The 112,666-nt window shown below is 69.2% G+C and carries 103 protein-coding genes, 1 tRNA gene and 2 pseudogenes (2 of these 106 cut by a window edge); 59 read left to right on the plus strand and 47 right to left on the minus strand.

The window, feature by feature from the left end:
• The 3 genes in view from ACEXOR_RS02575 to ACEXOR_RS02585 are tightly spaced (at most 48 nt apart) and all read right to left on the minus strand, a layout consistent with a single transcriptional unit that may run on beyond the window.
• Positions 1-1,832, minus strand: partial view of an ABC transporter ATP-binding protein gene (locus ACEXOR_RS02575; protein WP_374847834.1) — the 5' portion only. 172 nt of this gene lie to the left of the window's left edge; only the first 1,832 of its 2,004 coding nucleotides appear in the window; the start codon lies at positions 1,830-1,832; the stop codon falls past the left edge of the window.
• A complete protein-coding gene (locus ACEXOR_RS02580) occupies positions 1,829-3,565 on the minus strand; it encodes an ABC transporter ATP-binding protein (RefSeq protein WP_374847835.1) in 1,737 nt (578 codons plus the stop codon). The genes ACEXOR_RS02575 and ACEXOR_RS02580 overlap by 4 nt, the downstream gene beginning before the upstream one ends.
• Before the next feature lie 48 nt (positions 3,566-3,613).
• Positions 3,614-4,648, minus strand: coding sequence for a YncE family protein (locus ACEXOR_RS02585; RefSeq protein WP_374847836.1), 1,035 nt, complete (start codon positions 4,646-4,648; stop codon positions 3,614-3,616).
• 45 nt (positions 4,649-4,693) lie between these two features.
• Between ACEXOR_RS02585 and ACEXOR_RS02590 the strand changes: the two genes are divergently transcribed.
• Entirely contained in the window at positions 4,694-4,912 is a 219-nt protein-coding gene (locus ACEXOR_RS02590; protein ID WP_374847837.1) for a DUF1653 domain-containing protein, read from the plus strand.
• A 118-nt stretch (positions 4,913-5,030) separates the two neighbouring features.
• Positions 5,031-5,675 carry an HAD family hydrolase gene (locus ACEXOR_RS02595; protein WP_374848043.1) on the plus strand — a complete coding sequence of 215 codons (645 nt, stop codon included), beginning with the start codon at positions 5,031-5,033 and terminating at the stop codon, positions 5,673-5,675.
• Between the two features lie 315 nt (positions 5,676-5,990).
• Here ACEXOR_RS02595 and ACEXOR_RS02600 read toward each other — a convergent pair.
• A pseudogene (locus ACEXOR_RS02600) lies at positions 5,991-7,139 on the minus strand (ATP-binding protein); the annotation flags it as partial.
• 126 nt (positions 7,140-7,265) lie between these two features.
• Between ACEXOR_RS02600 and ACEXOR_RS02605 the strand changes: the two are divergent.
• From ACEXOR_RS02605 to ACEXOR_RS02630, 6 genes are all read left to right on the plus strand, one after another.
• Positions 7,266-8,579, plus strand: a complete 1,314-nt coding sequence (locus ACEXOR_RS02605) for a GAF domain-containing protein (protein ID WP_374847838.1) — start codon at positions 7,266-7,268, stop codon at positions 8,577-8,579.
• A gap of 71 nt (positions 8,580-8,650) precedes the next feature.
• Positions 8,651-10,228, plus strand: a complete 1,578-nt coding sequence (gene exaC, locus ACEXOR_RS02610) for an acetaldehyde dehydrogenase ExaC (protein ID WP_374847839.1) — start codon at positions 8,651-8,653, stop codon at positions 10,226-10,228.
• Positions 10,228-10,680 carry a DUF779 domain-containing protein gene (locus tag ACEXOR_RS02615; protein ID WP_445451946.1) on the plus strand — a complete coding sequence of 151 codons (453 nt, stop codon included), beginning with the start codon at positions 10,228-10,230 and terminating at the stop codon, positions 10,678-10,680. Before exaC ends, ACEXOR_RS02615 begins: the two co-directional genes overlap by 1 nt.
• Positions 10,681-10,709: 29 nt before the next feature.
• Positions 10,710-11,387 carry a hypothetical protein gene (locus ACEXOR_RS02620; RefSeq protein ID WP_374847840.1) on the plus strand — a complete coding sequence of 226 codons (678 nt, stop codon included), beginning with the start codon at positions 10,710-10,712 and terminating at the stop codon, positions 11,385-11,387.
• Between the two features lie 797 nt (positions 11,388-12,184).
• Positions 12,185-13,603 (plus strand): hypothetical protein, encoded by a 1,419-nt coding sequence (locus ACEXOR_RS02625; RefSeq protein ID WP_374847841.1) that lies wholly within the window; start codon positions 12,185-12,187, stop codon positions 13,601-13,603.
• 202 nt (positions 13,604-13,805) lie between these two features.
• Positions 13,806-15,359 carry a carboxylesterase/lipase family protein gene (locus tag ACEXOR_RS02630; protein ID WP_374847842.1) on the plus strand — a complete coding sequence of 518 codons (1,554 nt, stop codon included), beginning with the start codon at positions 13,806-13,808 and terminating at the stop codon, positions 15,357-15,359.
• Between the two features lie 124 nt (positions 15,360-15,483).
• On the opposite strand, the gene radA is transcribed toward ACEXOR_RS02630, so the two are convergent.
• Together radA and ACEXOR_RS02640 are read right to left on the minus strand one after the other, a co-directional pair.
• A complete protein-coding gene (gene radA, locus ACEXOR_RS02635) occupies positions 15,484-16,809 on the minus strand; it encodes a DNA repair protein RadA (protein ID WP_374847843.1) in 1,326 nt (441 codons plus the stop codon).
• Between the two features lie 89 nt (positions 16,810-16,898).
• Complete coding sequence (locus tag ACEXOR_RS02640) at positions 16,899-17,675, minus strand: hypothetical protein (protein ID WP_374847844.1); 777 nt, start codon at positions 17,673-17,675, stop codon at positions 16,899-16,901.
• Positions 17,676-17,970: 295 nt separating this feature from the next.
• Here ACEXOR_RS02640 and ACEXOR_RS02645 point away from each other — a divergent pair, with 295 nt between their 5' ends.
• A complete protein-coding gene (locus ACEXOR_RS02645) occupies positions 17,971-19,569 on the plus strand; it encodes a stealth family protein (RefSeq protein ID WP_374848045.1) in 1,599 nt (532 codons plus the stop codon).
• Here ACEXOR_RS02645 and ACEXOR_RS02650 read toward each other — a convergent pair.
• Together ACEXOR_RS02650 and ACEXOR_RS02655 are read right to left on the minus strand one after the other, a co-directional pair.
• Complete coding sequence (locus ACEXOR_RS02650; protein WP_374847845.1) at positions 19,505-20,449, minus strand: phosphodiesterase; 945 nt, start codon at positions 20,447-20,449, stop codon at positions 19,505-19,507. The two genes, ACEXOR_RS02645 and ACEXOR_RS02650, sit on opposite strands and share 65 nt — an antisense overlap.
• A 119-nt stretch (positions 20,450-20,568) precedes the next feature.
• Positions 20,569-21,270, minus strand: a complete 702-nt coding sequence (locus ACEXOR_RS02655) for a potassium channel family protein (protein ID WP_374847846.1) — start codon at positions 21,268-21,270, stop codon at positions 20,569-20,571.
• A gap of 111 nt (positions 21,271-21,381) precedes the next feature.
• Between ACEXOR_RS02655 and ACEXOR_RS02660 the strand changes: the two genes are divergently transcribed.
• Positions 21,382-21,471 (plus strand) — tRNA-Ser (locus ACEXOR_RS02660).
• Positions 21,472-21,544: 73 nt separating this feature from the next.
• On the opposite strand, the pseudogene ACEXOR_RS02665 reads toward ACEXOR_RS02660, so the two are convergent.
• The 4 genes and pseudogenes from ACEXOR_RS02665 to ACEXOR_RS02680 form a co-directional block, all read right to left on the minus strand.
• A pseudogene (locus ACEXOR_RS02665) lies at positions 21,545-21,804 on the minus strand (tyrosine-type recombinase/integrase); the annotation flags it as partial.
• Positions 21,805-22,783: 979 nt separating this feature from the next.
• Positions 22,784-23,173 carry a YybH family protein gene (locus ACEXOR_RS02670; protein WP_374847847.1) on the minus strand — a complete coding sequence of 130 codons (390 nt, stop codon included), beginning with the start codon at positions 23,171-23,173 and terminating at the stop codon, positions 22,784-22,786.
• Complete coding sequence (locus ACEXOR_RS02675) at positions 23,170-24,168, minus strand: acetamidase/formamidase family protein (RefSeq protein WP_374847848.1); 999 nt, start codon at positions 24,166-24,168, stop codon at positions 23,170-23,172. The genes ACEXOR_RS02670 and ACEXOR_RS02675 overlap by 4 nt, the downstream gene beginning before the upstream one ends.
• A gap of 36 nt (positions 24,169-24,204) precedes the next feature.
• Positions 24,205-26,322 carry a PQQ-dependent sugar dehydrogenase gene (locus ACEXOR_RS02680; RefSeq protein WP_374848046.1) on the minus strand — a complete coding sequence of 706 codons (2,118 nt, stop codon included), beginning with the start codon at positions 26,320-26,322 and terminating at the stop codon, positions 24,205-24,207.
• A 291-nt stretch (positions 26,323-26,613) separates the two neighbouring features.
• On the opposite strand from ACEXOR_RS02680, the gene ACEXOR_RS02685 reads away from it, so the two are divergent.
• From ACEXOR_RS02685 to ACEXOR_RS02695, 3 genes are read left to right on the plus strand one after another with little or no spacing between them, the layout of a single operon-like run.
• Positions 26,614-27,420 carry an alpha/beta hydrolase gene (locus ACEXOR_RS02685; RefSeq protein WP_374847849.1) on the plus strand — a complete coding sequence of 269 codons (807 nt, stop codon included), beginning with the start codon at positions 26,614-26,616 and terminating at the stop codon, positions 27,418-27,420.
• Positions 27,417-27,788, plus strand: a complete 372-nt coding sequence (locus ACEXOR_RS02690) for a VOC family protein (RefSeq protein WP_374847850.1) — start codon at positions 27,417-27,419, stop codon at positions 27,786-27,788. The genes ACEXOR_RS02685 and ACEXOR_RS02690 overlap by 4 nt, the downstream gene beginning before the upstream one ends.
• The gene (locus ACEXOR_RS02695; protein ID WP_374847851.1) at positions 27,781-28,245 is read left to right on the plus strand and encodes a hypothetical protein; all 465 of its coding nucleotides are present in this window, start codon (positions 27,781-27,783) and stop codon (positions 28,243-28,245) included. Before ACEXOR_RS02690 ends, ACEXOR_RS02695 begins: the two co-directional genes overlap by 8 nt.
• 59 nt (positions 28,246-28,304) lie before the next feature.
• On the opposite strand, the gene ACEXOR_RS02700 is transcribed toward ACEXOR_RS02695, so the two are convergent.
• The gene (locus ACEXOR_RS02700) at positions 28,305-28,943 is read right to left on the minus strand and encodes a hypothetical protein (RefSeq protein WP_374847852.1); all 639 of its coding nucleotides are present in this window, start codon (positions 28,941-28,943) and stop codon (positions 28,305-28,307) included.
• Positions 28,943-29,458 (minus strand): helix-turn-helix domain-containing protein, encoded by a 516-nt coding sequence (locus tag ACEXOR_RS02705; RefSeq protein WP_374847853.1) that lies wholly within the window; start codon positions 29,456-29,458, stop codon positions 28,943-28,945. Before ACEXOR_RS02705 ends, ACEXOR_RS02700 begins: the two co-directional genes overlap by 1 nt.
• A 137-nt stretch (positions 29,459-29,595) precedes the next feature.
• Between ACEXOR_RS02705 and ACEXOR_RS02710 the strand changes: the two genes are divergently transcribed.
• The 4 genes from ACEXOR_RS02710 to nagB all read left to right on the plus strand — a co-directional run bounded on the left by ACEXOR_RS02710 (position 29,596) and on the right by nagB (position 33,458).
• On the plus strand, positions 29,596-30,801 hold the full coding sequence (locus tag ACEXOR_RS02710; protein ID WP_374847854.1) for an amidohydrolase: 1,206 nt from the start codon (positions 29,596-29,598) through the stop codon (positions 30,799-30,801).
• 64 nt (positions 30,802-30,865) lie between these two features.
• Complete coding sequence (locus ACEXOR_RS02715; RefSeq protein ID WP_374847855.1) at positions 30,866-31,825, plus strand: hypothetical protein; 960 nt, start codon at positions 30,866-30,868, stop codon at positions 31,823-31,825.
• 125 nt (positions 31,826-31,950) lie between these two features.
• Entirely contained in the window at positions 31,951-32,589 is a 639-nt protein-coding gene (locus ACEXOR_RS02720) for a hypothetical protein (RefSeq protein WP_374847856.1), read from the plus strand.
• 104 nt (positions 32,590-32,693) lie between these two features.
• Positions 32,694-33,458, plus strand: coding sequence for a glucosamine-6-phosphate deaminase (gene nagB, locus ACEXOR_RS02725; RefSeq protein ID WP_374847857.1), 765 nt, complete (start codon positions 32,694-32,696; stop codon positions 33,456-33,458).
• Between the two features lie 73 nt (positions 33,459-33,531).
• On the opposite strand, the gene ACEXOR_RS02730 is transcribed toward nagB, so the two are convergent.
• From ACEXOR_RS02730 to ACEXOR_RS02775, 10 genes are all read right to left on the minus strand, one after another.
• Complete coding sequence (locus ACEXOR_RS02730) at positions 33,532-35,187, minus strand: ABC transporter ATP-binding protein (RefSeq protein WP_374847858.1); 1,656 nt, start codon at positions 35,185-35,187, stop codon at positions 33,532-33,534.
• A 25-nt stretch (positions 35,188-35,212) separates the two neighbouring features.
• Positions 35,213-36,457: a serine hydrolase domain-containing protein gene (locus ACEXOR_RS02735; RefSeq protein ID WP_374847859.1), complete on the minus strand. Its 1,245-nt coding sequence runs from the start codon at positions 36,455-36,457 to the stop codon at positions 35,213-35,215.
• On the minus strand, positions 36,454-37,587 hold the full coding sequence (locus ACEXOR_RS02740) for a dipeptide epimerase (protein ID WP_374847860.1): 1,134 nt from the start codon (positions 37,585-37,587) through the stop codon (positions 36,454-36,456). Before ACEXOR_RS02740 ends, ACEXOR_RS02735 begins: the two co-directional genes overlap by 4 nt.
• Positions 37,584-38,801 (minus strand): MFS transporter, encoded by a 1,218-nt coding sequence (locus ACEXOR_RS02745; RefSeq protein WP_374847861.1) that lies wholly within the window; start codon positions 38,799-38,801, stop codon positions 37,584-37,586. Before ACEXOR_RS02745 ends, ACEXOR_RS02740 begins: the two co-directional genes overlap by 4 nt.
• Positions 38,798-39,346, minus strand: a complete 549-nt coding sequence (locus ACEXOR_RS02750) for a GNAT family N-acetyltransferase (protein WP_374847862.1) — start codon at positions 39,344-39,346, stop codon at positions 38,798-38,800. Before ACEXOR_RS02750 ends, ACEXOR_RS02745 begins: the two co-directional genes overlap by 4 nt.
• Complete coding sequence (locus tag ACEXOR_RS02755) at positions 39,343-40,554, minus strand: anhydro-N-acetylmuramic acid kinase (RefSeq protein WP_374847863.1); 1,212 nt, start codon at positions 40,552-40,554, stop codon at positions 39,343-39,345. The genes ACEXOR_RS02750 and ACEXOR_RS02755 overlap by 4 nt, the downstream gene beginning before the upstream one ends.
• Positions 40,551-41,519, minus strand: a complete 969-nt coding sequence (gene murQ / locus ACEXOR_RS02760) for an N-acetylmuramic acid 6-phosphate etherase (protein ID WP_374847864.1) — start codon at positions 41,517-41,519, stop codon at positions 40,551-40,553. The genes ACEXOR_RS02755 and murQ overlap by 4 nt, the downstream gene beginning before the upstream one ends.
• Positions 41,516-42,403 carry an ABC transporter permease gene (locus ACEXOR_RS02765; RefSeq protein WP_374847865.1) on the minus strand — a complete coding sequence of 296 codons (888 nt, stop codon included), beginning with the start codon at positions 42,401-42,403 and terminating at the stop codon, positions 41,516-41,518. The genes murQ and ACEXOR_RS02765 overlap by 4 nt, the downstream gene beginning before the upstream one ends.
• A complete protein-coding gene (locus tag ACEXOR_RS02770; protein WP_374847866.1) occupies positions 42,400-43,374 on the minus strand; it encodes an ABC transporter permease in 975 nt (324 codons plus the stop codon). The genes ACEXOR_RS02765 and ACEXOR_RS02770 overlap by 4 nt, the downstream gene beginning before the upstream one ends.
• Positions 43,375-43,444: 70 nt before the next feature.
• The gene (locus ACEXOR_RS02775) at positions 43,445-44,998 is read right to left on the minus strand and encodes an ABC transporter substrate-binding protein (RefSeq protein WP_374847867.1); all 1,554 of its coding nucleotides are present in this window, start codon (positions 44,996-44,998) and stop codon (positions 43,445-43,447) included.
• Positions 44,999-45,219: 221 nt separating this feature from the next.
• Between ACEXOR_RS02775 and ACEXOR_RS02780 the strand changes: the two genes are divergently transcribed.
• Both ACEXOR_RS02780 and ACEXOR_RS02785 read left to right on the plus strand, forming a co-directional pair.
• Positions 45,220-46,113, plus strand: coding sequence for a MurR/RpiR family transcriptional regulator (locus ACEXOR_RS02780; RefSeq protein WP_374847868.1), 894 nt, complete (start codon positions 45,220-45,222; stop codon positions 46,111-46,113).
• 85 nt (positions 46,114-46,198) lie between these two features.
• Entirely contained in the window at positions 46,199-46,834 is a 636-nt protein-coding gene (locus ACEXOR_RS02785) for a hypothetical protein (protein ID WP_374847869.1), read from the plus strand.
• Positions 46,835-46,863: 29 nt separating this feature from the next.
• On the opposite strand, the gene ACEXOR_RS02790 is transcribed toward ACEXOR_RS02785, so the two are convergent.
• Both ACEXOR_RS02790 and ACEXOR_RS02795 read right to left on the minus strand, forming a co-directional pair.
• A complete protein-coding gene (locus tag ACEXOR_RS02790) occupies positions 46,864-47,445 on the minus strand; it encodes a hypothetical protein (RefSeq protein ID WP_374847870.1) in 582 nt (193 codons plus the stop codon).
• Positions 47,442-48,287: a hypothetical protein gene (locus ACEXOR_RS02795; protein ID WP_374847871.1), complete on the minus strand. Its 846-nt coding sequence runs from the start codon at positions 48,285-48,287 to the stop codon at positions 47,442-47,444. Before ACEXOR_RS02795 ends, ACEXOR_RS02790 begins: the two co-directional genes overlap by 4 nt.
• A gap of 159 nt (positions 48,288-48,446) precedes the next feature.
• Here ACEXOR_RS02795 and ACEXOR_RS02800 point away from each other — a divergent pair, with 159 nt between their 5' ends.
• On the plus strand, positions 48,447-49,106 hold the full coding sequence (locus ACEXOR_RS02800; protein WP_374847872.1) for a response regulator: 660 nt from the start codon (positions 48,447-48,449) through the stop codon (positions 49,104-49,106).
• Positions 49,103-50,206 carry a sensor histidine kinase gene (locus ACEXOR_RS02805; protein ID WP_374847873.1) on the plus strand — a complete coding sequence of 368 codons (1,104 nt, stop codon included), beginning with the start codon at positions 49,103-49,105 and terminating at the stop codon, positions 50,204-50,206. Before ACEXOR_RS02800 ends, ACEXOR_RS02805 begins: the two co-directional genes overlap by 4 nt.
• Positions 50,207-50,210: 4 nt before the next feature.
• On the opposite strand, the gene ACEXOR_RS02810 is transcribed toward ACEXOR_RS02805, so the two are convergent.
• On the minus strand, positions 50,211-51,149 hold the full coding sequence (locus ACEXOR_RS02810) for a nuclear transport factor 2 family protein (protein ID WP_374847874.1): 939 nt from the start codon (positions 51,147-51,149) through the stop codon (positions 50,211-50,213).
• Between the two features lie 228 nt (positions 51,150-51,377).
• Here ACEXOR_RS02810 and ACEXOR_RS02815 point away from each other — a divergent pair, with 228 nt between their 5' ends.
• A complete protein-coding gene (locus ACEXOR_RS02815; RefSeq protein ID WP_374847875.1) occupies positions 51,378-51,761 on the plus strand; it encodes a cupin domain-containing protein in 384 nt (127 codons plus the stop codon).
• 9 nt (positions 51,762-51,770) lie between these two features.
• Here ACEXOR_RS02815 and ACEXOR_RS02820 read toward each other — a convergent pair whose 3' ends face one another.
• Both ACEXOR_RS02820 and ACEXOR_RS02825 read right to left on the minus strand, forming a co-directional pair.
• Entirely contained in the window at positions 51,771-52,352 is a 582-nt protein-coding gene (locus tag ACEXOR_RS02820) for a hypothetical protein (RefSeq protein WP_374847876.1), read from the minus strand.
• 26 nt (positions 52,353-52,378) lie between these two features.
• Positions 52,379-52,564 carry a hypothetical protein gene (locus ACEXOR_RS02825; protein WP_374847877.1) on the minus strand — a complete coding sequence of 62 codons (186 nt, stop codon included), beginning with the start codon at positions 52,562-52,564 and terminating at the stop codon, positions 52,379-52,381.
• A 310-nt stretch (positions 52,565-52,874) separates the two neighbouring features.
• Between ACEXOR_RS02825 and ACEXOR_RS02830 the strand changes: the two genes are divergently transcribed.
• Complete coding sequence (locus ACEXOR_RS02830; protein WP_374847878.1) at positions 52,875-53,492, plus strand: RNA polymerase sigma factor; 618 nt, start codon at positions 52,875-52,877, stop codon at positions 53,490-53,492.
• Between the two features lie 91 nt (positions 53,493-53,583).
• On the opposite strand, the gene ACEXOR_RS02835 is transcribed toward ACEXOR_RS02830, so the two are convergent.
• Positions 53,584-54,393, minus strand: a complete 810-nt coding sequence (locus ACEXOR_RS02835) for a hypothetical protein (RefSeq protein WP_374847879.1) — start codon at positions 54,391-54,393, stop codon at positions 53,584-53,586.
• Positions 54,394-54,443: 50 nt separating this feature from the next.
• Here ACEXOR_RS02835 and ACEXOR_RS02840 point away from each other — a divergent pair, with 50 nt between their 5' ends.
• On the plus strand, positions 54,444-55,217 hold the full coding sequence (locus ACEXOR_RS02840; protein WP_374847880.1) for a hypothetical protein: 774 nt from the start codon (positions 54,444-54,446) through the stop codon (positions 55,215-55,217).
• Between the two features lie 72 nt (positions 55,218-55,289).
• Here ACEXOR_RS02840 and ACEXOR_RS02845 read toward each other — a convergent pair whose 3' ends face one another.
• Positions 55,290-59,894, minus strand: a complete 4,605-nt coding sequence (locus ACEXOR_RS02845) for a cell wall-binding repeat-containing protein (protein WP_374847881.1) — start codon at positions 59,892-59,894, stop codon at positions 55,290-55,292.
• A gap of 289 nt (positions 59,895-60,183) precedes the next feature.
• On the opposite strand from ACEXOR_RS02845, the gene ACEXOR_RS02850 reads away from it, so the two are divergent.
• The 5 genes from ACEXOR_RS02850 to ACEXOR_RS02870 all read left to right on the plus strand — a co-directional run bounded on the left by ACEXOR_RS02850 (position 60,184) and on the right by ACEXOR_RS02870 (position 66,203).
• The gene (locus ACEXOR_RS02850; protein WP_374847882.1) at positions 60,184-61,185 is read left to right on the plus strand and encodes a LacI family DNA-binding transcriptional regulator; all 1,002 of its coding nucleotides are present in this window, start codon (positions 60,184-60,186) and stop codon (positions 61,183-61,185) included.
• Between the two features lie 119 nt (positions 61,186-61,304).
• Positions 61,305-62,555 (plus strand): sugar ABC transporter substrate-binding protein, encoded by a 1,251-nt coding sequence (locus ACEXOR_RS02855; protein WP_374847883.1) that lies wholly within the window; start codon positions 61,305-61,307, stop codon positions 62,553-62,555.
• Between the two features lie 30 nt (positions 62,556-62,585).
• Positions 62,586-63,575 carry a carbohydrate ABC transporter permease gene (locus tag ACEXOR_RS02860; protein WP_374847884.1) on the plus strand — a complete coding sequence of 330 codons (990 nt, stop codon included), beginning with the start codon at positions 62,586-62,588 and terminating at the stop codon, positions 63,573-63,575.
• Positions 63,572-64,393 carry a carbohydrate ABC transporter permease gene (locus ACEXOR_RS02865; RefSeq protein WP_374847885.1) on the plus strand — a complete coding sequence of 274 codons (822 nt, stop codon included), beginning with the start codon at positions 63,572-63,574 and terminating at the stop codon, positions 64,391-64,393. The genes ACEXOR_RS02860 and ACEXOR_RS02865 overlap by 4 nt, the downstream gene beginning before the upstream one ends.
• A 58-nt stretch (positions 64,394-64,451) precedes the next feature.
• A complete protein-coding gene (locus ACEXOR_RS02870; RefSeq protein ID WP_374847886.1) occupies positions 64,452-66,203 on the plus strand; it encodes an amylo-alpha-1,6-glucosidase in 1,752 nt (583 codons plus the stop codon).
• Between the two features lie 11 nt (positions 66,204-66,214).
• On the opposite strand, the gene ACEXOR_RS02875 is transcribed toward ACEXOR_RS02870, so the two are convergent.
• Positions 66,215-66,781 carry a TetR/AcrR family transcriptional regulator gene (locus tag ACEXOR_RS02875; protein ID WP_374847887.1) on the minus strand — a complete coding sequence of 189 codons (567 nt, stop codon included), beginning with the start codon at positions 66,779-66,781 and terminating at the stop codon, positions 66,215-66,217.
• Positions 66,782-66,899: 118 nt separating this feature from the next.
• Between ACEXOR_RS02875 and ACEXOR_RS02880 the strand changes: the two genes are divergently transcribed.
• From ACEXOR_RS02880 to ACEXOR_RS02890, 3 genes are all read left to right on the plus strand, one after another.
• Positions 66,900-67,958: a zinc-dependent alcohol dehydrogenase gene (locus ACEXOR_RS02880; protein ID WP_374847888.1), complete on the plus strand. Its 1,059-nt coding sequence runs from the start codon at positions 66,900-66,902 to the stop codon at positions 67,956-67,958.
• Complete coding sequence (locus tag ACEXOR_RS02885) at positions 67,948-68,550, plus strand: cysteine hydrolase family protein (RefSeq protein ID WP_374847889.1); 603 nt, start codon at positions 67,948-67,950, stop codon at positions 68,548-68,550. The genes ACEXOR_RS02880 and ACEXOR_RS02885 overlap by 11 nt, the downstream gene beginning before the upstream one ends.
• 104 nt (positions 68,551-68,654) lie before the next feature.
• The gene (locus ACEXOR_RS02890) at positions 68,655-68,855 is read left to right on the plus strand and encodes a hypothetical protein (RefSeq protein ID WP_374847890.1); all 201 of its coding nucleotides are present in this window, start codon (positions 68,655-68,657) and stop codon (positions 68,853-68,855) included.
• A gap of 25 nt (positions 68,856-68,880) precedes the next feature.
• Here ACEXOR_RS02890 and ACEXOR_RS02895 read toward each other — a convergent pair whose 3' ends face one another.
• A complete protein-coding gene (locus ACEXOR_RS02895; protein WP_374847891.1) occupies positions 68,881-69,162 on the minus strand; it encodes a hypothetical protein in 282 nt (93 codons plus the stop codon).
• A 118-nt stretch (positions 69,163-69,280) separates the two neighbouring features.
• Here ACEXOR_RS02895 and rlmC point away from each other — a divergent pair, with 118 nt between their 5' ends.
• Positions 69,281-70,450: a 23S rRNA (uracil(747)-C(5))-methyltransferase RlmC gene (gene rlmC / locus ACEXOR_RS02900; protein ID WP_374847892.1), complete on the plus strand. Its 1,170-nt coding sequence runs from the start codon at positions 69,281-69,283 to the stop codon at positions 70,448-70,450.
• A gap of 45 nt (positions 70,451-70,495) precedes the next feature.
• On the opposite strand, the gene ACEXOR_RS02905 is transcribed toward rlmC, so the two are convergent.
• On the minus strand, positions 70,496-71,428 hold the full coding sequence (locus ACEXOR_RS02905) for an alpha/beta hydrolase (protein ID WP_374847893.1): 933 nt from the start codon (positions 71,426-71,428) through the stop codon (positions 70,496-70,498).
• Between the two features lie 133 nt (positions 71,429-71,561).
• On the opposite strand from ACEXOR_RS02905, the gene ACEXOR_RS02910 reads away from it, so the two are divergent.
• The 4 genes from ACEXOR_RS02910 (at position 71,562) to ACEXOR_RS02925 (ending at position 74,754) form a co-directional block, all read left to right on the plus strand.
• The gene (locus ACEXOR_RS02910; RefSeq protein WP_374847894.1) at positions 71,562-73,280 is read left to right on the plus strand and encodes a molybdopterin-dependent oxidoreductase; all 1,719 of its coding nucleotides are present in this window, start codon (positions 71,562-71,564) and stop codon (positions 73,278-73,280) included.
• An 88-nt stretch (positions 73,281-73,368) separates the two neighbouring features.
• Positions 73,369-73,857: a peptide-methionine (R)-S-oxide reductase MsrB gene (gene msrB, locus ACEXOR_RS02915; RefSeq protein WP_374847895.1), complete on the plus strand. Its 489-nt coding sequence runs from the start codon at positions 73,369-73,371 to the stop codon at positions 73,855-73,857.
• A complete protein-coding gene (gene msrA / locus ACEXOR_RS02920) occupies positions 73,854-74,384 on the plus strand; it encodes a peptide-methionine (S)-S-oxide reductase MsrA (protein ID WP_374847896.1) in 531 nt (176 codons plus the stop codon). Before msrB ends, msrA begins: the two co-directional genes overlap by 4 nt.
• Before the next feature lie 112 nt (positions 74,385-74,496).
• Positions 74,497-74,754 carry a hypothetical protein gene (locus tag ACEXOR_RS02925; protein ID WP_374847897.1) on the plus strand — a complete coding sequence of 86 codons (258 nt, stop codon included), beginning with the start codon at positions 74,497-74,499 and terminating at the stop codon, positions 74,752-74,754.
• Here the strand turns inward: ACEXOR_RS02925 and ACEXOR_RS02930 are convergent.
• Positions 74,745-75,260 carry a dihydrofolate reductase gene (locus ACEXOR_RS02930; protein WP_374847898.1) on the minus strand — a complete coding sequence of 172 codons (516 nt, stop codon included), beginning with the start codon at positions 75,258-75,260 and terminating at the stop codon, positions 74,745-74,747. The two genes, ACEXOR_RS02925 and ACEXOR_RS02930, sit on opposite strands and share 10 nt — an antisense overlap.
• Positions 75,257-76,063: a thymidylate synthase gene (locus tag ACEXOR_RS02935; RefSeq protein WP_374847899.1), complete on the minus strand. Its 807-nt coding sequence runs from the start codon at positions 76,061-76,063 to the stop codon at positions 75,257-75,259. The genes ACEXOR_RS02930 and ACEXOR_RS02935 overlap by 4 nt, the downstream gene beginning before the upstream one ends.
• 61 nt (positions 76,064-76,124) lie before the next feature.
• On the opposite strand from ACEXOR_RS02935, the gene ACEXOR_RS02940 reads away from it, so the two are divergent.
• From ACEXOR_RS02940 to ACEXOR_RS02950, 3 genes are all read left to right on the plus strand, one after another.
• Positions 76,125-76,340, plus strand: a complete 216-nt coding sequence (locus ACEXOR_RS02940; protein WP_374847900.1) for a hypothetical protein — start codon at positions 76,125-76,127, stop codon at positions 76,338-76,340.
• The gene (locus tag ACEXOR_RS02945) at positions 76,337-77,101 is read left to right on the plus strand and encodes a YqjF family protein (RefSeq protein ID WP_374847901.1); all 765 of its coding nucleotides are present in this window, start codon (positions 76,337-76,339) and stop codon (positions 77,099-77,101) included. The genes ACEXOR_RS02940 and ACEXOR_RS02945 overlap by 4 nt, the downstream gene beginning before the upstream one ends.
• Positions 77,102-77,183: 82 nt before the next feature.
• Positions 77,184-78,062: a hypothetical protein gene (locus tag ACEXOR_RS02950; protein WP_374847902.1), complete on the plus strand. Its 879-nt coding sequence runs from the start codon at positions 77,184-77,186 to the stop codon at positions 78,060-78,062.
• Between the two features lie 37 nt (positions 78,063-78,099).
• Here ACEXOR_RS02950 and ACEXOR_RS02955 read toward each other — a convergent pair whose 3' ends face one another.
• From ACEXOR_RS02955 to ACEXOR_RS02970, 4 genes are read right to left on the minus strand one after another with little or no spacing between them, the layout of a single operon-like run.
• A complete protein-coding gene (locus ACEXOR_RS02955) occupies positions 78,100-78,606 on the minus strand; it encodes an aminoacyl-tRNA deacylase (RefSeq protein ID WP_374847903.1) in 507 nt (168 codons plus the stop codon).
• Between the two features lie 3 nt (positions 78,607-78,609).
• Positions 78,610-79,347 (minus strand): alpha/beta hydrolase, encoded by a 738-nt coding sequence (locus ACEXOR_RS02960; RefSeq protein WP_374847904.1) that lies wholly within the window; start codon positions 79,345-79,347, stop codon positions 78,610-78,612.
• Positions 79,348-79,367: 20 nt separating this feature from the next.
• Complete coding sequence (locus ACEXOR_RS02965) at positions 79,368-80,147, minus strand: DNA-formamidopyrimidine glycosylase family protein (protein WP_374847905.1); 780 nt, start codon at positions 80,145-80,147, stop codon at positions 79,368-79,370.
• Positions 80,140-85,029, minus strand: coding sequence for an Lhr family ATP-dependent helicase (locus tag ACEXOR_RS02970; protein WP_374847906.1), 4,890 nt, complete (start codon positions 85,027-85,029; stop codon positions 80,140-80,142). The genes ACEXOR_RS02965 and ACEXOR_RS02970 overlap by 8 nt, the downstream gene beginning before the upstream one ends.
• A gap of 109 nt (positions 85,030-85,138) precedes the next feature.
• On the opposite strand from ACEXOR_RS02970, the gene ACEXOR_RS02975 reads away from it, so the two are divergent.
• Both ACEXOR_RS02975 and ACEXOR_RS02980 read left to right on the plus strand, forming a co-directional pair.
• Complete coding sequence (locus ACEXOR_RS02975; RefSeq protein WP_374847907.1) at positions 85,139-85,678, plus strand: NUDIX hydrolase family protein; 540 nt, start codon at positions 85,139-85,141, stop codon at positions 85,676-85,678.
• A gap of 47 nt (positions 85,679-85,725) precedes the next feature.
• Positions 85,726-86,304 carry a YdeI/OmpD-associated family protein gene (locus ACEXOR_RS02980; protein WP_374847908.1) on the plus strand — a complete coding sequence of 193 codons (579 nt, stop codon included), beginning with the start codon at positions 85,726-85,728 and terminating at the stop codon, positions 86,302-86,304.
• Between the two features lie 165 nt (positions 86,305-86,469).
• On the opposite strand, the gene ACEXOR_RS02985 is transcribed toward ACEXOR_RS02980, so the two are convergent.
• From ACEXOR_RS02985 to ACEXOR_RS02995, 3 genes are all read right to left on the minus strand, one after another.
• The gene (locus tag ACEXOR_RS02985) at positions 86,470-88,062 is read right to left on the minus strand and encodes a DEAD/DEAH box helicase (RefSeq protein ID WP_374847909.1); all 1,593 of its coding nucleotides are present in this window, start codon (positions 88,060-88,062) and stop codon (positions 86,470-86,472) included.
• A gap of 233 nt (positions 88,063-88,295) precedes the next feature.
• Complete coding sequence (locus tag ACEXOR_RS02990; protein WP_374848047.1) at positions 88,296-88,928, minus strand: DUF1684 domain-containing protein; 633 nt, start codon at positions 88,926-88,928, stop codon at positions 88,296-88,298.
• A gap of 41 nt (positions 88,929-88,969) precedes the next feature.
• Entirely contained in the window at positions 88,970-89,545 is a 576-nt protein-coding gene (locus tag ACEXOR_RS02995) for a hypothetical protein (protein ID WP_374847910.1), read from the minus strand.
• Between the two features lie 81 nt (positions 89,546-89,626).
• On the opposite strand from ACEXOR_RS02995, the gene ACEXOR_RS03000 reads away from it, so the two are divergent.
• Positions 89,627-89,929: a DUF427 domain-containing protein gene (locus ACEXOR_RS03000; RefSeq protein ID WP_374847911.1), complete on the plus strand. Its 303-nt coding sequence runs from the start codon at positions 89,627-89,629 to the stop codon at positions 89,927-89,929.
• A 49-nt stretch (positions 89,930-89,978) separates the two neighbouring features.
• Here ACEXOR_RS03000 and ACEXOR_RS03005 read toward each other — a convergent pair whose 3' ends face one another.
• The 4 genes from ACEXOR_RS03005 to ACEXOR_RS03020 all read right to left on the minus strand — a co-directional run bounded on the left by ACEXOR_RS03005 (position 89,979) and on the right by ACEXOR_RS03020 (position 93,228).
• Complete coding sequence (locus ACEXOR_RS03005; RefSeq protein WP_374847912.1) at positions 89,979-90,518, minus strand: SprT-like domain-containing protein; 540 nt, start codon at positions 90,516-90,518, stop codon at positions 89,979-89,981.
• Positions 90,519-90,528: 10 nt separating this feature from the next.
• Complete coding sequence (locus tag ACEXOR_RS03010) at positions 90,529-91,074, minus strand: hypothetical protein (RefSeq protein ID WP_374847913.1); 546 nt, start codon at positions 91,072-91,074, stop codon at positions 90,529-90,531.
• Between the two features lie 62 nt (positions 91,075-91,136).
• Positions 91,137-92,342, minus strand: coding sequence for a PQQ-dependent sugar dehydrogenase (locus ACEXOR_RS03015; protein ID WP_374847914.1), 1,206 nt, complete (start codon positions 92,340-92,342; stop codon positions 91,137-91,139).
• Positions 92,343-92,352: 10 nt separating this feature from the next.
• Positions 92,353-93,228 (minus strand): spermidine synthase, encoded by an 876-nt coding sequence (locus ACEXOR_RS03020; protein ID WP_374847915.1) that lies wholly within the window; start codon positions 93,226-93,228, stop codon positions 92,353-92,355.
• A 247-nt stretch (positions 93,229-93,475) separates the two neighbouring features.
• Between ACEXOR_RS03020 and rpoB the strand changes: the two genes are divergently transcribed.
• The 16 genes from rpoB to rplB form a co-directional block, all read left to right on the plus strand.
• Positions 93,476-96,964 carry a DNA-directed RNA polymerase subunit beta gene (rpoB, locus tag ACEXOR_RS03025; protein ID WP_374847916.1) on the plus strand — a complete coding sequence of 1,163 codons (3,489 nt, stop codon included), beginning with the start codon at positions 93,476-93,478 and terminating at the stop codon, positions 96,962-96,964.
• 42 nt (positions 96,965-97,006) lie between these two features.
• Positions 97,007-100,885, plus strand: a complete 3,879-nt coding sequence (locus ACEXOR_RS03030) for a DNA-directed RNA polymerase subunit beta' (RefSeq protein ID WP_374847917.1) — start codon at positions 97,007-97,009, stop codon at positions 100,883-100,885.
• Positions 100,886-101,089: 204 nt separating this feature from the next.
• Positions 101,090-102,235 carry a DUF962 domain-containing protein gene (locus ACEXOR_RS03035; RefSeq protein WP_374847918.1) on the plus strand — a complete coding sequence of 382 codons (1,146 nt, stop codon included), beginning with the start codon at positions 101,090-101,092 and terminating at the stop codon, positions 102,233-102,235.
• A 297-nt stretch (positions 102,236-102,532) separates the two neighbouring features.
• Positions 102,533-102,907: a 30S ribosomal protein S12 gene (gene rpsL, locus ACEXOR_RS03040; RefSeq protein ID WP_056734914.1), complete on the plus strand. Its 375-nt coding sequence runs from the start codon at positions 102,533-102,535 to the stop codon at positions 102,905-102,907.
• Positions 102,907-103,377 (plus strand): 30S ribosomal protein S7, encoded by a 471-nt coding sequence (gene rpsG, locus ACEXOR_RS03045; RefSeq protein ID WP_374847919.1) that lies wholly within the window; start codon positions 102,907-102,909, stop codon positions 103,375-103,377. Before rpsL ends, rpsG begins: the two co-directional genes overlap by 1 nt.
• Positions 103,378-103,421: 44 nt before the next feature.
• Positions 103,422-105,536: an elongation factor G gene (gene fusA, locus ACEXOR_RS03050; RefSeq protein ID WP_374847920.1), complete on the plus strand. Its 2,115-nt coding sequence runs from the start codon at positions 103,422-103,424 to the stop codon at positions 105,534-105,536.
• A 114-nt stretch (positions 105,537-105,650) separates the two neighbouring features.
• A complete protein-coding gene (gene tuf / locus ACEXOR_RS03055; RefSeq protein WP_374847921.1) occupies positions 105,651-106,841 on the plus strand; it encodes an elongation factor Tu in 1,191 nt (396 codons plus the stop codon).
• 143 nt (positions 106,842-106,984) lie between these two features.
• Positions 106,985-107,506 carry a hypothetical protein gene (locus tag ACEXOR_RS03060; RefSeq protein WP_374847922.1) on the plus strand — a complete coding sequence of 174 codons (522 nt, stop codon included), beginning with the start codon at positions 106,985-106,987 and terminating at the stop codon, positions 107,504-107,506.
• A 66-nt stretch (positions 107,507-107,572) separates the two neighbouring features.
• Positions 107,573-107,785 (plus strand): antitoxin, encoded by a 213-nt coding sequence (locus ACEXOR_RS03065; protein ID WP_374847923.1) that lies wholly within the window; start codon positions 107,573-107,575, stop codon positions 107,783-107,785.
• Positions 107,786-107,799: 14 nt separating this feature from the next.
• Positions 107,800-108,771 (plus strand): DNA topoisomerase IB, encoded by a 972-nt coding sequence (locus tag ACEXOR_RS03070; RefSeq protein WP_374847924.1) that lies wholly within the window; start codon positions 107,800-107,802, stop codon positions 108,769-108,771.
• A gap of 217 nt (positions 108,772-108,988) precedes the next feature.
• On the plus strand, positions 108,989-109,756 hold the full coding sequence (locus ACEXOR_RS03075) for a fructosamine kinase family protein (protein ID WP_374847925.1): 768 nt from the start codon (positions 108,989-108,991) through the stop codon (positions 109,754-109,756).
• Between the two features lie 267 nt (positions 109,757-110,023).
• Positions 110,024-110,332, plus strand: a complete 309-nt coding sequence (gene rpsJ / locus ACEXOR_RS03080) for a 30S ribosomal protein S10 (protein WP_022895514.1) — start codon at positions 110,024-110,026, stop codon at positions 110,330-110,332.
• 23 nt (positions 110,333-110,355) lie between these two features.
• Positions 110,356-111,012 carry a 50S ribosomal protein L3 gene (gene rplC / locus ACEXOR_RS03085; RefSeq protein ID WP_374847926.1) on the plus strand — a complete coding sequence of 219 codons (657 nt, stop codon included), beginning with the start codon at positions 110,356-110,358 and terminating at the stop codon, positions 111,010-111,012.
• Positions 111,013-111,015: 3 nt separating this feature from the next.
• Positions 111,016-111,675, plus strand: a complete 660-nt coding sequence (gene rplD, locus ACEXOR_RS03090) for a 50S ribosomal protein L4 (RefSeq protein WP_374847927.1) — start codon at positions 111,016-111,018, stop codon at positions 111,673-111,675.
• Positions 111,672-111,977 (plus strand): 50S ribosomal protein L23, encoded by a 306-nt coding sequence (gene rplW / locus ACEXOR_RS03095; RefSeq protein ID WP_374847928.1) that lies wholly within the window; start codon positions 111,672-111,674, stop codon positions 111,975-111,977. The genes rplD and rplW overlap by 4 nt, the downstream gene beginning before the upstream one ends.
• Positions 111,978-112,003: 26 nt before the next feature.
• Positions 112,004-112,666, plus strand: the 5' portion of a protein-coding gene (gene rplB / locus ACEXOR_RS03100; protein ID WP_092547978.1) for a 50S ribosomal protein L2. The gene runs 177 nt beyond the window's last position; the window shows 663 of its 840 coding nt (coding positions 1-663); it begins with the start codon at positions 112,004-112,006; the stop codon falls past the right edge of the window.

The following is a 112,666-nucleotide window of genomic DNA, read 5'->3' on the forward strand; positions in this document are numbered from 1 at the left end:
TCGGCCCGCAACGCCGACATGGCCTTCTGCACGAGCTGCTCGGTGCGGGTGTCGACCGAGGAGGTGGCCTCGTCGAGGATGAGCACGCTGGGCTTGGCCAGGAAGGCCCGGGCGATGGTGAGCAGCTGCTTCTCGCCGGCGCTCACGTTCGACGCCTCGTCGTCGAGAACCGTGTCGTAGCCCTCGGGCAGGGAGTGCACGAAGCGGTCGACGTAGGTGGCGCGGGCCGCTTCGAGGATCTCCAGCTCCGAAGCAGCCGGGCGGCCGTACGCGATGTTGTCGCGGATGGTGCCGCCGAAGAGCCAGGTGTCCTGCAGCACCATGCCGGTGCGGGAGCGCAGGTCGTGCCGGGTCATCCGCGCGATGTCGACGCCGTCGAGCGTGATGCGGCCGCCGTCGAGTTCGTAGAAGCGCATGATCAGGTTCACCAGCGTGGTCTTCCCGGCACCGGTGGGCCCCACGATGGCCACCGTCTGCCCGGGCTCCGCGACGAGGGAGAGGTGCTCGATCAGCGGCTTGTCGGGCAGGTAGCGGAACGAGACGTCGTCGAACACGAGCCGGCCGCGTGACTCGGCGGGGGAGTCGGCGGGTGCCGCATCCGGAATCTGCTCGTCGGCGTCGAGCAGCTCGAACACGCGCTCGGCCGAGGCCACGCCCGACTGCAGCAGGTTCACCATCGAGCCGAGCTGTGTGAGCGGCTGGGTGAACTGGCGCGAGTACTGGATGAAGGCCTGCACCGAGCCGATGCTGAGCGCGCCCATCGCCACCTGCAGCCCGCCCACCACCGCGATCACCACGTAGATCAGGTTTCCCACGAACATCATCGCGGGCATGATGATGCCCGACACGAACTGCGCGCCGAAGCCGGCCCGGTAGAGCTCGTCGTTCTTGGCGGTGAAGGCCGCCTCGGTCTCGCGCTGCCGGCCGAACACCTTCACGAGGGCGTGGCCGGTGAAGTTCTCCTCCACCTGGGCGTTCAGCTGGCCGGTGGTGGCCCACTGGGCGACGAACAGCTTCTGCGACCGCTTCGCGATCACGGCGGTGATCACGACGGTGAGCGGGATGGTGACCAGCGAGATGACGGCGAGCAACGGCGAGGTGACGAACATCATCACGAGGATGCCCAGCACGGTCAGGATGCTCGTGAGCAGCTGCGAGAGCGTCTGCTGCAGGCTCTGGGCCACGTTGTCCATGTCGTTGGTGACGCGGCTGAGCAGCTCGCCCCGCGGCATCCGGTCGAAGTAGCCCAGGGGGAGCTTGTTGATCTTCGTCTCCACCTCCTCGCGCAGGGAGTAGGTGGTGCGCTGCACGATGGTGTTGAGCAGCCGGCCCTGCACCCAGGAGAAGATCGACGCGGCCACGTAGAGCACCAGCACGGTGCCGAGCACCATGGCGAGCCGGTCGAAGTCGATGCCCTGGCCGGGCACCAGATCGATGCCCGAGAGCAGGTCGGCCTGGGAGTTCTGCCCGCTCGCGCGCAGCCCCTCGATCACCTGCTCCTTCGTCGACCCGGCCGGCAGCTGGCTGCCGAACGCCCCCGCGAAGATGAGGTTGGTGCCCTGCCCGAGCAACCACGGGCCCAGCACGGTCGCGACCACACTGATGACGCCGAGCACGATCACCACCAGAACCGGGATGCGATGCGGCGCGAGCCGGCCGATCAGGCGTTTCGCGCTCGGTCCGAACGTCATCGACTTCTCGGCGGGCAGGCCGGGGCCGCCGAAGGGGCCGCCGCCGCCGGGGCCGCCGCGACGGACGGGGCCGCGGGGCGGAGCGCCGCCCGCACCGGTGCCGGCGTTCTTGCTGCCGGCGTTCTTGCTGCCGCCGCTCATGCCGCCTCCTCCGCGGTGAGCTGCGACGACACGATCTCGGCATACGTCTCCGAGGTCTCCAGCAGCTGCTCGTGGGTGCCCCGGCCCACGATGGCGCCGTCCTCCAGCACGATGATCTGGTCGGCGTCGACGATGGTCGACACCCGCTGTGCCACGATCACCAGGGTGGCGCCCCTCACATCGGCCTTGAGCGCCGCTCTCAGCCGCGCATCCGTGGTCAGGTCGAGGGCCGAGAACGAGTCGTCGAACACGTAGATCTCGGGCCGTTTCACCAGGGCCCGCGCGATGGCCAGCCGCTGACGCTGGCCGCCTGAGACCGTGGTGCCGCCCTGCGCCACGGGGGCGTCGAGCTGTCCGTCCATGGCCCGCACGAAGTCGGCGGCCTGGGCCACCTCGAGGGCGTGCCAGAGTTCGTCGTCGGTGGCGTCCGGCTTGCCGTAGCGCAGGTTCGAGGCGACGGTGCCCGAGAACAGGTAGGGCTTCTGCGGAACCAGGCCGATCAGCGACCAGAGCACATCCGGGTCGAGCTCGCGCACGTCGACGCCGTCGACCAGCACCTCGCCGGCCGTGGCGTCGAACAGGCGCGGCAGCAGGTTCACCAGCGTGGTCTTGCCGGCACCGGTCGACCCGATCACCGCGAGCGTGCGGCCGGGTTCGACGAGCAGGTCGAGGTCGCGCAGCACGGGCTGCTCGGCGCCGGGGTAGGCGAAGGATGCTCCGCGCAGCTCGATCGTGCCGTGCGACCGCAGCTCGTGCACCGGGTTCGACGGCACCCGCACCGAGCTCTCGGTGTCGAGCACCTCGGTGATGCGGTCGGCGCAGACCGACGCGCGCGGGATCATCATGGCCATGAAGGTGGCCATCATCACCGCCATCAGGATCTGCACCAGGTAGCTGAGGAACGCGATGAGCGTGCCCACCTGCATCGATCCCTCGTCGATCCGGAAGGCGCCGAACCAGATCACGGCCACGCTCGACACGTTCAGGATGAGCATGACCGTCGGGAACATCAGCGCCATCAGCCGGCCGGCTCGCAGCGCCGAATCGGTGACCGCCCGGTTGGCCTCGGCGAACCGCTCGGTCTCGATGCCCTCGCGCACGAACGCCCGCACCACCCGGATGCCCGTGAGCTGCTCGCGCAGCACCCGGTTGACGGTGTCGATGCGCACCTGCATGCGCCGGAACTGCGGCACCATCCGCACGATGATGGTGCCGAGCGCCACGAGCAGCACGGGCACGCTGACGGCGATGATCCAGGAGAGCTCGAGATCCTGCTGCAGCGCCAGCACCACACCGCCGACGGCCAGGATGGGAGCCGACACGAGCAGCGTGAACGTCATCAGCGCGAGCATCTGCACCTGCTGCACGTCGTTCGTCGAGCGGGTGATGAGCGAGGGGGCGCCGAACTGCGACACCTCCCGCTCGCTGAACGAGCTCACCCGGTGGAAGATGGCGCCGCGCAGATCGCGCCCGAGGGCCATGGCCACCTTCGCGCCGAAGTAGACGGCCGTGATGGCGGCGGCCACCTGCACCACGGTGATGCCCAGCATCCAGAGCCCGGTCGAGAGGATGTAGGCGGTGTCGCCCCGGGCCACGCCCTGGTCGATGATGTCGGCGTTCAGCGTGGGCAGGTAGAGCGAGGCCACCGACTGCACGAGCTGGAACACGACCACCAGCGCGATCGGGCGCCAGTGCGGCCGCAGGTAGTGGCCGAGAAGGCGGAGCAGGGTCATGCGCGGGCTCCTTCGGGGCGTCGGCGTCGGTTCAGCGCCATGCGAATGCTATTGCACCAACCGAACCAGACCTTCTCTGGGTGACAGCACAGCCACCAGACCGCGGACGGGATCGCGAACCATCGATGTCGGGAACCCCAATCCTGGGACACGGACGAGCGGAGGCCAAAGACGCGATTTGTCGGCGGTGATGAGGGTGCCGGAGCGCGTGAGTGCGTAGACCACCTGAGCGCTGGGGTCGAGATCGATATCGATCACCAGACCCTGGGTGTTCGTCATCCAGGTGGCGGACAAGTCGTGCAGGTCCAACTCGATCAGTTCGTCCGTGAGAACGAACAAGCGATCATGGTCGAGATCGGGAACGATCTCCGAGATCCCTGCCGCAGCCGACCGTGAGGCCACGAGCGCAAAAGAGTCAGCGTCGAACGTACTGATCTCAGCTGTCTTCGCGCCGGCCAGCCAGACGGTTCGGCGCGGGCCGTCCAACCCGATCGCGCCTGATGACGAACCGGGCACCATGGACGAGACCGTCCGGGAAGGGGTGTCGACAACCGTCATCGCGCCGCATCCCGGGCCGATGACGAACAGGTGGTCGCCCACCGAGTCGATGGTGACGTCTGCGGGAGCACAGCTGGCCGGAAGGGCGATGTCAGCCACCGGGACCGTGGCATCGGTCCCGTCCGGATGCGTGGCCAGATCGTAGACCTGCACCGATGGTGCGCCATCGTGAAGCACATAGAGCTCGCGCCGGAACGGATCGATCGCGACGTCGACGGCAGGGCCCCCTCGCGATGCGATCGTGGACACCGGCCGGGTACCACCGGCGTCCATGACCGTGATGTCTCCGGTCGATCGGTCGAGCACGTAGAGGATGCCCGTGCGGGTATCGACTGCTGCCATCGTGCTGGAGCCGGGAAGGCCCGTCAGCTCGGCGCTGATTCGGAGTGGCGCCGCGGCGGCAGCGGGTACTCCGCTGGCGGCCAACACCGCCACGACCGCGGCGACGACGGCCGCGGCGTTCCGCCCACGGCGTCGCGAGGTGGCCGGTGAATGGATGGCCGCGGTGCAGCGAAGCTGAGACATGCTCGTATACTACGCAGATCTCGACCTGATCAATAGGATTCCGGCATGCACGAGAGCGAGCCGGCACCCGGCATCTACCAGCACTTCAAGGGCGCCCGCTACGAGGTGATCGGCGTCGGTCGGCACAGCGAGACCGAGGAGACGCTGGTGTTCTACCGCAAGCTCTACGACGACTACTCGTTCTGGATGCGCCCGGCCGCCATGTTCACCGAGCAGGTCGAGCGGGACGGCTACAGCGGCCCACGGTTCACCCGCGTGGCCTGAGCGCCACGGGGCGGGCAGCGGTCGCCGCCCCGTGCACCCGCTCGGCGCATCCGTCCACCCCCTCGTGGCATCGGGGTCGCCGGGGCAGGGTGGAGGTTCGACCAGAAGGAGAACCTGCATGCCCATCACCGAGAAAGCCGTGCTCTTCGACGTCGACGGCACGCTCGTCGACTCCAACTACCAGCACGTCACCTGCTGGGTGCGCGCCTTCGACGAGGTCGGGCATCCGGTTCCGGCCTGGCGCATCCATCGCTGCCTGGGCATGGATTCCAGCCGCCTGCTCGACGAACTGCTCGGCGACGCGAAGGAGGAGCTCGGCGACCGCGCGAAAGAGCTGCACGCCGACTACTACAAAGAGGTCGCCGGCGACCTCAACCCGCTGCCCGGCGCCCGCGAGCTGCTGAAGCACCTGCGCGAGGCCGGGCACACGATCGTGCTCGCCACCTCGGCGCCGGAGGACGAGCTCGACATCCTGCGAGCGGTGCTCGACGTCGACGACGCCCTGCACGCCGTCACGAACGCCGACGACGTCGAGACGGCCAAGCCCGAACCCGACATCCTGATGGTGGCCCTCGAGCGCGCGGGGGTGGCCGCCGACGACGCCGTGATGGTGGGCGACTCGCAGTGGGATCTGGTGGCGGCGGAGCGCAGCGGCATCCGTTCGATCGGTGTGCTCTGCGGCGGCATCGGCCGCGACGTGCTCGACGCTGCGGGCGCGAGCGAGACGCACGACGACCCGGCCGCGCTGCTCGCGGCGCTCTGACCGGCTCCTACAGCGGCCGCGACCGGCGGAGGGTGCTCGCGGCGCCTGGGCGGGCGACCCGAGCAGGCTCCGTGTGAGCCGCGACCGGTCGTCGAGGAGCCCCTGCAGGGCCAGCTCGAGATCGGGGTCGGCGACGGTGCGCCCGGCCTCGGCTGCGGCCAGCACGGCGCGCCGCATCAGCTCCTTGGCGAACGACCCCGTGGTGCCCTCCGAGGCGTCGGCGGCCTCCTCCACGGCCGACGCGCTGAACGGCAGCCCGTCGGCGTAGCGGGCGAACAGGCGGCGTCGCGCCGACTGGTCGGGCAGCGGCACCTCCACGGCGAGGTCGACCCGGCCCGGCCGGTCGGCGAGGGCCTGCTCGAGCACCTCCACCCGGTTGGTGGTGAGCACGAAGGCCACGTCGGCATCGCCGTCGAGCCCGTCGAGAGCATCGAGCACGGCGAACAGCAACGGCTGCGGCCCCTGGTGCATCGAGCGGTCGCCGGCGACGAGATCCACGTCCTCCAGCACCACGATCGCGGGCTGCATCGCCCGGGCGAGCTCCGCGGCCTCGGTGATGAAACGGATGCTCGAACCGGTGAGCAGCACCGCGGTCGTTCCCGGGGTGCGGGTGAGCAGGTGCCGCACGGTCAGGGTCTTGCCGGTGCCGGGAGGGCCGTAGAGCAGCACGCCGCGCTTGAGGTGCTGACCCTGGGATCGCAGCTGCTCCCGGTGCTCGCCCACCCCCACGACGTGCCGCACCACGCTCTCCAGCACGCCCGGCGGCAGCACCACGTCGTGCTCGGCCACGTCGGGACGCGGCAGGAACGCCGCCCCGGCCGCGCGCGGACCGTACTCGTTGGCGGTGAACGACAGCACCTGGCCCCGCAGCACCGAGAGGGCGAGCATGCGCCGGGTGAACTCCTCGATGAAGGCGTCCGCGACGCTCTCCTCGGCGGCGAGCACCTCGAGCGTGGCGTTCTGGCGGCCACGCTGCGGCTGCGCCTGCCGCTGCAGCGCCACCAGCGGAGCGCCGTCGAAGGTCAGCAGGTGCAGCCCGAACGACATCACCCGGCGGGTCGACTCCGGGCCGTCGGGCACGGCGACGTAGTCGACCGGCCCGGGGGAGAACGGCGCGCGGTGCACCGACGCCAGCAGTTCGGGCAGCGCCGACTGCTCCCGCATCTGCCCGCCGGTGACGCCGATCGGGGTCGACCCGCCGTCGGCCGCGAGATCGGCGAGCGCCACGTCGGCGTCGACCAGCCGGTGGCCGGCGATCTCGTGCGTCACCACCGGCAGGGATGCGATCGGCACGCCGAGGAACTCCTGGACGTGCTCGCCGAGCGGGGTCAGAGTGGGCCGGCCCGACAGCCCCGACGGGTGGACCACCTGCTCGAGGAACCGCTGGAAGAGCTGCCCGAACTCGCGGGTGCCGTCATCGAGGGGGCCGCGGATCTCATCGCTCATACCGTCGACGCTACGCATCCCGGCCCCGATGCACGACCTTGATCTGCATCCGGAACCGTGTTAACGCGCGCGTTCGCTGAGCATCCTCGCGTCGGGAGCCCCCGCGAGGGATACTGGCTGCGATCGACGACGATTGGCGGTGCGATGACGAGCCCCTGGCTTGCCCTTCCGGGCGGGATCGGCAGTCGTCGCCCGCGCCGGGTGGTGAGCGACTCCTGGGAGCGTGCCCGCCGCCGGGCCCTCGACCCCGAGCATCTGCTGCCCGACCTCGAGGTGGGTGAAGACGTGCTCGCGGAGTTCCGGCGGGCTCATCCGCTCAGTGCGGTGCTGCCGGTGATCCGCAAACTGCTGGTGCGCGACGCCGAGGGGTCGGGGCTGCTCGTGGCGGTGGGCGACGAGATGGGCCGGCTGCTCTGGGTGGAGGGCGATGCCGCCGCCAAGCGCCGGGCCGAAGACATGCGCTTCGTCGAGGGTGCGGGCTGGGCCGAGACGCGGGTGGGCACGTCGGCCCCGGGCACGGCGCTCGAACTCGACCACGGCATCCAGATCCACGACTCCGAGCACTTCAACCGCCAGGTGCACGGCTGGAGCTGCACGGCCGTTCCGGTGCACGACCCCGAGACCCGGCGCATCCTCGGGGTGATCGACATCACCGGCGACGCTCGCGCGGTCGATCCGCACACCCTGCCCCTGGTCGAGGCCACAGCCGCCGCGGCGGAGGCCGAGCTGATGGTGCTGCGCCTGAGGGCACTCCGCGATCGCGGCATCGCCTCCGGGCGGGTGCGGGGCGAACGGATGCGCGTGACCGGCTTCGCGTCGACGGCCGGTTCGGAGCGGCCTGCGCGACACACCGCCACGCGGTCTCCCGAGCTGCACGGGCTCGGTCGCGACACGGCCGAACTCGTCAGCGTCGGTGACAGTGGCACGTCCACCCTCGAACTCAGCCCGCGGCACGCTGAGCTGCTCACCCTGCTCGCCTGGCACCGCGAGGGCCTCTCCGCGGCCCGGCTGGCGCTGCTGCTCTACGGCGACGACACCGCCGTGGTCACGTTGCGCGCCGAGGTCGTGCGGGTGCGCCGGGTGCTGGAGGGGGTGTCGCCGACGGTCGCCCTGCTGTCGCGGCCCTACCGGCTGAGCGCACCCCTCGAGCTCGACGCCCAGCGCGTGCTCTCGCTGCTGGATCGCGGTGCGCACCGGGTCGCCCTAGCGGCTCATCCGGGTGCCCTGTTGCCGGGGTCGGATGCGCCCGGCGTCGTCGAGATCCGCGAGGTGCTGCGGCTGCGGTTGCGCGAGGCGATGCTCACCGACGCCTCGGTCGACGTGCTGCTCGCCTACGCCACCACCGACGACGGCCGGAACGACGCCGAGGTGTGGACCGCGGCCCTGCGCCTGCTGCCGGCACGGTCGCCGAAGCGGGCGGGCGTGGTGGCCCACCTGGAACGCCTTATCGGCGACTGAGGCGCAACGCCTCGCAACCTCTCTCGGCGTACGGTCGTGCCATCCGACACCGTCGTCGAGAAGGAGCACTCATGACCATCATCGATCGCCCAGAGTCCGAGACCGAGGTGCCCGCCACGAGCGGCCCCGCCGTCTACGCCAACCCCGGTTCGCCCGGCTCCGTGATGAGCTACAAGCCGCGCTACGACAACTACATCGGCGGCCGCTACGTGCCGCCGGCGTCCGGCCAGTACTTCCAGAACCCGACCCCGATCACCGGCCAGACGTTCACCGAGGTGGCCCGCGGTACGGTCGCCGACGTCGATGCGGCGGTCGAGGCCGGCTGGAAGGCGTTCGGCGCCTGGGGCAAGACCAGCGTCGCCGAACGCGCCGTCATCCTGAACAAGATCGCCGACCGCATGGAGGCGAACCTCGAACTGCTCGCCGTGGCCGAGACCTGGGAGAACGGCAAGCCGGTGCGTGAGACGCTGGCGGCCGACATCCCGCTCGCCATCGACCACTTCCGCTACTTCGCGGGCTGCATCCGGGCTCAGGAGGGCGGCATCAGCGAGATCGACCACGACACCGTGGCCTACCACTTCCACGAGCCGCTGGGCGTGGTGGGGCAGATCATCCCGTGGAACTTCCCCATCCTGATGGCCGTGTGGAAGCTCGCACCGGCGCTCGCCGCGGGCAACTGCGTGGTGCTGAAGCCGGCCGAGCAGACGCCGGCGTCGATCCACGTGCTGCTCGGGCTGATCGAAGACCTGCTGCCCGCGGGCGTGCTGAACATCGTGAACGGGTTCGGCATCGAGGCGGGGGCGCCGCTGGCGTCGCACCCGCGCATCCGCAAGATCGCCTTCACCGGCGAGACCACCACGGGCCGGCTGATCATGCAGTACGCGAGCGAGAACCTCATCCCGGTCACGCTCGAGCTCGGTGGCAAGAGCCCCAACGTGTTCTTCGCCGACGTGGCAGACGAGAAGGACTCGTTCTACGACAAGGCGCTGGAGGGCTTCACCTTCTTCGCGCTCAACCAGGGCGAGGTGTGCACCTGCCCCTCACGGGCGCTCGTGCAGCGCTCGATCTACGACGGCTTCGTGGCCGACGGCCTCGACCGGGTGGCGAAGGTGAAGCAGGGCAACCCGCTCGACCCCACCACCATGATCGGGGCGCAGGCCTCGAACGACCAGCTCGAGAAGATCCTCAGCTACATGGACATCGGGAAGCAGGAGGGCGCCAAGCTGCTCACCGGCGGCGAGCGGGCCGACCTCGGCGGCGAGCTCTCCGGCGGCTTCTACGTGCAGCCCACGGTGTTCGAGGGGCGAAACGACATGCGCATCTTCCAGGAGGAGATCTTCGGGCCGGTGCTCGCGTTGACGAGCTTCGACGACTACGACGACGCCATCTCCATCGCCAACGACACCCTCTACGGGCTCGGCGCCGGGGTCTGGTCGCGCAGCGGCTCGCAGCTCTACCGGGCCGGGCGCGCCATCGAGGCCGGTCGCGTCTGGTCGAACACCTACCACCAGTACCCGGCGCACGCGGCCTTCGGCGGCTACAAGCAGTCGGGCATCGGGCGGGAGAACCACCGCATGATGCTCGACCACTACCAGCAGACGAAGAACCTGCTCGTGTCGTACGCCGACGGGCCGATGGGGTTCTTCTGATGCAGCTCCCGCCACTGACGGGGAGGGACGGCGGGCCGGATGCCGATGCCGGCCCACCGCCCTCCCGGGTGGAGGTGACGGATGCCGCGGCCGACATGCTGCGGCACCTCGCCTCCACCCACGGGCCCCTGATGTTCCACCAGTCGGGCGGATGCTGCGACGGCTCGAGCCCGATGTGCTACCCCGTAGGCATGTTCCGCACGGGCGGGTCGGACGTGCTGATCGGCACGCTCGACGTGACCGGCATCGACCCGGTGGAGGTGTACATGTCGCGCTCGCAGTTCGAGTACTGGAAGTACACGCACCTCACCATCGACCTCGTCGACGGCCGGGGCAGCGGGTTCTCGATAGAGGCACCGGAGGGCAAGCGGTTCCTGATCCGCTCGCGCCTGCTCGATGACGGCGAACTCACAGGCCTCGGTCTCGTGACTCGCGGCGCCTCCGACCGCTGATCGGCGCATCCGCTGGCTAGATTGTGGGCATGTCGACGCTCAGGCATCCCGTGGGTCCGCAGCCGAAGAAGGTCTATTGGCGGCGGAGACTCGTCGTGCTGCTCATCGTGGCCGCCATCGTGGCGGTGGTGGTGCTCATCATCGTGCGTCCCGGGTCGGGTTCGGACTCGGCAGCGGGGCCGGCCGACGGGTCGACCGGCATCGTGCCCTCCGCCTCGTCCGATGCGGCGGCCCCGGATGCGGGGGCCGCGTCGGCCGCGCCCGGCACCGTCGACGCCGGGTCGGGTGCGGCCGCCGACGCCGCGGCCTGCGCGGGTGGCAACATCCAGGTCACCCCGGTGACCGACGCGGACACCTATCCCGCCGGCGCCTCGCCGCAGCTGTCGTTCACCATCACGAACACCGGATCTGAGGCGTGCACGCTGAACGCCGGCACCTCGCAGCAGGTGTACACGATCACGAGCGGCGACGAGGTCTACTGGAAGTCGACCGACTGCCAGACCGACCCCTCCGACACTCAGGCGCTGCTCGAGCCGGGCGTGGCCGTGTCGTCGACGCCGTTCACCTGGGACCGCACGCGCTCGGCCGCCGACACCTGCGATTCCACCGCCCGGCCTGCGGTGCCGGCGGGCGGGGCCTCGTACCACCTCGACGTCTCGGTCGCGGGCATCACCTCGGCCGACTCGAAGCAGTTCGTGCTCAACTGACCCGTTCGGGTGGGCGAGAGGCTCTCACTCAGAGGGCATCGACACGTTCGCTGCAGCGCAGGCGTCGTCAAGCGCACCGAGTTCCTGATTCACCACCGAATTCTGCACACGATTGGTCGACGCGTCGGTAGCGAATTTCTGAATCGCTGCGCTCAGGGACGTCCATGTGGGGTCAACGGCGGCTGCCATGGATGCCGCTTCGATGGCCGGAGCCAGAGATGCAGGATCGGCTGGAACCCCTATTGAACCATCGAGCAAACCGTCTCTGATAGCCGTGCAAGCGGAGACTGCGGAGTTCAGTCCAGGAGTCTGGGCGGGTGCCAGAGGTGCATCACCGGGAGGGGTAATCGGATCGTCGGCGGCTGTGCCTTCGGGGGTGGTCGGGGCCACTGGAGGAGTCGTCGACGTGGACGCCGCGGGTGCACCGGGCGCCGATGGCGCGGAACTCGTCGGGATCACTGTGCTCGCTGTTGTCGCCGGTACCGCGGGCGGAGTGCAACCCGTCAGGACGACGACGGTCGAAAGAACGGCGAACGTGACTGCAATGTTTCGACGACCCAACGGAACCCCCTACTTCCTTGTTGTTTGCTAAATATGCCAGACTTCGATCGGCGAAGGGGATTCGCTTTCGAATTGACTCTGGGGGAACAATGCGGCGTGCCTTTGTGGCCGTGATCGCGACACTGCTGCTTTCAGTAGGACTGGTCGGGGCGGGCAGCTTTGCGGCTAATGCGGACGCATGCGGGGACTCTGCATGCGCCGACGTGCCCGTATCCCGGGTCGATGCAGCCCAGCGAGTGCTGGACTTCATCAACAACCCGGGCACTGGAACGCCCGCAACCCCCAAAGTGTTCATCGCTAATGGTGAGCCGGGCATTCTCGCCAACGAACTGGAACCCATCGCCAGCGGAGGCATTGCCTTGAACAGCCGCTGTGATGTCGACGTTCGCGCGCTGCAGACCATCGTGATCGTGGCGAAGCATTTCGGTTCTGCGACGATCAACGATCTGAATAGGGGATGCGCGGACCCAGCAGATGGCATCACCTGTGCGAGCAGCCAGAGCCCGGCCCACTGCTGGGATTACAACGGCAATGTGGCTACCGGCGCCATCGATTTCGGTGCGATCGGGCAGATCGGTTCTCCCTCGCAGAGTTCGGCCGACTCACTGTTCTCGTTTTTGGCGGGCGTCGTGCCCCAGGTAGCCGACGGAACGTACGTGGAGGCGCTCTGCGACGACGCTGAAAAGCCCTTCATGCATAAGTTCAATGTGCCAGGTGCCGGATGCGATCATCACCACCTCGATTTCAGGAATACCTCGTCTCCCCTCAACCTGCCGGCGGCCGCCCCGGTCGATGCCGGCGTTGTGCAGATGATCCGCGACGGCGGTGGACAGATCTGGGCCAAGGCTCCCAAGGACTATTCGAACGGTAACTGGGGCCAGCAAACACCTGGAGCAATCTCGAAGATGGCCACTGGGGGCGGGGTTCACGTCATCTTGGATGGCGGCGGAAACGTCTGGGCAAAACGAACCCTCGGTAGCGGTGGCTGGGCTCAGGAGACGCAGGGCGGCGGCATCAAGAACATCACCGTCAGTTCCAACGGCACCCAGATGATCCTCGACAATGGAGGAACGGTCTGGGCGAAGGCTCCGAACGCCGCCCTGGACATGACATGGGTTAGAGAGACGCCGGTCAATAACGGCGTCACGCAGATAGCGACCGGCGGCGCGACTCAAGTGATGGTCGACTCAACGGGGATCATTTGGGGCAAGAACAACTCTGTGGCGCTTGGAGGCTGGAGCCCGATCTCATCGAGTACGTCGGTGAAGCAGATATCAGTTGGTTCCAACGGCTGGGTGATGATGCTCGATGCTGCTGGAACCGTGTGGTTGAAGACCTCGAACACATTCGACAATGCCACGTGGACTCGCGAGACAGCTGTCGGGGCGAACACGCAGTACATCTCGACAAACGGCGGCGTCCAGGCCCTTATCGATGCCGGCGGCCAAGCCTGGGTGCGCACGTCCGTCGGTATCGACGGTTGGACTCCCCAAACCGCGGGCGGCCAGAACAAGAAAGTCGCTGTCGGCTCGAATGGGTCTCAGATGATTCTGACCACTGACGGAATCGTATACGTCAAACAGCCCAACGCCGTGTTCAGCCAGAACTGGAGCATTGAGGCCCCTGCCGGGATTCTCGACATCGCTATCGGTTGATGCTGGCAGTGACAGACCCGCGCACGCGCGGTTCCGGCGCGCAATGGGCGTGCGTTGCGGGCGTTGCGGGCGTAGAAGGGTAGTGGAGGCGGTTTCCGGCGGGTACCTGGGAACCGTTTTCCTTTGCCCGCCGGCCGGCGACGGCGCCTGAGGGTCTGGCCTGTGAGGCCGGCCGTTCACGGCGGCGGGCTACGATGCCGGGGTGAGCGCACCTGCCGGGCAGTCCCATCCGCTCGAGGTCGCCGTCACCGGCGGGGTCGTGCGTGGGGCCGCGAGGCGCGGCCTGCAGTGGTGGCGCGGCATCCCGTTCGCCGGGCCGCCCGTCGGGGCGTACCGGTTCCGGGCGCCGCAGCCCGTGGTGCCGTGGCGCGGCGTCCGTGACGCGCGCGAGTTCGGTGCGGTGGCGATGCAGTCGCGTGACGGCGCCTTCATCGGCGCCTCCCGATCGACCCCGATGTCGGAGGACTGCCTCTCGATCAACGTGCTGCGCCCGGCCGACGACCGCACCGGTCTGCCCGTGATGGTGTTCATCCACGGCGGCGCCTACAGCGTCGGCTCCTCGGCCGAGCACCCGCACAACGGCGAGACGCTCGTGCGCGAGGGCGGCGTCGTCTACGTGAGCTTCAACTACCGGTTGGGCGCCCTCGGCTACCTCGACTTCCGGCGCTACTCCACCCCCGAACGACCCGTGGATGCGAACCTCGGCCTCCGCGACCAGGTCGCCGCCCTGGAGTGGTTGCGCGACAACATCGCCGCGTTCGGCGGCGACCCGGGCAACATCACCGTGTTCGGGGAGTCGGCGGGCGGCAACGCGGTGACCACGCTGATGGCCGTCCCATCCGCTCACGGGCTGTTCGCCCGGGCGATCGCGCAGAGCCCGCCGCCGAACGCGGTGTACCTGCCCGAGACCACGGCGCTCTGGGCCGAGGAGTTCGTGGAGCTGCTGATCGAGTCGGTCGACACCGACGGCGTGGAGTCGGCCAGCGACGACCTCGCCGGCCAGGTGCTCGTCGACGCCACCGCCGACGAACTGGTGGCCGCCGCGGTGACGCTCACACTGCGCACGCCCGACGCGCATCCGGGCACCATCGCGCTCTCGCCCGTGATCGACGGCGACGTGCTGCCCGAACGTCCGCTCGATGCCTTCAAGGAGGGCCGGGCCGCGCCGGTGCCGCTCATCATCGGCACCAACGACCGCGAGGGGTCGCTGTTCACCGGCCGGCTCGACATCCTCGCCACCACGCCCAAGCGCATCCGCGCCATCTTCAAGCGCACCAAGAAGAGCGCGCGCAAGGCCATCAAGGCCGAGTACCCGGGGCTGCCCGCCAAGCGCCCGGCCGCCGACTTCGGGGGCGACTACGCGTTCTGGTACCCCACCGTGAAGGTGGCCGAGCGGCACTCGCGCTTCGCGCCCGTGCACTTCTACCGGTTCGACTTCGCGCCGCGGTTGGTGCGGCTGGCCGGGTTCGACGCCACGCACGGGCTCGAGCTGTTCGCCGTGTTCGACCGGCTGGGCGGCTGGTTCGGGCGTGCCATGACCTCGCTCGGCGGGCGTCGCGCCTTCATCAGGGCCGGGCGACGGATGCGCGCGCACTGGCTGGCGTTCGCCCACGACGGCGCGATCGACGAGGCCGCGTGGCCGGCCTACGACGAGTCGCGGCGGCTCACGCTCATCATCGACTCCACCGACCGGGTCGAGGCCGACCCGCGCGCCTCACGCCGCATCGCCTGGCAGGCCTTCGTTCCCCACGTGTGACCCGCAGGTGGCCGCGCGCGGCGCGACCGCGGGAAGGACGGAGTCTGAGCCGAACGACGGACTCACGATCCGTCGTTTCCGGGTTCGCTGCTGTTTCTCCGTCGTTCGGTGAGCCGGTGCGAGGTCAGCGGCTGAAGGCGCGGCCCAGGGCGCGAACGAGCTGGCGCGCCTCGTCGTCGATGATGGTGGTGAAGCCGAGGCGCTTGGCCTCCGCCGCCCGGGTGCGGCTCGACGCCACCGGGCGCACCTCGCCGGCCAGCGAGATCTCGCCGAAGGCCGCCAGGTCGTGCGCGAGCGGTTTGTCGTTGGCGGCCGACGCGAGCGCCAGTGCGATGGCGAGGTCGGCTCCGGGCTCGGTGAGCTTCACCCCGCCCACCGTCGACACGTAGACGTCTTTGTCGCTGAGGGCGATGCGCGCACGCCGCTCGAGCACCGCGAGGATCATGGCCACCCGCGACGAGTCGACCCCGTTCGTGACGCGCCGCGGGTTCGGCGACGGCGTGTTCACCACGAGCGCCTGCACCTCCACCGGCAGGGCCCGCCGCCCCTCGAGGGCCACCGTGACGCACGTGCCCGACACCGCATCCGACCCGCGTGAGAGGAACAGCCCACTCGGATCGGGCACCTCGGCGATGCCGTCGGCGCTCATCTCGAAGCAGCCCACCTCGTCGGTGGGACCGAACCGGTTCTTCAGAGCCCGCACGAAGCGCAACGACGTCTGCCGGTCGCCCTCGAACTGGCACACCACGTCGACCAGGTGCTCGAGCACCCGGGGCCCCGCGATCGACCCGTCTTTGGTGACGTGGCCCACCAGCAGCACCGGCATCGACCGCTCCTTCGCCACCCGGATGAGCGACGACGCCACCTCCCGCACCTGGGTGGGGCTGCCCGCCGCGCTCTCGAGCGCCGAGCTCGACACCGTCTGCACCGAGTCGACGATCACCAGATGGGGCTGCACGGCATCGATCTGCCCGAGCACGGTGGCCAGGTCGGTCTCGGCCGCGAGCATGAGCGTGGGGGAGAGGGAGTGCGTGCGCTCGGCGCGCAGCTTCACCTGCGACACCGACTCCTCGGCCGACACGTAGAGCACCCGCAGGTGCTCCTCGGCGGCCTTGGCTGCCACCTCGAGCAGCAGCGTCGACTTGCCCACCCCCGGTTCGCCCGAGAGCAGGATGGCGGCACCGGGCACGAGCCCGCCCCCGAGCACGCGGTCGAACTCCCCGATTCCGGTGGCCCAATGGGCCGCCACGTCGGACGAGATCTCGGTGATGGGCCGGGCTATGCGGGCCGAGTCGAGCACGGTGGCGCGCACGGCGCGCGAGATGCCCTCGTTCTCGGCGGCGGACACCACGGTGCCCCAGGACTGGCACTCGCCGCAGCGGCCTACCCACTTCGCGGTCTGCCAGCCGCACTCGGTGCAGCGGTATGCGCTCGCGGACTTGGTGGCCATGACTTCACCCTAGAGCCGCCCGCCGACAGCGGGCCCTCGCGCCCAAGGCTGTGGACGGATGCGGGCTGTGGACGGATGCGGCGTGGGGCTCAGGCCTCGACGTCGTCGGACTCGTCGGCGGCCCGTCCGCGTGCCGAGAGCGTCGCGGCGCGCTCGGCGAGGCGACGCCGCACGTCGGCCTGCGCCCTCTCGATGAAGGCGGCATCCAGCGGAGCCGTCGCGTAGTGCGGGTTGCCGTGGTGCGCGTCGATGTAGGCGTCGAGCTCGGGGCCCGACTCCCACGAGGTGATCAGGCAGTACCGGGGCTCAGGCCCCTGGTGCCAGACCGCGTGCCAGAAGCGCTGCGTGTCGACGATCAGCTGGGCGCCGGCGGGCAGCGCGATGCGCACCTCCGTCTCGGGGTCGAACCGGTCTTCCCGCAGGATGAGGTACGAGTCCTTGTCGTCGGAGAGGTTGAAGAAGCCGCGCACGATCCAGCCGGTGCCGTCGGGGTTCAGCCGGTTGTTGTCGTCCTGGTGCAGGTTGTAGAGCGCGGTCTCGTAGGTGTTCGGCTGCAGCTCGATCACGCGGCAGCGCCCGATGTTCGCGCCGGGCTCCTCGGCCCGGGCCTTCAGGATGGGGGCCTTCTCGACGTTGGCCGGCACCCACACGCCGTCCTTGTCGGTGCGCGGCGGGGTGTGGTTCCAGAAGCCGTTGCACTCCATCTCGCCGAAGGCGCTCGCGAGCGGGGCGAAGCGGGTGACGCCCGACGACTTCCAGTCGACGTACTCGAGGTCGAGCCATTCCTTCGGATCGCTCGCCTGGTCGTACGGATCGAGAACGACGTAGCCGGTCTCTGCGAACGCCGCGGATCGGATGTAGCTCATCGGGAACGGGCCCTTTCGGTCGGACTGACGGCGAGCGCGCGGGCGTGCGCTGGCGCCTCTGCAACTTAGGCAAGGCTAACACGCAGGGTTCACGCGGAAGCCAGGGTATCCGGTTCCCCGCGCCCGCCGGGGCCCGGCTGGGGGCCGCCGCAGGCCGGCTCGGGCATCCGGGCGTAAACTGGGGGTACTGGCGATGCAGGCAAGGAGAACCTACCCCCACGACCAGCCCATCTCACACTCGACCTAGGAGGCGACGTTGACCGATGACGTATCTGGAGCCCCCCACCTCGAGACGGTGCTGCGACGCGCCTCATCCCACCCGATCGCTCTCGACCGGCGCGACATCGTGCTGCGCAAGGGTCAGCTGACCCTTCTCAACGGGCACGCCACCCCGCGGGAGTCGATGATCGACGACCTGTTCTTCGTGGCCGACTCTCTCGATGCGGCCCAGGTCCCTTACCTCCTGGTGCGCGGCAACGACGAGCGGCCCGTGCTCGCGGTGCTGTGGGGCGACCGCAAGCGGGCCAAGGCCGCGCTGATCGAGCGGATGAGCGGCGAGCCGTTCTACTCCAAGGCCCCGGGCGCTCCCGCTCTGCTGGTGGCCGACGGCAAGCTCGCCCGCGACCCGAAGGCCCGCGTGGTGCGCTTGTACCGGCCGCGCATCGAGCCCATCGGCCGCCTGCGGTACGGGGCGTCATCCGCCGTTCAGCTCGAGTTCTGGCGTCGCAACGGCGACGTGATCGAGGCGCCGGTGGAGAACTCGATCACCCGCCGCGAGATTCCCATCGACGAGATGGTCGAGACGACGGTGGAGATCTACGGGCGCACCTGGCGCACCATCGAGGGCATGTTCAACGAGCTCGCGAGCGACGTCGACTTCGACGTCGACATGGTGTTCTCGTGGGTCGACGGCACGGCCATCGAGTTCCAGCGGGCCCGCGCCAAGCGCATGGCCGCCTACGTGGTGGGCGACGGCGACGACTCCGAGGCGCGCTACCGGCAGATCGACGAACTGAAGTATGCGCTCCGCAGCGTGCACATGTTCGCGCCCTGGGTGCGCAACATCTACATCGCCACCGACTCCCCGAAGCCGGAGTGGCTGGCGGATGACCCGCGGGTCACCATCATGCCGAGCGAGAAGTTCTTCAAAGACCTCTCGAACCTGCCCACGCACAACTCGCACGCCGTCGAGGCGCAGCTGCACCACATCCCGGGGCTGTCGGAGCACTTCCTGTACTCCAACGACGACATGTTCTTCGGCCGGCCCGTGCGGCCCGACCTGTTCTTCTCGCCCGGCGGCATCACCAAGTTCGTCGAGGCCGACACCCGCATCGGGCTGGGCGGCAACGCCGTGCACCGCAGCGGGTTCGAGAATGCAGCCCGAGTCAACCGCGAGCTGCTGCAGCAGCGCTTCGGCCGCATCACCACGCGCCACCTCGAGCACTGCGCGGCGCCGCTGCGCAAGAGCGTGCTGTTCGAGATGGAGGACGAGTTCGGCGACGCGTTCGCCCGCACGGCGGCGAGCCCGTTCCGCTCCGCCACCGACATCTCGGTGACGAACTCGTTCTACCACTACTACGCGCTGCTCACGGGCCGCGCGGTGGTGCAGACGGAGGCGAAGGTGCAGTACGTGGAGACCACGCTGTTCTCGGCGCTTAAGGAGATGGACTCGCTGCTGAAGAAGCGGTCGATGGACATGTTCTGCCTGAACGACGGCTCGAAGCCCGAGATCGACGTGGAGACGCGCACGAGCGCGGTGATCTCGTTCCTCGAGCGCTACTTCCCGTTCCCGGCGCCGTGGGAGAAGGAGGCGGCCGAGGCCGCCCCCGTCACACTCCCGTCGGCAGGAAAATCGGCATCGTCATCGGCGGCTCTGGAGAGACCCGCGGGCTGACGGCCGGGGCGATCTCCACGCCGATGGCCGCGAGGCGCCGGCGCGACTCCTCGGCCGACACGTGGTCGAGCGTGGGGTGGCTGCCCACCGGAACCACCGAGTGCAGCACCGTGTGCTCGTACACGTGGATGAGGTTGAACGCCTGGGCGCCCTCGCGGCCCTTGGTGCCGCCCACCTCCACGTTGAGGTCCTGCGTGTAGCAGGTGGCCGAGGCCACCGACACGGGGATGCCGGCGAAGGTGGCGTTGGTGGAGTAGTGCAGGTGGCCCGCGATGATGGAGCGCACGTCGGAGCCCTCGAGCACCTCGGCGAGGTTCTTCTGATCGCGGAGCTCGACAGACACGGCGAGGTCGAGCACGCTCGGCACCGGCGGGTGGTGCAGGGCGAGGATGGTGCCGTGCGGGGCCGGCGACGCCAGCTCCTCGGCGAGCCAGTCGAGCTGCTCGCCCGAGACCTCGCCGTGGTGGTGACCGGGAACGGTGGAGTCGAGGGTGATGACCCGCAGCCCGTTCACGTCGTAGACGCGGTCGACGCTGCGGTCGGTGGGCACCTCGCCGAACAGGCCCTCGCGGAAGGAGGCACGGTCGTCGTGGTTGCCCATCACCCAGATGACCTCGGCGCCGAGGCGGGCCGCGGCCGGCTCGACGATCGCGCGGAGCCGGGCGTACGCATCCGGTTCGCCCTTGTCGGCGAGGTCACCCGTGAACACGATGGCTTCGGGGCGACCGCCGGAGGCCTCGAGCTCGTCGAAGACCTTCTTCAGGTGACGCTCGCTGTCGACCTGGCCGTAGAGCTTGCCGCCTCCCGCCAGCAGGTGCGTGTCGCTGAGGTGCAGGAGGAAATGGTTCGGCCTCGGGTACTCGGCCGTTCTGATAGTCACAGGACTTCCATTCGGTGAGGTGCGGGCCTCGGGATGACGCCCGTCCGTGATGCTCGAGACGACTCAAGCACGCGAATCTGAACGGAATGCGAACATCACGCAGTGAGTCGGAGATCTCTTCACCCGTCGCGATGCTGCTTCAGGATGCGCTCGTTCAGGTACGACACCACGGTCGCCGTGGCCACGCCCACGATGCCGATGCCGCCGAACATGAGGATGACTGCGAGGAACCGGCCGGTGCCCGTGACCGGGTAGACGTCGCCGTAGCCCACGGTGGCGACGGTGACGCAGGCCCACCACACGGCGTCGCCGAACGTGGTGATGTTCGCGCCGGGGGCGCCGCGCTCGGCCGCGAGCACGGCTAGGGAGATGGAGTACACGAACAGCACCACGAACAGCGCGGCGTGGATGACGACGCCGGTGCGTACGGCGCCGCCGCTGCGGCGGTGGAAGTAGGGCACGTCGCGGAGCTTGCGGAGCAGCAGGAGGGGGCGCAACACGGGCACCACCACGTAGAGCAGGTCGGGCAGGTTCGACCGGAAGAAGGCGCCCTTGTGCACCGCGAGGGCGAAGCGCACGAGGTAGTCGGCGGCGAACACCGCCCAGATGGCGGCGATCAGGAGGTTGAGGGCGCCGACGACACCGCCCGGGAGGGTGGTGACGAGCACGCGCACCGAGTACGCGACGAGGAAGAGGAGGGAGAGGATGACCAGGGGGAGGGAGGTGGTGGTCTCCCAGCGGGTGCGGCGGGGGTCGTCGTCGCGCTCCGCCCGTTTCGCTGCGTCGTTCTCTGCCCGTTTCTCGCTGTCGTTCGCTGCCATCGGTGCCCCCTCCCGGCCGGCCGGTGCGCTCCCGGCGCTCGCCGCGGCACCAGGATGGCACGGCCGGGCGTCGATTGGCGAGACGCGGCCCGCTCGCGTACACTCGTCCCCGGTACCGTGTCCGAGCGGCCGAAGGTGCAACTCTCGAAAAGTTGTGTGGGGGAGACTCCACCGTGGGTTCAAATCCCACCGGTACCGCCAGTGCAGAAGCCCCGCAGTCCCCCAGAAACAAGGGAATGCGGGGCTTTTTCTACGTGGTGAGATCCCGCTTTGACTACATGTTGACTACAACTGATCGTGAACGAGCATCATCGAGAACGATGGCGACGCTGTCTAGATCGTCATCGAAGAGGTCAGCATACGTGTCGAGCGTCATCGCTGCCGAAGCGTGACCCAGCATCCTTTGTACGGCTTCACGTTCGCCCCAGCGCTGATCGAAAGGCTCGCTGCAGTGTGCCGAAGATCATGGATGGTCATTCGCGGAAAAGTGGCATCCGCGGCTTGTGATCGTGCGACCGCAGACACGTACCAGCCGCGGAGCCCGAGCCGAGCACGGACACTAGCGAGGATCACGCGCCGTCGTCCCTCTGACCACCCAGAAGTGGTCAACTTCGATGCCACGTGACGATGTGCACGGGAGCAAATCCCATTGTCAATGGTGGAATTACCATAGGAAATACGGTGACGACTAACAGGACCGACGCGAACCTCGATTCCGAGTTCATCCATCATGAGCTCAACCACAGCACGCAGTGGGCGCAGAACGGCTCGGGTGCGTTTATTACCCGCTGGATCAGCGAGGGAGGCGCTTCCTGTGATAACTATCTAGAAGAGGCTGCAGGACCAGTTTTCAGGTCAAACTACAGGAATTGCGGTTGGTGATGAAAAGACATCTCGCTGTGGTGGGCCTTCTCTTATCCGTTTCCCTTGCGCTAGCTGGGTGCACTCCTGAAGGGCTGTGGATCTTTGGTGGAGTGCAGCGGACGGAGGACACCCTGTCTACCGGCGTGCTCTCCCGGTTGCCCGCTGATTTGGATTCAACATCCACTCGATTCTTGATTGTGGTCGATGATGCGAGCGTCTATGGGGCAGTGCGAATTCGCTCGCACGATAGTTGGTGCTTGGTCCTCGTTGCGGAGAACGAAGACCCGATCGCGTCGTGTGCACCGGATTTTCCTGTTTCTATGACGGTCGCTGGGAGCGAGCTTGTCCTGACTAACGAGGCTCCGCCTGGTGACGGGTGGTCTCTCGCGCATGAAAACCTCTATCAGCGGGCAGTTGCTGTGGGGTAGTGAGGCGTCGAGGGCGACGGCGGCCGGTTCCGCCGCACCCACCTGTCTCCGATGCCCGTCGTCGACTCTCTCGAGGACCTCGAGGTAGTGGTCGAGATTCACGCTTTCTGCGTGTCTCGCCTTCGATCGGGGTGTGACCACTTAGATCGCCATAACCGGGGGGAAATTCAATGACGGATCAGTCAGGGGGTTTCTTGGTTTCGAATGCTTCGTAGTCAGGTCTACGAGTTGCTCACGGATCGACGGGCAATGAGCCATTTTCCATCCGTCTTCCGGAGTGTCTGCGAGATCGTGGCGACGGCCAGCACGTCGTCACTCCCACCCGTCTCCAGCGACAGGGTCGAGCGGGCGCGCGCGGTTCCTTCGGCGCCCGCCTCGAGAGTGATGTCGCCGGTGAGATGACGGGTTCCGGGAGGTTCGGCTGCCCAGATTCGCACGATCGCGGCTCGGACTGCTTCGCGCCCCGAGGCGGATCCCTGAGTCCCGTCGAGAACCATGTCGGGCGTCGTGAGGGCCAGGTAGCCGTCGACGTCTCGGGCGGTCGCCAGCTCGTCGGCTTGCCGGATCACTGCGCGTATCTGTTGCTGATCGGCATCGGAGAGAGCCATCATGTGGTGGGTCTCAGCCACTCGTTGATCTGCGCGACCTTGTCCGGCGAGAACACTCGCTTCGGAATCCTGCCGTGGACAGCTTTCGCGGGTACCGATGAATAGGCCGAGCCGGTCTGGTTCGCGTACTGGGTTACGCGGAAGCTCACCGCGAGGCTGCAGAGGGCGTACGCCTCACTCGTGCTGAGCCCTGCTGCAGCGTGAAGCCACTCGATCAGGTTTCGCAGACACCCCACGAGCGCGTCATCGAGAGAGTCGCTGAATCCGAACCCGATCCACTCCGTGTCTGTTTCGACCAGCGGACCGTTCAGGGGAACGCCTTTTCGAAGGTCGTACCGGATCACGAGCTCCTCGGCGGCCGTCTCGATGGCTGTCTGATCGACGACCCCGTCGCCTTGAACGGCATGGATGTCGCCGAACCAGACCCGGCCACCGGGTTTGAACACGGGAAGGAAGACGGAACTCCCCACCGTCAAGGCATTCAGGACGAGGTTTCCGCCATAGGCCCCGGACAGGATGGCGCTCGTCGGGTCATCCCCGGCCGGCTCGGTGCCGATCACTCCGACGAACGGGTTCAGATCGAATTCGACTCCGGAAACGAATTCCGCGCGGCGACGGTCGTCGTCGAACCGGAAGTAGTGCAGGTAGGGCTCGGTGAAATCACTGGGCAACGCGCCGACGCCGAGGGGGAAGCTGTTCCAGCCCCAATCCAACGTTCGCAGCGTCTCGATACTGCATTCGATGACATCACCGATGTCGGAACCGACGACCTCGACAGGGCCGAGCATGGAGTAGGGACCCTGCGGGTACTTGTGGCGTAACGGTTCCCGCTCGGCAAACGTCATCCCGAACACTGCCTCGTTGCCCCAGTGGGTCCACGTATCGGGAAATGAGACGCGGTCTCCCGACCGTATCGACACGACGGGAGCGGCTCCAGGGTCGAGATATCCGGATCTGATGGTGTCAGCGGTCGATTGGACGACATGGGGTTCAGTCATGAATTCCTCTTCCTCAACTCTGTCGCACCCGAACGCCTATCGTCCGAGTGTGACGTGCAGCAGCTTCTCGTTGCTGTTGTTCGGGATGCTGTCTTTGTCGCCCTCGTTGCTGGTGGTGAGCCAGAGCCCGCCATCCGGAGCGGGCTCCACCGTGCGCAGACGCCCGTAGGTGCCGTTGAAGAAGATCTGCACGTTCGTCAGCGACGACCCCGAGATCACCTCGCGGTAGAGGCGGGTGCCGCGCTCGCACGCGACGTAGAGCACATCGCGCACGATGGCGATTCCGGCGCAGGATCCGTCGGAGGTGAGGTAGGTCTGCTTCGGCGCGATGAACCCCGCGGTGTTGCACGTGCCGGACGTGCCCTCGCAGGCGGGCCAGCCGTAGTTGCCGCCCTTCTGGATGAGGTTCGTCTCGTCCATCACGCTGTTGCCGAACTCCTGCTCCCAGAGTCGGCCCTGCGAGTCGAAGGCGAGGCCCTGCGGGTTGCGGTGGCCGTAGCTCCAGACGTAGGTGCCGAAGGGGTTGTCGGAGGGCACCGAGCCGTCGGGGTTGAGCCGAAGGATCTTGCCGTTCAACGACGAGAGGTTCTGCGCGTTGTCGCCGAACTGGGCGTCGCCGGTGCTCGCGTACAGCTTGCCGTCGGGCCCGAAGCGCAGGCGCCCGCCGTCGTGGAACTTGTTGCGCAGGATGCCGCTGACGAGAACCTGCTCGCTCGCCAGGTCGAGCACCCCGTTCGCGAGCTTGATGCGCACGATGCGGTTGTCGCTCGGCGAGGTGTGCATGATGTAGAGCCACGGCGTCGAGGCGAAGTCGGGGGCGATGGCGAGCCCGGTGAGACCGCCCTCGCCGTCGGTGCTCTCGACGTTCGGCACGGTGCCCACCGTGGTCTTCGATCCGGTGGCCGGGTCGAGGCGCACGATGTCGTGGGCGTCGCGGCGCGTGTAGAGCAACGTGCCGTCTGGCAGGGTCACGAGCCCCCACGGGATGTCGGTGTCGGTACCCACCTGGGTCACGGCGCACACCGACTGCGCACATCCGGTGCCCGTGGTGGCGGTGACCGTGCCGCTCTTCGCGGACACGTTCGCCTGCCCGTCGCGGGCGACCACGTAGTAGCTGTAGCGGGTGGTCTGCGCCAGCGCGCTGTCGACGAAGGTGGTGGCGGGGGTCACGGTGGCCGTGCCGGTGATCGAGCCGGCCTTCGTGCCGTCGCGGTACACGTCGTAGGCGCGCACGCCCACGTCGTCGGTCGAGGCCGTCCAGGTGAGGGTGATCGTGGTGCCCGAGACAGCGGCCTTGAGCCCCGACGGGGCGCTCGGCGCCACGGTATCGGGCTGGCAGTTCGGGGGCGCGATCGGAACGGTGGTGCTCGCCTGCGAGACGTTCCCGGATGCGTCGCGGGCGTTCACGTAGAGCCCCCACTTCACCCCGCCCACCACGGGCAGCTGCGTGCTGAGGGTCGAGCCGCTGACAGACTTCATCAGCTGGCCGTCGTGGTAGACGTCGTAGAACGCCACGCCCACGTCGTCGGTGGCGGCGTTCCACGCGAAGGTGACGGTGTCGCAGGTGAGGTCGCTCACCCGCGGGTTGCCGGGGATGCTCGGGGCCTGGGTGTCGGCCGGGCCGCCGAGCGAGGTCTTCCACTTCTGGTTCGCGCCGCCCGTGCAGGTGTAGAGCTGGGCGAGCGCGCTGTTGGCGGTGCTCGCGCCCTTCACATCGAGGCAGAGCGTCGACTGCACGCCGCGGATGGTGCCGTCGGCGTTGATGGTGAACTTCTGGTTGGCACCGCCGTTGCAGGCGTAGATCTGCAGGCGGGCGGGTGACACGGTCGACTGCTTGTCGACGTCGAGGCAGCGGGTGCCGCCGAACGTGGTGAGTTCACCGGCGGCCGTGAGCGACCACGACTGGTTCGGCTGGCCCACGCAGTCGTAGATGTTGATGCCGGTGCCGGGGGTGTCCACGTTGCCGATGACGTCGAGACAGCGGTTCGACGCGGCGCCGATGATCGTGGCCGAGGGGGCCGCTGCTGCCGGGGTTGCCGTCGCGCCTGCGGTCACCATCGAGGTCAGGCCCACCAGCGCAGCTACGGTCAGACCGGCCAGTTTCCTGCCCCACCAGGTCGATCTGTCGAACCGGGCGAAGCCTCGCATCATCATCACGAGCCACACGGTAGCCCCCGATGGGCAGCGGTGTCCCTCAGAAGAGGCACATGCGCCCGCATTCTCGACAAACGTCGTATCGCGCCGGGGTCACCGGAAAGGGCCAGCCACGATGCGCGAGAGCTGCATTCGGCGCACCATCCAGGCGGCGCCCAGCGCACGTGTCCGGGCTCCTCCTTGGTGGCCCCCGCAGGGTCATCCCCGGGGCGATTCGGGCACCTAGGCTCGGCCTCGGGCGTGGCGGTCGCCGCGCGTCGGGAAGGGGTTCCGGTGTCGGACGAGCAGTCAGTGGTTCTCGATGTCGAGTACGGAGTGGCCGAGTCGGTCTCCCTGCTCCTCGATGTCTACAGCCGGGAGGTGTCGACCGAAGCGGACGCGGCTCGGGCAGCCATCATCCTGGTTCACGGCGGTGGCTGGTTCCGAGGAGACAAGAGCAAGGAGACGTCTCTCGCGACGAAGCTCGTCGACGCCGGTTACATCGTGTTCGCGCCGAACTACCGGGAGGCGCCGGAAGCCACCTTCCCCGCCAGCAAGGATGACGTGCTCACTGCGGCGCAGTGGGCCCTCGCGTCGGACTGGGCCTTCGATCGCCGCAAGCTCGCCTTCTTCGGCGGGTCGGCCGGCGGCAACCTCGTGGTCGAGGCGAGCATCGCCACCGGCCGTCCGGCGGTCAGCTGGTCGGGGATGTTCGATCTCCTCGCGATCGTGGAGGAGACGGATGCGCTGCCGGCCACACCGACCACGCAAGACCTCGATGCGATGAAGAGCGCCGACATCAATCAGACGGGCCGGAACGACGCGTTCCTGCGGTGGACGATCCTGAACGAGGTCGGCGGCGACCGCGGCCTGCTGACGGAGGCGTCGACCGCGCGCCATGCCTCGCCGAAGGGCGGCCCGGTGTTCCTGGCGAACTCGTTGGGTGAATTCGTGCCGGTCAGCGACGCTCGGGCGATGCAGTCGGCGCTGGCGGATGCCGGGGTGGCGAGCACCCTCCAGCTGATCCCCGGCACCCACCATGCCGAGGGCTACACGGAGGCGGCCATCGGCCCGTCTTTGGCATTCCTTCACGACGTCTTCTCGGCGGTTCCGGCGTGACCGGCGCGGTCTTCGCGGGCGTCGGGAACGTCTTCTACTTCGTCGACGACCTGGATGCCGCGGTCCAGTGGTACGCGGCCCGGCTCGACCGCCAGCCCGTGGTGAGAGGAGGAGCGCTCGTGGCCTTCGACCTCGACGGGACGCGATTGACGCTGCACCAGAAGGATGAATTCAACTCCCCAGGTCCGGCCGGCACGAGCCCCTATTGGACCGTGCCCGACGTCGATGTCTTCGTCGAGGAATGGACCAGCCACGGCGCTGTGGCGCACCGAGGGCCCAAGACCGTCTTCACGGGCGAGCGGCTGTGCCAGCTCCTCGACCCGTTCGGAAACCTCTTCTCCGTTCGCGAGGCGCCGGCCAGTGACTGACGAGGAGGCCCGCGCACGACCTCAGCCGTCCATCCCCGGCGAGCTGCCGACCGCCGACCAGGCGATCGAGGCGCTGTCCGATCGTGCCGGAGCCTTCTACAGCGCCCTGATGAACGAGCACTTCGTCCTCGAATCCGCCCGGGGCATCACCGTGAGCGAGGCCAGCAGTCGCGCGGCCCTGTACCTCACGACGCTCTCCAGCAGTCTCGTCGCGTTCGGCTTCCTCGCTCAGACCGACTACGCGCTGGGGTTCCTCATGGTCGTCATCCCGACCGGGGCCGCACGGCCCGAACGAGATGCTGCCGATCGGTCGCCGGGCGTCGTGGGTGGGGGTGTTCTTCACGACCTCGACCGTGATCGCCGTCGTGAATTCGATGGTGGCCGGTGCCGGCGTCGTCATCGTCGTCGTGCAAGCCACCTCGCAGCCCACCCCATCGATCCTCATCGGCTTCCCTGAGATCATTCGGGATCTAGGGGGCTTCTTCGTGGGCGACCGACCATCACGGTCGACACCTCCTACTGCCACGCCGCGCAGAACCACGCGATGGCGCCGACGAATCCGACGAGGGCGACCACAGCGAAGCGTCGCGGCGTTCCGACCGGGTTGCGTGTGGTGAACGCGAAGGCTGAGTTCGCGTTCAGGAGGTGGAGGAGCAGACCACCTCCGAGGAGCCCGGCGAACATCGACGGCTGGGCCGTGATCAGAATGAACACCGCGAAGAACGCGTACTCGGCGACGTAGGCGGTCTTCGGAAGCCGCCACAGCCCGAAGCCCATCTTCATGCCCTGCGCACTGAAGCCCGTGACGGGCAGGTCGGGTTCGTGGACGATCAGGTCGAGGATCCAGTGCGAGACCGAACCGAGCCAGAAGACGACGCCGGCCATCGGGTTCTGCAGGCAGAACGCGATGATCACGGCGGGCACCACCGCGAGCAGGTTGCTGAGAAGGAGGGAGTGCGAGAACGGGTAGAAGTCGAATCGAACCGTCCGCTGCAACGGACTGTCTCGACTGGGTGTGACTTTCTCCTGGGAGAGCAGCACGAGTGCCGACCACAGCAGGTCGGGCCAGGCCACGCCGATTGCGGCCGGGGCAACGGAGGCCTCCGGCACCACCGACACCAGCACCGCGGCTGCCGCGTAGTGGCCGATGTACATCAGCGATCCTCCGAGCCGGGTTCAGACCGACCCGGCCTGAGCGGTGAGGCGACCGACAGCGGGTACTTCGCATCCAGCCGTGGTTCGAGGATGAAACGGTGCAGCCCCTCGAGCACGAGCTGTCCGCCCGCCCAGTAGATCGGGATCGTGAACCAGGCCCACCAGCTCCACGTTCCGGTGACCGTGAACGCGATCGTCGCCAGTGTGACGACGAGGCCCACACCGCGGAACACGAGGCTGATGGAATGGACCACACGGTCCCGGGAGCGCTGCTGCTCCCGCCTCAGCTGCAACGCAGTGACGGCGGTGTCGAATCGCTCCGTGTCGATGTGCACGTACAGGTCGGCGACGGCGACGCCCAGCGCTTCGGCCACGAGGGCGAGCGTCTCCATGCTCGCGTCTTTGCCGGCTTCGATCCGCTGGATCGTTCGCACGGCGACGCCACTCTCGCTGGAGAGCCGTTCTTGCGTCCAGCCTCGGGAACGCCGCAGCTCCCCGATCCGGGTTTCGTTCATGTCGACAAGCCTAAAAAAAGCCACACGACACGACCACGCCATCGACCCGCCAATCGGCCGCCAGCCCCATCGGGGGTTCTCTCAGTCAGAGGAAAGGTGGACCACACGGTCGATCGTTTCACCGGCAGGATGGGATTATGACCGACGTCGCGCAACCCGCGCATCCCCTTGCCGAGCTCTACCGCGACCTGCATCGCCACCCGGAACTGGCCTTCGAGGAGACCCGGACGGCCGGCGTCGCGGCCGCCCGGCTGAGGGCCGTCGGTTTCGACGTGATCGAGGGCATCGGCCGCACGGGCGTCGTGGGCGTGCTCCGGAACGGCGACGGCCCGACCGTGCTGCTGCGCGCAGACATGGATGCGCTGCCGGTCGACGAGGACACGGATCTGGACTACGCCAGCACGGTCGACGGGGTCATGCACGCCTGCGGCCATGACGTGCACGTGGCGAGTCTGATCGGGGCGGCCGACCGACTCGCTCAGAGCCGCGACGAGTGGGCAGGAACCGTGATCGCGCTGTTCCAGCCGGCCGAGGAGAACGGCGACGGCGCCCAGGCGATGATCGACGACGGCCTCTTCGAGCGGGTTCCGATGCCGGATGTGGTGCTGGGTCAGCATGTCGGGCCCGCGCCTGCCGGAGCGGTGGGCGTGCATCCGGGCCCGGCGTTCGCGGGTGCGAACAGCATCGACATCACGATCCACGGCCGGGGCGGGCACGGCTCGCGCCCGGAGACCACCATCGATCCGATCGTGCTGGCGGCGGCGATCGTGCTCCGGTTGCAGACCATCGTGGCCCGCGAGGTGGCGCCGCAGGAGACGGCCGTCGTCACGGTCGGGCGCCTCTCCGCCGGCACGAAGAACAACATCATCCCCGACACGGCGCAGCTCGGTCTCACGGTGCGCGCGTTCACCGAGCCGGTCCGCCTCCGCATCATCGACGCGATCGAGCGCATCGTTCGGGCCGAGGCCGCCGCATCGGGTGCCCCGGAACCGCTCATCCACTACGCGCAGTCGTTCCCCGTTCTGGTCAACGATGCCGTAGCGGCGGACCGCGTCGACGCCGCCTTCCGTGCTGCGTTCGGTGACGCGAGCGTGCTCGATCCGGGCCAGGTGAGCGGCAGTGAGGATGTCGGTGTGCTCGCCACTGCCGCGGGAGCGCCGCTGGTCTACTGGATCCTCGGCGGGGTCGACGCCGCGTCGTATCTGGCGGCCGCAGCGGCCGGCACCCTGGACCGGGATGTGCCGTCGAATCACTCGCCGCACTTCGCCCCGGTGATCGAACCGACCCTCACGCGCGGCGTCGACGCCCTCGTCACGGCGGCACGAGCCTGGCTCGCCACCTGACAGCGAGTAATATCAGACAAGACATACAATGTGTTTGTTCTGATATTGGGCCGAAAGGTGAGGCATGGACACCAGTGCCGTGCTCGGCGAGCTCGCATCCGCTGGGGTCAATGCGCGGCCCGAGAGCAGCGACTCGTTCTCGACCGACGACGGCCGACGGATCTTCGTCAGCTCCCGGTCGAGGACGCCGACACCCGCCGACATAGCGAGCGATCTCAAGAAGGTCGGCGACGCCTGCATGCTCTACTCCGTGCCGAGGTTGACACCGGGGCTCTGGGATGAGGTGAGGCGGAACGACCGCCTCATCGTCTTCGTGAGGGATTCGAAGTCGCTCTGGCTCGACAGGGTCGAGCATCGCCCCGACGACAAGCCGGCGCCGAGGCCCACGAAGGGCAAGAAGCCCTACAACCGTTTCGCCCTCGAGCGGGCGCTGCTGTTGGACAGGCGAAGCCGTCGACAGATCGACCTCGCCAAGGAGATCGGTGCGCCCCAATCCGCCGTGTCGCAGAGCTTGCGAAGCCTCAATCCAGCGATGAGCGACTTCGCGGGGGGTATGGATGTCGCGGAGTGGAGCGCGTTCTGGGACGACTTCCTGGCCGAGTACCCGGGACCCGGCGGCATCACCACCTACTGGTGGCATGACGCGCCGCTCGAGGAGCAAGCACGCCGAGTGCGCGAGAAGGCGGAGGTGTTGGTGTCGGGCGACCTGGCGGCCAGGGCCATCGCTCCGTGGCGTCAACCGGAGCACGTCACGCTGTATCTCGCTGAGGGATTCGACCCGAGCACGCTGGGTTTCGCGCTCGGCACCGCCGACGATTACACGCTCTCCCTCACGATGCCTGCCGACAAGACGATCTTCGCCACGGCGCGGGCGTTCGCACCCGCACCGGGATATGTGGATTCGGCAATCGCTGCGTACGACGTCGGCGCGACCGGGACGTCGGGCGACGAGAACGAGGCCGCCGCCCGCATCCGCGACCAGGTCGTTCGACGAGCAGGGTCCACGATGGCGGCCGGCCGATGAGACGCGTCGCTCACACGATCGCTTCGGGTTCGGAAGACGATGCTGCATTTCGGGCCCTCTACGACCTCGCGCAGATGATCGCTGGCGACGAGGACGCCCGCATCATCGGAGGGCACATGGTTGGGATGCTCGCGGCCGCGTTCCCGAGCCCGGGTCTCATCGACCGCCGAACCGGCGATGCCGATGCCGGTATCTCGCTCGAGGTCGCCGCCGGCGGAACGATGCATCAGGCGCTGCTGGACGCCGACTATGAAGCCGAGAGCGGCAACCGCTATGTGTTCGGCGAGCCGCCGGAGCAAAGGGTCATCGATCTCCTGGTGCCGGCGGCCGGAGGCCGGTTCACCACCGACGATCGCGGTGGTCGACGTTTCGACGCCATGCCCGGTTTGTCTCTGGCGATGTCGACCTCCATCACCGTCGAGGCCCACCTGACCCTCCTCGACGGCAGCGAGCTCGTGTGCGACGTGCCCTTGCCCACGGTGGAGGCGGCAGTGGTTCTGAAGGCGTACGCCTGGCGCGGCCGCGGCATGCAGACGCCCAAAGACATCATCGATCTGTCGAATCTGCTGCAGATCATCGACGCCCATGGTGCCGAGACGGTCGGCGGGTGGCGACTCAACGAGTCCGGTATCACGGGGTCGCGTGGTGACGCGTCGGTGATCCTCGCCGACCTGGCGTTGAAGGTGCGTGCGGGCCGGGCCACGCCACCGAGCGTCGACCGGCGGAAGTTCGAGGTGCTCCTGCGTCGGTGGGTGATGCCGTGACCTTTGATCCGGGACTCGACCTTCCTCGCGATGGGCGCGCTGCGTAAACTAATCACGGGCGCATCTTCAGGTGCGTAGATAATTTACGTGATGGAGGGCTGACCGTGGAAGTGATCATCGTCGAGACGGCGGATGAGGCCGGCGAACTGGCGGCGGGCCTGATCGCCGATCTCGCCCGCGCCGATCCCGAGATCGTGCTCGGCCTCGCGACCGGGTCGAGCCCCGAGCCGCTGTACCGTGCGCTCTCCCGGAGGGTCGCCGAGGGGCTCGACCTCTCCCGAGCCCGCGGGTTCGCCCTCGACGAATACGTCGGCATCCCGGCCGGTCATCCGGCGAGCTATCACGAGGTGATCCGTCGCGAGGTCGTCGTGCCGCTGGGGATGGATCAGGCCCGCGTGCGCGTTCTCGACGGGCTGGCCGCCGATGTGGATGCGGAGTGCGCCGACTTCGAACGCGACATCCGTGCCGCCGGCGGAGTGGCGGTTCAGATCCTCGGCATCGGCACCGACGGGCACATCGGGTTCAACGAACCCACGTCGTCGCTGTCGTCGCGCACGCGCATCAAGACCCTCACGGCCCAGACCCGCGCCGACAACGCGCGGTTCTTCGACTCGATCGACGAGGTTCCTCGGCACTGCCTCACCCAGGGCATCGGCACCATCCTCGAGGCGCGCCGGCTCGTGCTCGTGGCGAGCGGCACGCAGAAGGCCAAGGCCGTGGCGGCCGCGGTCGAGGGACCGCTCACCTCGTTCGTGCCCGGGTCGGCCCTGCAGCTGCACCCCCACGCGACCGTGATCGTCGACGCGGCGGCCGCGGCCGATCTGACCCTCGCCGACTACTACCGCGAGGTCTACGCGGCGAAGCCGTAGAGCGGATGGCCCGAGCCGGGCGGCATGGCCGATCCGCCCGGCCGCCCGGTCCGCCCAGGGACGCCCGACCCGCTCAGGCCGCCCGGCGCGCGTGCGGGATCGCGGCCAGCAGCTCCTGCGTGTACGCCTCCTGCGGTGCCCCGAAGATCTGCTCCGGGGTGCCGCTCTCCACGAACCGGCCGCGCTGCATGACGTGCACGACGTCGGAGACCATGCGCACCACCGCGAGGTCGTGGCTGATGAAGAGGTAGCTCAGGTCGAGTTCGCGCTGCAGTTCGGCGAGCAGGTCGAGCACCTGCGCCTGCACCACCACGTCGAGGGCCGAGACCGCCTCGTCGAGCACCACGAGCTTGGGCGCGAGCGCCAGGGCGCGGGCGATGGCGACGCGTTGGCGCTGGCCGCCCGAGAGCTCGTGCGGCAGACGATCGGCGAGAGCCGGCGCGAGACTGACCTGGTCGAGCAGCTCGGCCACCCGGGCCTTGCGGGTTCCGGCGTCACCGATGCGGTGCACGGCGAGCGGCTCGGCGATCGACCGCTCCACGGTGAACCGGGGGTCGAGCGAGGCGTAGGGGTTCTGGAACACGGGCTGCACCCGCCGCCGGAACTCGAACAGCCCCCTGCGGTCCAGCGACACGACGTCGGTGCCCTCGAACAGGATGCGGCCGGACGTGGGCGCCTCGAGTGCCAGCAGGAGGTTCGCCGTCGTCGACTTGCCCGACCCCGACTCGCCGACGATCGCCACCGTCTGACCGCGCGGGATGGTGAACCCCACCGAGTCGACGGCCGTGAAGTCGTTCGCCGCCCCGCGCCCGCGGAGGGCGAAGACCTTGGTGAGGTCCTCCACCTCCACCAAGGGGTGGTCGGAGACGGCGCCCGGCTCGCCGGTCGCGCGCTCCGAGATGAGCACCCGCTCCCGCGGCGGCATCCGTTCGGCGGCGAGGCTCGGCACCGAGGCGATCAGCTGCTTCGTGTACTCGTGCTCGGGGTTCGACAGGATGCTCGACGAGTCGCCCGCCTCCACGATCTCACCGCGCCGCATCACCACGACCCGGTCGGCCCGTTCGGCGGCGAGGCCGAGGTCGTGGGTGATGAGGAACACCGCGGTTCCCATCTCCTCGGTGAGCTGGGCGAGCTGGTCGAGGATGCGGCGCTGCACGGTCACGTCGAGCGCCGAAGTGGGCTCGTCGGCGATCAGCAGGCGCGGCCGGCACGCCAGCCCGATGGCGATCAGCACCCGCTGCCGCATGCCGCCCGAGAACTCGTGCGGGTACTGAGCGGCGCGCTTCTCCGGCTCGGGGATGCCGACCAGCTCGAGCAGCTCGATGGCCCTCGACCTCGCCGCCTTGCCGGTCACCTTGCCGTGCACGGTGAGCGCCTCCTCGATCTGGTGGCCGATGCGCTGCAGCGGGTTGAGGTTCGACATCGGGTCCTGCGGCACGAGCCCGATCTGCGCGCCGCGGATCGACGTCATCTCCCGCTCCCGCAGCGGGGCGAGGTCGCGGCCGACGAAGAGCACCTGACCCGAGGTGATCCGCCCGTTGCCGGGCAGCAGCCGGTTGATCGCGGCGGCCGTGGTCGACTTGCCCGACCCCGATTCACCCACCACCGCCAGCGTCTGGCCGCTCTCGAGCTCGAGGTTCACGTTGCGCACGGCGGCGAAGTCGCCCGCACTCGTGCGGAAGCTGACGGACAGGTCGCGGAGCGACAGCAGAGGGGCGGAGGAGGTCATGGTGCTCTCTATTCTCATCTCGTTGTCAACCCGCGGCTGCGGGCGACTCGTCTGCGGGCTGATCGGGGGTGGGATGCGGGGGAGCGGGGTGGGCGTCGGCCTCCGCGCGCCGTGCTCGCGGAGCAACGGCCTCCGACCGGGCGTCGCCCCACACGCGGGTCGCCCTCTCCCAGAGGTCGGCGTTCGGCACCGGTTCGCCGGGTGCGAGCAGCCGGTTCGTGGCGATCACGACGGCCACGGATGCGCCGGGCACGAAGCCGACGGCGACCCCGGTGAACCCCGGGTGGCCGAGAACGGTCACCGGTCCCTCGCCGAGGTCCCACTCGGAGCGCCGGAACCCGATCGCCTGCTCGGGGTCGGCGGAGGCCGCGAAGAACTGCTCGGTCACCGCGGGGTTCCAGAGTTCGTCGTGGTCGCGGTAGTCGCTCAGGGCCGTGGCGAAGGCGAGCAGATCCCGCGGGGTCGAGAACAGCCCGGCGTGGCCGGAGACCCCGCCGAACGCGTGGAACGCGTTGCCGTCGTTCACCTCTCCCACGAGCAGCTCGTCGCGCCAGAACCCGAAATCCGTCTCCTGGAACGGAACCGGGTAAGGGATGCCGGTTCGCACCATCCGGCGTTCGATCTCGTCGCCCCGCGAGGAGGCGGCGGTGCCGCCGCGCTCGGCGTCGACCGGATGCGCGTACCCGGTCGAGGTCAGGCCGAGCGGGGCGAACACGAGGTGTGCCGCCGCATCCGCCAGTCGCTCACCGGTGACGCTCTCGATCACGCGGCCGAGCAGCATGAAACCGAGGTCGGAGTACAGCCGCGTCGTTCCCGGGGCCGCCGCCAACGGCAGTGCCGCAGCGAGTTCGAGGGCATCGGCCGACGGATGCGCGAGCCCGCCGGGGCGGTCTGAGCTCGGCGACGCGGCATCCGGATACAACGGCCACCACGGTTGCAGCCCTCCTCGGTGGGTGAGCAGGTGACGGAGGGTGACGTCGCTCTTGGCGCCTCCCGAGAACGGCGGAACGAAGCGCTCGACCCGGTCGTCGAGCGAGACCGAACCCGCCGAGACGAGTCGCAGCAGGCTCGTGGTGGTGGCGAGCACCTTGGTGACGGAGGCGATGTCGAACGCGGTCTCCGGGGTCGGCGGCAGCGACGTCGACGGAATCCGGGTGCCCGCACAGCCGAAGACGTCTCCGGCCGGGGTGTGCAGGCCGAGGACGACGCCCGGGATGCCGGTGGACACCAGGTGCCGGGCTCCCGCCTGCAGTACCGATTCGGCGGTCATCGCACGGCCCCGTGAGCGTCGGCGGGTTCTCGGAGCGAGACGATGCCCGCGCCGGGCGACGGTGACAGCACGATCGCATCGCCGTCGTACCCGGCTCCGCCCTCGATCGCCGAACCGGTGAGCCAGAGGCCGGCGTCGAGGTCGTGCGGCGGTCCGGAGGCGTCGGTGCCGGCAATGGCGGCCGCGTCGAGAGCCGCCGCGAGACCGGCGGCTGCACCGATGCCCACCGTCGACTCCATCATGCAGCCGACGATCACGGGCATACCCGCCGACGCGGCCAGCCCTGCCATCGCACGCGCCCGGCTGAGACCGCCGCTCTTGGCGAGTTTCAGGTTCACGGCGTCGGCCGCACGGCGACGGATGATCTCGCGGAGGTCTGCGGTGTCCCACACCGATTCGTCGGCGAGCACGGGGGTGTCGACCTGGGCGGTGACCCGGGCCAGGTCGTCCAGGAGCTGGGCGGCGACCGGCTGCTCGACGAACTCGAGGCCCACGCCGGCATCCTCCCAGCCCCGGATGAGGGCGATGGCCCGGTCGGCTTCCCAGGCCTGATTGGCGTCGACCCTCAGCCCGACGCCGGGGCCGATCGCGTCGCGCACGGCTCGCACCGCCAGATCGTCGTCGCCGCCGGCGCCGACCTTCACCTTCAGGGTGCGGAATCCGGCCGCGACGTGGCGCCGGGCGTCGTCGGCCAGCTGCTCCCGATCGGGTGTTGCCGACAGGGTCATGTCCGACCTCACCGACCCGCACGCGCCGCCGAGGAACTCGAACAGGGGCACACCGGCGCACTGCGCCGCGAGGTCGTGCAGGGCGCAGTCGACGGCCGATCGCGCGCTGGCGTTGTGCACCACGCTCGCCGCCACCGCATCGCCGAGCTCGGCCAGATCCACCGGGTCGCGCCCGAGCACCGCGTCGCCGACCGGGCCGGAGACGGCCGCGTCGACGCTCGCCGGGCTCTCACCCGTCACCCGCCAGCTGACCGGTGCCTCGCCCCAGCCGCTCCGGCCATCCGAGTCGACCAGCTGCACCAGCACGGTGTGCAGTGTGGTCGCCCGGCGCACCGCGGTCACGAACGGACGCCGGAGCGGAACCGTCACGTGGTGCACGACGACGCGATCGATCGTGCTCACGATCTGCTCCCCTCGGAGTCGGCGGACGACGACGCCGAAGACCCCTTCCGGAGGAGTGCGCCCGCGGCCACCGCCACCACGAGCACTGTCGCGGCGATCGCCGCGGGGGCGAAGGGCGACAGGCCGGCGGAGCCCGGCGCGATGGTCGCGGCGAGAGGGATCGCTGCCCCGCCGGCCGCGCCGAGCGCGACGAGACCGGAGGCGACCGGAACCGAGCGTGCTGCCGAGAGCCCCGCCAGGCCGAGGCCGAGCAGGAGGGCGTAACAGGGGCCGGCGAAGAACACCCCCGCGGCGAGCAGCACGATCGCCACCGTCGGGGCGGTGCTGCTCGTGAGGGCGGCGGCGATCAGGGCTGCGGCGAGGCCCGCTGTCGCGACGAGCGTCACGGGGCGAGGTCTCCAGTGCCGGTCGGCGAGCGTGCCGGCGAACCGCCCGAGACTGATCAGCAACCAGAACGCGGAGGTGCCGAGCGCGGCGACCGCGGCGCTGGTGCCGAGCTCCACGGAGACCGTGGCGGCCGACCACCCCGACAGGATGGTCTCGACCCCGACGTAGCAGAACACCGCGACCGCCACGACCGCCGTTCGGAGAGGCAGGGCCCGGCTGCGAGCCACCGAGGGCTCGTCGATGCCGGCTCGGGCCTCCTCGACGACGCAGCGACTGATCACCAGGGCGACCACGAGCTGCAGCACCGCAGCGACGGCGGCCACCAGGCGGACGGCGCCGAACGACGACGAGAGCAGCACGACCACCGGCGTGACGGTGGCCACCAGGGCGACGGCGAGCGTCAGCCGCACGAGCAGGCCCGGAGCGCCCTCCGCGGCGAGCACCTTCGCACTCGCGGTGCCCGCGACCTCGACGACCCCGAATCCGAACCCCGAGAGACCCGCGGCGGCGATGAACCAGAGGGGCGACGGCGAGGTGGTGACGCCGAGCAGCCCGACCGCCTGCACGAGGGCGCCGACCAGGATGATCCGGGACAGCGCGAACCGCATCCGGAGCAGGGGAGCCCCGAGCACTCCGGCCAGCACTCCGAAGAACACCGCGGGGATGGCGGGAGCCACCTCGGCGATCGACACCGAGAACTCCTGCGCCATCGACGGGAGGACGGCCGGCACCGTCGCCGCCGTCGCCCCCAGCCCGGCGAACGCGAGCAGCACGCCGCGCCGGGCGCCGATCGCCGCGTCGGTCGGGATTCCGGTCGCGGTGCTCACGGCCGGAAGACCTCGGGAGTGCTCGGGCGGGAGGGGACGGGGCGCGACATCCGCAGTTCGAGCTCGCCGTAGGCGGCCTCGACCCGGGTCGCGCCGTCTTCGCGCCAGCCCTGCGAGCGGTAGAAGTCGATCGAGGGGCGGTTGGCCGCGAAGACCCAGAGCCGGGCCTCGTGCGCGGCGGTCGCGGCGATGGAGTCGACGGCCGCTCCGAGGAGCAGCTTTCCGAGCCCGCGGCCCTGAGCGGTGGGCGAGACGTAGAGGGATTCGACGACGGCCACCCTCACGCCGTGCTCGACCGTGGGCTCGAGCGCGTGGCGGGTCATCCCGAGCAGGGTGCCAGGAGAGTCCCCGTCCTCGGCCACGAGGATGCGGCCGGCGGGTGCGGCGAGTGCCGCCGACCAGAGGGCCTGCGCGCGACCCTCGGGCATCGACTCGGTCAGCTCCGGTGGGAGCACCTCGGCATAGCTCTCCCGCCAGCACGCCAGGAACACCTCGACCATCGCGTCGAGATCGCCGGCCGTCGCGTCGCGCACCCGGACGGTCACCGGTCCTCCGCGGTCAGGACGGTTCGGGAGCGCAGCGTCAATCCGGTGAGCGCGCCGACGACGGGCTCGGGCAGCCGCAGCGCACCGGTACCGGGGGTGATCGTGCCGAGGATGCGGGCCTCGCGGGCCCCCGTGGCCGTCGGCACCGTCGAGGGCACGCCGTGCAGGGTGCACCAGCCGATCAGGGCGAAGGCGATGGCCTCCTTGTCGTCGGTCGGTGCGCCGAAGTCGTCCGAGGCGACCAGTCTCACCGCCGGGAGCCGCGCGGCGAGACGGCGGATGAGCTCGCGGTTGCGCCATCCACCGCCGGAGACCACCAGGGTCTGCACGCCGTGGGCCGACACGTCCTGGGCCACCGTCGCCGCCGTGAGCTCGGTGAGGGTCGACACGAGATCGGCGGTGCCGATGTCGTGGCCGAGCGTCTCGAGCGCGGAGTCGACGTAGGCGGCGTTGAACAGCTCCTTGCCGGTGCTCTTGGGGGCGGGCAGCCGGTAGTACGGCTCGGCGAGGAGCAGCTCGAGCAGCGCGGTGTCCACGGTTCCGGCGGCGGCGATGCGGCCGTCGACATCGAAGCCCGACGGATGCGCGCCACGGGTCACGACGACGGCGTCGATGAGCGAGTTGGCCGGCCCGATGTCGTAGGCGATCGATCCGCCCCCGGCGTCGCCGAGACCCTCGACGACGGTCACGTTCGAGATTCCGCCCAGATTGAGCGCGGCGGTGCGGCCGGGTGCCGCCCGGAGGATCAGCTCGTCGAGGAAGGACACCAGCGGCGCACCCTGACCGCCCGCCGCGATGTCACGGATGCGCACGTCGGAGACGACCGGCACCCCGGTGGCCTCGGCGATCCAGGCCGGCTGGCCGATCTGCAGTGTGCCGAGCGCACGGCCGCCCTGAACCCAGTGGAAGACCGTCTGCCCGTGCGAGGTGATGACGTCGACCGGCGCGTCGAGCCCGGCGCAGACCGTCGCGGCCACCTCGGCGAAGGCCTGGCCGATGAGGGTGTCGAGCTCCGCCATCTCGGCGAGCGTCGTCGAAGCCGGGGGAAGGGCGGCGAGGATGCGCGCCCGTAGTTCGGGACGGTAGGGAACGCTGGTCGAGTGCACCAGTTCTCCGGTGAGGGCGCCCCCGCCGAGCAGCTCGAAGTCGACCACGGCGACGTCGATGCCGTCGTGGGAGGTGCCCGAGATCATGCCCAGGGCCCTCATGCGCCGGCCTCCCCGGCCGATCGGGTGATCGAACGGGCCGAGGATGCGCCGTCCAGCGCCTCACGCAACCGTCCGCCGGCGGCCTCCAGCACCTGTCGGGCCTCGTCGAGAGCGAGCCCGCTGCGTAGCCGCACGACGGCGGCCTTGAGGTCGAAGCCGGAGTCCTCCAGCATCGCGGCGGCTTGATCGGCGGGCACCTCGGCGATGGTGGCCACGATCCGCACCGCCCGAGCCCGGAGCTTCGCGTTGGTGGCCCGCACGTCGACCATCAGGTTCCCGTAGGTCTTGCCGAGCCGGATCATCACGATCGTGGAGAACATGTTGAGCACCAGCTTCTGCGCGGTGCCGGCCTTCAGCCGGGTCGATCCGCTGATGAACTCGGGGCCCACCACGACCTCGAGCCCGAACTCCGCGGCCGCACTGAGCTCGGTGTCGACGTTGCACGACAGACCGACGGTCACGGCACCGCGCCGCCGGGCCTCCTGCACCGCCGCCACGACGAAGGGGGTGCGGCCGCTCGAGGCGATGCCGATCACACTGTCGTTCGGGCCGACGGCCGCGTCGGCGATCGCCTGGCGGCCGGCCACGGGGTCGTCCTCGGCTCCCTCGATCGGCGACACGATGGCCTCCGGGCCGCCGGCGATGATGCCGAAGACCTGCTCCGGCGGCGTGCCGAAGGTGGGCGGGCTCTCCGAGGCATCCAGCACCCCGATGCGGCCCGGGGTTCCCGCTCCGACGTAGATCAGCCGGCCGCCCGTGGCGGACATCCGCTCGGCCACCGCTTCGAGGGCGGGCACGATGCGGGGGAGCTCGGCCGCGATGGCGGCCGGCACGGTCGAGTCGGCCTCGTTCATCAGACGCGCGAGCTCGGCGATCGGCAGGCGGTCGATCTGCGAGTAGCGTTCGTCGACGGCCTCGGTGGTCAGGCGGCCCGTGGGGTCGCCGTCGAGTCCGGTGGGATTCATCGTGTACCTCTGTTCCGTGGGTCGAGCGTGTCGCGCAGTCCGTCTCCGAGCAGGTTCAGGCCCACGATGAGCAGCACGAGCACGGTGCCCGGGGCGATCATCGTCCAGGGGGCGACGTAGAGCAGCGTGCGGGCGTCGTAGATCATCGAGCCGAGCGACGGCGCGGGCGGCGGGGTGCCCAGCCCGAGGAAGCTCAGCGACGCCTCGGTGAGCACGGCCCAGGACAGCGAGAGCGTCACCTGCACGATGATGATCGACGTGATGTTGGGCAGCACGTGGGTGACCATGATGCGGGAGCGGCGCATCCCGGTGCTCGTGGCCGCCCGCACGAACTCGATCTCGCGCAGCGACAGCACGGGGCCACGGGTGACCCGCACGAAGATCGGCACGTAGACGATGGCGATGGCGATGGCGACGGTGAGCCAGTTGCGCTCGAACACCGACGCGAGCGACAGGGCGAGCAGCAGCGGGGGGAACGCGAAGAGCACGTTGGTGACCCCGCCGATCACGGTGTCGGAGACGCCGCGGTAGAACCCCGCCACGAGCCCGGCCGCGGTTCCGACCAGCGCCGAGATGGCGACGGCCACCACCGCGATCACGGTGGAGTTGGCCACACCGGCGGCCACCCGCGAGAACATGTCGCGACCGAACTGGTCGGTGCCGAACCAGTGGGCGGCACTCGGGGGCATCAGCCGCGCGGCCGGATCCTGAGCCGCCGGATCGTAGGGCGTGAGCCCGACCAGGGCGAGCAGGGCCACGATGATCAGCAGCGCGGTGACGATCACGCCGATCATCGCGCTGGGACTGCGGAGGATCGCGCGCACGCGATTCGACCGGAGACCGGTCGCCGCGGGGATGCCCGCGGTCTGCACGACGCCGCTCATGCGGCACGCACCCGAGGATCGATGACCCGGTAGAGCAGGTCGGTGAGCAGGTTCACGAGCACGAAGACGAGGGCGATGACGAGCACGGTGCTCTGCACGAGGGCATACTCCTTCTGTTGGATGCCGATCAGCACGAGGCGGCCGATGCCGGGGAGCGAGAAGATCTGCTCCACCACCACCGCGCCGCCGAGCAGGTAACCGAACTGCAGGCCCGTCATGGTGACGATGGGCACCATCGCGTTGCCGAGCACGTGCGAGACCGCGAGCCGCCGGGGCGGCACCCCTTTGGCCTTCGCCGTACGCACGAAGTCGAGCGAGCGCACCTCGAGCAGGGCCGTGCGGGCGGTGCGCATGATCGGAGCCGCGATCCCGAAGCCCAGCACGAGCGCCGGAAGCAGCATCTGCTGCAGGTTGAGCAGCGGATCCTGCAGCAGCGTGGCGTACCCCTGACCGTTCGGGTTGAACATGAGGGTCGAGGCCAGCACGCTCAGGAGCGTGGTGCCCAGCAGGAAGGCGGGCACGGAGAGCCCGGCGAGGCCCACCACCTGGCCCACCCCGTCGCGGAACGAGTCGGGCTTGGAGGCCGAGAGCATCCCGAGCGGGATGCCGATGACCAGGGCGAGGACGATCGAGATGATCGCGAGCTCGATGGTGACGGGGAGTGCCTGGGCGATCAGGTCGCCGACGCTCTGCTGCGCCCGCGACGAGAACCCGAGGTTCCCGGTGACGATGTTGCCGAGCCAGCTGAAGAACTGCACGACGAGCGGCTTGTCGATTCCGTAGTACGACTCGAGCGCGGCCTGCTGGGAGGGGGTGAGCGCGGCCGCCTCGGTGCCGAGGCCCGCCGTGATCTGGTTGCCCGGGATGGCGCGGAGCATGATGAAGACGAAGATCGCCACTCCGAGGAGGGTGAGCAGGGCCTGCACCACGCGACGCACGACGCCGTTGCGGATGACTTTCTGTAGGAGCATGTCTGTGTCCATCCGTGGGTGGGGACGCGACGGCTGTGCCGCATCCCCACCGGATCAGATCAGGCCGGTATCAACCGACGGTGGTGGTGCGCAGGTACTGCAGCGATCCGTTGGCCATCGGCACGAAGCCCTGCACGGTGGAGCTGGTCGCGGTGTACGAGTAGCTGGTGAACATCCAGATCCACGCGGCGTTGTCCTCGAGGTCGGCCGAGATCTTCTCGTAGACGGCCTTTCGGGCATCGGGGTCGGACGTGGCCTTGCCCTCGGCGAACAGCTGGTCGAGCTCCGGCGAGCTGTACCCGGCGACCTTGTTCAGGTTCCCCGTGCTGGTGAAGTAGCGGCCGTACATCCCGTCGGGGTCGGGTCGTCCGCCGTTCAGGGCGACCGCGGCGTCGAAGTCGCCGGCGACCCAGCGGTCGACGTACGCGCCCGACTCGAGCACCTCGAGGTTGAGCGTGATGCCGGCGTCGGCGAGCTGCGACTGCAGGTTCTGGGCCTCGTTCACGCTGGTGGCGTACTCGCCCTGCGACACGATCGTGTCGATCGTGACGCCACCCGACTTGCCGGCCTTGTCGAGGTAGTCCTTCGCCTTGTCGAGGTCACGCGTGGGGCAGGGGCGCGCATCCGGGTCGGACTTGTACGCGGGCGACGTGATCGGTCCCGTCACCTCGCCCTCGCCGAGTGCAGCGGTCTGCAGCACCTCGTCGCGGTCGACCGCGCACTGGATGGCCAGTCGCACGTTCACGTCGGAGAGCACGTCGCGGCTCGCGTTCAGCTGGAGCGCGTGATAGCTCAGCTGCGGGGTCTTCGTGATGCCCACCGTGCCGGTCTCGGCCGTCTGGGCCACCAGCGGGTCGTCGAACACCGCGAACTGCACGTTGCCCGACTGCAGTGCCGAGACGATCGAGGTCTCGTCGGGGATGACGCGGAACTCCACCGAGGCGAGGGTCGCCGCGTCGCCCCAGTAGTCGTCGAAGCGCGAGAGCGTGAGCGACTGGCTGGCAGTGCGGTCGTCGAACTTGAACGGGCCGGTGCCGTTGGGCGTGGTGTTCAGCGTCTGCTCGGTGTCGTCGGAGGAGAGGATGGCCATGTTCACGCTGGCGAGCCCGGCGAGCAGCCCCGCATCGGGTGTGGCGAGGTGAAGGACCACGGTGCCCGCATCCGGAGCATCGACCGAGGTCACCGAGGCCAGGGTGGCGGCGGCGACCGCGGCGGTGGCCTCGTCCTTGATCTTGTCGAGCGACGACTTCACGTCGGCCGAGTCGAACGTGCTGCCGTCATCGAAGGTGACGCCGTCACGGAGGGTGAACGTGACGGTCAGGCCGTCGTCGGACACCGTCCACGACTCGGCGAGACCCGGAACCACGTTGAGGTCCTGGTCGAACTCGGTGAGCGTGCCGTAGATGTTCTGCAGCACGTTCACCGACTGGAACTGGGTGGCCTTCCAGGGGAAGAGGGTGTCGGGGTCGCTGGTCACACCGACCACGAGGGCGCCGTCGGTTTTCGTCGTCGACGGCGAGGTGCTGGTGGGGCTGCTGGCGGTGCAGCCGCTGATCGCGAGCGTGATCGCTGCCGCGGCACTGGCCGCCGCGATCCAGCCCGCGGGCCGGGAACCGTGTGACATGACTACTCCCTTGTGAATTCCTGATCGGATGTCTGGTGGTGCGCTGGGGCGAGAGCCGACGGCGACCCGACCAGGATCACGGGATGTCGACTTCGAAACCAACCGTACGGCACATACTTACACAGATTATTTCCAGCGCGTAACTTAATTCCGTACTTTTGTTTCGCCGCTTTCGGGCGGTGAAGTAATGTGGCCGACATCGACGTCGGAGGAGTTGGGGAATGACCGCAGAGGCCACGTCGCGGCCGGAGTCGCGCACCGTCCTGGTGGCGATGCGTGCTGCGATCCCCTCGTTGCCGCCGTCGGAGCGTCGCGTCGCCGAGGCGTTCCTCGACGACCCGGCCGCCGCATCCGCCCTCTCGATCGCAGAACTCGCGGACGCCTGCGCGGTGTCGACGACGTCGGTGGTGCGGTTCTACCGCCGCATCGGCTACACGCGCTTCAAAGACCTGCGGATGGATCTCACGCGCGAGATCACCCGGGAGAATCTGGAGAACGCCTCCTTCTCGGCGGTGTCGGGCGACATCGACCGGGCCGACACGCTCGAGGACATCGTGTCGAAGGTGGCGCTGAACGAGACCCTGTCGATCAGCGACACCGTGAAGACGCTCGACATCGCCGCCCTCGGCGCCGCCGTGCAGGCGGTGCTCGGCGCCGGGCGGATCGACATCTTCGGAGTGGGCGCGAGCTCGGTCGTCGGCCTCGACCTGCAGCAGAAGCTCTCGCGAATCGGCCGCACCGCCCTCACCTGGCCGGACGCCCACGCCGCCTGGACGGCCGCCACGGTGCTCGGGAAGAACGCGACCGCCATCGCGATCTCCCACTCGGGCGACACCGTCGACACCGTCGAGTTCCTGGCGCTCGCCGCGGCATCCGGAGCGAAGACCATCGCCATCACGAACTTCGACTCGTCGCCGCTCGCCGCCCGGGCCGACGTGGTGCTCACCACGGCCGCGCGTGAGACGCGCTTCCGCTCGGGGGCGCTGGGCAGCCGCATCGCGCAGCTGATGGTGATCGACTGCCTGTTCACCGGGGTGGCTCAGGCGTCGTACGACGAGTCGATCGAGGCGCTGCGCAAGACGTACGCCGCCGTGCACAGCCGCACCGTCGGCTGACGGCCGGTCGCCCCCGGTCGCCCGTGTTCGCCCGAGTTCGCTACCATCGGGGCTGCATCGTACGACGACACGAGAGGGCGCTCCTGTGGATGACGACACCGGCATTCTGATCTTCATGGCGGTCGGGGTGGCGATCCTGCTGCTGATCGTGGTCTTCGGAGTCGTCTCGACGCGTCGCAAGGCCCGAACGAACACACCGAGTTGGACCACCCGGGTCGCTCGGCTCGGGTCGCAGCCGTTTCTCGAATCGTCGGATGTCGACCAGCCCGACGGGCGGCAGTGGGCACTGTTCCAGCAGGCCAACGCTCCCGGCACCGTCATCCGGATACCCGTCGTCGACGACAGCGGCGCGGAGAGCGTCGCCTCGTTCACGGTGGCGCGTACTCAGCGGTCGCTCCGGGAGGGTTGGCCGCAGGCCAAGATCGGCTTCACGGCGTACTTCCGCGAGTTCGAGCAGGCCGAGTTCCCGGTCACCCTCGCGGTGGCCGGGGAGAAGAAGACCACGACCGTCGTGCTCGACGCCACGGGAGCCGTCGCGATGACCGCCGAGCAGAAGGTCGTGTGGCAGTCCGACTGGGAAGGGCTCACCTTTTCGAACGGGCCGGATCTGATCCTGCACGACGGGAAGCAGGCCATCCGCCTCGAATCGGGGGGTTCGGGTCGCAGCCCGCTCGAGGAACTCGTGATCAAGTACGGCCGCCTGAAGCAGATGCACTTCTGAGGGTCGCCGCCCCGGGCGCGACCCGCGTTCTACGTGGTCGCGGCCTTCACGGTGATCGACGGATCCACGTACCCCGCCTGCTCGAGGGCTCCGACGAGTTCGGCGCGGTAGGCGTCGAGGTCGCGGTCGTCGAACACCACCACCGTGGCGAAGACGTAGGCGGCCCGCACCTCGAACTTCTCGTCGACCTCCACTCCGGGGTCGTCGAGCACGTCGAGCCACAGCTGCACGGCCGCGAAGTACCGTTCCGCCCGCTCGGGGTCGTAGCCGTTCCACTCGAGCGTGCCCGAATCCGACCGCGCGGCCTTGTGGCCCAGAACGATCCGAACCGGCATCGCGCCGAGCGGGGAGTCCTGGATGACCGGCAGCGCAGCCTCGATGAACTCGCGGGTCTCGGCGAACGACATCTGGTCGAGGTACGCCTCCATCCTGATTCCGTCGAAGCTCCCCGTGACGCGGACGTTCGACGGCTGCACCTCCAGATCGTGGATGCTCTCGTCCACCTCGGCGCCGAAGACGTTCGACCGATCGTCGGGGGTGTCGTAGCGCTGTGTGCATCCGGAGAGCAGGAGAACGGCGACGACTCCGACTGCCGCCAGCCGGCGCCTCATTCGACCGCTCCGTACAGCGTCGTCAGGGTGTCGTCGCCGACGGTGTTGTACGTCACCGTCAGCGCGGGCCGCAGCACACCTGCGCTCGTGAGGATAGCCATGATCTCCGCGCCCTGCTCGGCGGTGAGGTCGGTGGCGCCCTTCAGCCGGAGTGTGGTGGCGTCGGGATCGAAGTCGACGGACGACCGCGGGCCGACCTCCAGGGTCGAGATCCGATCGAGCGCCACACCCCAGCCATCGGGCAGAGCCGCGCGGCCGGACCGGTTCGTCACCAGCAGGCCGTCGACGACCGCCTGTGTCTGCAACCCCATGAACGACGCCGCATCCTCGCCCAGCGCACCCACCATGGCGTCGAACGACTCGCTCACGCTCGGCCCGGGAGCGCCCGGCTCGCCGGACTGCACATTGAGAACACCATCGCCGGTCTCGTCGAACACGTTGAACCGCACCGCGGTGAATCCGTCGTCGAGAAGACCGGCCCAGACGCGGACGTCGCGCTCGAACCGGTCGTCGTCGTCGTAGACCCTCGTCGTGAACTCGGTGTCCACCTCGCTGTCACCCGGATACACCGCCACGAGTTCGATGTCGCGGGGCCGGTCGTCGCCGAGCCCGTCGAGGATCTCGCGCACGGACAGCGCCGTCGTCACGATCTCCTGCTCGGATGCCGCCGGGTCGACCTGTACATAGTGCTCATACGGTGCCACGAGAACGCCGGGCACCTTCTCGACCTCCAGCATCGCGTCGTACTTCGCATCGCTGTAGCGGTCGTCCGACCCGTCGGCGCTGCAGCCCGTCAGGCCCAGAACGAGCGCGATGACGAGCAACCCCCCAGTTCGACGCATGTCTTCGACCCTAGCGTGCGAGCCCACACCGGTCACGGCGACGACTCGACGCCCCCGCCAGGTGGCGGTACCTGGGCCGGCAGGTGGGGGAGTTCGTCTCCTCCCGGCTTTCTCGCGGCCGGCCCCGACGTACGGTGGGTTCGACGGAAGGGAGCACCGATGATCCGGGTGGTCGTGATCGACGACGAAGCTCTGGTGCGTTCGGGATTCCGGTACATCCTCGACGCGTCGCCCGACATCACCGTGGTCGGCGTGGGTGACGGCCACAGCGCCACCGCCCTCATCGCAGACCTCGAACCCGACGTCGTTCTCCTCGACATCCGGATGCCGGGCCGGAACGGCCTGGAGATCCTCGCCGAACTCACCGCGCAGCCCGGCGGCCCCGCGGTGGCGATGCTGACGACGTTCGACACCGACACCTACATCGCCGAGGCGCTGCGCCGAGGAGCGTCGGGGTACCTCGTGAAGGACACCGACCCCGAGCAGCTCCCGCATTTCGTGCGCAGTCTCGCCGCGGGCGGGGTCGTGATGTCGGCCGAGGCCAGCCGGGTCGTGCTGCACGAGCAGCTCGGCACCGTCAGCGACGAGCTGGCCGAGCAGAAGGTGCTGGGCCTCACCGCGCGGGAACGAGACGTTCTGGTGCTGGTGGCCGGAGGTTCGTCGAACACCGAGATCGGCGCCGCGCTGCACCTGAGCGCCGGCACGATCAAAGACCACGTCAGCACCATCCTGGCGAAATTCGGTGTGGCCACCCGGGTGCAGGCGGCCTTGATCGCCGATCGGGCGGGGCTTCTCCGGCGGGGCGGGCCGGGTCGATGAGAACGCTGCATCGGCTCGGGTCTCAGACGCCTCCGATCGTCGTCGACATCCTGCTCGCCGCGCTGGCGCTCGCCGGTGGCCTCTTGAACTTCTGGCGAACGACCCAGATCGACACCGTTCTCACCGTTGTCGGCGCTGCCGCCCTGCTTCTTCGCCGACGGCTGCCCGTGCCGGTGTTCGTTCTCACGCTGCCGAGCCTGTACATCGGGGCTTCGAGCGTGGCGACCATCATCGCCCTCTACACGGTCGCAGCGCTCACCAGGGGGCGGTCGCGGTGGGGCATCCTGCTCGCCGCGGTGGTCGTGTTCGTGGGCAACACGAGCTTCTGGTTCGAGTGGCTCGGGCTCGCGCAGTCGGTTCCCGACATCATCTACAGCGCGATGGTGGCGGCCGGACCGACCGCCCTCGGCCTCCTGACCCGAACCCGGAACGAACTGGCCAACCGGGTGACCGAGCTCACCGCCCTGCAGGATCAAGAACGGCAGCGCATCACCGACGAAGTACGGGCCGGCGAGCGGGCACAGCTCGCCAGGGAGATGCACGACGTCGTCTCGCACCAGGTGAGTCTGATCGCCGTCGAGGCGGGCGCGCTGCAGGTGAGGACGTCCGATCCCGAGGTGAAGGGGTCGGCTGCCACGATCCGGCTGCTCGCGTCGCGCACGCTGGAGGAGCTGCGCCAGATGGTGTCGGTGCTGCGCGGCCCGGCCGACGGGGGTGTCTCGCTGTCGCCGCAGCCCACCCTGGACAGCGTCGCCGCGCTCGTCGACGAGAGCGGACTGGTCGTCGACCTGGAGCTGGGCCTGCCCGACGATCTGCCCCTCGCCGTGCAGCGCACGCTCTACCACGCGGTGCAGGAGGGGCTGACGAACGCGCGGAAGCACGCCCCCGGGGCCGACGTCCGCGTCAGAGGCTTCGTCGAGCGGCGCGACCTCGTGCTGGCGATCCAGAACTCCGAACCGACTCTTCCTGCACTCGACCTGCCCTCCGCACGGCACGGCCTGGTCGGGCTGGCCGAACGCGCCGCCCTTCACGGAGGCTCCTTCTCGGCGGGGCCCACGGCAGACGGAGGATTCCGGGTGGAGCTCCGTCTGCCCTGGTGACCGGTCAGCCGGCGGTGGGAACCACATCCCAGTGCTCGACGATCTTTCCGTCGGCCACCCGGAAGATGTCGGCCACGGTGAGGGCGCCCTGCTCCCCGGAGCTGCCGGCGAAGGTCCACACCAGATCGCCGTCGGCGAGTGACACCGCCGACTCCATGGGCGGGAAGCCACTCGCGTTGGCCAGGAACTGCTTGAGCACGGCCGTGCCGTTCCCCGCGAGCGGGTTGTGCTGCAGGTAGTCGGGGCTCCAGAGACGGTCGAGCACGGAGGCGTCCTGGTCGCGGAAGAGGGTGTCGTATCCGCCCACGGCGAGCTGACGCTGCTGTTCCTCCTCGGCCTCCGTGCTCGGCACGGCGGGGGAGGAGAAGAGGTCGCTGAACATGCTGTTGCCGCTCGCGGTGGTGCTCGGCACGGTCTGGGAGAACGACCAGAACTGAACGATCCGGCCGCCGTCGAGGCGGAACAGATCGACCTCGGCCTCCCCGCTGAACTCGTCGGATGCCGCGCCGGTGGCCTGCCAGTGCACGGCGACCAGGTCGCCGTCTGCCCCGCTGTGCTTCACCACGGGCTGCGCATTCGGCACGCGGGTGTGGATCGCGGCGAAGCGCTGGAGCAGGGCTTCAGGGCCTGTCTGGTCGGAGCCCGTGGTGGTGGCGGTGGCCGAGACGGACTCCGCGGCGGCGGAGACCGCTGCCGGGTCTGAGGGGTCGGGGAAGCCGGCGGCGAGGAGCTTCAGCACGATGGCCTTGTTCTGCTCCTCCGTGGCGGAATCGGAACGGTCTGGGGTGGCGCTGCTGGTGGCGTCGGTGCCCGTGGCGTCCGTGGTGGTGGTGCCGGTGGTCGCGGCGCTCGTCGCCTGCGTCGCGGCCGACGAGCCGGCGCATCCCGCGAGCGTGCCGACGACGATCGCGCCCATCGCGACGACGACGATCGCCGTGCGCACGGACTCGCTCCTTCGGGCCGGCGCATCCGGCCGGGTGGTTCGGCGTTCGAATCGGTTCACTGTGCTCCTCCATTCACCGGGGCGGCCGAAGAGCCGCTCCTGAAAACCCTCGCCCGAGCCGGCCCGGCCGGGTACCCGGCACCTGGCTGGTCGTCCGGCCACCCGGGGGATCGCGGCGCCGGCATCGTCACCGGTGCGTTCTGTGTCGTCGTCGGCCACGATGGTCACATGACAGTTCTCGCCGGAATCGACGTCGCCTCCGAACTCCGGCAGGTGTCGTCGTATTGGACGCCCCGGGTCGTCGCGCGAGTGAACGACCAGTACGTGAAGGTCGCCAGACTGCTCGGCGAGCTGGTCTGGCACGCACACGACGCGGAGGACGAGATGTTCCTCGTGGTGTCGGGTCGGCTCCGCATCCAGCTCCCCGACGACGTCGAGGTGGTGCTCACGCCGGGGCAGTTCTACGTCGTGCCCCGAGGTGTGCAGCACAACCCCGTGGCCGAGGAGGAGGTGGAGATCGTGCTCATCGAGACGGTCACCACCGCGCACACCGGCGACGTGATCGTGGCGGCCACGGTGCCCGTCGACCAGCAGCTCGGCGACTTCCGCTGACCGGGCGATCTAGAGATCGCGCACCTGGCAACACGCCGTCGCGAACTCGACATCCTCCATTCCCCGTGGAGGAGTCGCGACGCCCACCACCTGGAAGCCTGCGGGCTTATACAGGCGTTCCATGACGACGTCTCGAGCGTCGACGACGAGGAACCGCCCTCCGATGAACTTCCGAGCCTGTTTGATCACGGCGAAGGCCTCGTCGAGGATGATGCTGCCGGGGAGGTCCTCTGAGGTGTAGCGGTCGTCCCGAGCGAGTTCAGCGATGCTGTACGCGCCTGTCTTCGTGTGGCTGAAGATCCCCGTGAGCTTCTTCTTCACCTGTTTGGCGGCTTTCGACAGATCCAACTGCGTCATTCCGATGGTGAAGAATCCTGCGACGTCGATCGAGTCGTTCGTCGGTGTGATCACAACGTAGGTTCGACTGTGGCCGTCGCGTTCGTACGACATCACCTTCGTGCGTGCGAAATCCTGCAGGTGTGACGACCGCTCGCAACAGAATGCGATGAGGCACTCCTCGACCCGCTCGCGAAGCGATTGCCATCTCGGGTCGCGAAGTTCTTCCAGCGCGACCACGTCGTACGGGATCATGCCAGATGCCGGTGCGGCGCGGGTGGTCAGTGACCGCGGTCGGCGCGCACGAGATCCTGAAGTGCAGTCAGCCGGTCGGAACTGGAATCGACGTACCGCGATTCGAAACCGGGGGAGAAGGTGACGGAGTCGTTGCTGTCGAGCATCTCCGCAATCTGTCGCGCGCCGTCTTCAGTCAGCACGTACGTGCCGCCGATTGCTGCACTCGACATTTCTCTCTCCTCACCTCCGTGACTTCAGATCGCCACGTGACCGACTACGACTACCCGGCCGGAATATCCGCAACGGTAACACGCGACGACGACGTCGACGACAGAGAGAACACTGTTTCGCAACCACGTGAGTTTCCACAACGACGGGCGCACAAGTATGACGAAGCGCGGGAGATCGTTGGCGCCGAAAGCCGGTCTGACATCGACGAGGCGTGCCGTGGCCCCTGCTTTGGGGTGGCCGCGGCGCCTGCCCGGCCGGGGGGGTGCCTCCGAATCATGCGGACACATTGATTCGACGTCCGGAGTCCGAATGCCCACCATCACCGCCCCCGTGCTCGGCCGGCATCCCCTCGTCGGCGAGACCGGCCGCCCACCGGTTCCCGCGCTCGATCCCGACTCCGATCGCATGCTCATCGTTCGCGCCGCGGCGGGCGACGATCGCGCCTTCGCCCTGATCGTGCGGCGCTACGAGGGGCTGCTCCGCGGCGTCGCCCGGCGGACCCTCGGCGGCAGCGCCGACGTCGACGACGTGGTTCAGGAGACGTTCCTCGCCGCCTGGACCCACGCCGACAGCGTGATCGACGGCGAATCTATCGCCGGCTGGCTGGTCACCACCGTGCGCCGCCGCAGCTACGACCGGCTCCGGTCCACCGCCCACCGCACCCGCGCCGACCTCGACGACGAACTGCGGGCCCCCGACCACCGCGGTCCGGAGGCCGCTGCCGCGAAGAGCGGTCTGGCCGCCGACGTGCTCCGGGTGCTCGCGCGCATGCCGGAGGCGCATCGACGGTGCTGGGAACTGCGCCAGCTCGACCGGCTGAGCTACACCGAGATCGGCCTCCGGCTCGCGCTGCCCGCCACCACCGTGCGCGGCATCATCGCCCGGGCTCGAGCGCACGTGAGGAGCGAGCTCGAGCACTGGCGCTGAGACCGGTCGCGCCGCCGACAACCGGCCGGGCCCGCCTGAGACGCCGCACAGGCCGAGCCTCGAACCCGCCGAACCCGCCGAACTGAAGCCCTCACCGCGGCATGAACACCGCGACCACCGCGGCGAGCACCCCGGCCACGGCCGCTGCCGCCGCGTAGTACGCGATCACCCGCCGCCGATCCACCGCCCCCGCGTTCGACCGCATCGGCAATGCCACCATCGTGCCGATCCCGGCGTGCGACGTCGCGACCGAGGCGGTCTGAGACCGCAGCGCGTCGATCAGCGCCAGCACCCGGCGCCACACCCTCGCATCCCGCGTGGACAGCGGCTCCGGCGAGTACACGAACAGCCAGCCGGGCGTCGCCTCGAGTGCGAACGCCACCTCGCCGTCGTCCAGCAGCGACAGGATGCGGCCGGTGAGCAGTGCCCGCGCCGCCGACTGCGACCCCGCATCCGTATAGAGCTCGAAGGTGCGATCGCCGTCGCCCACGAGGCTCGGCCCGACGCCTTTCGGGAGGACCGGCAGTGTGGGCAGCGGCCGAAGCCGCGCCGTGCGGCGGGACTGCAGCACGAACGGCGCCACCGGAACGTCGAGCTGCACCGCGATGTAGCCCCATCGCATCCCCACCACGGTGCCGGCGGGCTGCGAGAGGTACGCGCTGGTGCCCACCTCCGTGAGCAGCGGGCCGGGCAGACGCACGAGGTCGGCGGCCGCGCCCATCAGCCGCTCACTGCCATCGGGCTCGTGGAAGACCAGGCCCGGAAGCCGCACCTCGTCGGTGTAGGCGTAGAACTCCCATCCGTTGCGGTGTGCGAAACGTGCCAGGGCATCCGGGGCGCCCGACGTCAGGTCGCCGAAGTCGGGCTCACCCGCGCGCTCGTCTGATCGGTGGTCGGTCATGCGCCCACAGTACCCAGCCGCACTCCTGCGCGACCGGTCATAATCTCTCCATGACGGTGCCCGGGATCCCACCTCTGCCACCCTCGGCCGGTTCCGCGGGCCTTCCCTATCCACTTCCTCCGCGATGGCGGATCGTGGCGGCGAAGCGGGCCCGCCCGTGGCAGGGCGCATTCGGTGCCGCCGTCACCCTCGCCCTCGCGGCGGTCTCGTTCTGGGCGGTCGCCCGGGGTGACCTGGCCGGTGCCGTCATCTGGTCGGTGATGTTCGCCGCGGTGGGCCTGGTGACGGGGGTCGCCTTTGCGCGCTCGGGTGACGAGAGCGGGCTGCCCGCCATGATCAACTCGGTCGCGTTGTCGAAGGCGCGCGTGCGTCCGGTGGACTCATGGGTGCACTTCTTCCGCCGCTCGGGCCCGAGCCGCTGGCAGACGGCACTGTTCACCCTCACGGGTCTCGGGGCATCGGCAGTGCTCGCCTGGGCGAGCGTCCGCGCCCTCGGTGCAGCCCCCTGGGCGCTGATCGTGACGGTGCCGCTGCTCGTCGGCGGCCTCGTCGTGGCGCTCGCCGGATCGATCGCCGTTCTGCTGCGCCGGCGCCACTCGTCGTTCGGTCGCCGCCCGATCGGGCTCTCGCTCGGCCGGCACGGTCTCGTCTACTACTACCTCGGCGACTACCAGAGCCAGGCCTGGCTCATCTACACGGCCGTGCGGTTCTGGCACGAGCATCCGGATGCGCGGAGCGAGTTGAGCACCACGTTCGCCCAGCGCCGCGTGCAGCACTGGCGCGACGCGATGCGGCCCTCCGCCCTGCCGCCGGTCCGGCTGTAGTCGTGGGGCACAGACGGAGCCCCCACCCCCGACCGCCTTCGCGACCGTGGGATGGGGGCTCCGCCCGCCGGATCAGCTCACGGGCCCGCAGGAGGTGAGCTGCTCGACCGCGGTCGACAGGCTCGCCGGGCCGCCGAGCAGGGTGACCCGCGTCGCGCCCAGCTCCTCGATGGCCGTGAGGGTGGCCGCCGGGATGCACGTGCCGGGCACCGCGAACAGCGGCGCATCCGTCAGCGGTGCCAGGGCCGAGCCGGAGAGCGCGTCGGGGAACTTCTCACCGGTGGCCAGGTACACGTGGTCCGCACTCTGTCGGAAGAACGCGTTGATCGACCGCGAGGCCTCGTACCGGTCGGCTCCGCCGAGGCGCACCGTCGAGGCGAGCGCCTTCGCGTCGCTCTCGATGCCGGCCGACACCGAGGCCGGGCCTCCCGCGATCACGATCTCGGTGGCTCCGAGCTTCGTGATCAGCGCCTTCGTCGCCGCGTCGAGCTTCGTCGCGGCGCCGTCGATCAGGATGACCGGGCCCGCTCCGTCGATCGCCGCACCGGCCGACAGCGCATCCGGGTAGTTCAGCCCCGTCGCCAGCACGACGCGCTCGGCCCCATCGGGGAAGGCCGAGTCCGCCACGGCGCGCGAGGCCTCGAAGCGGTCGGCGCCGCCGAGGCGGGTGACGGTGGGTGCCAGGGCCTTCAGCTGGGTGGCCACCGCGGCACTCACCGTCGCCGGCCCGCCCACGATCACGATCCGCTCGGGCGAGAGCCGCTGGATCTCGGACTTCACCGATGCCGGCAGGGTGTCGGCCGTGGTGAGCAGGATGGGGGCCGAATCCGACGTGGCTGCCGGCCCCGCCGACAGGGCGTCGGGGAACACGGCGCCCGAGGCGACGTAGACCGTCGACGCGCCGTCGGGGTAGCCCGCCTTCGACGCGTTCACCGACACCTCGAAGCGATCGGCTCCGGCGATGCGGTCGACCTGGATGGCCGGCTTCACGCCGCTGTCGACGAACGGGGCCACCGAGATGCGGTCGATGTTCGGCGCGTACTTCGAGCGCAGCAACTCCTCGTACTGATCGGAGATGTACGTCACTCCGTCGAAGTTGGGCTGCTCCTCCGAGGTGAACGTGATGGTGTTGTCTCCCTTCTTCAGGGTCACCGGGATCGTGAGATCCCAGAAGTTGTTCTGATGGAAGGAGTGCGGGAAGAGCACGGTCTGCTTCTGGCCGTTCACCGTGATCACCGCGTGCCGCGCGAGCGGGTCGGGGTTGTAGTGCGTGGCGGGGGACTGCTCCTCGTTCGAGTACCGCACGGTCAGGGCGTAGGTGCCGTCGGCATCCGCCTTCACCGAGCTGAACTCGAGCTCGGAGTCGTTGCCCGGGTCTCCGCCGATGGTGCCCACCGCTTCGCCGCCCGAGGCCAGGCTGAGCGGGCGCACGGCCGCAGAACCGGCCAGCGTCGCGTCCTCGGCCTCGTACGAGGTGGGAGCCGGGGTGGCTCCGGCATCTGGTGCGCTCACAGCGAGCCGGTCGAGCACCAGGTCGCCGGATGCGCCGGTCACCTCGATCTTGTTCACGCCGCCCGAGAGGAACACGGTGGCGTCGGCGCTGTCGGAGATCGCGCCCACCTCGGTGTCGTTGACCGTGATGGTGCCCTCCCCGCCGCCGAACGTGGCGAACGACAGCACCGAAGGAGCGTCGTTCTTCGAGTAGACCCAGAAGGTGGCGTCGGCGCCCGGCTTCAGGCCGACCGTGCCCGACCCGGAGACTCCGGCGCGGTCGTAGTCGGTGACGGCGTCGGCCGACAGGGTGGCGTTCTCGGCCTCGTAGATCGACACCGGGTTCGCCTGGGGCAGCGACAGCTCGATCTTGTCGAGGATGGCGTCGCCCTTCGTGCCCTTCGTTCCGTCGAGGCTCTTCGCCGAGACGGAGATGGTGTGCGCCCCCGCGGTCAGGTTCACCGTGGTGTCGGCGTGATCCCAGACCACCCACTTGTACCCGAGCGGCAGGTAGACCTCCTGTTCTGCGCCGCCGTCGACGGTGACGAACACGTTGATCGGCCCCTGGTCGGCGTTCAGCCCGTACGTGTTGAGCGAGCTCGCGAACAGGCTGAGGTCGTAGGTGCCGTCGGAGGGAGCGGTGACGGCGAAGTCGAGCTTCACATCCGATCCCGTGCGCAGTCCGCCCACGTCGTAGTTGCCGGAGGTGTAGAAGCCGCCCACGTTGCCGGGGGTGCCTTCCGGGCCGTTGACCGAGTACCCGGAGCCCGTGTGCGCGGCACTCTCAGCTTCGTACTTGGCGCGCCAGATCTCGGAGGGCTGTGCCGGCGAGGTGGTGTCGACCCCGGGGGTCAGCACGATCTCATAGGCGGAGTCGGCGTCGAGCTGGGGGAGCTCGTCGCCGAAGCCCAGCCGCACCGAGCCGTCGTCCACGGCCGCGTCGTACTCCTTGACCACCTTCGGCTCGCTGGAGTCGCCGAGCTGGCCGGTCCAGCGGATCTCGCGCACCTGCACGTGGACGCTGGAACCGAACACGTCCGCCGGCACCTCGTCGAAGTACACCGACTGGTCGCCGGCCGAGCCGCCGATCAGGGCCTGGGCCCGCTTCTTGGCGGTGTCGAGGGTGGCGACGCCCTGCAACGTGTAGCTCTGGTTCGGCGACGGCGGGTTCACGGTGACCGTGTCGCCGGTCATCTGGCCGTAGGAGTTCAGCAGCCACCACTGGCCGTTGCCGCGGTTGGCCTGCACGGCCGAGTCGCTGAGGTTGCCGTCGATGTTCCAGTACGCGATGTCGCCGTCGACCTTCTTGTCCTCCAGCGCCGAGACCCACTGGATCATCTGCCCGGGAACGGAGGTGTGGTAGTTGAAGGCGTACTCGTTCAGGTTGATCGGAAGGTGCGTGCCGGCTCGCGGGGTGCCCGCGAACAGCTCGTCCTCCCAGCCGCGGTAGCGGTCGACGTTGCGGCGGATGGACGCCGGGTCGCTCAGCTCGTGCCAGGTGATGACATCCGGAACCGTGTTCGCGGCCAGGCTGTGCTGCATGAACCCGCGCACCTGGTCGAACAGCACGCTCGTGTTCGGGCCGGCGATGCGCGCCTCCGGCATCTTCCCCTTGATCAGCGCGTACACCTCGTCCCAGGCCTTGAAGAACTGTGTCGGGTCGTCGAGCCAGCTCACGCCGTAGAAGTTCTCGCCGCCGGCACCGAACATGTTGCCCTCGGGCTCGTTGAACGGCACGAAAACGATGTTGTCCTGGTACTCGGCGGGCAGGGTGAGCACCTGGTCGACCTGGGTGGCGATCTTGGCCGTGAAGTCGGCCATCTTCTCGTCGCCGGTGGTGCCCGGCACCCGGTAGGGGAAGCCGCGGTAGATGTCGGTCATGTAGATGTACACGTCGCCGTTCGAGCTGTCGGCGACCGGCTTCACGATCTCGAGTGCGTCGGCTCCGGGATGCTGCGGCCCGTCCTGTGCCTTGGTGGCCACGGTGCGCAGCTTCATGCCCTCGAGCAGGTTGTTCGAGGGGACGCCAGGTCCGTACACGCCGTAGAGGGTGCCGGAGGCTCCGCCCATGAAGGCTCCGGTGTCGGAGCCGAGATCGATGGAGAGTTCGCCCGCTTCCACCACCTTCACGGTCGCGGTGACGGCGGTGTCGGTTCCGTCGACGACCCCGTCGACGGTGAACGTCTTGCCCCGGGTGTCGTACGCCGTGGCGGGAACGTCGTCCCAGGTGACGGGGGCGGTGCGCTCGATGCCGTCGCTGTACACGGCCTTCACGCCGGGCAGTACCGGGGCGACCCCCACGCCGGTGGTCGCGTCGACCGAGGTCTGGGTGACCGACGTCACCACCGGCACGGCCGACCCGGCCAGGGTCTGCACCTGCTCGGCACTGAGCGCCTGGTCGTACACTTGGAAGTCGTCGACCACGCCGTCGTAGAACGGATGCACGGTCCAGAACGGCCGGCCGATGTAGCCGCTGTTCGCGGCCGACGAAGGGGCGAGCGTCGCGGCGATGTCGATCGGCGCGGCGGCGCGCGCCACCTCGAGGCCGTTGAGGTACGACACGATCGTGGTGCCGTCGAGCACGGTGGTGACGTTCACCCAGGTGCCGGACGACAGGGCCGCGGCGGCGGCGGCATCTGCCTGCCCCCCACCGGTGAGCTGTTTCACCGAGGCGACGGCGTTGTTGTCGGCGTCGGTGAACTTCGGGGTGAAGAAGACCGAGTTGTCGGAGTTCGCGCCGAGACCGTACAGCCACTGGAACCCGTCGGTGCCCGACCACTTCGTCCAGGTCGAGATGGTCACGGCGTCCAGCCCGCTGAACAGGCCCTTGGGCACCGTGACGAAGGGCGCGGTGGTGGAGCCGGCGGCGCCGCCGGTGAGGTCGAGGCCGGTGGTTCCGGGTGTGCGACCCTCCACCAGCGACTGCGGCGTCACGTTGCTGATGGAGCCGTCGAGCCCCCGACCGGACTGGTCGGCGACGGTCGACCCGCTGACGTTCGCGGCCTCGAAGTCGTAGTCGAGGATGAGCGCGTCGTCGGGCACGGGTGCGGCGGCGGGGGCGGCCGGCGCGGCGGTGGCGGCGGGCGCGATGCCTGCCAGCGTGCCGATGGCGAGGGCGGCGATTGCCGCGCTCGCGATCAGTGGTGTTCGGCGTGGCCGCCCTGAGGGCAAGCGGGGGTGTTCCACGGGGGATCCTCTCGTCGGTGTCGGATGCGGCGCCGCCGAGGTGCGGGCTCCGCGTGCGGAGACCGAGGGTGGATGCGCCGTTGCACCTGATCCGATGACCGTTCATCGAACCGGTTCGACGAGTGTAAACACAGGAAACTCGCCAGGGCAAGGGCGACTTCGCGGCGTGGCCAGGCCGAAGCGGGCGCATACCGGGGCGTTCGACGACATTCGTACTTGCGCGAACGCGGAATGTGCGTCTATTTTGATCGAACCGGTTCGAAGCAGACCGGCCCAGACGAGGAGCACCGTGGCCACCATCGGAGACGTAGCGCGCGAAGCAGGCGTGTCTCGGAGCACCGTCTCCTACGCCCTGTCGGGCAAACGCACCATCTCCCGCGAGACCCAGGAGCGCATCGAGGCGGCCATCCACCGTCTCGGCTTCACCGTGAATGCCGGAGCGCGTGCGCTCGCCACCTCGGAGACGATGGTGCTCGGGCTCTTCCTCCAGTTCCACGACGACGAGTTCGCGCCCGCCATGCTGCAGTACATCTACTCCGTCTCCGAGGCCGCTCGGGATGCCGGCTACGACATCCTGATGGTCACCGATTCCGACGGGCCCGCGGCTGTGCGCCGGGTCACGTCGTCGAACATGGTCGACGGCGTGCTGCTGTTGGACGTTACCCACGACGACCCCCGACTGTCGATCCTCCGCGACGCCCGGCAGCCGGGCGCCCTGGTGGGCCTCCCGCGCGACACGGAGGGTGTCGACGTGTTCGACCTCGACTTCGGGGAGTCGGCGCGGATGCTGGTCGACCACCTCTACGGGCTCGGCCATCGCGAGGTCATCCTGCTCTCGCCGCCGCGGCACGTCTTCGAGCGCGGGGGTGCCTACGGGTGGCGATTCCGCGACGCGGCGATGGAGCGTGCGACTCGGTACGGCATGACGCTGTACTCCTACTACGGCGAGTCGCAGCAACCCGCGATCGACCGGAGCATGAACGCCATCTTCGACGCCCGGCCCACGGCCACCGGCTTGATCGTGCACAACGACGCGTCCATCGCGGCGCTGCCGCGCATCCTGCAGGAACGGGGCACGGCGGTGCCCGACGACCTCTCGGTCGTGAGCCTGTTCCCCCGAGATTTCGGGCGGAGCTTCCGACTGCCGTACACGGCGGTGGAGACCTCGCCCGATCTGCTGGCCCGCGAAGCGGTGCAGCACCTGGTTCGGCGCATCATCGACTCGGACTACGCTCCGCCCGTCGTGAAGTTCATCGAACCCGAACTGACGATCCGGGGGAGCACGGCCTGAGAGACGGGCTCACCCGGCCCCTTTTTTTGCCCGACCATCGAACCGGTTCGACTTACCGAGGCAGTCCCCGAACACCGCACCACCCGAACACCCGAAACGACCATTCAGAGAGGAATATCGTGATCACATCCAAGAGGGGTCGCGCCGCGGGCGCCCTGGCCCTCACCGCTGTCGTCGGAGTCGTCCTGGCCGGCTGCTCCACCCCCGGCGCCTCCACCAGCACCGACTCCGCCACCGGCGGGGAGTTCACCTTCTGGGACCCGTACCCCCAGTACGACGAGACCAGCGAGTGGGCGAAGGTCATCGACTCCTGCGCCGCCGACGCCGGAGCCACCATCACCCGAACCGCCTACGACACCAGCGACCTCACCAGCAAGGCGCTGCTCGCCGGCCAGCAGGGCAACTCGCCCGACATCCTGCTCGTCGACAACCCCGTCATCTCCACCCTGGCCGAAGCCGGCATCCTCACCTCGTCCGACGAGACGGGGCTCGATGTGTCGAGCTTCGCCGAGAACCTCATCTCGGCGGGTCAGGTCGACGGCACCACCTACGGGGTTCCGGTCGGGGCCAACACCCTGGCGCTGTACTACAACCCCGAGGTGCTGAAGGCCGCCGGCGTCGACATCTCGTCGGTGAAGGACTGGTCCTCGCTCACCGCCGCGCTCGAGAAGGTGACCGCCTCGGGCAAGAAGGGCATCACCTTCTCCGGCATCGGCACCGAGGAGGGCAGCTTCCAGTTCCTGCCCTGGTTCTGGGGATCGGGAGCCGAGCTCACCGAGCTCGACTCCACCGAGGCGCAGTCGGCCGTGCAGCTGTGGACCGACTGGGTGCAGAAGGGCTACGCCCCCAACTCGGTGATCAACAACACGCAGACCACCAGCTGGGAGGAGTTCCTCACCGGTGACTTCGCGTTCTCCGAGAACGGCACCTGGCAGAAGGCCAGCGCCAAGGAGGCCGGCTACGACGTCATCCCCATCCCGGCGGCCGACGGCGGAGCGGCCTCGGCGCCGACGGGAGGCGAGTTCCTGAGCATCCCCGTGCAGAAGGACTCCGCTCGCTACGCGACCTCGGCGAAGATCGTGTCCTGCCTCACCGACACCGACAACCTGGTGAACACCGACAACTCGCTGAACTACATCGCCCCCACCGAGGCGGCCCAGAAGGCGCAGCTGGCTGCCGACCCCACCCTGGAGCCCTGGGTGGAGGCCGTGTCCGCGGCGAAGGGCCGCACCGGCGACAACCTCGGAACGAACTACCCGATCATCTCGGAGCAGCTCTGGACCGCGGTGCAGGCGTCGCTCACCGGATCGCAGTCGCCCGCCGACGCGCTGAAGGCCGCCCAGGAGTCCGCTGCCGCGGGCGTGAAGTAACACCGGAACATCGAACGAGAGAAGACAACCATGACAGCGACCGAGACGCGTTCTGGGTCGGCTGAGCGTGGTCGCGGTCACGGGGTGGCGGGCGAGGAACCCGCCACCCCGGTGGCCGGGGCCGCTCCGCGCCGCCGTCGGCTGAAGGGCCACTGGGCCGGGTGGGCGTTCGCGGCTCCGGTCGTGATCTACCTGCTCGTCTTCTACGCCTATCCGCTCTACCGCAACCTCGAACTGAGCTTCCGCGACTACACGGTGCGCTCGTTCATCGACGGCTCGGCGCCGTTCGTGGGGTTCGACAACTACATCTCGGTGATCTCCGACGCCACCTTCGCGCCGGCGCTGCTGAACACCGCCGTCTTCACGGTGGTGTCGATCATCTTCCAGTACTCCTTCGGGCTCGCGCTGGCGGTGTTCTTCTTCCGCCGGTTCCCGCTGTCGGGCACCCTGCGCGCCCTCTTCCTGGTGCCGTGGCTGCTGCCGTTGCTCGTGTCGGCGTCGACCTGGTCGTGGATGCTCAACAGCGACTCCGGCGTGGTCAACTCCTTCCTGGAGGCATTCGGCATCGGGCAGATCAACTGGCTCACCTCGCCCCAGTTCTCGCTCGTCGCGGTGATCCTCGCGAACATCTGGATCGGCATCCCGTTCAACCTCGTCATCCTCTACAGCGGGTTGCAGAGCATTCCCGAGGAGGTCTACGAGGCCGCCTCGATCGACGGCGCCAACGGCTGGCAGAAGTTCTGGCGAATCACCTTCCCGCTGCTGCGCCCGGTCTCCGCGATCACGGTGCTGCTCGGCCTGGTGTACACGCTCAAGGTGTTCGACATCATCTGGATCATGACCAAGGGCGGCCCCGGCTCCTCGTCGACCACGTTCGCCATCTGGTCGTACCGACTGGGCTTCGGCTCGGCCCTGCCCGACCTGTCGCCGGCCGCCGCGGTGGGCAACCTGCTCATCGTGATCGCCCTGATCTTCGGCTTCATCTACATCCGAGCCCAGCGTCGATTGGATCCCTCATGACCCCCGTGCGCCGCCGCTGGTTCGACACCGCCATCGGGCTGGTGCTCACCGGCGTCATGCTCTTCCCGATCTACTGGATGATCAACGTCTCGCTCACCAAGTCGGGTGCGATGCGCCAGGACCCGCCGAGCCTGTTCCCGTTCGACCCCACCTTCGAGGGCTACGAGGCGGTGCTGTCGCAGCAGCTGCCCTTCCTGGGCACCAGCTTCATCATCGGCATCGGAACCGTGGTGCTCACCGTGGTGCTCTCGGCTCCGGCGGCCTTCGCGCTCGCGAAGCTCCGCATCCCGGGTGGCGGTGCACTGAGCTTCGTGCTGCTGGTGGCGCAGATGATCCCCGGCATCATCATGGCCATGGGGTTCTATGCCATCTATCTGAACCTCGGCATCATGAACACCATCCCCGGCCTCATCCTGGCCGACTCCACGCTGGCGGTGCCGTTCGGGGTGCTCATCTTCACGGCGTTCATGGCCGGCATCCCGAACGAGCTGCTGAACGCGGCGAAGATCGACGGCGCGAGCAACTGGCGCACGTTCCGGTCGATCGTGCTGCCGGTGAGCCGCAACTCCATCGTGACGGTGTCGCTGTTCGCCTTCCTGTGGTCGTGGTCGGACTTCCTGTTCGCCTCGACGCTCGACGGCGGCGGCAAGCTGCAGCCGATCACCATGGGCATCTACCGCTACATCGGCAACAACAACCAGGAGTGGAACGCCATCATGGCCACCGCCGTGGTCGCCTCGATCCCGGCCGCCGTGCTGCTCATCGTGGCCCAGCGCTACGTGGCCGCCGGTGTGACGGCCGGAGCGGTGAAGGACTGACCATCGTGCTCCCCACCTGGTGCCGCTTCGCCCTCTGCTCGTCTTCCGAAAGGACCCCGTGACCACCCCGTCTCCGCAATCGCCCTCATCGCCCTCGGCACTCCGCTTCGACGTGCGGCAGATCCCGTTCAGTCGCCGCGGGTCGTGGCTCGACATCTCTCCCGTCGTGGGGCTGCACGAGGCGCGCGAAGCGCTCCACCTGGTGTCGCACCAGACCGGCATGAACGCCGTGTTCGCGTTCGCGCCGGTCCCCGTCAGGGGCGTTGTCGAGGGTCCGGCCTCGGGCGGGGTCGAGGTGGTCGCGGGCCCGGCGGTGCTCAGCTGGGTGGCGGCCGACGGCGGGCGCGTCGATGCCGTGTTCGAGTCGGGCAGCGCCATCCGGATGCGCGGTCGCGGGCTCGGACTCCGGATCGCCGATGCGACCCCCGAACTCACCCCCTTCACGGGCACCTACTTCTTCCGCGATCCGGTGGACGGGTCGGCGGTGTTCACGTCGTACGAGACCGGCCGTCGCTACCGCATCACGAGCCTCGCCGGCGCGCTGGAGCTGCACGGCGCGGAAGCCCTCGGCGCGAGCGAGCGAGCAGTGGTGGCGGCCGGGCCGGAGTGGGAGATCGCGATCGAGGAGTTCGAGACCGCACGAGCGCCTTACCGGGCGGCGCGCGGCTTCGACGACGTCGTCGCCTCGGCGGCGGCGGAGTTCGACGACTACGTCGAGCGCATCGCCGGCTGGCGCACGGAGGACTCGCCCGCGGTGGTGGCCGCGGCCTACGTGCTCTGGTCGGCGACTGTCGCGCCGGCAGGGTTCCTGCGACGCGAATCGGTCTTCATGTCGAAGCACTGGATGGACAAGGTGTGGAGCTGGGACCACTGCTTCAACGCGCTCGCCCTGGCGCCGGGGCTGCCCGCCGAGGCGCTCGACCAGTTCCGGATCGTGTTCGACTTCCAGGACGACAGCGGAGCGCTGCCCGACTCGGTGACGCACTCCGAGGTGCTCTACAACTTCGTCAAGCCGCCCATCCACGGCTGGGCCCTGCAGAAGCTCCGGGCCGTGCTGGCCGAGCCTCTCGATCCGGCCGCGTTGGGTGAGATCTACGACGCGCTCGTGCGCTGGACGGAGTTCTGGCTGGAGCGCCGCCGCGTGCCCGGCCATGCGCTCGCGCACTACCAGCACGGCAACGACAGCGGGTGGGACAACTCCACCACCTTCGACCACGACCGGCTGACCGAGGCGCCCGACCTCGCCGCCTTCCTGGTGGTGCAGTTCTCGGTGCTCGCCGGGCTCGCCGACGAACTCGGCCGCGCGGGCGAGGCCGATCGCTGGCGCCGGGAGGAGAGCGCCATGCTGGTGGCGCTGGGGGAGCTGTGGGATGGCGACACCTACATCGCGCGGGCGGCGGTGAGCGGGCGCGCCAGCAAGAAGACCTCGCTGCTCAACTCTCTGCCGATCGTGGCGGCCGGCCACCTCCCGGAGTCGCAGACGGCGGCCCTCGCGCGCCGGATCGAACGGCACCTCACCGAGTTCGGGCCGGCCACCCAGCTCGTCGACACCCCGGAGTACGCCGACGACGGCTACTGGCGGGGGCCCATCTGGGCGCCGTCGACAGCTATCGTCGAAGACGGACTCCGTCGGGCCGGCGCGGTGCAACTCGCCGACACGATCAGCGCACGGTTCCGCCGCCTCTGCGAGCAATCGGGGTTCGCCGAGAACTTCGACGCGCTGACCGGCGAGGGCCTCCGCGACCGTGCCTACACCTGGACCGCCAGCGTCTACCTCACCCTCGCCCGCGAGGCCGCGTCCCGCGCCTGACCGACGAGACGTCAGGGCCGGTACGGTGCCAATACCGCGGCCGCCGAGTCGCGGAGCACCCGGCGGACCGTGGCGGAATCGACTCCCGCGAGAGACGGATCGACGCCCGCCACCATGAGGCCGCCTCCGGCTGCGGCGAGGGCGACCCGCGCCTCGGGGGACGGTTGATCGCCGATCAGCACCCGGTCGAAGCGCGTCGTCGCCGACAGGTAGCGGGCGTCGCCGCGCAGGAGGCGCGCCATCTCCGGATCCCGTTGCAGCGCCGCAGCGAACTCCCGGTGCTCCAGCACCAGTTCCACCAGTCCGTCGAGCATCGCGTCGAAGCGTCCGGCCGGGGTGGTCAAGCTCTCGGCGTAGGTGACCGCCGACGTCATCCGGTCCAGGGCCGGAGTCGCCACCGCCAGCACGATCGCGTCCTTCGACGCGAACTGGTGGTAGACGGCCGCCTTGGTGACGCCGAGGGCGTCGGCGATCATCTGCAGTGACGTGCCGTTCACCCCGTGCTGGGCGAACAGGCTCAGCGCCGCGTCGAGAAGTCGCCGGCGGCTCTCACCGCGTCGCCCCGGGGGCCTGCCCATCCGTCGTCCTCCTCTCCCGAGATCCTATGTGCGATCGACGCGGCCGCGATTGACCCAAAGTAGCCGATCGGCTAGCTTAACGACAGCCGACCCGAGACGGCCTCGAAGGAGACATGCGATGACCGAGACGAGCGGCGGGTCCCCCCGCCCGACCACCATGCGACGGGCCACCGTGACCGCCCCCGGCGAGGTGAGCGTGCTGCAGACCCGTGTTCCCGAGGTGGGTCCGCAGGATGTGCTGGTGAAGGTGCGAGCCTGCGGCATCTGCGGCTCCGACACCTTCTACATCTCCCTCGGTGGCATCCCGCCGCGGCAGGGCGACACCCCTCTCGGCCACGAGCCGGCCGGCGAGGTGGTGGCCGTGGGGGCCGAGGTGGCGGGGATCGCGGTGGGCGCTCACGTGGTGATCAACCCGATGGCCGCCCCATCCGGAATCATCGGCAACGGGGGATCGACCGGGGCCCTGGCCGACTACCTGCTGATCGAGAACGCCGAAGTCGGCCGGAGCCTGGCCGTGGTGCCCGACCACATCCCGTTCGAGGTCGCCGCCCTGAACGAGCCGATGGCGGTGGCCCGGCACGCCGTGAACCGCGTGAACCCGAAGCCCGGCGACCGGGTGGTGGTCTTCGGGGCCGGCCCGATCGGCCTGGGGGCGGCCATCGGCTTCAAGGCGGCCGGGGTCGAGAGCGTGGTGGTGGTCGACATCGTGCCCTCGCGGCTGGAGAAGGCCCTGCTCGTGGGCGCCGACGGGGTGATCGACTTGGCCGAAGAAGACGTGGTGGCCCGGCTGATCGAGCTGCAGGGTGCCGCACCCTCTCGTCGCGGCGAGGCCAAGCCCGCCACCGACATCTATCTGGATGCCGCCGGGGCCCCGGCGGTGATCGCCACCGCGCTCGGTGCCGCGAAACACGGCGCGACCCTCGGCGTGGTGGCCGTGCACAAGAAGCCCGTCGAGGTCGACTTCGGTGCCATCCTCGGGGCGGAGCTCACCATCGTCACCGCGATGGGGTACCCGCACGAGATCTTCGAGGTCACCGACGACATCGTGGCGAACTGGGAGACCTACCAGCACATCATCAGCGACCGCTTCGCCTTCGACGACGTGGAGACGGCCCTCGTGATGGCGGGCACGCCCCGTGCCGCCGACAAGGTGATGGTGACCTTCGATGGCGAGTGATGCAGCGGCGGCCCCAGGCGGAGGTGGTGCCACGGGGTCCGGACTCGAGCTCGACGACCGGGTTGCCCTCGTGGTCGTCGACCTGCAGGCCGGTACCACCGGGCAGCCGACGGCCCACCCGGTCGACGAGGTGATCGCCCACTCCGTCGAGCTGCTCGAGGCCTTCCGCGGCCACGACCTCACGGTGGTGCTCTCGGCCGTCGACGGAACCCCGGGCGGGCGCACCGCGTACGGCAGCGGCGGCCGGGAGTTCCCGCCCGGTTTCGGTGCGCTCCGACCCGAGCTCGACCGACGGCCCACCGATCTCGCGGTCATCCGCCGCACCTGGAGCGCCTTCGCCGGCACCGACCTCGATCACCGGCTGCGCGAGCGCGGCATCACCCAGGTGGTGCTGGCCGGGTTGGCCACGAGCTTCGGGGTGGAGTCGACCGCCCGGCAGGCCTACGACCTCGGCTACGGCGTGGTGCTGGCGGTCGACGCCATGACCGACCCGAGGCGGTCGAGCCACGACGCCTCCGTCGGCGGGGTGTTCCCGGCGCTCGGGCAGGTCGCCACCGCGGCCGAGATCGTGGGCCGGCTCGGAGGCCGCTGACCACCGCGGCCCGCGAATATACTTGCCGCACGTCAACCAGGTCGCATCCGGAGGCCATCACGAACGCCAACAGTCTCACCCACCGCTTCCTCGCCTGGCTCATCGTGGCCATGCTCGGAGCGCTCGGGGTGCTCGCCTCGCTCGTGTTCCTCTACACCGCGCGCGATGACGTCACCCGCGGTGTGCTCGACACCACCCTCGCGCTCGGCGGGGTCGCCCTCGCCGTGGGCGTGGCCCTGTGCGTGCTCACCGCCCGCCGCCTGAGCGCGGCCAACCGCGGCACGCGGCGCATCCCACCCCGCTGAGCGACAGAGCGCCGGAGGGCCTCACTCAGGCCAGAGCGCGCCCGAGCAGCTCCGTCAGGCTCGCGGCGTCGAGGCGCGTCACGCGACCGTCGTGCCGGTACGCGCGCCAGGTGCCGTCGAGCTCGTGCACCGTGAACAGCGTGGTGGTGCTGTAACGGGTCACGCGCGAGAGGATCCACGTGCGAGGCCGCAGCGCCTCGAGCGTGAACCGCTCGTCGTCGTGCACGAAGTCGATCCGGCCCTCGGCGGGCGCGGTCGAGGGGAGAGCGGAGGTGTCGACGGTCGGGTTGTCCTGCAACATGTCCATGCGCCCGAATCTACGCTCCCCAGCCCAACGGAACCTTAACGTCACACGAGGAGCGGGTGCCCGGCCGGGGGCCCGCGAGCGACCGGCCCGGCCCAGCCGCCGCCTAGACTGGCTCGCCATGCAGTGCTCCTACTTCGACGCCGGCGTGTGCCGTTCCTGCACGCTGCTCGATCAGCCCTACGAGCAGCAGCTCTCAGGCAAAGAGGCACGCACCCGCGAGCTCCTCGCCGCGTTCCCGGATGCCCGGTGGCTGCCCGCCGCCACCAGTGCCCAGTCGGGGTTCCGCAACAAGGCCAAGATGGTCGTCGGCGGCACCGTCGAGGTGCCGACGCTCGGCATCCTCGACGGTGCGCAGCGGGGCGTCGACCTCACGGGCTGCCCGCTGCCGCTCGACGGCATCCGGGATGCGATGCCCGCGCTCGCCGCCTTCGTCACGCGTGCGCGGCTGCAGCCGTACTCGGTTCCCGAGCGCCGAGGCGAGCTGAAGTACGTGCTCGTCACCGAGTCGCCCGACGGTGAACTGATGCTGCGGTTCGTGCTGCGCAGCGACGAGGGTGTGCACCGCATCCGGCGCGAGCTCGCCTGGCTGCAGCGGCAGCTGCCGGCCGCCGTGGTGGTGTCGGTGAACCTGCAGCCCGAGCACAAGGCGATCGTGGAGGGCGAGCGCGAGATCGTGCTCACCGATCGCGAGACGCTGTCGATGCGGTTGCCGGCGGTCGCGCTCGACCTGCGGCCACAGAGCTTCTTCCAGACCAACACGGCCATCGCGGTGGGGCTCTACGCCCAGGCGCGCGAATGGATCGACGAGGTCGACCCGGCCTCGCTCTGGGATCTGTACTGCGGCGTGGGCGGGTTCGCCCTGCACGCCGCAGGGCCCGGTCGCGGCACGTCGACGGATGTCGGCCCGTCGACCGTCCGCCCACGCGACGTGGTGGGCATCGAGGTGAGCGCCGAGGCGGTCGCGAGCGCCCGCCAGACCGCGGCCGCCCTCGGGCTCGACACCGTGCGCTTCGAGACCGCCGACGCCACGGCCTTCGCGCTCGCCGCTCCCGAACCGCCCGAGCTCGTGCTGGTGAACCCGCCCCGCCGCGGCATCGGGCCCGCTCTGGCGGGCTGGCTCGAGAGCTCGGGAGTGCGCCACGTCGTCTACTCCAGCTGCAACCCGGTGACCCTCGCCACCGACCTCGCCGCGATGCCCTCCTTCACGGTGCGCCGCGCACGCCTGTTCGACATGTTCCCGAACACCGGGCACGTCGAGGTCATCACCCTGCTCGAACGCGTCCTCTGACTCGAGCCGGGCAGGATGTCGGGCCCGAACCCGGTCCGCGTCGTCCTACCGCCGCCCCAGCACCCCCGCGGCGTGCGCCAGGGCCCGCCTCGCCTCGGGCGTGTACACCGCACCCACGAACACGTGGAACGCCCCGCGGTAGACCCGCAGCTCCACCGGAGACCGGGCGGGACGCGCATCCCGAACCCGCGTCGCACCCGTTCGCGCGGCCCGATCGGCTTTCGCCGCGAACGCCGTCGCGTCGGCCGCCAGAACGTCGTGGTCTCCCTGGTACACGAACGTCGGTGGCAACCCCTCGAGCGAATCGCCGAGCGGGCTCACGAGCCGGCCCGAGATGTCGCCGCCGCGCGCCCAGAGCTCGGCGCAGTGCACGAGGCCGGCGGCATCGAGCACGGGGTCGAGTCGCTCGAGCCGGGGCACGTCGGGGTTCGACAGGGTGGCGTCGAGCCAGGGTGAGAACAGCAGCAGTCCGTCGGGCAGATCGCCGCCCCGGTCACGCCGCACGATCGTGTGGGCGAGCGCGAGTCCGCCGCCGGCCGAGTCGCCCGCCAGGAACACCCGCCGCCGTCCGGCCCGCCGGCGCACCTCGGTGAGCACCGCGTCGACCACGGGCAGCGCCTCGCTCAACGAGTGCTCGGGCGCCCGCGGGTACAGCGGAACCGTCACGGTCGCTCCGGTGAGGCCGATCACCCGGTCGATGATCCACCAGTGCGGTGTGCGCAGCGCGAACACGTACGCGCCGCCGTGCAGGTACACCAGCTCGGGCGCCCCGGCCCGCGGCTTCCGCGGCTCGAATCGCAGCACGCGGGCCCCGAGCACCTCCTCCTCGCTCACCCGGCAGCGCCGCCGCAGCGCACGGGTGACGGGGGCGGTCGGTCTCCGCGTCCGGATGGCGGCGTCGACCCGCTCCGCCGAGCCGAAGGCGCTCGGCCGAAGCCGCAGCAGCTGCCGCGTGATCAGCATCGACAGCGACGTCATGGGTCCTCCGCTCGAGTGGGGCGGAGACCGCGATCCGCCTCGCCGTCCCAGCCTGTCCCGATACCGCGCCCACGCCAAGCGCTCGACCCGTGCGCTCCGAACACCTCCAGAACACCGAGCTCAGGAGGCCGCCATGGGTACCGTCGACCGCAACGCCCCGAACACCCCTCGGGCAGCATCCGCCCACCCGGCCAGAGCCGACGGCCCCGGCACGACCCGTCGCACGCCCCGCAAGCGCTTCTGGCTCTACGCGGCTTTCGCCGGTGTCGCCAGTGCCGGTGCCCTGCTGGCGGTGGCCGAACTCATCGCCCTGGTGGTCGCCCGCGACGGCAGCCCCGTGCTCGCCGTGGGCTCGTTCGTGATCGACATCGTGCCCCGCGAGGCGAAGGAGTTCGCCATCGCGGCGTTCGGGGCCAACGACAAGATCTTCCTGCTCGCCTCCATCGGCCTGGCCGTGGTGATCGCCGCGGCGCTCGCCGGGGTGCTCCAGCTCGCCAAACGTCCGCTCGGCCTGGTGCTGTTCGCTCTGGCGGGCGGCCTCGCCGTCGCCGCCATCGTCACCCGCGCGGCCGCCACCGCGTTCGCGTCGGTGCCCACCCTCGTCGGCACGGTCGTCGGCATCGTCATCCTGCATCTCCTCGTGCGGCGGCTCTCCCGCTGGCGCGAGGCGGTGCGGGCGCGGTCGGCCGCGCTCACCGCGGCTCCGGATGTCCGTGAGTACGCCCGCCCCGACGAGACCGCCCCGGCATCCGACCCCGTTGCCGACGCCCCTCGCGGCAGCGGCGTCGACCGCCGGCGCTTCCTGGTCGGAACCGCCATCGTGGCCGCCGCCTCGGCCGTGGTCGGATCGGGGGCCCGCCTCGTGTCGGCGGCCACCTCGTCACTCGCCGGCATCCGCGATTCTCTGGCCCTGCCGGCCCCGCGCTCGACGGTCACGGTGCCGGCGGGTGCCGAGTTCGACATCGACGGGCTCTCGTCGCTGTACACCTCGAATGCCGACTTCTACCGGGTCGACACCGCCCTCACGGTGCCGCAGATCGATCCGGCCACCTGGAGCCTGAAGATCACCGGAATGGTCGACCAGGAGATCACGCTGAGCTTCCAGGACCTTCTCGACATGGGCCTGGACGAGTACTCCATCACGCTCACCTGCGTCTCGAACGAGGTGGGCGGCGGGCTCGTCGGCTCGGCGATGTGGCAGGGTGTCCCCCTCCGCGACGTGATCGCCCTGGCGAAGCCGCAGTCGGGGGCCGACATGCTGCTCTCGCAGAGCGTCGACGGCTACACCGCGAGCACCCCGCTCGCCTCCGTCACCGACGACGGCATCGACGCCATCCTCGCGGTCGCCATGAACGGCCAGCCGCTGCCGTTCGAACACGGCTTCCCGGTGCGGATGGTGGTACCCGGCCTGTACGGCTACGTGTCGGCCACCAAGTGGCTCACCGAGCTGAAGATCACCACGTTCGAGGCCGACCAGGCCTACTGGACCCCGCGCGGCTACGACGCCGAAGCTCCCATCAAGATGTCCTCGCGCATCGACACCCCGCGCGTCGACAAGCAGGTCGCCGCCGGCCCGGCGAAGATCGCCGGGGTCGCCTGGGCGCAGACCGTGGGGATCGAGCGCGTGGAGGTGCAGATCGACAACGGCGACTGGCAGCCCGCGACGCTCTCCACCGCCGTGAACGTCGACACCTGGGTGCAGTGGTACGTCGACTGGACCCCCACCGCGGGCACGCACTACATCGCCGTGCGCGCCGTCGACAAGGCCGGCAACCTGCAGATCGAGGACCGGGCTCCGATCGTGCCCAACGGCACCTCGGGCTGGCAGCGCACGCTCGTCACCGTGGTCTGACGATCCGGCGCGAGCGGGAACTATTCGGGCAGAACGATTGTTCTTCTCTATGACGCCGCAGCCAGCGGCGCGTGACCGAGGAGCTCACGTGACCAAGAACTACCAGGTAACCCCCGAGGCGCTCGCGCGTCTCACCCGGCAGCAGCGCCGGGTGACCCAGGACGACCAGACCGAGCCGGCCTTCCGCAACCAGTACTGGGACGAGCACCGCGACGGCATCTACGTCGACGTCGTCACGGGCGAGCCCCTGTTCGCCTCCACCGACAAGTACGACAGCGGCTCCGGTTGGCCGAGCTTCACCGTTCCGCTCGATCCCGCGAACGTGGTCACCAAGACCGATCGCAGCTGGGGCATGGCGCGCACCGAGGTGCGTTCGGCCAGCGGTGACAGCCACCTGGGGCACGTCTTCCCCGACGGGCCCCGTGAGGCCGGTGGCCTGCGCTACTGCATCAATTCCGCAGCGCTCCGCTTCGTGGCTCTCGACGAGCTCGAGGCCGAGGGCTACGGCGACTTCCTGACCCTGTTCGACACGACGACGGATGCCACGGGCGCCGTCACAGAGAAGAGTGCACGATGACCGCGAACGACACCACCACCGCCCGCGCCGTTCTGGCCGGAGGCTGTTTCTGGGGCATGGAGGATCTCATCCGCCGCCGCCCCGGGGTGCTCGACACCCGCGTCGGCTACACCGGCGGAGACGTGCCGAACGCCACCTACCGCAAGCACGGCACGCACGCGGAGGCGATCGAGATCACCTACGACCCGACGCGCACCGACTACCGCGAGCTGCTGGAGTTCTTCTTCCAGATCCACGACCCGTCGACCAAGAACCGCCAGGGCAACGACGTGGGCACGAGCTACCGCTCGGCGATCTTCTACGACAATGACGAGCAGCGCCGCATCGCGGAGGACACCATCGCCGACGTCGACGCCTCCGGGCTCTGGCCGGGCAAGGTCGTCACCGAGGTCGCGGCCGCCGGGCCGTTCTGGGAGGCCGAGCCCGAGCACCAGGACTACCTGGAGATGTACCCCAACGGATACACCTGCCACTACGTGCGGCCGGGCTGGAAGCTGCCGCGCCGCGAGCAGACCGCCGCGGTCTGACCCGCGGCCGACTCGAGTTCGGGTCGGGGCCGGCACGCCGCCGCTTGGCGTGTCGGCCCATCTCGGGGCATAGTGACATTCGAACACACTTTCGAATATCGCGGGAGTCCTCATGAGAACCATCGATCTGACCGAGCACGCCACGCTCTGGTTCGACGGCACCGTGCCGGTGCGCATGCTCTGGCAGGGCCGGCGCTGGCGGGTGTCCGACCGCCCCACCGAGCCCGAGGGCCTCTACTGGGGCACCCACGCTCCCACGTTCGCTGCGTGGCGCTTCCAGGCCACCGACGAACACGACGTCAGTCTCGTCTTCGACGTGGTGCGCGCCCACGGCAGCAGCCACTGGACGGTGGCGCACATCTACGACTGAGTCGCCGCCCGGCGGCTCAGCGTCACGAAGCGGTAGCGGATGCCCGTCTTCGACTCGATCCAGTCCGCGGTGGGCGTCGGCATCCGCACCCACTCGGCCCCGTCGAACAGCGGGGCCCGGGTGTCTCCGGCCACGGCGAGGTCGACCTCGGTGATCTCGAGCCGGTCGGCCTGGGGGAGGGCCTGGCGGTAGATCTCGCCGCCGCCGATCACCCAGGTGTCGCGACCGTCGCCGCCTGAGGCGGTGACGGCATCCTGAACCGAGCCCGCCCGTTCGGCGCCCTCGGCGGCCCAGTCGGCCTGCCTGGTCACCACCACGTTGCGGCGCCCGGGGAGCGGGCGGAAGCGCTCGGGCAGCGAGTCCCAGGTCTTGCGCCCCATCACCACCGTGGCGCCCGCGGTGAGCTCGCGGAAGTGCGCCAGGTCTTCCGGCAGGTGCCAGGGGATCGAGCCGGCCTCGCCGATCACGCCGCCGTGAGCCTCGGCCCAGATGAGCGAGACGGTCACACGGCCACCGCGGCGCGGATGGCGGGGTGGTGCTCGTAGCCCACGATCTCGAGGTCGCCGTACTCGTAGTCGAACACGCTCGACCGCTCGGCCGTGATGCGCAGCGTCGGAGGCGCGAAGGGCGCGCGGGTGAGCTGTTCGCGCACCTGCTCCACGTGGTTGTCGTAGATGTGGCAGTCGCCACCCGTCCACACGAAGTCGCCCACCTCGAGGCCGGTCTGGGCGGCGATCAGGTGGGTGAGCAGGGCGTAGCTGGCGATGTTGAAGGGCACCCCGAGGAACAGGTCGGCGCTGCGCTGGTAGAGCTGGCAGGAGAGCTTGCCGTCGGCCACGTAGAACTGGAACAGCGCGTGGCAGGGGGCCAGTGCCATCTCGGGGATCTCGGCCACGTTCCAGGCCGACACGATCATGCGCCGCGAGTCGGGGTTCGTGCGGATGGTGTCGATCACCTGGCTGATCTGGTCGATGTGCTCGCCGGTCGGGCTCGGCCAGGAGCGCCACTGCACCCCGTACACCGGGCCCAGCTCGCCGTCGGCATCGGCCCACTCGTCCCAGATCGAGACGCCGTTCTCCTGCAGCCAGCGCACGTTGCTCTCGCCACGCAGGAACCAGAGCAGCTCGTACGCGATCGACTTGAAGTGCACGCGCTTGGTGGTGATGAGCGGAAAGCCCTCGGAGAGGTCGAAGCGCAGCTGCCGGCCGAACACGCTGCGGGTGCCGGTACCCGTGCGATCCGATTTCGGGGTGCCGTTCTCGAGGGTGTCGCGGAGCAGGTCTTCGTACGGAGTCGCGATCGTGGTCACCTTCCGAGGGTACCGTCGCCGGGGGGTACACGGGCGGAGCCTCGCGAGTACCATCGACACCGTGGTCAAGCGCATCAACATCCTCTACGCGGGCAAGCAGTACTCGGTCTCCGGGCGCGACCTCGACGAGCTGAAAGAAGAGATCCGCTCGGCGGTCGAGACGGCCGTTCCCACCTGGCTCGAGGTCAACGTGGGGGAGGGCAAGTACAAGCGCGCCGACATCCTGCTCTCGCCCGGCGTCGACATCGCGGTCATCGGCATCGACGCCGACGAATGACCTCCGCCCCGGATGCCGCACCGCTCAGCCGCACAGCTCCTCCGCTCGCGGGCGTGCTGCACGAGCAGGACTGGCAGTCGCTGACCTTCCTGCACTGGCGGGTCGACCCGGCCGAGGTGGCGCCGCACCTGCCGCCCGGAACCCGGCCCGACGTGTTCGACGGCTCGGCGTGGGTGGGGCTCATCCCGTTCCGGCTGGCGAACGCCACCGCGCCGGGATTCCGCGCCCTCGGGCCCATCCCGTACGCCGGCACCTTCCCGGAGATCAACGTGCGCCTGTACTCGGTGGGCGACGACGGGCGGCGCGGAGTGGTCTTCTCGTCGCTGGAGTCGTCCCGGCTCGCCGCGGTCGCGGCCGCGCAGGCGCTCTTCGGCCTGCCCTACCGCTGGGCGCGCATGTCGATCGCCACCGACGCCGAGGGTGTCATCAGCTACCGCTCCGAGCGGACCGGCGCGAACGGCCGGGGCGGCCGGCCCGGTCCGCACTCCCGGATCGACGCCCGTCCGCTCGCGATCGACCGGTCCGACGACGAGCTGGCCGTGTTCCTCACGGCGCGGTGGGGGCTGCACATCGCTCGCGGTGGGCGTACCCGCTACATCCCGAACGAGCATCCGGCGTGGCAGCTGGTCGACGCCGAACTGCGCTTCCTCGACGACGAGCTGCTCGCCGCCGCAGGCTTCCCCACCCTCGCCGCCCGCCCGCCCGACTCGGTGCTCTTCTCCCCGGGCCTGCACACCACCTTCGGCCGCGCACTCCCCTGACCCTCGCCGAGTTGCGCCGAATCGCCCTCTCACGCTCCGCGAAGGGGCGATTCGGCGCAACTCGCCGCGGGATAATGTGCTGGTGACCCACGACCTCCCTGCCCTCGGCCTGCTGCTCGACGTCGACGGGCCGATCGCCGATCCGCTCACCCGCAGCATCGTCATCCCGTCGATCACCCGCGACCTCGTGGCGCTGGCCGACTCCGGCATCCCGATCGCGTTCAACACGGGGCGGTCGGACGGGTTCCTCGCGAACGAGGTGGTGGGCCCTCTGGTCGACGGCGGGCTGAGCGCCGACGCCCGGGTGTTCGGCGTGTGCGAGAAGGGCGCTGTGTGGTTCCGCATCACGCCCGACGGCGTCGGAGAGCTCTCGATCGACGAGAGCCTCGTCCCCACCCCCGAGTTCTCGGCCGCGGTGGAGCAGATGGTCGCCGACCGCTTCTCGGAGTGGATGTTCTTCGACGCCACCAAGCGCGCCTCCCTCGCGGTGGAGCAGCGCACGGACGTCGCGTCGGAGGTCTTCCTCGCCGAGCGCGACGACTTCTGCCGCGGCGTGATCGAGATCTGCCGCACCTTCGACCTCGGGGTCACCTGGAACGGCGAGACCACGCCCGCCGCCGACGGTACGGTCACCATCCGCATCGACCCCACCATCATCTCCACCGACATCGAATCGGTGGTGGTGGGCAAGGACTTCGGCGCCGAACGGGCCATCGCCCTGATCGAGGCGAGCGGCCCGGTGCCCAGGCGCTGGCGCACGGTCGGCGACTCGCGCACCGACTACGCGATGGCCGACTGGCTGCACGCCAACGGCTTCGACACCGCCCACGTCGACGTGCGCCCCGCCGACGGCCGGCTCGACAAGCCCTATCCGGTGCTCGTCGCCGACGACCCGGCCACCACGAACGATGCCGCCGGCGCGGAGTTCCTCCGCCGGTGGGCCGTCGAGCTCCTGGGCTGACCGGGGGCTCCGGCGGGTCGTGGCCGCCCGGCGGCGCTCAGCCCCGACGGATGCGCCCGACCCGTCCGCCCACCACGGCCAGCAGATCGACCGGCGTCAGCTCGAGGTCGAACCCGCGCCGCCCGCCCGACACGAACACGGTCTCGAACGTCGTCGCCGCGTCGTCGAGAACCGTCGGCAGCGCCGTCTTCTGGCCCACCGGCGAGATTCCGCCCACCACGTAGCCGCTCTTGCGCTCGGCCGCGGCGCGGTCGGCCATCACGGCCCTCTTCGCCCCCAGCTCTCCGGCCAGCGCCTTGAGGTCGAGCTGATCCTGCACCGACACGATGCCGATGCCGAACCCCGCGTCGGTCTCCACCATCAGCGTCTTGAACACCCGCTCGGCCGGCGCGTCGAGCTCCCGTGCGGCCTCGGCACCGAAGTCCGTCGCAGAGGCATCGTGCTCGTACACGTGTGGCACGAACCGGATGCCCGCCCGAACCAGAACCTGCGTGGCTGCGGTCGTGGGGCCAGCGCCCGCAGAAGCACGCTTCTTCGCGGCCATCCGTCAGTCGGCCGCCGAGGCCGCGCCTGCTGTGCCGGCTGTGCCGGCCGCGCCCTCGAGGTCGAGGGTCTGCCGCAGGAAGTCGCCCACGTGCTCGAGCTCGTCGGCCGAGATCGAATGGCCGACGCCGGGATACACCCGGGCGGTGACGGTGAACCGACCGGCCACGAACTCCTCGGTGCGCGCGATGGCGGAGGCGGCGATCACGGGGTCGGCCACGTCGCGCCCCCAGAACAGCGGAGGCCGGAGGGTCTCGAGCTCGCCGTCTCCGGCGGCACTGCCCACGGCGCTCGCTCCCGAGAGGTTCACCGCCCCGGCGAAGCGATGCGGAGTCGATCGCAGCAGCTGGATCGCCATCATCCCGCCCTGCGAGAACCCCAGGGTCGCGATCGCGGGCGGCGCCCCGTACTCGGCCTCCACCCGGCCGAGCCAGGCCAGCACCGCGTCGGCCGCGGCCTGCACCGATTCCGCGGTCGGGCCCGAGGTCGAGTCGAGGTCGAACCAGGTCCACCCGCCGAGGCCCCACGGGGTGCCGGAGATCGGTGCACGCAGCGAGACGTACACCGCGTCCGCCGGCAGGTAGGTGAACAGACCGGCCAGATCGTTCTCGTGCGACCCGCGACCGTGCATCACGATCACGAGGGGCTGATCGGCGAGCCGCTCCGAGCGCTCCTCCGCGGCGACCGACCACACGGCTGCGGCGTCGTCGATCATGATCGGGAACTCGTCACCAGGCGTCATGCCCCGAATCTATCGCGCCGTCAGGTCTGGCAGTGCGGGCACCAGTACGTCTCCCGCAGCGCGAGTTCGGTCGCCCCCAGCTGCCCGTGCCGGATGCGGGTGCCGCACCTCCGGCACGGCTTGTTCTCGCGTCCGTAGACCCACACCTGTCGTCCGGGCCGCAGATCGCCCGTCGTCGTGCGCTCGACGCGGTCGCGGTTCACCGTGATCAGCTTGCGCGCGAGAGCCACCACCGCCGGCAGGTCGGGCACCTCGGCCACCGGCCGCTGCGGCAGCACTCCACGCAGGAAGCACAGCTCGTTCGCGTACACGTTGCCGAGACCGGCCAGGTTGCGCTGATCCAGCAGTGCCACGTCGATCTCGCGGGCGCCGTCGGCCCCGAGTCTCCGCACCGCCTCCTCGGCGTCCCAGTCGGGCCCCAGGAGGTCGGGCCCGAGATACCCGACCACCTCGCCCTCCTTGTCGCGGGGAACGATCTCCACGGTTCCGAGATCGAACCCCACCGTCACCCACTCGGCGTTCTCCAGCACGATCCGCGCCTGGTGCGCGGGCCGGCGCCACTTCGTGCCGTGGCGATAGATGTGCCACGAGCCCTCCATCTTGAGGTGGGTGTGGATGCTCGCCTCACCCACCCGGGTGAGCAGGTGCTTCCCGCGCGCCACCACCTCCGACACGAGCTGGCCGGTGAAATCCACCGCGGCATGCTGGGGCACCCGGATGTCGCACCGGGTCAGCACCCGCCCGGCGAGCGCCTCGTTGAGGTGCACCGCCGTGCGGTAGACGGTGTCGCCCTCAGGCACGCAGCCTCAGCCCCCTGGGGGTGCCGAGGAACCCGGCCGTCTCGAGCGCCCCGCCCACCGCGGTGCCCAGCACGAACTCCCCGTTCACCCGCTCCACGGCCAGCTTGTCCACCCGCCCCGAGGTCACGGCGAATGCGAGCGACCGCGTGGCGGCGGCCAGCGACTCCTCCGCCTCGGTGAACGCCAGGGCGGTCTTGCCGCCGCGCTCGAGGTAGAGCGCCAGCTCGCCGTCGACGAGCACCACGAGCGCCCCGGCCTTGCGGCCCGGTTTGTGGCCCTCAACGGCCGGCCACGGCAGGGCGGCGCCGTAGGGGTTGGCCGGGTCGGTGGCGGCGAGGGTGAACGCCTCGGGGGGCCGGTCGCGTCCGCTGTCGCGACCCACCGCATCCGGAGCGAACCCCCGCAGCCGGTCGATGGTGCCGCCCGTGGCGAACTGCGCTGCCCCCAGCGTCTCGACGAAGTAGCCGCGGCGGCATCGGCCCGACTCCTCGAACTGGCTGAGCACCCGGTACACCAGCGCGAAGCCGCCGGGCACCCGCTCGTTCATCACCGAGCCGCGCGTCACGAGACCGTAGCGGTCGAGCAGCATCTCGGCGGTGGCGTGCGCCCGCAGCGTGGCGTCGCCCACCGGTGTGGGCAGCAGCGACCAGCGCCCGCCCACCGTGGGCGGCCCCACCCTGGTCTGCATCGACGCCCGTGCCAGGCCGCGCCCCCGGTACATGCGCGATCGGGGTGCCGGGCGCTTGGTGGCGTGGGCCGATTTCCCCGATCCGGTGAGCGTGCGCAGCGGTGCCACGGTGTCGTTGGTCACGAGACCGGCCCACACCAGATCCCAGATCGCGTCCACGATCGCCTGGTCGCTCGGCAGCGACACCGGGTCGACGGGCGCGGCCTGTGGGGCGTCGCCGGCTCCGGCGTCGTCTCCGGATGCGAGCGCCCGGCCGACCGAGGCCGTCACCTCGTCGGCCAGCGCCCGAAAGAAGTACGCACCACCGCGCGAGAGCGCCGCCAGCACCGCCGCGTGCACCGGCGTCTCGTCGAACGGTTCGGGCGGCGTGGCCGAGAGCGGAAGGGTGTCGAGCGTGTGCAGGGCCACCCACCCGTCGCTGCCCGGCAGGCTGCCGCGGCCCGACCAGATCACCTCGCCCGAAGCGGTGAGCTCGTCGAGCATGGCGGGACTGTAGTCGCGCACCCGCGCCGGCAGCACGAGGGTCTCCCAGGCCGAGGCGGGCACGGGCACACCGGCCAGCTGCTCGATCACGGTGAGCACGCCGTCGACCCCGCGCAGCGAACCGCCCACGTGCTGCCAGGCCGGCAGGAACCGGGCGAGGGTCTGGGTGCCCACGGGCTCCACCTCGTGCCGCAGCGCGGCGAGCGAGCGGCTGCGCAGCCGCCGCAGCACCTCGGCGTCGCACCACTCGGTGCTCCCGGCCTGGCCGAGCGCGGGCCCCGCCTGAGACGCCGGATCTCCTCCGGAAGTGAGCGATCCAGAGGCGCCAGTGCCCCCGCCCCCCGCGATCTCTACCGACCCCGTCGGCCGGAACTCGCCCTCGAGCACGCGCCGATCAGCCGAGAGCCGACGCAGCGCATCCGCCACCACCGCCACGCCCAGCCCGAACCGCACCGCCACCTCCTGGGCCAGGAAGGGCCCGTGCGTGCGGGCGTACCGGCTCACCAGGTCGATCACCGGCTGCTCCACGGGGGCGATGAAGGCGTCGGGCACCCCGAAGGGAATAGGCACTCCGAGTGCGTCGCGCAGCCGCCCCGCGTCTTCGATGCTCGCCCACCACTCGCGCGCCGCGAAGGTCACCCGCAGCGCGCGCTTGGAGGCCACGAGTTCCTCCAGCGCCGTCGCCACGTCGAACTCCTGCGACCGCTCGCGCACCTCGTCGGTGGTGAGCGGGCCGAGCATGCGCAACAGGTCTGCCACACCCTCGATGTCGCGGGCGCGTCGCTCGGGGGCCAGCCGCTGCAGCTCGCGCTGCGTGTCGTCGATCACCTGCGGGTCGAGCAGTTCGCGCAGCTCCGCCCGCCCGAGCAGCTCCGAGAGCAGGCTCGGGTCGAGTGCGAGCGCGGCGGCCCGGCGTTCGGCGAGCGGGCTGTCGCCCTCGTACACGAACGAGGCCACGTACCCGAACAGCAGCGAGCGGGCGAACGGCGACGGCTCGGCCGACTCGGTCTCCACCACGCGGATGCGCCGGGCATCCAGGTCGCGGGCGATGGCCAGCAGCGACGGCAGGTCGTAGACATCCTGCAGGCACTCGCGCACCGTCTCGAGGATGATCGGGAACGACGGGTACTTGCGCGCCACCTCCAGCAGCTGCGCCGAGCGCTGCCGCTGCTGCCAGAGCGGCGACCGCTTGCCCGGGTTCTGCCGGGGCAGCAGCAGCGCCCGCGCGGCGTTCTCGCGGAACCGCGACGCGAACAGCGCCGAGCCGCCGACCTCCTCGGTCACGAGCTGCTCCAGCTCTGCCGGGTCGAACAGGAAAAGCTCGGCCGAGGGCGGCTCGCTCTCGGTGTCCGGCAGCCGCACCACGATGCCGTCATCGCTCGCCACGGCGTTCGCGTCGACACCGAAGCGCTCCCGGATGCGCGCGTTCACCGCGAGCGCCCACGGCGAGTGCACCTGCATGCCGTACGGGGAATGCAGCACCACCCGCCAGTCGCCGAGTTCGTCGCGGAACCGCTCCACCACCATCGTGCGGTCGCTCGGAACGTGCCCGGTGGCCTCCCGCTGCTCGCGCACGAAGGCCACGAGATTCGAGGCGGCCCAGGCGTCGAGCCCGGCCCGCTCGGCGAGCTCGCTCGCTCCTTCGTCGTCGGCGGCCGCCACCGTGCGGGTGAACTCGCCGATCGCACGGCCGAGCTCGGCGGGGCGGCCGATGCCCTCGCCGCGCCAGAACGGCAGCCGGCCCGGCTGCCCGAACGCCGGAGTCACCAGCACGCGGTCGTGGGTGATCTCGTGGATGCGCCAGCTCGTCGCCCCGAGGGCGAACACGTCGCCCACCCGCGACTCGTACACCATCTCCTCGTCGAGCTCGCCCACCCGGCGTCCGGGTGTGGAGCGCGCCTTGCCCGTCGACGGGTCGGCCGCCGCCGGCTCTCCGCCCACCATGAACACGCCGAAGAGCCCGCGGTCGGGAATGGTGCCGCCGCTCGTCACGGCCAGCCGCTGCGCTCCCGGGCGGCCTGTGAGCGTGCCGGCGTCCCGGTCCCACACCAGACGCGGGCGCAGTTCGGCGAACTCGTCCGACGGATAGAGACCGGAGAGCAGGTCGAGGGTCGCTTCGTAGGCCGAGCGGGGGAGGGCGGTGAACGAGGCGCTCCGGCGCATCACCTCGAACCACTCCTCCACGTCGATCGGCTCGAGGGCGCAGGCTGCAACGGTCTGCTGGGCGAGGATGTCGAGCGGGTTCTTCGGAATCGCGAGGGTCTCGATGAGCCCCTCGGTCATGCGCAGCGACACCACGGCCGAGTGGATGAGGTCGGCCCGGTGCTTGGGGTAGAACAGGCCTTTCGACACCTCGCCCACCTGGTGGCCCGCGCGCCCCACGCGCTGCAGCCCGCTCGCCACCGAGGGCGGGGCCTCCACCTGCACCACGAGGTCGACCGCGCCCATGTCGATGCCGAGCTCGAGGCTCGAAGTGGCCACCACGCAGCGCAGCCGGCCCGACTTCAGGTCGTCTTCGATGATGGCTCGTTGCTCCTTCGACACCGAGCCATGGTGCGCGCGGGCGAGCACCACCTCGGTGCCCTCCGTCTGCCCGGCCTGGCCCATCACCTGGGCCGGCGCCGTGCCGTGCGCACCAGACGGCGACGTGCGCCCGCCCGACGGCACCACCGGCGGAGCCTCGCCATCCGCCCCCACCTCGCGCAGCATCTGCTCGACGCCCTGTTCGAGCATCGCGTCGACCCCGCGTTCGAGCTCGGCCGCGGTCTCGAGGCGCCCCGCGTAGATCTCGTTCAGCCGTGCCGTGAGCCGCTCGGCCAGACGCCGCGAGTTGGCGAACACGATCGACGAGCGGTGCTCCAGGATGCGGTCGACGATGTCTTCTTCGACGTGCGGCCAGATCGACCCCTGCTCGGGAGCGTTCGCCCCCGCCGCCGACCCCTCGAGCAACGGCGAGCCGCTCTCGACGGCCGGGATCTGCGACATGTCCTCCACCGGAACCACGACCCGCAGATCGAACTTCTTGGTCGAGGGCGGCGCCACGATCGTCACCGGCCGTCCGCCCGCGAGGAAGCGTGCCACCTCCTCGCGGGGGCGCACGGTGGCCGAGAGGCCGATGCGCTGGGCCGGTCGGGCGAGCAGGGTGTCGAGCCGGTCGAGACTCACGGCGAGGTGGGCGCCGCGCTTGGTGGAGGCCACGGCGTGCACCTCGTCGACGATCACCGTGGTCACCTCCGAGAGCGACTCCCGCGCGGCCGAGGTGAGCATGAGGAAGAGCGACTCGGGCGTGGTGATGAGGATGTCGGGCGGATTCTTCGCCAGCCCCCGCCGGTCGGCCGCCGGGGTGTCGCCCGAGCGCACGCCCACCGTGATGACGGGCGGATGCGCGCCGAGCCGCTTGGCGGTCTGCGTGATGCCCACCAGCGGCGAACGGAGGTTGCGCTCCACGTCGACGGCCAGTGCCTTCAGGGGCGACACGTACAGCACCGAGGTCTTGCGCGGTTTCTCGTCGGAGAGCGTGCTGGCGAGAGTGTCGATGGCCCACAGGAACGACGCCAGCGTCTTGCCCGAACCCGTCGGAGCCACCACCAGGGCATGATCGCCCGAGGCGACGGCCCTCCAGGCGCCCTCCTGAGCCGTGGTGGGCCCCGAGAAGGCGCCACGGAACCACTCGCGGGTGGCCGCGGAAAACTGGTCGAGCACGTCGCTCATCCCTTCATCCTGTCCCACACCGCCGACATCGGGGCGAGTGCTCGCCACGGGCGAAGTCCGGCACGGGTCGGGAACACGAGCGGAGCGCGGCATCGGGTAAGAATGGGGTATGACTGTGCGCACCCCCGATCCGAACTCCGGCTGGCTGAGCGACAGCGAGCTCGCCGATGCCAGGCGTCGTCTACCGCTGCTCTACGTCGAAGCCGTGCCGGTGCGGGTCGACGGCCTGGGCCAGGTCGTCGAGGTGGGCGTGCTGCTCCGGGTCGGGTCGAGCGGCACCATCGCCCGCACGCTCGTCTCGGGCCGGGTGATGTACGGCGAGACGTTGCGCGACGCGCTCTTCCGCCACCTCGAGAAAGACCTCGGGCCGATGGCCTTCCCGCAGCTCCCGGCCAGCCCGGTGCCCTTCCAGGTGGCCGAGTACTTCCCGCTGCCCGGCGTCTCGCCCTACTACGACGAGCGCCAGCACGCCGTGTCGCTGGCCTACGTGGTGCCGGTCACCGGCACCTGCGAGCCGCGGCAGGATGCGCTCGAGCTCACCTGGATGACCCCCCAGGAAGCGGCCTCCGACGCCATCGCCCAAGACATGGAGGGCGGTCGCGGGGGCCTGCTCCGCTCGGCCCTGGCCTCGGTGGGGCGCCTGGTCTGATCTCAGCAGCATCCGTTCGCCGTCGAGGGAGACAGGAGACCGAGGCCGTGGCCGTCGACCACCCGCACCACCAGTTCGCCGACGCCGAGGCCTTCTCCGCCTTTCTCGAGCAGGCCTCGCCGGAGCTGCCTGGCATCCGGCTGCGCATCGCCAAGAAGACCAGCATGCACACCACGGTCTCGTACTCCGACGCGGTCGACGTGGCGCTCTGCCACGGCTGGATCGACGGCCGCCGAAACGCCCTCGACGACGACTTCTTCCTGCAGACCTTCACCCCGAGACGTACGAGAAGCCTCTGGTCGAAGGTGAACCGGCTGCGCGTCGAGGCCCTCATCGAAGCCGGGCGGATGCGCCCCGGCGGTCTCGCCGAGGTCGAGCGCGCGAAGGCCGACGGCCGGTGGGAGGCCGCCTACGACTCGCAGCGCACCATCGAGGTGTCGCCCGAACTCGCCGAGGCGCTGGCGGCGAACCCCGAGGCACAGGCGTTCTTCGCCACGCTCTCGAGCCAGAACCGCTACGCCATCCTGTTCCGACTGCACAACCTCAAGCGGGCCGAGACGCGCACGCGCCGCATCGCCGACTTCGTCGCGATGCTCGCCCGCCACGAGACCCTCCACCCCCAGTAGCCCTCGGGGCCCGGCGGTGACGACGGAGTCTGCGGCCGACACGCCGCCTGAACTCCGTCGTACCCGCGTTCCGCCCCCGATCTCCGTCGTCGGCGAACGGCAGCCCGGCACGGCGAACGGCCCGCCTCGCGAGGAGACGGGCCGTTCGAACCAGCGGATGCGCGACTAGCGCGAGCGACGTCGCCCACCGGCAGCGCCGGCCGAGAACGACGCAGCCGACTGACGTGCGCGGCCGGAGCCGCCCTCGCCACCCTGCCCGCCACGACGTCCGCCCTCGCCCGAACCGGAGGTCGAGCCGTGCGCGGCACTGCCGGAGCCCGAGGCCCCGCTGGACGTGCTGTAGAACGAGCGGCTTCCGCCACCCACACCGGCACCGGCACCGGCACCGCTGCGACGACCGCGGCCGTTGCCGCCCGCCGATGCACCGGCACCCGAACGCGAACCGGCGCCCGCACCGGCGCCCTCAGCGCCCGCACCGCCGCGACGAGCCCGCTTGCGCTGGGCGTTCGCGCCGGTCGACGCGCCGCCACGGCTGTTCGACACGCCGTCGTTGCCCGTGCGGCGCTGGCCGGAGGCGGGCAGCGGGTTCGCCACCGGCTTCACGTAGGCGGCGACCTCGCCCACGAGGGCGTTCACCGACGCGGTGTCGGCCGAGGCCGGCACCACCTCGGGGGTCACGGTGATGGAGGCCTTGCGCAGCAGGTCCTTCACGTCTTTGCGCTGCGCGGGCAGCATGATCGTCACGACGTCGCCGGCCGATCCGGCACGAGCCGTGCGGCCCGAGCGGTGCAGGTACGCCTTGTGCTCGGCCGGCGGGTCGACGTGCATGACCAGCTCGATGTCGTCGACGTGAACACCGCGGGCCGCGACATCCGTCGCCACCAGCACGCGCACCGAACCGTCGCTGAACGCGGCGAGGTTGCGGTCACGGGCCACCTGCGACAGGTTGCCGTGCAGGTCGACCGCGGGGATGCCCGAGGCGGTGAGCTGCTTGGCCAGCTTCTTGGCCTGGTGCTTGGTGCGCATGAACAGGATGCGACGGCCGCTGCCCGAGGCCAGCTTCTCGACGAGAACCCGCTTCGACTCGACCGACTCGGTCTCGAACACGTGGTGGGTCATCGCGGCGACGGGCGAGTTCGCCTCGTCGACCGAGTGCAGCACCTCGTTGTGGAGGAACTTGCGCACCAGCTTGTCCACGCCGTTGTCCAGCGTGGCCGAGAAGAGCAGACGCTGGCCCGACTGCGGGGTCTTGTCCAGGATGCGCGTGACCACGGGCAGGAAGCCCAGGTCGGCCATGTGGTCGGCCTCGTCGAGCACGGTGACCTCCACGGCGTCGAGCGAGACGAAGCCCTGCTTCATCAGGTCTTCGAGTCGGCCGGGGCAGGCCACGACGATGTCGACGCCGGCCTTCAGGGCGGCGACCTGACGCGACTGGGAGACGCCGCCGAAGATGGTGGTGGTGGTCATGTTGTAGACCGTGGCGAGCGGCGCCAGCACGGCGTCGATCTGGGTGGCGAGCTCGCGGGTGGGGGCGAGCACCAGGCCGAGCGGGCGGCCGGGGCGGCGCTTGCCACCGGAGAGCTGGCCGGCCAGACGGGCCACCATCGGGATGGAGAAGGCGAGGGTCTTACCCGAGCCGGTCTTGCCGCGGCCGAGAACGTCGCGGCCGTTCAGGGTGTCGGGCAGGGTGTCGACCTGGATGGGGAAGGGCTCCTCGATGCCGCTCGCCGCAAGCGAGGCCACCAGAGGTGCCGGCACGCCGAGCGCACTGAAAGAAGAAGGAGTCTGAGACAAGAATGAGCCTTTCGGGCATTCGTCCGAACGCGCCACTGTCTGCAGCCCATCCGGAATGATGGCGAACGCACCGACGGTGCATCCGTTCGCCGCAAGAAGTATCTGCAAATGAGACGGCATCCGATGCCGGCCTCAGAGAAGAGGGAGCGTTCTTTCGACGCACGGGGCTCGCATTGGAGCCCTCGAGTGACTTCAGTCTAGCGCACGCCGCCGCCGTAGCTCTCCCCGACCGGAATGGGGGCCTCCACGCGGTTGCCCGGCTGCGCCAGCGGGCACGCCCAGGCGGGGTCGTACGCGCACGACGGGTTGTAGGCGAAATTGAAGTCGAGCACGAGCGTGGCGACGGATGCGCGGGGCTCGTCCAGAGGAAGCGACGCGTTCAGATTCGCCCCCTTGATGGTGTCGATCAGGTAGCGGCCGCCGCCGTAGGTGCCACCGGGTCTCCCGGCCAGCGCGTCCTTCACCGGCACGAAGAGCCCGCCTCCGTACGAGGCCAGCCGCCACACGTCGAGCTCGCCCACGCCGTCGATGCGGGCGATGCCGAGCAACTCGAACGGCACCACGCCGTCGGTGCCCGTGGCGAACTCGAAGCGGCGCGGCCGAGGGTCGTCCTCGTCGGGTTCGTCGATCGTCACCTCGAACCGCCAGGCGGGGTCGTAGGGCGCGATCGGCAGCCCGGCGAAGCCCTCTCGGTCGTCGGGAAGCAGGGGAGTGGCGGGATGCGCGGCGAACAGGCCGTCGCGCTCGTCGCGCCAGAAGGCGTGCGCGTCGGCCGGGCGACCCTCGGCGGTGAGGCGCCGCACCTCGTCGTAGATGGCGAACACGCGCATCCGCCAGTCGGCCGTCTCGACCGCGGTCACCGCGCGCTGGTTCACGCCTGGGCCGCCCCGCCGGCCGACGCCTGGCTTGCAGCGGGAGCCGGAGCCGCGGCGTCGGCGTCGGCCGCATCCTCGTCGGTTCGCGGAAGGTCGTACGCCCATGTCGGGGCGAGCTTCTGGAGCTTGCGCCCCCGCACCTGCCAGAACGCCCACAGGCTGTACCAGGCGAAGGGTGTGAGCAGCCCGGCGCCGATCGTCAGCTGGTCGCGGTACAGCGTCTTGCCGGTGCCCGCCGGGTCGGGGGAGATCGCCATCTGGTGATCCCAGAGCGTGATGGTGCTCACCGCGCCGGTCACGCCCTGCCCGGAGTCGTGCACGATGCGCACGTCGCCGTGCTGACGTGTCTCGAAGTTCAGCCGGATGATCTGCTTGCCCATCGGGATGATGCCGCCCGCGCGCATCGTCACCGGATGCTGGCCGGTCTCCCACACCGTCGGGAACCCGTCGGCGGCGAGCGACTCGACCTGCATCAGCGGGCTCGACACCTCCCGGAAGACCGCTGGGGAGCGGATGGCCCGCCACGCAGCATCGGGATCGCAGTCGAGGACGAGTTTCAGCAGCACGCGCATGCTCCCAGTGTGCTCGGAGCACCCGACATCGCCAACCTGTCGGGGGAGAGGCGTAGCGTGATCGGTGACATTGGAGGTCACATGAAAGCCGTGCTCAACGGAACCGTCATCGCCGAAGCCCCGAAAGACGAGCTGATCGCCATCGAGGGCAACTGGTACTTCCCGCCGTCGAGCGTGAAGTCGGAGTACCTCGAGAAGAGCCCCACCCCGTACACCTGCCCGTGGAAGGGCGAATGCCAGTACTTCAGCGTCAAGAACGGCGACGAGCTGCTGAAAGACCGCGCCTGGAGCTACCCTCACCCGTACCCCACGGCGTTCGAGCGCACCGGCAAGGACTTCACAGACTACGTGGCCTTCTGGAAAGAGGTCCAGGTCACCGACTGACCCCCACCCCGCGGCCGTCGACGCCGCGGGAACACCGCCCGCTCGCCGCTCAGGCGGAGCGGGCGGTCTGCTCGTTGCGGGTGGGCCCGAGGTCGCGAGCGCTCGAGCCGGCCGGCGCGGCCCGCCGCGCGGCCGTCACGTCGCGCCGCGTCCATGCGATGAGGTGCGCCGCCGAGAACCCCCGCGCGCACACGCTGCACGACAGCCGTGCCGCCGGCTTCCGGTGCCGGTAGAACTCGTGCCCCGCCGGGCACCGCCCCACCCACGGAGCGAGCTCGTCGGCGCGCGTGCCGTCGTGCAGGCGCGACCCCTCGTACCCGATCGATCGCGCCACAGCCACCCACTTCGGCCCGTGGGCGGCCCGCGACCCCGCCATCGCGTGCGCCACCTCGTGCAGCAGGATCTGGTGGATCTCGTCGTCGTCGTACCGGGCCGCGAGATATCGCGACACCGTGATGCGGTGCGTCGTGTAGTTGCACTGGCCGGCCCGGGTCTTGGCGTTGTCGAACCCGAACGACCACACGGAGGCGTCGAGGTGCAGACGGATGAGGGCGTTCGCCCAGGTCGTCACCCGCTCGAGCTCAGCCACGCGCGCGCCCTCAGGCCGACAGGAACGACTCGGTCACGGCCACCGCCACGAGGGCGCTCTCCAGCTGGTCGATCGAGGCGCCCTGACGCTCCATCGAGAACACCGCCGCCTTGAAGTCGGCCAGCGCGGCCTCGTAGTCCTGGGTCTCGTAGTGCACCTTGCCCCGGCTGAGCGTCGCGATGGCCTCGAGCGACCCCCACTCGTGCGTCTGCGCCTCCTCGACGCACAGCCCCAGCTCCTGCAGCGCGGCCGGGTACTTGCCCTGGTACTGCTGCACCTGGGCGCGACGGATGCGTGCCCCCAGCGCCATCTCCCGGTCACCGGAGAAGCGCGCCTGGCGCACCGCCTCGTTCGCGATGGTGAAGGCCTCGTCGAGCCGGCCGAGCAGCCGCAGCAGCACGACCTTCTCGTTCAGGGCGCTGAGGCTGCGCAGCAGCCCGAGTTCGTTCAGGCGCTCCGTCGCGGCCTGCACGTCGACCTTCTCGCGCAGGGTGGTCATGTCGTAACCGGTGATGATGCTCAGTTCGTGCTCCTGGTGCTCGAAGTCCCTCCTCAAGGGTACCCAGCACGGGGGACATGCTCTGCCGCCGCTCCGCACCGGGTGAAGACGAGTCGAACTCACACCGCCGGCACCAGCTCCACCCGGTACAGCACGTCGTCCCCGGCCCGGGGCTCCCCGCGCCCGTCGGTGTTGTTCGTCAGCAGGTACAACGTCGTGCCCGGCCCCGGCACCACGTCGCGGATGCGCCCCAGCTGGCCGTCGTAGTGCGAGACGGCCGACCCGTCGAACCGGATGCTCCACAACCGTTCGCCGCCGAGCCCCGCCATGAACACGGTGTCGCCCACCACCGCGATGCCCGACGGGCTGGCGTCATCCGTCGCCCACTGCTGCACCGGGTCGACGAGCCCCTCTGCGCCCGCCATCCCCTCCACCAGCGGCCAGCCGTAGTTCGCCCCCGGGGTGATGCGGTTGATCTCGTCCCAGGTGTCCTGCCCGAACTCCGCCGCCCACAGGGTGCCGTCGGCCGCCCAGGCGATGCCCTGCGGGTTGCGGTGCCCGAGCGAGTACACGGGTGACCCGGGGAACGGGTTGTCGGCCGGCACCTGCCCCTCGGCCGTCACCCGCAAGATCTTGCCGCCGAGCGAGTCGAGCGTCTGCGCGTTCGAGCTCGCGCTGGCGTCGCCGGCGGTCACGTAGAGCATCCCGTCGGGCCCGAACGCGATCCGCCCGCCGTTGTGGTTCGAGGCCTTGGGCAACCCCGTGAGCACCTCGGTCACGGCGCCCGCGGTCCTGGCCCCGGCCGCGCCCGACAGCGGCATCCGCACCACGCGGTTGTCGGTCTCGCCGGTGAACATGGCGTAGAGCCAGGTTCCGGATGTCTCCTCCCGCGTCGTGATGCCGAGAAGTCCACCCTCGCCCGCAGCCGACACTCCGGGCACGGTGGTCACGGGCACGGCCTGGCCGTCGACGATCTCCACCACCGCCGCGGTATTGCGCTCCGACACCAGGATCGAGCCGTCGCCGAGTGTGGCGACCGACCACGGTGCCGGGAGCCCGGTCGCCACCGGCACGGGATCGCCGGACGGCACGAGCGGCCCGAGATCCTCGACGGGGGCCGGCGTAGCCGGAGGCGCATCCGCAGAATCGGTCGCAGGGGAGGAGGGTGAGGGCGACGGCGACGGCATCGCCGTCGAGGCCGACGTGGGGCCCCGCGTGGTCTCGGGCACCCCCGAGCATCCGCTCAGCACCACCGCGGCGACGGATGCGCCGACCAGCGCGCTCAGCCGCCGTCTCGAGCGGACCGGGTTCCCTGCAGCAGTCATCGACGACCTCCTAGTCGTCCATCCTCTTCCGGTCGACCTGGAAAATGCTCCGAGCCGGCGCCGGGGACTTCACGGCGGTCTGGTCGGTGGTCACGGCCGCGCCCGCCGTGAACTGCCTGAGCTCGGTGCCGGTGACCACCTTGGCGGGCACCGGGTCGCTCGCCACGAGCCGCGGCATCCGTTCGAACGGCAGCGGGGAATTCGACGCGAACGCCACCACGTTGCCGAACCGGCGGGCCTTGAGCATCTGCGGGTCGGCCACGATCGCGACGTCGGCGAACACCTGCCCGAGCGTCGCCGCCTGACTGCGGGCGAAGGCGAGTCCGGCGCCGTCGGCGATGTTCACCGCCACGACGCCGCGCGGCGCGAGCAGAGACGCGACCGCCGTGTAGAACTCGACGCTCGTCACATGGGCCGGCGTGCGGGCGCCGGCGAACACGTCCACCACCACGAGGTCGGTGCTGCCCCGGAGCCCCGGCGGCAGCTTCTCCAGCACGGCGCGGGCGTCGCCGTGCCGCACCCGGATGCTGGCGCCCTTGGGCAGAGGGAGCTGCTCGCGCACGAACGCCACCAGCTCGCTGTCGATCTCCACCACCTGCTGCCGCGAGCCCGGCCGAGTGGCCTCCACGTAGCGGGGGAGGGTGAAGGCGCCGCCGCCGAGGTGCACCGCGGTGATGGGTTCGCCGGGGGCCGCGACCAGATCGACGCCGTGCCCGATCCGCCGCACGTACTCGAACGAGAGGTAGGTCGGATCGTCGAGATCCACGTGCGACTGCGGCGTGCCGTCGACGATCAGCACTTTCGACCCGGTGCGGAACCGGTCGTCCTCGATGGTGGCGAGCAGTCCGTCGGACAGCCGCACGGACGGGTTCTCACGATTCTTCACGCGTTATACCTGAGAAACCCAAACTGGTCAAGAATTCGACTGGACAGGCGTGTCGACAGCGCCTATAGTGGATCTTTGCGCTCCCAGAACAACCATGCCTTCATATTGTGGTCGGCAGCTGCGTGTTCCACATGCAGCAACACTCTAGAACCAAATGGCGGGTTCAGACCATGTCTGCGGAGTTTTCTCGACACCACATCGACCGTATGTAACGCAAGACCCGACGGGGTCCACGGAGGTTATTTCCTTGGCTGCTGCGCGCAACGCAACCACCACTACACCCAAGAACGGTCGGGCCGCATCGCGGCTCTCGTTCGCCAAGATCACCGACACCCTGACGGTTCCCGATCTGCTCGCTCTGCAGACCGAGAGCTTCGACTGGCTGGTCGGAAACGACGTGTGGAAGGCACGCGTCGCCGAAGCCAAAGAGGCCGGTCGTCAAGACCTGCCGAGCCACTCGGGCCTCGAGGAGATCTTCGAGGAGATCTCACCCATCGAAGACCTCGGTGAGACCATGCAGCTCAGCTTCACGAGCCCGTTCCTCGAGCCCGAGAAGTACACCATCGACGAGTGCAAGGAGCGCGGCAAGACCTACGCCGCTCCGCTCTACGTCGAGGCCGAGTTCATGAACCACCAGACCGGTGAGATCAAGACCCAGACGGTCTTCATGGGCGACTTCCCGCTGATGACCGAGCGCGGCACCTTCATCATCAACGGCACCGAGCGTGTCGTCGTGTCGCAGCTCGTCCGCAGCCCCGGCGTGTACTTCGAGCGCACCCCCGAGAAGACGTCCGACAAGGACATCTACTCCGCTCGCGTCATCCCGAGCCGTGGCGCCTGGCTCGAGTTCGAGATCGACAAGCGCGACCAGGTCGGCGTGCGCATCGACCGCAAGCGCAAGCAGTCGGTCACCGTGTTTCTCAAGGCCCTCGGCCTCACCTCCGAGGAGATCCTCGAGGAGTTCAAGGGCTACGCCTCGATCGAGGCCACCCTGGAGAAGGACTCGATCCTCACCAAGGAAGAGGCCCTGAAGGACATCTACCGCAAGCTCCGCCCGGGCGAGCAGGTGGCCGCAGAGGCTGCCCGCGCGCTGCTGGACAACTTCTACTTCAACCCCAAGCGCTACGACCTGGCGAAGGTCGGTCGCTACAAGATCAACCGCAAGCTGGGCATCGACGCGCCGCTGTCCGACTCCGTGCTCACCACGCAGGACATCATCGCGACCATCAAGTACCTGGTGGCCCTGCACGACAACCGCACCACCCTCGACGGTGTGCGCGATTCCAAGCCGGTCGAGATCCGTCTCGACGTCGATGACATCGACCACTTCGGCAACCGCCGCATCCGTGCGGTCGGCGAGCTCATCCAGAACCAGGTCCGCACGGGTCTGTCGCGGATGGAGCGCGTGGTGCGCGAGCGCATGACCACACAGGACATCGAGGCCATCACCCCGCAGACCCTGATCAACGTGCGCCCCGTCGTCGCCGCGATCAAGGAGTTCTTCGGAACCTCGCAGCTCAGCCAGTTCATGGACCAGAACAACCCCCTCGCGGGCCTGACGCACAAGCGTCGACTCTCCGCGCTGGGCCCGGGTGGTCTGAGCCGTGAGCGTGCCGGCGTCGAGGTGCGAGACGTGCACCCCTCGCACTACGGTCGCATGTGCCCCATCGAGACCCCGGAAGGCCCGAACATCGGCCTGATCGGCTCGCTGGCGTCGTTCGCCCGCATCAACTCCTTCGGTTTCATCGAGACCCCGTACCGTCGCGTCGTCGACGGTGTGGTCACGGCGAACATCGACTACCTCACGGCTTCTGAGGAGGACGAGTACATCGTCGCCCAGGCCAACGCGCCCCTCACGGCCGACGCCACGTTCGCCGAGAACCGCGTGCTCGCCCGTAAGAAGGGCGGCGAGGTCGACCTGTTCCCCGCCGAAGACATCGGCTACATGGATGTCTCGCCCCGCCAGATGGTGTCGGTCGCCACGTCGCTCATCCCGTTCCTCGAGCACGACGACGCGAACCGCGCGCTCATGGGCGCGAACATGCAGCGTCAGGCCGTCCCGCTGCTGCGCAGCGAGTCGCCGCTGGTGGGTACCGGTATGGAGGGCTTCGCGGCCATCGATGCCGGAGACGTCGTCACCGCCGGCCGTGCCGGTGTCGTGCAGGAGGTCTCGGCCGACGCCGTGACCGTGCAGCTCGACGAGGGCGGCGCCGACACGTACTACCTGCGCAAGTTCGACCGCTCGAACCAGGGCACGTCGTACAACAACCGCGTCATCGTCTCCGAGGGTGAGCGCATCGAGGCCGGTCAGGTCATCGCGGATGGCCCGGCCACCGAGAACGGCGAGCTGGCACTGGGCAAGAACCTCCTCGTGGCGTTCATGCCGTGGGAGGGTCACAACTTCGAAGACGCGATCATCCTCAGCCAGAACCTGGTGAAGGACGACGTGCTCTCCTCGATCCACATCGAGGAGTACGAGGTCGACGCCCGCGACACCAAGCTCGGCAAGGAGGAGATCACCCGTGACCTCCCCAACGTGAGCCCGGAGCTGCTGGCCGACCTCGACGAGCGCGGCATCATCCGCATCGGTGCCGAGGTCCGTCCTGGCGACATCCTGGTGGGCAAGGTCACGCCGAAGGGCGAGACCGAGCTCAGCGCCGAGGAGCGCCTGCTGCGCGCGATCTTCAACGAGAAGAGCCGCGAGGTGCGCGACACGAGCCTCAAGGTGCCTCACGGTGAAGAGGGCACGATCATCGCGGTCAAGGAGTTCTCGGCCGAGAACGACGACGAGCTCGGCTCGGGCGTCAACCAGCGCGTCGTGGTCTACATCGCCCAGAAGCGCAAGATCACCGCGGGCGACAAGCTCGCCGGCCGTCACGGCAACAAGGGCGTCATCTCGAAGATCCTCCCGGTCGAGGACATGCCCTTCCTCGCTGACGGAACTCCGGTCGACATCGTCCTGAACCCGATGGGCATCCCCGGTCGCATGAACTTCGGCCAGGTGCTCGAGACGCACCTCGGCTGGATCGCGAAGCAGGGCTGGCAGGTCGACGGCAAGCCGAAGTGGGCCGCGAGCCTTCCGGAGCAGGCCCGTTCGGCTGCTCCCGGCACCAAGGTCGCCACCCCGGTGTTCGACGGTGCGTCGGAGGAGGAGATCGCAGGTCTGCTCGACTCGACCACCCTCACCCGCGACGGAGAGCGTCTGATCGGCTCCTCGGGTAAGACGCAGCTCTTCGACGGCCGCTCCGGCGAGCCGTACCCGGAGCCCGTCTCGGTCGGCTACATGTACATCCTGAAGCTGCACCACCTCGTCGACGACAAGATCCACGCCCGTTCGACCGGTCCGTACTCCATGATCACGCAGCAGCCGCTGGGTGGTAAGGCGCAGTTCGGTGGACAGCGCTTCGGTGAGATGGAGGTGTGGGCTCTCGAGGCCTACGGTGCCGCGTACGCGCTGCAGGAGCTCCTGACCATCAAGTCCGACGACATCCTCGGCCGCGTGAAGGTGTACGAGGCCATCGTCAAGGGCGAGAACATCCAGGAGCCGGGCATTCCCGAGAGCTTCAAGGTGCTCATCAAGGAGATGCAGTCGCTGTGCCTGAACGTCGAGGTGCTCTCGGCAGACGGCACCGCGGTCAGCCTCCGCGACACGGACGACGAGGTCTTCCGTGCTGCAGAAGAGCTCGGCATCAACATCTCCAGCCGCTTCGAGTCGTCGTCCATCGACGACATCTGAGCCGGCAACCACTAGAAGACTTTTTCCAGGAGAGAAGGAAAATTGCTCGACGTAACAACTTTTGATGAGCTGCGGATCGGCCTCGCAACGGCCGACGACATCCGCAAGTGGTCGCACGGTGAGGTCAAGAAGCCCGAGACCATCAACTACCGCACGCTGAAGCCCGAGAAGGACGGCCTCTTCGGAGAGCAGATCTTCGGGCCGAGCCGTGACTGGGAGTGTTCCTGCGGCAAGTACAAGCGAGTCCGGTTCAAGGGCATCGTCTGCGAGCGCTGCGGCGTGGAGGTCACCAAGTCCTCCGTGCGTCGTGAGCGCATGGGCCACATCGAGCTCGCCGCCCCGGTCACGCACATCTGGTACTTCAAGGGCGTTCCCTCGCGCTTGGGCTACCTGCTCGACATGGCGCCGAAAGACCTCGAGAAGGTCATCTACTTCGCTGCGTACATGATCATCTCGGTCGACGAAGACGGCCGTCACGCCGACATGCCGGGCCTCGAGAACGAGCTCCGGCTCGAGATCAAGACCCTGTCCGACCAGCGCGACGCCCGCATCGCCGAGCGCCTGCAGCGTCTCGAGACCGACCTCGCCGAGCTCGAGAACGAGGGCGCCAAGGCCGATCAGAAGCGCCGCACGAAGGATGGCGCCGAGAAGGAGATGTCGCAGGCCCGCAAGGCCTACGACGACCAGATCGCCCAGCTCGAGCGCGTGTGGGAAGACTTCCGCAACCTCAAGGTCGGCGAGCTCAAGCCCGAAGACGCGATCTTCCACGAGCTCCAGGACCGCTACGGCATGTACTTCGAGGCCTACATGGGCGCCGAGGCCATCAAGAAGCGGCTCGAGGCGTTCGACCTCGAGACCGAGGGCGAGAACCTGCGCCTGCAGATCGCCGAGGGCAAGGGTCAGAAGAAGATCCGCGCCATCAAGCGCCTGCGCGTCGTGAGCTCCTTCCTGGCCACCGGCAACTCGCCGGCCGCCATGGTGCTCGACGTGGTGCCGGTCATCCCGCCGGAGCTGCGCCCGATGGTGCAGCTCGACGGTGGCCGCTTCGCCACCAGCGACCTGAACGACCTCTACCGTCGTGTGATCAACCGCAACAACCGTCTCCGTCGTCTGCTCGATCTCGGTGCCCCCGAGATCATCGTCAACAACGAGAAGCGGATGCTGCAGGAGGCCGTCGACGCACTGTTCGACAACGGTCGCCGTGGTCGTCCGGTCACGGGTACCGGCAACCGCGCCCTGAAGTCCCTGAGCGACATGCTCAAGGGAAAGCAGGGTCGTTTCCGCCAGAACCTGCTCGGCAAGCGCGTGGACTACTCGGGCCGTTCGGTCATCATCGTCGGTCCGCAGCTGAAGCTGCACCAGTGCGGTCTGCCCAAGCAGATGGCGCTGGAGCTGTTCAAGCCGTTCGTGATCAAGCGCCTGATCGACCTGAGCCACGCTCAGAACATCAAGGCTGCGAAGCGCATGGTCGAGCGCAGCCGTCCCCAGGTGTGGGACGTGCTGGAGGAGATCATCCGCGAGCGCCCCGTGCTGCTCAACCGCGCACCAACGCTGCACCGACTCGGCATCCAGGCCTTCGAGCCCCAGCTGGTCGAGGGCAAGGCGATCCAGCTGCACCCGCTCGTCTGCGCCGCGTTCAACGCGGACTTCGACGGTGACCAGATGGCCGTCCACCTGCCGCTGTCGGTCGAGGCCCAGGCCGAGGCCCGCATCCTGATGCTCGCGTCGAACAACATCCTGAAGCCGTCGGATGGCCGCCCGGTCACCCTGCCGACCCAGGACATGATCATCGGTCTGCACCACCTGACCACGATCAAGGAAGGCGCCGTCGGCGAGGGCCGCGCGTTCTCGTCGATCGCCGAGGCGATCCTCGCGTTCGACCAGAAGTCGCTCGACCTGAACGCCAACGTGAAGATCCGTCTCAACGACGTGTACTTCCACGAGAACGAGGCCCCCGAGGGCTACGTCGACGGCCCCGTGCTGGTCGACATCTCACTCGGTCGCGCCCTGTTCAATGAGGCCCTCCCGGCCGACTACCCGCTCACGCGGGCCGTCGCCGACAAGGGGATGCTCTCCGGGATCGTCAACGACCTCGCGGAGCGCTACCCCAAGGTGGAGGTCGCCGCGTCGCTGGACCGCATCAAGGACGCCGGGTTCTACTGGGCCACCCGCTCGGGTGTCACGGTCGCTCTCTCCGACATCCTGACCCCGCCGAACAAGCGGGAGATCGTGGCGGGCTACGAGAAGCAGGCCGCCAAGGTGCAGGGCCAGTTCGAGAAGGGTCTGACCACCGACCTCGAGCGTCGCCAGGAGCTCATCCAGATCTGGACGAAGGCCACGGAGGAGGTTGCGCAGGCGATGCGTGCCAACTTCCCGTCGGACAACACCATCAACCGCATGGTGTCCTCCGGTGCCCGTGGTAACTGGCTGCAGATCCGTAACATCGCGGGTATGCGAGGCCTGGTGAACAACCCGAAGGGTGAGATCATCCCTCGTCCGATCATCTCCTCGTACCGCGAGGGATTGTCGGTGGCGGAGTACTTCATCGCGACGCACGGTGCCCGTAAGGGTCTGGCCGACACGGCGCTCCGTACTGCCGACTCGGGCTACCTGACCCGTCGACTCGTCGACGTGTCGCAGGACGTCATCATCCGCGAGCCCGACTGCGGCACCTCGCGCGGTCTCGACCTGCCGATCGCGAACGAGGGCGCCGACGGCGTCTGGACCCGCGACGACAACGTCGAGAACTCGGTCTACGCCCGTTCGCTCGCCGCCGACGCGGTGAACGAGCAGGGCGAGGTCGTGGCCGAGGCCGGAGACGACGTCGGAGACGTGCTGATCGACAAGCTGGTCGCTGCCGGCGTGCGCAACATCAAGGTGCGCTCGGTGCTGACCTGCGAGTCGGCCGTCGGTGTGTGTGCTGCCTGCTACGGCCGCTCGCTCGCCACCGGCAAGCTCGTCGACATCGGAGAGGCCGTCGGCATCATCGCGGCCCAGTCGATCGGTGAGCCCGGCACGCAGCTGACGATGCGTACCTTCCACACCGGTGGTTCCGCATCCGCTGACGACATCACCCAGGGTCTGCCCCGCGTGCAGGAGCTCTTCGAGGCCCGTACCCCCAAGGGTGCGTCGCCGATCGTCGAGGCCGCCGGCCGCGTCACGATCGAAGACACCGACCGCAGCCGCAAGGTGATCCTCACGCCCGACAACGGCGACGAGCCGATCGCCTACCCGGTGCTGAAGCGTGCCACCCTCCTCATCGAGGACGGGCAGCACGTGGAGCTCGGTCAGCAGCTCATCGTGGGCGCCGTCGACCCGAAGGAAGTCCTCCGGGTCAAGGGCGTGCGCGAGGTGCAGAAGCACCTCGTGGGCGGTGTGCAGGGCGTCTACCGCTCGCAGGGTGTGCCGATCCACGACAAGCACATCGAGGTCATCGTGCGCCAGATGCTGCGCAAGGTCACCGTGGTGGAGCACAGCGACACCGACCTGCTCCCGGGTGAGCTGGTCGACCGGCTGCGCTACACCGAGGTGAACCGTGCTGCGGTCGCCGAGGGCAAGAAGCCGGCATCGGCTCGCCAGGAGGTCATGGGTATCACCAAGGCGTCCCTCGCGACCGAGTCGTGGCTGTCGGCCGCGTCGTTCCAGGAGACCACGCGTGTCCTCACGCAGGCCGCCATGGAGGGCAAGTCCGACCCGCTGGTGGGCCTGAAGGAGAACGTGATCATCGGAAAGCTGATCCCGGCCGGTACCGGTCTCCAGAAGTACCGCAACGTCACCGTCGAGGCGACCGAAGAGGCCAAGGCCGAGCGCTACCCGAACCGCATCTTCACGGATGACTCGGTGTTCTCGGAGGCCGACCTCTCGTTCGTCGACTTCGACAGCTTCTCCAGCGACGACTACACCCCGGGCACCTACAACTAAGGTCCCCGATCACGCCGAAGGGCCTCCCACCGTCACCGGTGGGGGGCCCTTCGCCGTTTCCGGCGGCCACGCCGACGCATCCGGAATCGATCGGCGGGCGCGCCTGACCCCTTCCGGGGTGCGACGCAGCCGCGTTGGTAGTGTGGCGCCTGCGCTGCATTCTCTGTGCTGCGCGGTGGCCGCAGGGCCGGGAGGAGTTGCGCTATGAGCACCGACGATCGTGAAGACGGCAAGCCGGAGTTCCCCGCGCGCGACGACGCCCAGGGCGCCGGCCAGGGGGCAGAGGCTGCACCGCCTCTGCCCGAGTTCCCGGGCTGGCAGGCTCCGGCGGGCGACACGGATGCGGCAAAGACCGGCGCGCCCGCTCACGAGCCCGTCCAGCCCCGGGTAGACCCCTCCGAGCGGCCAGAGCCCCGGGTCGAGATCCCCGAGCCCATCCAGATGCCGGCCGCCGAGCGCGTCTCTCACACCGACCAGCCCGTCCGCTCGGATGCGCGGCCCACGGCCGACACCGGCGCCGGGCGCGACGCCATCGGCGGACCTTACGTGGTCACCGACCCGGCAACGCCGGCGGCCGGACGATCGGCCGACGACGCAGGCCGCACCCCGTACCCCGCCGCCGCCTTCGTACCGGCCGCCGCATCGTCGGGGCCGGCCTCCGCTGCGGGTCAGCCCGCCTCGCCGTCGGCGGGATCGACCCCTGCTCCCGCCTCGGTGAGCGACGACTACCCGCCCTACCAGCCCGTGCCGCAGCCGATCTCGGCACCCCTGCCGCCCCAGCCGAAGGGCAACCGCGGCTTCGGTTCGCTGATCGCCGTGCTCGGCACCATCGTGTTCGCCGCGGTCTACGCCGTCGTGTCGTTCTTCGTGATCGGCGCCAACCTCACGGGCGAGGCCGCGGTCTCCGCGTTCCTGCAGTTCCTGGCCACTGCCGCGTTCATCGTGCCGGTCGTCGTCTTCGCGCTCGCGCTCGTCCTGATCGTGCTCATCGTCAACCGGGCCGGGTGGTGGGCGTACGTCCTGGGTGGTTTCGTCGTCGCCGTGCTGGTGTACTTCGCCGGCATCGCGGGTGCACTCATCCACGTGCAGGCCTGGAACTGGCAGCCGCAGGAGCAGTATGACTTCGTGCGCTCGCTGACCATGGATCCGCTGACGCTGGCCGGCGCCATCGTGGCCCGCGAGGCCTCGATCTGGACGGGCGCGTGGATCGCCGTGCGCGGGCGCCGCGTGAAGGCACGTAACGCGGCGGCCCGCGCGGAGTTCGACCGAGCACGCGAGCAGGAGCAGCGCGGAGCGGTCGAGGGGGAGTCGTCCCGCGGTGAGCCTTCGGCTCCCATCACGAACTGGTAGTATCTCCAGGTCCGCGTTGCCGGTCGTCGAGCAGATGCTCGGGGGCATTTGACCCACAGGGGTCAAGAGGCTAGAATTTTCCGGGTGTGTGCATACTTGCATGCCCAGATTTTCGAGCGAAGCAGGGCCGCAAGGCCCCCACTGCTCTTCCAACCAGCGATATCAGAGCCATTTTGTACCGCCGGTGGATCCAGACGACTCCGACACGCCAGTCCTGGCGGGTGCGGATCGTGAACGAACGGGTGCGGATGTCCGTGCCCGGCAGACACTGAGCGTTACGAATACAAGGAGCAAGTAGTGCCAACCATTCAGCAGTTGGTCCGCAAGGGTCGCACCCCGAAGGTCACCAAGACCAAGGCGCCCGCCCTCAAGGCCAACCCCCAGCAGCGCGGCGTGTGCACCCGTGTGTACACCACCACCCCCAAGAAGCCGAACTCCGCGCTTCGCAAGGTCGCCCGCGTCAAGCTGTCGAACGGCACCGAGGTCACCGCGTACATCCCCGGCGAGGGCCACAACCTGCAGGAGCACTCGATGGTGCTCGTGCGCGGCGGTCGTGTGAAAGACCTCCCCGGTGTTCGCTACAAGATCATCCGCGGCGCGCTCGACACGCAGGCCGTGAAGAACCGCAAGCAGGCTCGCAGCCGTTACGGCGCGAAGATGGAGAAGAAGTAATGCCTCGCAAGGGTCCCGCCCCGAAGCGTCCCGTTGTCGCCGATCCGGTCTACGGCGCGCAGATCGTCAGCCAGCTGGTCAACAAGATCCTCCTCGATGGCAAGAAGGCCACCGCTGAGCGCATCGTGTACGACGCCCTCGCCGGCGTCTCCGCCAAGAACAGCCAGGACGCCGTGGTCACCTTGAAGAAGGCCCTCGACAACGTGCGCCCCACGCTCGAGGTCCGCAGCCGCCGCGTCGGTGGCTCCACCTACCAGGTGCCCATCGAGGTCAAGCCTCACCGCGCCAACACGCTGGCGCTGCGCTGGCTCACCACCTACGCCAAGGGCCGTCGCGAGAAGACGATGACCGAGCGTCTCACCAACGAGATCCTCGACGCGTCGAACGGTCTGGGCGCCGCGGTCAAGCGCCGCGAAGACACCCACAAGATGGCCGAGTCGAACAAGGCCTTCGCGCACTACCGCTGGTAACCGTTCGCCCCCTCTTTTCCACTCCAACCAACCGGAGGCAATCTGTGGCACAGGACGTGCTCACCGACCTGAACAAGGTCCGCAACATCGGCATCATGGCTCACATCGATGCCGGCAAGACCACCACCACCGAGCGCATCCTGTTCTACACGGGCATCACCCACAAGATCGGTGAGGTGCACGACGGCGCCGCCACGATGGACTGGATGGCTCAGGAGCAGGAGCGCGGCATCACGATCACGTCGGCCGCGACGACCTGCTTCTGGAACAAGAACCAGATCAACATCATCGACACCCCCGGTCACGTCGACTTCACCGTCGAGGTGGAGCGTTCGCTCCGAGTGCTCGACGGTGCCGTCGCGGTGTTCGACGGCAAGGAGGGCGTGGAGCCCCAGTCGGAGACCGTGTGGCGTCAGGCCGACAAGTACGACGTGCCCCGCATCTGCTTCGTCAACAAGATGGACAAGCTGGGCGCCGACTTCTACTTCACGGTCGACACCATCATCAACCGCCTCGGCGCCAAGCCGCTGGTGCTCCAGCTCCCGATCGGTGCGGAGTCCTCGTTCGAGGGCGTCGTCGACCTGGTCGAGATGCGTGCGCTCACCTGGCGCGGTGACTCCAAGGGTGACGTCCAGATGGGCGCCAAGTACGAGATCGAGGAGATCCCGGCCGACCTCAAGGAGAAGGCCGACGAGTACCGTCAGGTGCTCCTCGAGACCGTCGCCGAGACCGACGACGCTCTGCTGGAGAAGTTCTTCGGTGGCGAGGAGCTGACCGTCGCCGAGATCAAGGGCGCGATCCGCAAGCTCACCGTCAACAGCGAGATCTACCCGGTGCTCTGCGGCTCGGCGTTCAAGAACCGCGGCGTGCAGCCCATGCTCGACGCCGTGGTCGACTACCTGCCCTCCCCGCTGGATGTTCCCGCGACCGAAGGTCACGACATCCGCGACGAGGAGATCGTCGTCGAGCGTCACCCCGACCCGAAGGACCCGTTCGCGGCTCTCGCGTTCAAGGTCGCGGTTCACCCCTTCTTCGGTCGTCTGACCTACATCCGCGTGTACTCGGGTCACCTCGATTCCGGCGGCCAGGTCATGAACTCGACCAAGGGCAAGAAGGAGCGCATCGGCAAGATCTTCCAGATGCACTCCAACAAGGAGAACCCCGTCGACTCGGTCACCGCCGGTCACATCTACGCGGTCATCGGCCTGAAGGACACCACCACCGGTGACACCCTGTCCGACCCGTCGAACCAGATCGTGCTCGAGTCGATGACCTTCCCGGAGCCCGTGATCGAGGTCGCGATCGAGCCGAAGACGAAGGCCGACCAGGAGAAGCTGGGTGTCGCCATCCAGAAGCTCGCTGAAGAAGACCCGACCTTCCGCACGGAGCAGAACCAGGAGACCGGTCAGACGGTCATCAAGGGAATGGGCGAGCTCCACCTCGACATCCTGGTCGACCGCATGAAGCGCGAGTTCAACGTCGAGGCCAACGTGGGCAAGCCCCAGGTGGCCTACCGCGAGACCATCCGCAAGACGGTCGAGCGCTACGACTACACGCACAAGAAGCAGACCGGTGGTTCGGGTCAGTTCGCGAAGATCCAGATCGCGATCGAGCCCCTCGAGGTCACGGCCGACACGGTGTACGAGTTCGTGAACAAGGTCACCGGTGGCCGCATCCCGCGTGAGTACATCCCGTCGGTCGACGCCGGAATCCAGGATGCCCTCCAGGTCGGCGTGCTCGCCGGCTACCCGATGGTCGGCGTGAAGGCGCTGCTGCTCGACGGTGCATCGCACGACGTCGACTCCTCGGAGATGGCGTTCAAGATCGCCGGCTCGATGGCCTTCAAGGAAGCGGCCCGCAAGGCCAGCCCCGTGCTGCTCGAGCCGCTGATGGCCGTGGAGGTGCGCACCCCTGAGGAATACATGGGTGACGTCATCGGCGACCTGAACTCGCGTCGTGGCCAGATCCAGTCGATGGAGGACGCCCAGGGCGTCAAGGTCGTCCGTGCACACGTGCCGCTGTCGGAGATGTTCGGCTACATCGGTGACCTGAGGTCGAAGACCTCGGGCCGTGCCGTGTACTCGATGACGTTCGAGAGCTACGCCGAGGTCCCGAAGGCTGTGGCCGACGAGATCATCCAGAAGAACAAGGGCGAATAGCACCCTCGTTCTGCGGGCCTCGTAGGTTCGCGTAAAATATCAACACACCCCCGCCCTGCTCCGGCTGCAATCCAGCATCCGTGAGTCGGGCATGAGAGTCCTGAGGAGGACCTAGTGGCTAAGGCCAAGTTCGAGCGGACCAAGCCGCACGTCAACATCGGAACGATCGGTCACGTTGACCACGGTAAGACCACCCTTACCGCGGCCATCTCGAAGGTCCTGGCGGACAAGTTCCCGTCGGCGACCAACGTTCAGCGCGACTTCGCGTCGATCGACTCCGCTCCTGAGGAGCGCCAGCGCGGCATCACGATCAACATCTCCCACGTCGAGTACGAGACGCCCAAGCGTCACTACGCTCACGTCGATGCTCCCGGTCACGCTGACTACATCAAGAACATGATCACCGGTGCGGCTCAGATGGACGGCGCGATCCTCGTGGTCGCCGCCACCGACGGCCCCATGGCTCAGACCCGCGAGCACGTGCTGCTCGCGAAGCAGGTCGGCGTGCCGTACCTGCTGGTCGCCCTCAACAAGGCCGACATGGTCGACGACGAGGAGATCCTGGAGCTCGTCGAGCTCGAGGTGCGCGAGCTGCTCGCCGGCCAGAACTTCGACGAGGACGCTCCTGTCGTGCGCGTCTCCGGCCTGAAGGCCCTCGAGGGTGACGAGAAGTGGACCCAGTCCATCCTCGACCTCATGGATGCCGTGGACGAGTCGATCCCCGACCCCATCCGCGACAAGGACAAGCCGTTCCTGATGCCGATCGAGGACGTCTTCACGATCACCGGTCGTGGAACCGTCGTCACGGGCCGCGCCGAGCGTGGCACCCTCGCGATCAACTCCGAGGTCGAGATCGTCGGCATCCGCCCGACGCAGAAGACCACGGTCACCGGTATCGAGATGTTCCACAAGCAGCTCGACGAGGCCTGGGCCGGCGAGAACTGTGGTCTGCTGCTCCGCGGTACCAAGCGCGAGGACGTCGAGCGCGGTCAGGTCGTCGTCAAGCCGGGTTCGGTCACGCCGCACACCGACTTCGAGGGCACCGCGTACATCCTGTCGAAGGATGAGGGTGGGCGTCACAACCCCTTCTACACGAACTACCGCCCGCAGTTCTACTTCCGCACCACCGACGTCACCGGCGTCATCACGCTGCCCGAGGGCACCGAGATGGTCATGCCCGGCGACACCACCGACATCACGGTCGCGCTGATCCAGCCGATCGCGATGGAAGAGGGCCTCGGCTTCGCGATCCGTGAGGGTGGCCGCACCGTCGGTGCCGGTACCGTCACCAAGATCAACAAGTAACACCCCGTTTCACCAGAAGGGCCGCGCCTCAGGGCGCGGCCCTTCTGCGTTCACCGACGCAGGCCCCGCGCACCCCCAGAATCCACATGAGCTAAGCTCAGAATGTGAATTCCTCTGTTGATCTGTCAGCGATGCGGGCTGCGGTGGCGGTTGCCGCAAAGCTGACCGACGACTACTCGGGAGACCCGTGCGTGCATCTCGACGGGGTGATCGTGGGGTTGCGGGCGTCCGGCGCAGATCCGCGGCTGCTCATCGACGCCCTCGTCATCAGGGGTCAGTACTTCGCCGAACAGAACTCACGGCGGTGCCTCGTCGATCTGGAGGAGGCCCTGGACGTGGTCAGGCAGATCGACGACGGCTGGTTGCTCGCCTGCGTGCTGGAGCAGTACTCCCAGGTCTTCTGGTCGATGGGGCTCTTCACGTCGGCGACCGACTTCGCCACTCAGGCATCGGCAGCCTTCGAGTCAGCGGGTGATGTCTACCGCTCCGGCCTGAACGGCTATTTCGCCGCTCGCCTCAAGGGAGTTCGCGGGCCTTACTCCGGCGAGCGTCGCGAATATGAGGCGATCCTCGAGAAGGTGCGCGATCACCCCATGTTCGTCAGATTCGTGCTCGCGTCGATGCCTCCGCGGGACTCCCCGGGGGAGCGCGACGCCGCGGAGTGAACGAGCCCTCGACAAAGACGCAGCACAACCGTTGTCACGGAGGGTACGCCGGGCCAAAGTGAACGTATGGCTGGGTTCGATGACATCACGCGCAAGGCGAAGGCTCTTCTCGACGACGAGAAGGTCAAGCAGGCTCTCAAGAGCGAGAAGGCCGAGGAGGTCAGCGACAAGCTCCTCGACGGGATCGCAGGCACCGCCAAGAAGATCACCGGTGGCAAGCACGACGCCAAGATCGACGAGGCGCGCAACAAGGCCGACGGGTCCGTCGGCGACCGCTGAACGTCGGCGCAACCATGTCACGGCTTCGCCGGTCCGACTCGTCGGGCCGCGGCATCCGTCGCGTGAAAGCCGGGCGCGGGTTCACCTACCGTGATCACCGCGGTGAGACCGTCACCGATCCCGAGCTCAGAGCGCGGATCGAGCACCTCGCCATTCCGCCCGCGTGGACGGACGTCTGGATCGCACCGTACGACAACGGCCACATCCAGGCCACCGGAGTCGACGGCGCCGGGCGCCGCCAGTACATCTACCACCCCACCTGGCGTGAGCAGAAAGACCGCATCAAGTACGACCGGTCGCTCGCTCTGGCCGAATCGCTGCCCGCGGCCCGCCGGATGGTGACGATCGACCTCCGCTCAGAGGGTTTCGGCAAGAACCGCATCCTCGCGGCCGGTTTCCGGATGCTCGACACCGGTTCGCTGCGAGTGGGCAGCGAACGGTACGCCCAGAAGCACGGCAGCCACGGACTCACGACCCTGCTCTGCGCGCACGCCAGCACCCGCGGTGACACGGTGCATCTCTCATTCCCGGGCAAGAGCCATCAGGAGTGGGATTCCGACATCAGCGACGCCGACCTCGCCGCCCTGGTGCGCCTGCTGAAGCGACGCGGCCCGAACGCCCGACTGCTGGCCTGGAAGGACGATCATCGCCGGTGGCATCCCGTCACCGCCGAGGAGATCAACGCCTACGTGCGGGAGCGCACCGGGGGCGACTTCACTGCGAAGGACTTCCGCACCCTGCACGGCACCGCCGCGGCCGCGGTGAGCCTTGCGCGCTCGGGCCCCCAGCCCACCAAGACCGCGCGGTCGAAGGCGCTCGTGCGGGCGATGCGCGACGCATCCGTCGTTCTCGGCAACACCCCGTCGATCGCGAAGAAGAGCTACGTCGACCCCCGTGTGGTCGATCTCTACACCGAGGGAACCACCATCGACCCGGCTCGGCTGTCATCGGCCGAGACCCAGCTGCGAACCCTGCTGTTCGAGTGACCCACCCACCGCCGCGGCCGTAAGTCAAGACTTGTGTTCGTGGGGGAGAGGCGCAGAATGGGGGCACTCGTTCTCATGGGAGGCCCGCCGCCAGACGGTGCGAACAGAGCTCGGCCGGGAGTGGCCAGCGTAGTGATACGTCTGGGCCCCGGGCTCTCCCATGAGAACGTCTCCCGGGCGACATGCGCCCGAAACGATCGCGACGTAGCGTGGAAGGGTGTTCACCAAGTCCGATCCTCTCGCGGCCGACGGCTTCTTCGAGGCTGAGGCAGCGGGCCTGGCCTGGTTGGCGGAGGCCGGCGGAGTGCCCTGCGTGCAGGTGCGATCGGTGGAGCCGGGGCGGATCTCGCTGGAGGAGTTGCGTGAGACGCGGCCGAGCCGTGAGGCGGCGGCGCGGTTCGGGGAGCAGCTCGCCCGCACCCACCACGCCGGTGCACGCGCCTTCGGGTCGCCGCCCGACGGCTGGCCAGGGCCGTGCTTCATCGGCCGCCGGACCATGTCGGTGCGCGAGTACGACTCCTGGAGTGCGTTCTACCCCGCTGAGCGGGTGCTGCCCTATGCGGAGCAGGCGGTCGCGCGCGGCAATCTCTCCGCCGACGGCTTCCAACTGGTCAAGCGTGTCTGCGAGCTGATCACCACCGGGATCTTCGACGACGGCACGCCACCCTCGAGGCTCCACGGCGACCTCTGGTCGGGCAACGTGATGTGGACGCCGACCGGCGTCGTGCTGATCGACCCGGCCGCCCACGGCGGCCACCGTGAGACCGACCTGGCGATGCTGCATCTGTTCGGCGCCCCGTTCCTCGACGACATCGTCTGGGGCTACCAGGAGGTCTCTCCACTGGCCGACGGGTGGAGGCGGCGGCTCGCGCTGCACCAGCTCTACCCTCTCGCGGTGCACGCGGTGGGGCACGGACCCTCGTACGGAGACGAGCTCGAGCGGGCCTGTGGCGCCGTGCTGCAGCTGGGGGCCGGAACCGCGTGATCATGCGCGACACGCCCGGGTTGCATACAGGCTCCGGATGTGGCAAACTCGTCTAGTTCAACATTTCGGGCCGCCATGCGCGGTCTTGATCACTGTTTTGGCAGTGCATAGCCCTCGAGGTTAGGCCGCAGGCAGCAGAACGAAGCTTAACCGCAACCCCATCTCCTCGCTCAGGTGAGCTGTGTGTGCGCGCGGTGCTTGATAGCAAAACAGAGGGCGTCCAATGCAGTCGAGGCTGTACGACGCGAGACAGAGAGAGAGTCACACATGGCGGGACAGAAGATCCGCATTCGACTTAAGTCGTATGACCACGAGGTCATCGACACCTCGGCGCGCAAGATCGTCGACACGGTCACGCGCGCAGGAGCCACCGTCGTCGGCCCCGTGCCGCTGCCCACCGAGAAGAACGTGGTGGCGGTCATCCGCTCGCCCCACAAGTACAAGGACAGCCGCGAGCACTTCGAGATGCGCACCCACAAGCGCCTCATCGACATCATCGACCCGACGCCGAAGGCCGTCGACTCGCTCATGCGTCTCGACCTCCCCGCCGACGTCAACATCGAGATCAAGCTCTGAGCGGGAAGGACCAGTAACTCATCATGGCAACCACCGCTAAGACGTCCAAGGGCCTCCTCGGCAAGAAGCTCGGCATGACCCAGGTCTGGGACGAGAACAACCGTCTCGTGCCCGTGACCGTCGTCGAGATCTCGCCGAACGTCGTCACCCAGATCCGCACCCCCGAGAAGGACGGCTACTCGGCCGTCCAGATCGCCGCCGGTCAGATCGACCCCCGCAAGGTCAACAAGCCTTCGGCCGGTCACTTCGAGGCAGCCGGCGTCACGCCGCGCCGCCACCTCACCGAGGTCCGCACCGCGGATGCCGCTGAGTACACCATCGGCCAGGAGCTCACCGCAGAGGGCACCTTCGAAGCCGGCCAGAAGGTCGACGTCGTGGGCACCTCCAAGGGCAAGGGCTTCGCCGGTGTCATGAAGCGCCACAACTTCAAGGGTGTCTCCGCTTCGCACGGTTCGCACCGCAACCACCGCAAGCCCGGCTCGATCGGTGCGTCGTCGACGCCCAGCCGAGTCTTCAAGGGCATGCGCATGGCCGGCCGCATGGGTGGCGAGCGCGTCACCGTGCTCAACCTCGTCGTGCACTCGGTCGACGCCGAGAAGGGCCTGCTGCTGGTCAAGGGCGCCGTTCCCGGTGCCAAGGGCCGTCTCGTTTTCGTTCGCAACGCAGTGAAGGGGGCGTAGTTCATGGCTACCGCAACTAACACGCTCGATGTCCTCGACGTCGCCGGCAAGAAGTCCGGTTCCGTCGAGCTGCCCGCCGAGATCTTCGACGTGCAGACCAACATCCCGCTCATCCACCAGGTCGTCGTCGCGCAGCTCGCCGCCGCACGCCAGGGCACGCACAAGACCAAGGGTCGTGGCGAGGTCTCCGGTGCCGGTCGCAAGCCGTTCAAGCAGAAGGGAACCGGTCGCGCTCGTCAGGGCTCGATCCGTGCTCCCCAGATGACCGGCGGTGGCATCGTCCACGGACCGGTGCCCCGCAACTACTCGCAGCGCACCCCCAAGAAGATGATCGCCGCTGCTCTGCTCGGCGCTCTCTCCGACCGCGCACGCGGTGGCCGTCTGCACGTCGTCGAGTCGCTCGCCCAGGGCGAGACCCCCTCGACCAAGGCCGTCAACGAGTTCCTCGCAACCGTCGCCACCTCCAAGCACGTCCTCATCGTGCTCGAGCGCGACGACGTGCTGAGCCTCCGCAGCGTCCGCAACATCCCGACCGTTCACGTGCTGCCTGCAGACCAGCTGAACGCCTACGACGTTCTCGTCTCCGACGACATCGTCTTCACGAAGGGCGCCTTCGACGGCTTCGTCGCCGCGAAGACCAAGCAGGAAGAGGTTTCCGCATGAGCAACGCCGCGTTCAACAAAGACCCGCGCGACATCATCATCTCGCCGGTCGTCTCCGAGAAGAGCTACGGCCTGATCGACCAGGGCAAGTACACCTTCGTGGTCGATCCCCGCTCGAACAAGACCGAGATCAAGCTCGCCATCGAGAAGATCTTCAACGTGGAGGTCGCTTCGATCAACACCTTGAACCGCACCGGCAAGACGCGTCGCACCAAGTTCGGCCAGGGCAAGCGCAAGGACACCAAGCGCGCCATCGTCACGCTGAAGTCCGGCTCCATCGACATCTTCACGGTCGTCGGCTAGGCCCGGGAAGCTAGAGGAAAAGACACATGGCTATTCGCAAGTACAAGCCCACGACTCCGGGCCGCCGCGGTTCGTCCGTCGCGGACTTCGCAGAGATCACCCGCTCGACGCCTGAGAAGTCGCTGCTCCGCCCGCTGTCCAAGACCGGTGGCCGCAACAACCAGGGCCGCATCACGACCCGTCACATCGGTGGTGGCCACAAGCGCCAGTACCGCGTCATCGACTTCCGTCGCAATGACAAAGACGGCGTGAACGCCAAGGTCGCTCACATCGAGTACGACCCCAACCGCACGGCTCGCATCGCGCTGCTGCACTTCGTCGACGGCACGAAGCGCTACATCCTGGCTCCGAACAAGCTCGCCCAGGGCGACATCGTCGAGTCCGGCGCCGGCGCCGACATCAAGCCCGGCAACAACCTGCCGCTGCGCAACATACCCACCGGTACCGTCATCCACGCCATCGAGCTGAAGCCGGGCGGCGGCGCCAAGATGGCCCGCTCCGCCGGAGCCTCCGTTCGTCTCGTGGCGAAGGACGGCCCCTACGCCCAGCTGCGTCTGCCCTCGGGCGAGATCCGCAACGTGGATGCGCGCTGCCGCGCCACGATCGGCGAGGTCGGCAACGCCGAGCAGTCGAACATCAACTGGGGCAAGGCCGGCCGTAACCGCTGGAAGGGCATCCGCCCGACCGTG

It is taken from the genome of Herbiconiux liangxiaofengii (assembly GCF_041927335.1).
GTDB lineage: Bacteria > Actinomycetota > Actinomycetes > Actinomycetales > Microbacteriaceae > Herbiconiux > Herbiconiux liangxiaofengii.

What these genes read in the sequence shown, in the direction of transcription:
- ACEXOR_RS02680 (WP_374848046.1), bottom strand. Translation starts at nt 26,322, where the DNA reads ATGATGATGCGAGGCTTCGCCCGGTTCGACAGATCGACCTGGTGGGGC.
- ACEXOR_RS02945 (WP_374847901.1), top strand. Translation starts at nt 76,337, where the DNA reads ATGACCTCCGCCCCGGATGCCGCACCGCTCAGCCGCACAGCTCCTCCG.
- rlmC (WP_374847892.1), top strand. Translation starts at nt 69,281, where the DNA reads ATGCAGTGCTCCTACTTCGACGCCGGCGTGTGCCGTTCCTGCACGCTG.
- ACEXOR_RS02755 (WP_374847863.1), bottom strand. Translation starts at nt 40,554, where the DNA reads ATGAGGGCCCTGGGCATGATCTCGGGCACCTCCCACGACGGCATCGAC.
- ACEXOR_RS02925 (WP_374847897.1), top strand. Translation starts at nt 74,497, where the DNA reads ATGAGAACCATCGATCTGACCGAGCACGCCACGCTCTGGTTCGACGGC.
- msrA (WP_374847896.1), top strand. Translation starts at nt 73,854, where the DNA reads ATGACCGCGAACGACACCACCACCGCCCGCGCCGTTCTGGCCGGAGGC.
- rpsG (WP_374847919.1), top strand. Translation starts at nt 102,907, where the DNA reads ATGCCTCGCAAGGGTCCCGCCCCGAAGCGTCCCGTTGTCGCCGATCCG.
- ACEXOR_RS02860 (WP_374847884.1), top strand. Translation starts at nt 62,586, where the DNA reads ATGACAGCGACCGAGACGCGTTCTGGGTCGGCTGAGCGTGGTCGCGGT.
- ACEXOR_RS02995 (WP_374847910.1), bottom strand. Translation starts at nt 89,545, where the DNA reads ATGCGCGTGCTGCTGAAACTCGTCCTCGACTGCGATCCCGATGCTGCG.
- ACEXOR_RS02880 (WP_374847888.1), top strand. Translation starts at nt 66,900, where the DNA reads ATGACCGAGACGAGCGGCGGGTCCCCCCGCCCGACCACCATGCGACGG.
- rpsJ (WP_022895514.1), top strand. Translation starts at nt 110,024, where the DNA reads ATGGCGGGACAGAAGATCCGCATTCGACTTAAGTCGTATGACCACGAG.
- ACEXOR_RS02990 (WP_374848047.1), bottom strand. Translation starts at nt 88,928, where the DNA reads ATGCGCGTGTTCGCCATCTACGACGAGGTGCGGCGCCTCACCGCCGAG.
- ACEXOR_RS02585 (WP_374847836.1), bottom strand. Translation starts at nt 4,648, where the DNA reads ATGTCTCAGCTTCGCTGCACCGCGGCCATCCATTCACCGGCCACCTCG.
- ACEXOR_RS02720 (WP_374847856.1), top strand. Translation starts at nt 31,951, where the DNA reads ATGCTCGCGGCCGCGTTCCCGAGCCCGGGTCTCATCGACCGCCGAACC.
- ACEXOR_RS02670 (WP_374847847.1), bottom strand. Translation starts at nt 23,173, where the DNA reads ATGATGGCTCTCTCCGATGCCGATCAGCAACAGATACGCGCAGTGATC.
- ACEXOR_RS02975 (WP_374847907.1), top strand. Translation starts at nt 85,139, where the DNA reads ATGACTGTGCGCACCCCCGATCCGAACTCCGGCTGGCTGAGCGACAGC.
- ACEXOR_RS03065 (WP_374847923.1), top strand. Translation starts at nt 107,573, where the DNA reads ATGGCTGGGTTCGATGACATCACGCGCAAGGCGAAGGCTCTTCTCGAC.
- ACEXOR_RS02885 (WP_374847889.1), top strand. Translation starts at nt 67,948, where the DNA reads ATGGCGAGTGATGCAGCGGCGGCCCCAGGCGGAGGTGGTGCCACGGGG.
- rplC (WP_374847926.1), top strand. Translation starts at nt 110,356, where the DNA reads ATGGCAACCACCGCTAAGACGTCCAAGGGCCTCCTCGGCAAGAAGCTC.
- ACEXOR_RS02820 (WP_374847876.1), bottom strand. Translation starts at nt 52,352, where the DNA reads ATGATCCCGTACGACGTGGTCGCGCTGGAAGAACTTCGCGACCCGAGA.
- ACEXOR_RS02705 (WP_374847853.1), bottom strand. Translation starts at nt 29,458, where the DNA reads ATGAACGAAACCCGGATCGGGGAGCTGCGGCGTTCCCGAGGCTGGACG.
- ACEXOR_RS02580 (WP_374847835.1), bottom strand. Translation starts at nt 3,565, where the DNA reads ATGACCCTGCTCCGCCTTCTCGGCCACTACCTGCGGCCGCACTGGCGC.
- ACEXOR_RS02805 (WP_374847873.1), top strand. Translation starts at nt 49,103, where the DNA reads ATGAGAACGCTGCATCGGCTCGGGTCTCAGACGCCTCCGATCGTCGTC.
- ACEXOR_RS02715 (WP_374847855.1), top strand. Translation starts at nt 30,866, where the DNA reads ATGGACACCAGTGCCGTGCTCGGCGAGCTCGCATCCGCTGGGGTCAAT.
- ACEXOR_RS02835 (WP_374847879.1), bottom strand. Translation starts at nt 54,393, where the DNA reads ATGACCGACCACCGATCAGACGAGCGCGCGGGTGAGCCCGACTTCGGC.
- ACEXOR_RS02970 (WP_374847906.1), bottom strand. Translation starts at nt 85,029, where the DNA reads ATGAGCGACGTGCTCGACCAGTTTTCCGCGGCCACCCGCGAGTGGTTC.
- ACEXOR_RS02895 (WP_374847891.1), bottom strand. Translation starts at nt 69,162, where the DNA reads ATGGACATGTTGCAGGACAACCCGACCGTCGACACCTCCGCTCTCCCC.
- ACEXOR_RS02735 (WP_374847859.1), bottom strand. Translation starts at nt 36,457, where the DNA reads ATGACCGCCGAATCGGTACTGCAGGCGGGAGCCCGGCACCTGGTGTCC.
- ACEXOR_RS02640 (WP_374847844.1), bottom strand. Translation starts at nt 17,675, where the DNA reads ATGAGCTACATCCGATCCGCGGCGTTCGCAGAGACCGGCTACGTCGTT.
- exaC (WP_374847839.1), top strand. Translation starts at nt 8,651, where the DNA reads ATGACCATCATCGATCGCCCAGAGTCCGAGACCGAGGTGCCCGCCACG.
- ACEXOR_RS02605 (WP_374847838.1), top strand. Translation starts at nt 7,266, where the DNA reads ATGACGAGCCCCTGGCTTGCCCTTCCGGGCGGGATCGGCAGTCGTCGC.
- ACEXOR_RS02675 (WP_374847848.1), bottom strand. Translation starts at nt 24,168, where the DNA reads ATGACTGAACCCCATGTCGTCCAATCGACCGCTGACACCATCAGATCC.
- ACEXOR_RS02875 (WP_374847887.1), bottom strand. Translation starts at nt 66,781, where the DNA reads ATGGGCAGGCCCCCGGGGCGACGCGGTGAGAGCCGCCGGCGACTTCTC.
- ACEXOR_RS02780 (WP_374847868.1), top strand. Translation starts at nt 45,220, where the DNA reads ATGACCGCAGAGGCCACGTCGCGGCCGGAGTCGCGCACCGTCCTGGTG.
- ACEXOR_RS02830 (WP_374847878.1), top strand. Translation starts at nt 52,875, where the DNA reads ATGCCCACCATCACCGCCCCCGTGCTCGGCCGGCATCCCCTCGTCGGC.
- ACEXOR_RS02790 (WP_374847870.1), bottom strand. Translation starts at nt 47,445, where the DNA reads ATGAGGCGCCGGCTGGCGGCAGTCGGAGTCGTCGCCGTTCTCCTGCTC.
- ACEXOR_RS02800 (WP_374847872.1), top strand. Translation starts at nt 48,447, where the DNA reads ATGATCCGGGTGGTCGTGATCGACGACGAAGCTCTGGTGCGTTCGGGA.
- ACEXOR_RS02655 (WP_374847846.1), bottom strand. Translation starts at nt 21,270, where the DNA reads ATGGCAGCGAACGACAGCGAGAAACGGGCAGAGAACGACGCAGCGAAA.
- ACEXOR_RS02910 (WP_374847894.1), top strand. Translation starts at nt 71,562, where the DNA reads ATGGGTACCGTCGACCGCAACGCCCCGAACACCCCTCGGGCAGCATCC.
- rplW (WP_374847928.1), top strand. Translation starts at nt 111,672, where the DNA reads ATGAGCAACGCCGCGTTCAACAAAGACCCGCGCGACATCATCATCTCG.
- ACEXOR_RS02775 (WP_374847867.1), bottom strand. Translation starts at nt 44,998, where the DNA reads ATGTCACACGGTTCCCGGCCCGCGGGCTGGATCGCGGCGGCCAGTGCC.
- murQ (WP_374847864.1), bottom strand. Translation starts at nt 41,519, where the DNA reads ATGAATCCCACCGGACTCGACGGCGACCCCACGGGCCGCCTGACCACC.
- ACEXOR_RS03000 (WP_374847911.1), top strand. Translation starts at nt 89,627, where the DNA reads ATGAAAGCCGTGCTCAACGGAACCGTCATCGCCGAAGCCCCGAAAGAC.
- ACEXOR_RS02815 (WP_374847875.1), top strand. Translation starts at nt 51,378, where the DNA reads ATGACAGTTCTCGCCGGAATCGACGTCGCCTCCGAACTCCGGCAGGTG.
- ACEXOR_RS02765 (WP_374847865.1), bottom strand. Translation starts at nt 42,403, where the DNA reads ATGAGCGGCGTCGTGCAGACCGCGGGCATCCCCGCGGCGACCGGTCTC.
- ACEXOR_RS02730 (WP_374847858.1), bottom strand. Translation starts at nt 35,187, where the DNA reads ATGACCTCCTCCGCCCCTCTGCTGTCGCTCCGCGACCTGTCCGTCAGC.
- rplD (WP_374847927.1), top strand. Translation starts at nt 111,016, where the DNA reads ATGGCTACCGCAACTAACACGCTCGATGTCCTCGACGTCGCCGGCAAG.
- ACEXOR_RS02615 (WP_445451946.1), top strand. Translation starts at nt 10,228, where the DNA reads ATGCAGCTCCCGCCACTGACGGGGAGGGACGGCGGGCCGGATGCCGAT.
- ACEXOR_RS02960 (WP_374847904.1), bottom strand. Translation starts at nt 79,347, where the DNA reads ATGACGCCTGGTGACGAGTTCCCGATCATGATCGACGACGCCGCAGCC.
- ACEXOR_RS02825 (WP_374847877.1), bottom strand. Translation starts at nt 52,564, where the DNA reads ATGTCGAGTGCAGCAATCGGCGGCACGTACGTGCTGACTGAAGACGGC.
- ACEXOR_RS03070 (WP_374847924.1), top strand. Translation starts at nt 107,800, where the DNA reads ATGTCACGGCTTCGCCGGTCCGACTCGTCGGGCCGCGGCATCCGTCGC.
- ACEXOR_RS02700 (WP_374847852.1), bottom strand. Translation starts at nt 28,943, where the DNA reads ATGTACATCGGCCACTACGCGGCAGCCGCGGTGCTGGTGTCGGTGGTG.
- ACEXOR_RS02595 (WP_374848043.1), top strand. Translation starts at nt 5,031, where the DNA reads ATGCCCATCACCGAGAAAGCCGTGCTCTTCGACGTCGACGGCACGCTC.
- ACEXOR_RS02710 (WP_374847854.1), top strand. Translation starts at nt 29,596, where the DNA reads ATGACCGACGTCGCGCAACCCGCGCATCCCCTTGCCGAGCTCTACCGC.
- ACEXOR_RS03015 (WP_374847914.1), bottom strand. Translation starts at nt 92,342, where the DNA reads ATGACTGCTGCAGGGAACCCGGTCCGCTCGAGACGGCGGCTGAGCGCG.
- ACEXOR_RS03035 (WP_374847918.1), top strand. Translation starts at nt 101,090, where the DNA reads ATGAGCACCGACGATCGTGAAGACGGCAAGCCGGAGTTCCCCGCGCGC.
- ACEXOR_RS02795 (WP_374847871.1), bottom strand. Translation starts at nt 48,287, where the DNA reads ATGCGTCGAACTGGGGGGTTGCTCGTCATCGCGCTCGTTCTGGGCCTG.
- ACEXOR_RS02905 (WP_374847893.1), bottom strand. Translation starts at nt 71,428, where the DNA reads ATGACGTCGCTGTCGATGCTGATCACGCGGCAGCTGCTGCGGCTTCGG.
- ACEXOR_RS02770 (WP_374847866.1), bottom strand. Translation starts at nt 43,374, where the DNA reads ATGCTCCTACAGAAAGTCATCCGCAACGGCGTCGTGCGTCGCGTGGTG.
- ACEXOR_RS02620 (WP_374847840.1), top strand. Translation starts at nt 10,710, where the DNA reads ATGTCGACGCTCAGGCATCCCGTGGGTCCGCAGCCGAAGAAGGTCTAT.
- radA (WP_374847843.1), bottom strand. Translation starts at nt 16,809, where the DNA reads ATGGCCACCAAGTCCGCGAGCGCATACCGCTGCACCGAGTGCGGCTGG.
- ACEXOR_RS02590 (WP_374847837.1), top strand. Translation starts at nt 4,694, where the DNA reads ATGCACGAGAGCGAGCCGGCACCCGGCATCTACCAGCACTTCAAGGGC.
- ACEXOR_RS02865 (WP_374847885.1), top strand. Translation starts at nt 63,572, where the DNA reads ATGACCCCCGTGCGCCGCCGCTGGTTCGACACCGCCATCGGGCTGGTG.
- ACEXOR_RS02840 (WP_374847880.1), top strand. Translation starts at nt 54,444, where the DNA reads ATGACGGTGCCCGGGATCCCACCTCTGCCACCCTCGGCCGGTTCCGCG.
- ACEXOR_RS02955 (WP_374847903.1), bottom strand. Translation starts at nt 78,606, where the DNA reads ATGGCCGCGAAGAAGCGTGCTTCTGCGGGCGCTGGCCCCACGACCGCA.